We start from the raw sequence: 115,343 nt of genomic DNA on the forward strand, positions 1-115,343 counted from the left end.
AAGCCTAGCGCGCCTTCTGCTTGACCAATCTCTTTTTCAAGATCTTCGCTGTACATTGGTACGTGGTAGTTGTTGATATCTAACACTTGCACTTCAGCACCATCAATCAAATTTGCTGTATAAGTTGCCAATGCTTTGTTAATAGACGTTGAGCTAGTGCTTGCTCCGAATGCGATAACTTTCATGATGATAATCCTGCGTACTGTTTAGATGTAGCTAGATTAATATTTGAACACGCAATCAACAAGCAGAATAATTGCACGAGATCATTCAAAAATTTTGAACAAACCATAATACGAGCAGGATTTCATAAGCATTTAAAACAAAAAATAGCAGCGTAGCCGCTGCTATTTTTACTCTTTTACTTGCCTTTTATTGTTTACGCTTGGTTCGCTAACTCGTTCCATAAATCAGAAACAATGATGCGATCCGCCGGAGTTAACTCGGTGCGAGCATCTTCTAAGCTTTTCTCAATACGAACTTTTAGCTCAGCGATATCTTCAATACCGTCTTCTTCACACGCAGCAGCAGACAATGAGATATGTCCACGTAAATAGCCACCAGCAAATAATTCATCATCAGACGCCGTCGCAATACGTGCATCAATCAGCTCTAAAAGTTTTTCTTCAAATTCAATAATCATGTCTATGAATGCCTAGTTATCTGGTTTCTCACTGCCGTTTAATTGCGAGATTCTATTTAATCTCAAACTGTTCGGCAGTTAATTCTGGTGTCTGATAAAACGACTGTAGCGCTTGTGAAAGCATTTTCACTCGTTCAGGTAACCCATGTTGCAAAATACTCAACACTTCTTGATGAACTTTCGCCATGAATGCCAGACGGTCTGGTTCAAAATCGCCGCTAAGGTTGTCACAACTCACCGTAAAAGGAAACCCTGCACTGCGCGACAATATCCACTCGTAAGCTTGAGGACGGATCTCAACTTTCTCGAACTCCGCCTGAACTTGCTCTGAGCGGCCATCGGGATGATACCAGTAACCAAAATCTTCGAGCAAACGTCGCTTAGGACCCGCTACACACCAGTGCGCAATCTCATGCAGAGCAGAAGCATAGAAGCCTCGAGCGAAGATAATTCTATGGTGAGCCACCGTTTCATCTGCTGGTAAATAGATAGGCTCATCCCCGCCTAACTCCAGCTTGGTGTTAAACGACTTAAAAAAGGTCTGGTTAAAGATGTCGATCAAATCAGTGTATTGGTGAGACATAAGGGCAATGTGTAAATGAGTAAATGGGCAATGCTTAATAAATGGATAATATTAAATAAATGGATAGCGGATGCATTTTCGCGGCTTTTTGCCCTGAGGTAAAGTGTAGGAAATAGCGTATTAGTTTTATTTATCTGTAAAACTGATGTCAAAACGCCAAAAAGCGGTCGTATTCAGATAATTCTGATACTACACTGCGCACCTTTCTTAGCGCCCTCGCTCATCCAACATTCATTTATAGGTCTAAGACTATGCTCCTTAGCGTTTTGTATATTATCGGAATTACCGCAGAAGCCATGACAGGTGCACTCAGTGCTGGTCGAAAAAAAATGGATTGGTTTGGCGTCATGTTGGTATCAAGTGCAACTGCTATAGGTGGTGGCACAGTAAGAGATGTTCTTTTGGGACACTACCCACTAGGTTGGGTTAAAAACCCTGAGTTTTTAGTCATCACTTGCGTTGCAGGTGTGGTGACAACTGGTATTTATAAATGGGTAATCAAACTTAAAGGGCTTTTCATCCGCTTAGATGCGCTTGGCCTGATAGTGTTTAGCATCATAGGTACTAAAGTGGCGATGAGCATGGGTCTGCATGAAGTGATTTGTGTGGTTTCGGCTTTGGTCACAGGGGTTTTCGGCGGCCTATTGCGCGATCTTATCTGTCGTCAGCAACCACTGGTTTTGCATGATGAGTTGTATGCTTCTGTCGCCCTTGTCGCCTCGATACTCTATTTAGCATTATTAAAATTTGGGGTAAACGACGTCACCAGCACAATCATCACTTTGGTCGTTGGTTACGTGCTGCGTATGGCTGCGGTAAGGTTTAAATGGCATTTGCCTTCATTCCACCTTGAAGCCGAAAGCTCTATTCACTAATTCTTGATAACTCTATTCATTAGTTCTAAATAGCTTTCGAGCGTTAGTTGGAGACAAAAGAAAACGCCCTCAAATAAGGGCGTTTTTAATCCATAAAACGAAATTAGATATGTGGAGTTTCTGTTGTCACACCGTGGTTTTGGCCTCGATGACGTAACAGATGGTCCATCAACACAATCGCCAACATTGCTTCTGCGATAGGCACTGCACGAATGCCAACGCATGGATCATGACGACCTTTAGTAATCAGTTGCGTTGACTCACCAGTGCGGGTAATGGTATCACCCGGTACGGTAATGCTCGATGTTGGTTTAAGCGCAATGTTTGCAACAATATCTTGGCCAGTTGAAATACCACCTAAAATACCCCCAGCATGGTTGCTCCTGAAACCTTCAGGAGTAAGAGGATCGCGGTGCTCACTGCCACGTTGATTTACAACTTCAAAACCATCACCGATTTCAACACCTTTCACCGCGTTAATACTCATCAACGCATGCGCGATATCTGCGTCTAAACGGTCAAATACTGGCTCACCTAAGCCAACAGGAAGATTGGTAGCAACCACCTGTATTTTGGCACCGATAGAGTCGCCTTCTTTTTTCAGATCGCGAATAAGTTGGTCAAACGCATCTACCTTATCCACATCAGGACAGAAGAAAGCGTTATTTTCGATTTCATTCCAATCCACTTTATCAATCGAGATATCACCCATTTGTGATAAATAAGCGCGGATTTCAACGCCAAATTCTTGCTTCAGGTATTTCTTCGCAATACCACCGGCAGCGACACGCATTGCCGTTTCACGAGCCGATGAACGACCACCGCCACGATAATCGCGAATACCGTATTTCTGATGGTAGGTATAGTCGGCATGCCCTGGACGGAATTTATCTTTGATGTCTGAATAGTCTTTTGAACGTTGATCGGTGTTTTCAATCAGTAATCCGATAGACGTACCTGTGGTTTTACCTTCAAAAACCCCAGAAAGAATTTTCACTTCATCCGGTTCACGACGTGCAGTGGTATAACGCGATGTGCCCGGGCGACGACGGTCTAAATCGATTTGTAAATCCGCCTCGCTAATTTCTAGTCCCGGAGGACATCCGTCTACGATACATCCTAGTGCGATACCGTGACTTTCTCCGAATGTGGTTACTCGGAAATGTTGTCCGATACTGTTTCCTGCCATTACTTCCTCAAATTAGTATGGTGAAAGTGGGAACGTGCCACTTCCAACATACTGATAGCTATTCTTCGTAGATTCATAGTGGCTTTATTACGTTTTGATGTAAAGCCCTTAACCGCATCAATTTGGACAAAAACTATCTGTCTGAAATGAAAACGCCGACACTAAGGTCGGCGCTTTGCGAGTGTTCGAAATTAATCGATATAAAGAGCGAAGTCTTGCGCACAATCTAGCAATTGCTGACGCGTGAGCATGAACACACCATGACCGCCATTTTCAAATTCCAACCACGTAAATGGAATGTGTGGGTACTGTTCCATCATATGAATCATGGAGTTACCTACTTCACAGATCAGGATACCATCTTCGGACAAGTAGCGTGGGGCATTCGCAAGAATACGGCGTGCCAGTTTCAAGCCATCAGTACCAGCAGCAAGACCTAAAGCTGGTTCATGCTTGAACTCCTCAGGCAAGCTGTCCATATCTTCCTGATCCACATATGGCGGGTTAGTCACGATAATGTCGTATTGAAATTCTGGTAAATCACGGAACAGATCAGAACGAATTGGAAACACTTGTTGCTCCAGACCATGATCTTGGATATTTTGTTCCGCTACCGCTAATGCATCAGTCGAAATATCAATTGCATCGACTTCCGCTTCAGGGAATGCATACGCGCAGGCAATCGCAATACAACCACTACCGGTACACAGATCCATAATGCGAGTTGGTTCTTCAACTAACCAAGGTGAGAATTGTGCTTGAATCAGTTCACCAATTGGCGAGCGAGGAACAAGTACACGTTCATCAACGAAAAACTCTAAACCACAGAACCACGCTTTATTGGTTAAATAAGCCGTTGGAGTGCGATCTTTAATACGTTTAATCACTCGTTCTACTACACGTAAACGCTCGCTAGACGTTAGACGAGAATTCAAAGCATGAGGAGGCACGTCGATGGGTAGATAAAGAGTTGGCAGCACAAGTTGCACCGCTTCATCCCACGCATTGTCCGTTCCATGACCATAAAATAAATTTGCGGCATTAAAACGGCTAACCGTCCAACGAATCATGTCCTGAAGAGTGTGAAGTTCCGAAACGGCCTCTTCTACAAAAATCTTATCCAAAATTGCCTCCGAAAAGCGCTACAATACTGCAAATATCGATTAATTAGAGATTATCCAAACCTAATGAGCAAAAAAGACACCGATTTCAACGACAATGATTATTTAGACGCTGACGACGATTTTGCAATGTTTCGCGATGCAGTAAAGGGCGTAAAAAAGTTAACGCAGGATACCATAGTCCAGCAGCCAAACAGAAATGCTAAACAAAAAGAAATCATCAAAGGTTTACGTGAAGCAAGCGACAGCAACTTTTATTTCTCTGACGAATTTGTACCTCTACTCAGCGAAGAAGGTCCAACCCGCTATGCTCGTGACGATGTATCTAAATTTGAAGTGAAAAAACTGCGTCGTGGTGTCTATATTCCGGATGTGTTCTTAGATATGCATGGTATGACTCAACAGGAAGCCAAACGTGAGCTAGGGGCGATGATTGCTTACTGCGTAAAAGAAAATGTTCACACCGCTTGTGTACAACACGGTATTGGTAAACATATTCTGAAGCAAAAAGTGCCACTATGGTTAGCACAACACCCAGACGTGATGGCATTTCACCAAGCACCATTAGAGTTCGGTGGCGATGGTGCATTGCTGGTACTGATTTCTATTCCAGAAAAATAAGCCTTTATTATCTCGTCATCCCAGAAAACGCATAGCATTTATCTGGGATTGAGAGCAACAAGACTTCATTCTGATATGATGGAATGAAGTCGCTTAGGTTCAATAACGCATATCTGGTGGAATCGGCATCTTGTCTTCTTGAAGAATCGGACGCTGACCACCTTTACGGCGATATTGCTTAAGTTGAAAGATATATGCCAGAACTTGAGCAACCGCTACGAACAAGCCGTCTGGAATTTCCTGTTCTAGCTCTGTAGTATGGTAAAGCGCACGAGCCAAGGGCGGTGCAGGCACAATCATGATGTTATGCTCTCGCGCCACTTCTCGAATTTTCAGTGCCATATGATCAACACCTTTGGCTATCACGACAGGCGCTCTATCGGTATTTTGCTTGTATCTCAGTGCGACAGAGAAGTGATCCGGGTTGGTAATGATAACGTCGGCTTGCGGTACGTCTGCCATCATTCGACGCTGAGCAGCCTCACGTTGCAGCATCCGAATACGACCTTTAACCTCAGGTTTACCTTCCGTATCTTTGTACTCATCTTTCACTTCTTGTTTGGTCATTTTCAGCTGATTCGCGTGTTGCCAAATCTGGAAAGGAATATCAATGGCGACAACCACCAGCAATGAACAGCTAATCAACAGAACGAAGTTAAGCAAGATATCTAAGGCATGAAAAATGTTCTGTGGGAAGACATCCAAACTAAGTTGAAACAAATCATGCTTTGATTGATTAATCAAAGCAAATGCGACCCCTGCGACTAAGGAGACCTTCAATATTGATTTGATTAGCTCAACCCAGCTTTGCAAACCAAACATTCGCTTTAAACCGCTTAATGGATTCAATTTCGAAAATTTAGGCATCGCAGCTTCCATCGAGAAGTTCAAACCACCGACCCCCGCGGCACCAATGAAAGCTGCGATAAAGAGGGTTATCAGAACCAGCAAAAGTGGAAGAAGTAGATTAACCAAAGCAGATGAGGCGATATCAAACAGTTTTCCGAGATCGAAAATTTCCTCTCGGCTCAAACTAAACAGACGTCTCATGGAGGCAAATAGCCCACCTGCTAACGCATCTCCGAACCACATCAGAGATACAGCGCCAACAACTAATACGGATACAGAAGCCAGCTCCTTCGAACGCGCAACCTGGCCTTTTTCTCGGGCCTGTTGCAACCTTCGGGGCGTGGCTTCTTCGGTCCTTTCTTGACCGTCTGATTCTGCCAACTCAGCCTCCTACAGCGATAAAGCTAACAATCTAACCGGATGAGGCTGCAAACTTGTTGCTCGCCTTGCAACCAATAGAGTTCATAGTGAGTGTAAAGACCGCTAATGATAAACCAACAAAGCAGTAAGCCAACCATCAAGGCAAATGCGAAACCCAGCGAGAAAATATTGAGTTGGGGCGCCGCACGGGTCATCACACCAAAGGACAAGTTTACCGTCAACAGCGCTATGATGCCTGACAAAGACATACTCAACGCCACTTTAAATATAGTGCTAAACCACAAAGCCAATTGTTGAAAATCAACGTTGGTCAGCCCCTGCCCACCAATCGGCAAGCTTTTAAAACTAAACGCCAGCAACTGAATCATCTTTAAATGACCATCGCTAGCAAGAAAAAACATGGTGGCTAAGAACATAAATAACTGACCAAGCAGCGGAGTGTTCTGACCATTTGCAGGGTCCACCATAGAGGCAAACCCAAGGCTCGATTGCATACCGAGAATCTGACCGAGCATAACAAAAGTCTGGATAATAAACTGCGTCACCATCCCCATGGATACACCTATGACCAACTGTTCTAAAGTGATCATAAAGCCCTGAAGCGACAGCAGTTCAATGTCTTCAGGTACGGCTGGGATAGCTGGCATAAGTGCTAAGGTCAGCGCTAAACCAAAATAAAGTCGGATACGTGCAGAAACAAATCGAGCTCCCGTTACCGTCATCACCATCAGCATCGCAGAGATGCGAGTGTATGGCCAAAAATAGTTGGCAATAAAATCAAGGACAACGGTAGCTGGGTATTCCATGCGCGCTCCTAGTACAGAACCTGAGGCAGACGCTCAATCATGGAATAAAAAAAGTCCATCTGCATTTGTACCATCCAATGGGCAAATGCCATCAGAGCCAGCAGAGTAACGATAAGACGGGGCAAAAAGCTTAACGTCTGTTCGTTGATAGAAGTTGCAGCTTGGAAAATCGCTACCACTAACCCCACCAGTAAGCTTGGAATGATGATGGCACATACCATGATAAGTACCATCCATAATGCGTCGCGGAAAAGTTCAACAAATACCTCTGGAGTCATGGTTCTCCCCCGCTACAACGCAAAACTGCTGGCGAGCGTGGACAAAATCAAGTTCCATCCGTCGACCAACACAAACAACATAAGTTTAAACGGCAGCGATACAATCATCGGTGACAACATCATCATACCCATTGCCATCAATACCGATGCAACGACTAAGTCGATAATCAAAAACGGCAAGAAAAGCATGAATCCAATCTGGAAAGCCGTTTTTAGTTCAGAAGTAATAAATGCAGGAATCAAGACTTCCATAGCCACATCTTCTGGATTTAGCGCATCTGAACCAGAAATGTTGACGAAAGTCTCCAAGTCTTTGACACGAGTCTGCTTGAGCATAAAGTCCTTCATGGGAATTTGCGCTGTATCAAACGCTTCTCTCGCTGTCATCTGCTCATTTAGATAGGGCTGAATAGCTTCTTCGTTAATCTTACTAATCACCGGAGACATAATGAAGAAGGTTAAAAATATCGCGATACCAATAATGACTTGGTTTGACGGTGTTTGTTGCAAACCCATAGCCTGTCGAAGTATCGACATAACCACCACTATACGAGTAAACGAAGTCATCAAAATGACCATGGCAGGCAAAAAACCCAGCATGGTCATTAAAGCTAAAATTTGTAAGTTTACCGAGTAATCTTCACTGCCATCAGGGTTGGTGGTCATGGTAAAGGCCGGTATTCCCGCACCACTACTGCTACCCATAGCAATAGTGCGCGATGCACCTTGGTCTTTTTGCATTGCGGTTACAGTCACATTCTGTGCACCAGCTGCATTAGAAGGTATAGGGGTTTCCAGCTCTTGTTGCGCGTAAGCTAACGGCGTAAAAACTAAAGCACTTACCCAAAAAATAAGTGCTAGACGAGTCCATAGATTGCGCAACACATCAAACAGGTGTGTTTTTATCATTCTTTTTTAGTAGCTGAGTCAAAGTGTTAGAAAATGGTACCGACTCTAGCTCCTCCTGAGTCAATGGAGTTTCCAATTTAGAGATCAAATTCACTGACTGTGCAGTAACACCAATCAGAAATTTCTCTTCTCCTGCCTGTACTATCATCAAACGCTCTTTGGTGCCGACTGGTAGTTGGCGAACGATGCTCAAGCCTTTTTGCTGACCAAATGCAGGAACTCGCATTCGTTTGAGTAGCCAAGCCATCCCAATGATGATGGCTATAACGAACAATAGCGACCCTAATGTAGCCGCTATATCGAACTGGTCGCTTTGAGCTGCTAGCGCAGGGCTAGCAACCAAAGATAACATAATGAAATGACGCATAATGTTATCTCAATTTCTTAATACGTTCTGTTTGACTTATAACGTCGGTTAAACGAATACCAAACTTATCGTTGACCACAACCACTTCACCGTGCGCAATCAAAGTGCCGTTAACCATCACATCTAATGACTCACCGGCAATACGGTCAAGTTCTACTACAGAGCCTTGGTTGAGTTGCAGCAAGTTACGAATACTGATTTTCGAACGCCCTACTTCCATCGAGATCGTCACTGGAATATCCATGATGGTATCAAGCTTACGACGTTCATCTTCACTGATTGGCGAAGTTGTATCTCTTAACTCATCCAAAGGCGCTGCTAAAATTTCATCAACATCTATATTTGGCGCATTAGGATCTTCGCCAAGGGCTGCGGCCCACTCATCTGCAAGCTTTTGATCATCTGTCTTTGACATCTAGGCTACCTATTCTCTTAATCAATAAACTCTTCGTCGCCTTCATCTTCCTCATCATCTAACTCAGCAATGATATCCTTGCCAAGAAATGCGAGGTCGGTCTTGACCACATCAGGACGTCGAATTTTCTCTGAAATCTGAACTGCCATTTTTTCACCAGAGCGCCCCATTTTGACGCGATAAGTTGGCAATTCTTCCACAAACATAACGGCGTGTTCAGGCATTTTAATTGGGATAATATCCCCTACCTGAAGCTCCATTAGATCACGTAATGCGATATCTTGTTCCAATAAATTCACTCGGAAGTTAACTGGCACATCCATGATCTCTTCACGCAGTGCAGAGCTCCAGCGAACGTCGGTTTCCATCTTGTCTGACTGAACACCTGCATCCAAAAGTTCGCGGATTGGTTCAACCATCGAGTAAGGCATAACAACATGGAAATCACCGCCGCCGCCATCTACTTCAATATGGAATGAACTCACCACGATGACTTCAGTCGGGCTGACAATGTTCGCCATACTTGGGTTTACTTCTGAATCTAAGTACTCAAACTCAACCCCCATTACTGGAGACCAAGCTTCTTTATAATCACCGAAGACTATTTTAAGTAGTAACTGAGTAACACGACGTTCAGTAGGAGTAAACTCACGCCCTTCGATTCGCGCATGGTAACGACCATCACCACCAAAGAAGTTTTCTACCAAGATAAAAACCAGACGAGCTTCCATAGTCACCAATGCCGTACCTTTAAGGGGACGGAAACGAACCATGTTCAAACTGGTTGGCACATACAGTGTGTTTTGATATTCGCCGAACTTCATCATTTGCACACCGTTGATCGAAACCTCAGCAGTTTTTCGCAACATGTTAAATAAACTGATACGCATATGGCGAGCAAAACGCTCATTGATCAGTTCAAGCGTTGGCATTCGACCACGAACAATACGATCTTGTGACGAAAAGTCGAATGAGATGGCACTGTCATCTGCAGTGTCGAGATTTTCTTCTACCTCGTCAACGCTATCCACCCCGTGGAGTAGCGCATCGATTTCGTCTTGGCTTAATAGATCGGTCACACTTCACCTACTGCATTACAAAATCAGTAAACAACACTCGTTCAATAACAGGCTTTCCAACAACTTTGGTCATTACAGCTTTAATGTCGTTGGTTGCCTTATCTCGTAACTCAATACGACCCGTTACTTCTCTTAATTGCCCAACAGTTGCAGATGCAAACGTTGCCAGCAATGTACTTTCAATCAGAGGGGAATGGTATCGAGCTAAGTTGTCGTTTTCACTGCCTCTAACCATGAGCTGCACTTTAATTTGCACAACGCGATTGCGCGTATCACCAGTCACATTAAATACAAATGGCTGAGCAATGTTCACATAAGAAACGGGCTCAGTCTGCGTTGGTGCTTGACTAGCACTGATATCGCTATCTTGACTTGAATCGCCCGACCCCATGAAAAAGAAGGCAGCACCACCGCCAAGCAACAACACAACAACGGCAATAATAATGATCAGGAGTTTTTTCTTTCCTTTGGGTGCTTCTGCTGGGAGTTCTTCAACAGCCATAACGTTCTCTATGTTGTTATTTTTTAATTAAGATTCACTTAGTTTAAGCGTAATAACTGATTCCATCACGCTTTGCTGCCACATTCAAATCAAGTTTGACGTTTGTATCAAGATTTTCTTCACTTTGGTGCTGATCACCGCTCGCAGATTGACCACCTGAACCATCACCACTTGCTGCATAACGTTGTTGCTGACCTGAGCTTTGTTGCTGAACCGAGGTATCTCCTAACTGCACACCTTGGTTGTTCAGCATTTCACGAAGTCGTGGCATTGATTGTTCAAGGGCATCTCGAGCCTGTTGGTTTGCAACCGTAAAATGCACTGTTGCGCCATCACCGTTCATGTTCATCCTAATATGAAGTCGACCAAGCTCTGGTGGATCTAGACGAATATCAATGTTCTTCAAGTTTTTAGACAGCATCACTTGAACTCTCTCAGCCATCTGCTCCGCTGCCATATCACCTCGAGAAAGCTGCAAAGGCATGTTCTGCTGGGTTGATTGCAGAGAATCACTACGTAAACTCTGTGGATTATTTAGCCCTTGCTGACCTGCGGCAGCAGAAAGTTGCTGTGCGAAATGTGTATCTGTAGCCCCTTCGGTACGTTTATTCCCTTCTAGCAAAGAATTTAACGCTTTTGCCCCCAGACCTGCTTTCAGTGCAGCTTGATTACCTACTGGGTCAGCCTGGTTTGCCATAACACCCGCCAACAGTGGGTTGGTCTGAGCATTAATCACTGGCTGAAGCTGTGCTTGCGATTCTGCATGCTGAGGCATTTGTGATTGTGCCATCATAGTCTTGTCAGCTTGGCTCATCATAGTTTGAGGTGCTAATAGCTGCACCTCAGTTTTGGGCTGTTCCTTGCCATCAGTACCATTAGCGGCCTTGTTCCCCCCCGTAGTTAAAGACTCGGCGGTAACACCCATTTTTTCAGCATTCGTATTTCCCCACTGAATCGAAGCTGAGGAGGTAGATGTTGATGCTTCTTTATTTTGTACATAAGGCTGTATGACATCCAAATGCTCAAGTTGAGATTCTTCACTCTCTTCATGTGGCAAAGCCTTGCCATCATTTTTAACTAGCGTCTGATTAGCTTCTTGCAAGCGGCCTAGGATCTCGTCGCCGTCATTCATAGCCTTAGCCATTTTTTCATCTAAATCAGTATGTTCAGGTTCATCTGACTTAACGAATTGTTTTAGGCTTCCAGAAATTTCTGCTGTTTCGTCATCGCTGTCAGATTGAGCGGCAACATCATTGCCTTGGCTAAGAAGCTCATCAGTACTTGTTGTTTCAACTTCTGAATCATTTACCGTTTTAGACTCTTTAGATGCATCCGAACTTTCGCTGCCCGTGACCGCATTGCTTTTACCAATCAGTAAAGAAGCCAATCTATCCAAAAAGCCTTTTGATTCTCCGCTCTCACCACTCACTAAGCTTTGCGTAGACGCAGACTTAGTCACGTTAGTGACTTTAGAAGTCTCGACAGACGGAGTTAAATTGACATTCATAAACAGCTCACTCGCATTGATCACTGCAAACATTTGCCGCTCTGGGGCTGAAATCACCCGCAGACAAAGGATTGCTTCTATTCGCGTTAAAATTGTTTAAAGATTTGCAAAAAGTGAGCCAACCGTTGTTATTATTTAACAACTGGCGCTAAGCACTAAAGAGAATTGTTTCGACGGCGATTGAAACTCAGGGTGGAAAATTCATCCATCATTTTCTGGTCGCGTTTCTCTTGTATACGCAGCCGCTCAGTCTGTTTTTTCTCAATCAGCCATTCATAAGAGCGACGCTGTTTGCGAACATCCAACCAATAAGATTCACAGTTATCTACCTGAGATTTAAAATGCTGCTCTGCCTGGCGCTGCTTAGATAAGGTCTCATCGAGTTGAGTTAAAAAACGGTTCAGATGCCCATACTGACTGGCAGTTAGCCCCGCTTGCCCCCTTGTTACCAACTGCTGGCAGTAATCAAGACGGTACTGCTCAATCTGTTTAAGCTGCTGATAATAGCCTTCTAATTCACTACGTGCTTTACTGAGCGCCATTACCGCTTTGTCTTCTTTACTTTTCGCCTGTTCAAGCAGGAATTCAAGCGCATTATCCATTTAGCGATTACCCCACATTGAGTACGTTCTTAAGCATGCTGATACACATGTCATAAGGCACAGACTCTTTCATGGTTTGCTGAAGGAAAACATCGAGTTTTGGTTTAAGGGTAAAAGCACTATCTATAGCCGGATCCGTTCCCGGCTTATAGGCTCCAATCGACACGAGATCTTGGTTTTTACGGCAAGTTGATAGTATCTGCCGCACAGCTTTCGACATTAGAACATGCTGATCTGTGGTAATTTGCGGCATGACGCGACTGACCGATTTTTCAACGTCAATCGCAGGGTAATGACCAGCATCAGCCATTTCTCGAGACAAAACGATGTGTCCATCAAGAATTGCTCGCGAAGCATCAGCGATAGGATCTTGCAAATCATCACCTTCTGTTAATACGGTAAAAAATGCCGTAATAGAACCTTGATGCGGCCCCCCATTCCCAGCGCGTTCTACCAGTGCAGGTAATTTAGCAAATACCGAAGGCGGGTAGCCTTTGGTTGCAGGAGGTTCTCCTACTGACAACGCAATTTCACGTTGAGCTTGAGCAAAACGGGTTAGTGAATCCATCAAAAGCAATACGTCCAAACCTTGGTCTCGAAAGTATTCAGCAATAGTTAACGCCGTTTGACACCCTTTAAGACGCATCAATGGAGAAGAGTCCGCAGGCGCTGCGACCACAACCGAACGTTGTCTGCCGTCAACACCTAAAATCTCTTCAATGAATTCTTTTACTTCTCGTCCACGTTCACCAATCAGTCCAACAACAACGACTTGGGCAGTTGTTCCTCGAGTCATCATGCCCAACGTCACAGATTTACCGACACCTGAGCCGGCAAATAGTCCGATACGTTGACCTTTACCAACCGTCAGAAGACCATTAATAGCTTTGATGCCAACATCCAATGGCTCACTAATGGGTTTACGAGCTAACGGGTTGATAGGATCTGCGTTGAACGACGCTTTTTGGTCTGTATAAATCGGCCCGAGGCCATCTAAAGGAGTCCCGACACCGTCAATGACGCGGCCGAGTAACTCCATACCTACAGGCAAGCCCGTTTCTCCTGTGAGAGGCGTAACTTTTGCCCCCGGAAGCACACCTGTGATTTGTTCGCTTGGCATTAAAAAAAGGCGATCCCCCGAGAAACCTACGACTTCAGCTTCCATAGAGCCGGACATAGTTTCAACACTACACAGACTACCAATCGGCGCACGGCAGCCCGTCGCCTCCAAGGTTAGTCCAACGACCCGCACCAACTTACCAGAGGCAATTGGGCGGCTAGTGAGTCCGTGGACTTTATATTGTGAGAGTCGATCAGCCAGTTGCAGCATTATTCATTGCCTTGTTGATGACGGTTAGTACCACAGAAACTCTGCAATACACTGCGAACTCTATCTTCCATTCGATAGTTCACACTTGATTCACCTGCTTCAATTTGCACGTCACCTCGGTTTAACGCAGGTTCACTGGTTAATGTCCAATTACGAGTATTCAGTTCATTTTCACCATACGCTTGTTTGATGATTTCGCAGTCTTCCGGATGCAATTTCAACGTAATGGCATGACCAGCAATTGGCAGTGCTTCAACCGAAGCTTTGACAGTATCAAGAATCACTTGCGGGTTAGTAATGGCTTCAACATGCACCACTTCTTTTACCAGTGACAGAACCATGTCCACCAACTGCTTTTCAACTTGGGCATTCATCAACTCAAGAGGCTGGGCAAACTGGTTAGCGAGATTCATAAATATTTGAACATGCTCGTGAATAATTTGCTGTCCGGCCTCTAAGCCTTCCGCACTACCCGATTGGAAACCCTCTTCTTGACCAACTTTGTGACCAGCTTCCTGACCAAGTTGGAAGCCTTCCTGATAGCCTTCTGCTTTACCTTGTTCGAGACCTTCTTGATAGGCCGCTTGCTTGATTAATTCAATTTCTTCTTCAGTAAGAACAACAGGCTCTTCTGCTTCAGGTTCATCGAAACTTGGAATCCAACTAGGATCATAGTTAAGGGCTGTTTCTTTCGCCTTTTTATGAGTTTCAGAGGTGTAGTCCGGTAGACCCCACTTCTTTGCCTGATCGACAGTTTCATCAGAATCGAGACGGATAAAACCGCGCTTTCTTTCACCTGACATCTTATTTCCTATCTGAAGATAAAAAAGGCCGGCTGGTTAGGCGGGCCTTATGGACTGTTGTTTTGTTTGAACAACAGTCCTAATTAAAAAGACCTGTTTTTACAAAACCAATGAATTACTTGGTAAGCACTTTCATATTTTAAATTCTAGCGCCATTATCCAAGCGTAGCGTTTTATAAGAACTCGTCTGCGCCACCACCCAGTATCAGCTCACCGTTGTCAGCCATACGTCGTGCAATAGCAAGAATCTCTTTCTGTGCTGTTTCCACGTCCGAAACTTTGATTGGTGGCATTGCCTCCAAATCATCTTTCATCAGTTCAGCAGCACGTTTAGACATGTTCTTGAAGATTTTCTCTCGTAACGTGTCATCTGCGCCTTTAAGTGCTTTTTGTAGAACATCTTGCGGAACGTCACGCAGCAATTTCTGAATACCCTGGTCGTCCACTTCCACCAAGTTCTCGAATACGAACATAAGGTCTTGGATTTGAGTGGCCAAATCTTCGTCTTGGTCGCGTAACTGATCCATAAGCGCCCCCTCGATATTGTTGTCGAGGTAGTTCATGATATCTGCAGCTGCTTTCAGGCCGCCAATTTTTGCAGCTTGTGCACCAGCCTGACCTGCAAACTGTTTCTCCATGATCTCATTCAATTCAGCCAAAGCTGAAGGTTGAACCTCTTCAAGGTTAGCAATACGCATCATCAAGTCTAAGCGGTCACGCTCTGCAAACTGAGCCAGAATCTCCGCTGACTGGTCTGGATCCAAGTAAGACAATACGATAGTCTGAATTTGTGGGTGCTCATTGACGATGATGCTCGCCACCTGACGAGGGTCCATCCATTTCAATGAATCCAAGCCTTTAGAGCCTGTACCCAATAGGATCTGGTCAACAAGGTTATTGGCTTTATCTTCACCAAGAGCCGCAACCAGCGCTTTACGCATGAAGTCTTCACTGCCCATACCGATATTGGTGTATTTCTGGATATCTTCCAAAAATGCACGGTGTACCGCAGTTACTTTCCCCTGGCTCAGGTCTTTAGCTCGAGCCATGGCACTACCCACACGTTGAACTTGCTTTGGTTCAAGATGGCGAATAATTGCAGCAGCATCCGCTTCATTGAGGCTAAGCAGCAAAATTGCCGCGCGTTCTTCCCCGGGAATATCAGCAATTTCTCTTTCTAATTCAGTGAGATCGCGATTATCTTGCTTTACTATTTCATTAGGCATCTTTAGCCACCCAGTTCTTAACTACTTGAGCTGCAAGTTCAGGCTCATTTGCAACCAGAGCTCGTACAGCTTTAAGCACATCTTCATCTTTATGTAAGTTAGGTAAGTCAATGCCAGAGCCAAACTCAAACAACTCACCACCTTCAATATCACTACCGATTAGGCTAGTTTCACCATCAAGACCAATTGGTAAGCCATCTGGCCCGTATAGTTGGTCGTCATCGTCAGCGGCAGGGTTAAGCAATTTCTTCATTGCCGGACGAACTAGAACCAACACGATAACAGTAATAACGACAGCACTTGCTAACCAACGTATCCAGTCGTTAAAGTTCGGATGCTCCCAAATTGGTACATCTGCAATAGTTTCTACTTGTGGTTCAGCAAAGTTCATGCTTAACACATTCAGTAAGTCACCGCGACTTTCACTGTAACCCACGGCACCAACCAGCACTTGGCGAATAGCTTCCAACTCACTGTCACTAACTGGCGTATACGTCACTTCACCTGTTTCAGGATTTACTCGACTACGGTTTTTCACCGCAACTGCCACAGTTTGGCGATTAACCACCCCCGTCTGACGGCGTTCATGGCTGATAGTCGTATCTAACTCAAAGTTACGTGTCGCTTCTTTGTGAACAGAGCCCTGTCCCATTAGCGAACCATCTTTCATTTGAGCCACGTCTTGTGGGATAGAAGCATCCGCTGGAGGTTGGTTGCTTAAAGCACCAGGGACGCCAGCAATCACATTACCGTTGTTGTAATCTTCTAGTGTGTATTCACTACGAGTTGCAGGCGTATTTGGATCAAAACGCTTACGAGTTTGCTCAACCGCGCTAAAATCAAGTTCAACGTCTACTTGAGCGGTGTAGTTACCCAAGCCTAAAATCGGGATCAATACAGAGTCAATTTTTTCACGTAAGCCTTGTTCTTTCTTACGTTCTGCTTCTTGCTCTTTGCGACGAGCAGCAGTCACAGGGTCTTGAGAGCCCGAGCTAAGAAGACGGCCGTGCTGATCAGTCACAGTTACGCGTGTTGGTTTCATACCTGGAACCGCACTCGCCACCATGTCGACAATTGAATCGACTTCTTCTTGTTTAAGATCGGTGCCAGTACGAAGTGTCAAAAATACGGAAGCAGAAGCTTCTTGGTTTTGGCGTACAAACACACTTTGTTTTGGTAGAGCAAGTAGGACGCGCGCTTTATTCACTTGACGCATCTCTTCAATGCCTTTAGCAAGCTGGCGTTCACGGCTGAGTTTCAAACGTTCTTGCTCTAGACGCTGTGAAACACCAAAACCCATATCTTGCAATAAGATATCATCACCCGCTTGGCGTTCTTGATTCAAACCAGCACGAACCATATTCAGTTTTAGACTGTTGTAGTCAGACGTAGGAACTAAGATAGTATTTCCGTCTAACTTGTAGTCTTGTTTTTGTTGGTCTAAATAATCAAGAACAGGTATCAGTTCTTGTGTGTCATAAGCCCCTAACGGACGCATTTCTGGCTCTTTTACCCAGAAAAACAGCATCACAATTAAAGCCACACAGATAGAGATAGAGAGAACTAGGACAACTTGGCGTAATAAGTCCAAGTCCCCCATAGAGAAGTCCATTTTTGAGGAGCTTTTTTCTTCAGCATCTAGGTTCTGAGTACCCATGTCGATGTCGGGATTCGACATCAAAGCATGATCACTATTACCATTGCTTAAAGTAAGATCGGTTGTTTGCTTATTCTGAGCCACAATTCACACCTTTCTTAAACTGGCATGTTCATCAGTTCTTTGTACGCATCAACAAGCTTGTTGCGTACCTGAATAGTGGCTTCAAATGCCACGCTCGATTTGTTACGAGCAATCATGACGTCCGAAAGAGAAACATCTTCATCACCACGATCAAAGCGCATTTGAAGATCGCTTGAGGTTTTTTGTAAACCATTTACGTTGTTGATAGCTTGTGAAAGCATATCACCAAAATCAGCGCCAATTTTTTGTCCTGTAGGCGCCGGGCGTGAGTTGGCAGCTTCTACCATCATCGCCTGCATTTCGCTTTGTAAACCGTTTATATTCATTACTACCTCAAAAGCCAGAACTTTGACTAAACTTCATCTCTGTTCAGTAATGAAGCAATTTATGTGCCACTCTGAATTGCGGCTAACTTAGCCCGGAATGTCCATACCTGCATCACGCATTTTTGCTAACTTATAGCGCAATGTACGTGGGCTAATCCCCAGCTTTTCAGCCATCTCTTTACGACGGCCATTGCACTCGATCAGCGTCTCCATAATGATGGCAAATTCTTGATCGCGTAGCTCTCCCCCCAGACCTGCACTGCTACTCGCAATTTTAGCTACATCCACCTGAGCAACAGGTTTGATTTCAGGGGTTGCGATAGTTTCACCACCTTCAACCAACTTCTGCAAGCTAGAGGCATCTTGCCAATCTAGGCCTTCAAGCAAGATATGCTCTTGGTCGATATGACCGTGTTCGCTAAGAATTAGAGCTCGTTGCACAACGTTATCCAATTCACGCACATTACCCGGCCAAGAATAGGAACTTAACTTGGCAACTGCTGATGCAGAGAATTTAGGTACAGGCATACCCAATTTCTTACAGTTACGTTCTACTAAGTGATTCGCTAACGGTTCAATATCTGCCTTACGATCTTTCAAAGCAGGCCATGAAATTGGGAAAACATTTAAACGGTAGTACAAGTCTTCGCGGAAATTACCTTCTTGTACATATTGCTTCAAATCTCGGTTACTTGTCGCGAGTACACGAACGTCTAGTTTGATTGGCTTGCGACTGCCTAATCGTTCTACTTCACGCTCTTGGAGAACGCGTAGTAACTTAGCCTGAAGGTTTAAATCCATCTCACTGATTTCATCAAGCAAGATAGTACCGCCTTGGGCTTGTTCAAATTTCCCCGGACACGCCTGCACCGCCCCAGTAAACGCACCTTTCTCATAACCGAAAAGCGTCGCTTCAAGCATGTTGTCTGGAATTGCAGCGCAGTTGATAGCGATAAAAGGGCCATCTTTGCGTAGAGAAGCATTATGAATGTAACGAGACATGACTTCTTTACCCGAGCCGCTTGGGCCTAATACCATCACGTTAGCATCAGTTTTCGCAACTTTGTCAGCCAAAGCCAGCAGTTTAAGACTTTTCTCGTCAGCTACGACTGCGTCACCATTATCGTCCGATTTTACCGGTGCATACCGGCTAACCATGTTAAGCAGAACTTCAGGCGCGAATGGTTTAGCCATATAGTCAATCGCACCGTCTTTCATTGCAGAAACGGCATCTTCGATATTGGCGTATGCTGTCATTAGCAACACCGGTAGATTTGGCCAGTGTTGTTTTATATTGCGTAACAGAGCAAGCCCGCCCATACCGCCCATTTGAACGTCTGAAACCACAATATCCACAGAATTGTTTTTGAGTTTCACCAAAGCATCTTCAGCGCTATCTGCTTCTAACCACTCATACCCGGCTAGCGCTAAGGTGTCTACTAAGGCTTCGCGTAGGCCTTCATCATCTTCAACGATTAAGACTTTGCTTTGTGCCATCATCATTCTCCAGTTTCTGTGTAATTGGAATCCGTTTGATTTTGTAAAGGAATACATACGGTGAAACAGGCACCGTCTCCCTCTTCAGAAATCAGTTCTAATCGTCCGTCATGTGCTCGACAGACCATTTGTACTACCGCAAGCCCCAACCCCGTTCCCTGAGAACGAGTCGTAAAGAAAGGTTCCATAATCTTACTTTGCAGCTCTAAAGGAACACCAGGGCCATTATCTTGAACGGATATTTTCAGCTCTCCATTCACTGGTCGGAAGAAGACATCGATTTGTGCTTCTTTGCCAGCAATCTGAATCGCATTCATCACTAAATTGCTTAAAGCTGAGGCTATAGCGTTCGCATTGCCCAGTAACATTGTCTCTTGCTCTTCTACTTCGAGACAAAAATCAATTTGATTATTTTTCAGCGCTGTCTCGACCATTGGAGAAAATTCTCCAACCAGTTCAGCAATTGAAAATGGTTTGACTACTTTGTTGTCGCCGCCTTTAGCAAACAGCAACATATCATTGACCTGCTTTTCCAAATCGTACAAACGATCCATCAATTTACTTTGAAAGCGTTCGCGTGTTGTCGTCGGCAAATTAGGCGCACCCAGATTAGAAGCATAGAGCATAGCACTGGACAGTGGTGTTCTCACCTGATGAGCAAGCGAAGCAACCATTCGACCTAACGACGACAATCGTTGTAAATCGCTGACACGAGCCTGCAGTAAGCGCGTCTCGGTTAAATCAGTAATCAAAATTAACTGACCTGTATTAGAAGCGGAAATGGCCAAACGCACCTTACGGCCATTACGCAATGAGATTTCGTGACCGTCATCTTCACGCGGAGCAAAGGCAATTTGGATAATCGCGTACCAACGCTCACCTAATAACGGGACACCCAAAATTCGCTGTGCTTCGGGATTGGCTTCACGCACAACTCCTTGGGTATCAAGCAAAATCACACCAGCAGGCATGACATCAAGAACCTGTTTATAGCGTTCTACTTGGTCTTCTAATGAATCTAAATGTGAATGCTGCTCTTGCACTTGATCTACCATCGTCGATAATCTGCCTTCCAATACAACAATAGCCTGTCACGCAAAATGCATGCCAGGCTATTTTATATATATTTCAATAATTTAACACAACGACAATAAATTGACTCACATATATTATGGCTATTTAGCGTTCATATTGTACTTACGCATCTTCTCAACCAAGGTGGTGCGACGCATACCAAGCATATCTGCTGCTCTTGCAACAACGCCTCCTTGAGCTTCCAACGCTTGGTTAATTAGGCTAACTTCTAAATCAGCCAAAAGCTCTTTAAGGTTAACACCTTCAGGTGGTAATGCTTGTGGTACATCAACATCAGAAAAGCTGTCTGAATCATCTAAACTGAAATCTTCTGAGAAGATGCTATCTAGCGCGTCGCGTTCCTGGTCTTCTACCGAGCTGAATCGACTAGGCTCTGGTTGAAATTCTGGAATATCACTGTAACGGTATTTCGTGGGTAGATGGTTTACATCAACCAGACTGTTTGGATACAGAATTACCATCCGCTCAACTAAGTTCGCCAACTCACGAACGTTACCCGGCCAATCGTGCTCCATCAGAGAGTTAATCGCTCTTGGTGTATAGCAGATAGGCTGAGCACCTTCAGCTTCCATACGAGTCATTAATTCACGTAGTAACAGCGGGATATCTTCTTTGCGCTCTTTAAGCGAAGGCATTTCAATTGGGAACACATTCAGGCGATAGTACAAGTCTTCACGAAAGCGTTGCTCATCGATCATGCTTTCCAAATTACGGTGTGTTGCGGCAATAATGCGTACGTTAGCCTTAATTGTGGTGTTACCACCTACTCGTTCAAAGCAGCGTTCTTGCAGTACACGCAGTAATTTGACTTGCATTGTCATCGGCATATCACCGATTTCATCGAGGAAAAGCGTACCACCCTCGGCCAGTTCAAAACGTCCTTTACGAGCAGTAATCGCTCCAGTAAATGCGCCTTTCTCGTGACCGAACAGTTCACTCTCCAATAAGTCCGCTGGAATTGCCCCACAGTTAATAGGCACAAACGGACCACCTCGACGTGGTGAATGGTAATGGATGTTTCTTGCCACAACCTCTTTACCAGTACCAGATTCACCTAAGATCAATACATTCGCTTCTGTTCCAGAAACTTGTTCAATCAGATGGCGAACATCTTGAATACCGTGACTCTGCCCGACCAAACTGCGAAATAGTGTATTTTTACGGTCTGATGCAACAACATTTATGCCTTGACGCCCCAAAAATGCTTTGCAGTGGCGTAGAGCCTCACTCAATTGTTGATAATTGAGCGGAAACTCTAACTCACCAACAAATTGAGAAAATTCGTCCAAAGAGTATGGCTGCTTATCAGCCATTAAAAGAGGAATATGATTTGCGTTAGTCAGTGCTGAGGATAATGATTCTGATAGTTTTTGATCTTTCAACGATCCGAGAATGCACCCCGTCCACGTTGCCGACCAATTCACTTGATCAGCCTGCGAAGACTCAATTACCTCACACTGTTCTCCCACAAATTCTAATATGATACTGAGATTAAGACGAATAGACGGATCATCTTCAATCACAAGCAATTTTGCTAAACCTTGCATAGGTGAGAATATTTGCCTTCAATCTGGAAAGTTGGATGTATTTGCACAATGACAATCGATGCTTGGCTGAATTAGTCTTTTAAGTTGCACTCACTATACGATAGTCAATTTGTGAAAATCAGCAATAAAAAAAGCCATTAGGCTATCTAATGGCTTCTATTCTATGTGATAAAAAAAATAAGGCAACCAAGCAATTAGCAGGAATGAACTTGGTTAAAACTTTCAGCGATAACTTACATACCCACATCATTCGATGTCAAATTATGATATTCCGCTGGAATTTGATCCCAAGCAGATTTGATTTCACGAATAATATCGATAACATCATCGACAATTTGTGGATCGTTTTGGTGGTTTGCCGCTGCAATCTGCGTGATCATAAATTCATATAGCTGATCTAGATTCTGTGCAATTTCGCCACCATCATCCATAGACAAACAGCTGCGCAAGCTGATTATGATGTCCAATGCTTTACCAAAGCGTTCACCCTTCACCGGAATATTGCCCTGTAGCATCGCTGCTTTGGCTTGAATTAAGCGTTCAATAGCACCAGCCATTAACATCTGTACAATCTTATGCGGTGAGGCAGCGCTTAGTTGGCTATCCACCGATACTTTTTTGTACGCCTGCAAAGAACCACGCATAATATTCCTCTTTATAAAAACTTTTTGTATTGCTGAACTGATTTATTACCGTGGCGGAACTTTTGTAAGTCTTTACCAATTAACACGGTTTTTGACTGCATCAACTCAACAAGTTGTTGTGTATCTCGAATTGCATCTCGCCAACGTTGGGATTTGCCGAATGCCGGGTTTTCTGACACTAAAGTCAATAACACCTGCAATAACTGTTCCCTTATATCGACAAGTTGAATAATTTCATCAACATTTATATCGACATCAGCCAATAAAACTTTAATCCGATTATCAACATCGCCTAATTCTTTCAGCTGCTCATCCATCATATTAGCCTAGCTTAGCCTAGCGCGTTCATCATACCAGCTAACTGAGATTGCATTTTGCCCGTCGCATCCTGCATGGCCGAGAACTTATCGAAAGTCCGCTTTTCTAAACTGTCCATACGACGGTCAAGCGCGGCTTGGTCATCGTTAAGACGGTAGTTTTGCTCAGTGAGTGTTTTTTCACGATTACGAATAACACCTGTTACACCGGTCATACCCTGAATGGCATCTTCGACTTTTTTCGCAAAGCCCTGATTACCACCAAAAAAATCGCCCAGCTTGGTGAAGTTGTTATTTAATTGACGATCAAGCATATCATAATTGATTTCCATCGTCCCTTGACGCGTGGTGGTTATACCAAACTCAGTCAAACTCTGAAGGTTCTCAGGTGCTTGTTCAATTTTAGAGGAGAAGACCGATTTTAGACGAGAATCTGCACTGCGCACTACGCTATCGCCCGCAAGAGGTCCTGCTTGGCCTGTCCTAGGATCGACCCCCGAAAGCTCTTTCGACATTTTATAGAACTGGTTGTAAGCATTAACAAATTGTTCAATATCTTGTCGAACACTATTACGATCATATTCGATATCAATTTCGGTGGCTTGCTGATTTCGCGCAGTCTTACCTTTTAGTGTTAAATCGACACCTTCAATCGCATTTTCAATAACGTTGTTTTTACTCGAAAGCTTTGCGACACCGTCAAGTAAAACCAGAGAATCTTGCGCGGATTGAACTTCTGTCATCCCACTATATGCATCAAACGATTCTTGAGCTGCTTTAAGCTGCTCATTAACAGTCTCAACTTTTTCAAGTAATTCACGTTCTTCTGGACTCAGCTTAGAACGAGCAACCTCTTTGGCTTCGTCCGGCGTCATATCACCGTTTTGAACAGCTTTACGAATATCAGCTTTCTCTTGTGCCAATTTGTGTTCAAGTTGTTCTTGCGCTTCTTTTGGTGTGACGTACGAATCCACAAGCGTTCCAGATGCGGTATTTGACCATCCAGGAACATCTTTTGACTTCTCTATCGCTTTAGCATCAAGCTCCGGTTCTGGCTCATAATAAGAGTCGAGCAAAGTACCTGATGCGGTTTCTGTCCAGCCCGGGATACGATCTTCTGGTTTTAAGTATTTAGTGGCTTCTACCCCTGCGTTCGCTGCCGCTTTAACCGCAGAATCAGAAAGTTCAGTAGTATCGTTATCGTCAACAGCTTCGTTGCTATCTTGTGCCACTTGTTGTACTTGAGCTGCAACAGATTGATCAATTTCTCGCGCTGCATTACCGATTTTTTCTGCCACTTTAGCGGCAATTTTTTGCTGCTCAGATGTAAGAGGGGCAATGAGTTGCTGCGCAGAAGCACGCGCTTTTTCAAGATCTTTTACGCGGTCTTCTAATGTTTTGTATTCAAGAGATTTAAGAGGATCACCCGTTTGTGCTTGTGCAGAAATGGTAACTCGGTTTTCTTCACCAGAAGTATTAGACGCTACGATTAAACGGGGGCCATCGACGTCATTAATTACTGAAGCTCGTACACCAGGGTTACTCTTTTCACCATTAATGCCACGAACAATATCAATAAGTTTAGATTGAGGCTTAACTTCTACGTTGAAGCTTTTATTACCTAGCGAAATTTGCAGCTTACCAGGGCCAAATTTTGCGTCAGGTGATAGAACATTTGACGCAATTTTATGGCTCTGGGCAAGCTGCAACACATCTACTGAGTATTTTCCAGCAATGGCATCAGTGGTTGCTGTTGCGACAACAGACTTTTCATCAGAAGTATCAACAGAACGAACTGCAAACGCCTTGTCTTGACGAAAACTTGCCATCAAGTTTTTCATCGTATCAAGCGACTCTCTGAGTCGGCCATAGGCACTAATACTGGTATCAATACCAACGCGCTCGTTATCAATTCGTTGCTGCTTTGGAACACGCTCTGAATTAACAATTTTGCTGACCATTGAATTTATATCAAAGCCAGTGTTCATTCCCATTGGGCCTAAACTCATTCAACCACCTCAAAAATACATTTACACCTTAGCCGACAATAAGCCCGATTTATGGTCCTGTTGTCGGGAAAGACGTCGTAATACTTCAAGCATTTCTTCTTCAGGAATTTGGCGGATAATGTCACCCGTTGAGGCTTCATACACCGTTACTACATCATGACCAGATTCTTCATCAATTCGGAAGGCTAACCCTTTATTAATAGAATTAACAAATTCGCTAACCTGCTCAACCATTTTAGCTCGTCTTTCCTCATTCAGCTTATCTCGTTCTCTCGAACTCTCGATAGCTGCTTCAATAGACAGCTGCTTAGTTTTCTTCACTTGATTCGTAATATGCTCTGAGACTTTTTCAGAGCTTTCTATTGGTCGTTCTTCCCTTTTCGAAGTCGAAATGTTACTTACGCTTTCCTTTTCTGAAGCAAATTTGATGCCACTTTGTGAGCCGAAAGGCTGGACGTTCGATGTGTATAATGGTGTTTCCATAACAATCTCCCTTCCACCTTAGAGGTAGCTTATTCCTGATGGTACTACCTATAAAGCTCAAATAGCTTTATCTATTAACCTAGTAAGCTAAGAGCTGCTGATGGTGACTGCTTCGCTTGTGCCAACACAGACGTACTCGCTTGCTGTAGTATTTGCGATTTCGTCATTGCTGTTGTTTCACGAGCGTAATCTGTATCTTTGATACGACTACGAGAAGCGTTTACGTTTTCGTTGATATTCTCTAAGTTACTAATAGCATGTCCGAAACGATTCTGGAATGCACCTAGTGAAGCTCGTTGACTATCTACAGCTTTTAGAGCACCGTCAATAACAGCAATGGCTTCTTGAGAACCACCAACAGTTGAAACATCAATATCTTTCACCGTTAGAGCTTGAGCTTGGCCGAAACCAATTTCAGAACCTAAATCACCACCGATTGTTACATCACCTGTGACTTTTTGCGTTGCAGCGAAAAGTTGTAGCTTACCACCTTCAGCCACAGAAGCTTTGATATCATCGCTTTGACCGTTGATGTAAGTCGCAACCTCTTCAAGGTCATCACCCGCTTTTGCTGAAATAGTCAGTTCACGAGCATCGCCTTGTTTATCGGTATAGCTTAACGTTAAATCTTTAGCGTCACCAACTTTCCAGTCAGCTGATTTCCCTTCTTGAGCACGATATGCTACGCCACCCATTTGCATGGTATCTGAGCGCATATTACTCATTTTTAACGAAACAGCTTCACCTGAGTCGGCGCCGATTTGGAATGATTTTTCACCAAAAGAGCCATTTAGTAGCTTATTACCACCAAAAGATGTTGATTCGGCAATACGATTGAGTTCGTCATTAAGTGCTGTCACCTCTTCTTGAATTGCCAAACGTTCAGAACGAGAGTTCGAACCGTTAGACGATTGCAATGATAGGTCACGCATACGTTGAAGGATATTGGTAGTCTCATTCATTGCACCTTCAGCTGTTTGTGCGATCGAGATACCGTCGTTTGCATTTCTTACAGCCATGTCTAAACCACGGCTTTGAGAACTTAAACGGTTTGTAATTTGTAGGCCAGCAGCATCATCTTTTGCGCTGTTGATTCGGTAACCCGAAGACAAACGCTCCATTGATTTTTGCGTACCATCAGCAGCACTATTCAAATACCGTTGAGCAGTCATGCCCGCGACATTCGTATTTACACTTATTGCCATATTGATCTCCTTAGGCAGATTGTTGACGTGCCTTCGAGTCTCTCACCTCTCTCCGGCACACCTCATTTCTCTCGTATTCTGTAACGGCGGAGAATTAATAACCTTTAGAGAAAAAATATAGCTTTTTCGTAAAATGATTGGGCACATGAATATTTTACAATTAAATCAATAAATTAATTGCAAAAAAAATCCAGCCGAAGCTGGATTTTTTCATCTGGAAGCGGATTAACCTAGTAGGCTAAGTGCTGCGTTTGGAGCTTGTTTAGCTTGTGCCAATACAGTGCTTGATGCTTGAGAAAGAATTTGTGACTTAGTCAGTGCAGTTGTTTCTTTCGCGAAATCAGTGTCTTTGATACGGCTCTTAGAAGCATTTACGTTTTCGTTAATGTTGTCTAAGTTGCTGATTGCGTGGTTGAAACGGTTTTGGAAAGCACCTAGTTCTGCACGGTGGCTGTCTACAAATTTCAACGCTGAGTCGATGATAGCAACAGATTCTTGTGCACCACCAACTGAAGTTACGTCGATAGCGTTAACAGTTACACCTTTACCTTCTCCGCCCATACCTAGCTCACCAGCTAGAGCACCACCAAATGATACTTGACCTTGAACGTTATCTGTACCAGCAAATACTTGTAGTTTACCGTCTTCACTTACAGAAGCTTTCACTTGGTCAGTTTGACCGTTGATGTAAGTCGCTAGCTCTTCAATATCATCACCAGTTTTTGCAGTGATGCTGATTGTTTGCTCTTTACCAGCTTTATCAGTCAAAGTCATAGTTAAATCGTTTGAACCTGATTGTACAGACCAGTCTTTACCTTTACTTTCAGTTGCTTGGTAGCTAGTACCACCCATGCGAGAGTTGTCACTACGCATGTTATTTAGCGTTAGCATTACCGCTTCACCAGAGTCAGCACCAATTTGGAATGACTTAGTTGCGAATGTACCGTTTAGAAGCTTGTTACCACCGAAAGAAGTTGTTTCTGCGATACGGTTTAGTTCGTCGTTTAGTGCAGATACTTCTTCTTGAATCGCTACGCGCTCAGACTTAGAGTTCGAACCGTTAGTAGATTGTAGTGACAAGTCACGCATACGTTGCAGAATGTTAGTTGTTTCATTCATCGCACCTTCAGCGGTTTGAGCGATTGAAATACCGTCATTTGCGTTACGTACCGCTACGTCTAAGCCGCGGCTTTGTACGTTTAAGCGGTTAGAGATTTGTAGACCAGCTGCATCATCTTTAGCGCTGTTAATTTTTGAACCAGAAGATAGACGCTCCATTGACGTTTGTTGTGCGCTAGTTGCGCCGTTTAGGTAGCGTTGAGCTGTCATTGCTGATACGTTTGTGTTTACATTCACTGCCATGGTGATTTCTCCAATTGATTTTCCGATGTTTCAGGTTTCCGACGTCTCGGAAAACCAAGTAGTTCTCTCAAAGTTACTTTCTATAACGGCCCCTATTCGGAAACCTTTAGAAAATTTTTTCGATTTTTTTAAAAAAACTTCGTTTGACGGTTTAAACGTGACGAAAGCGATAAAATTTTAAAAAAGTCGACTTTTTTCTTAAAGGTTTATCAAACCATGTCGATAAACCCTTCTTTTCTTTTACCCCAGTAGAGATAAAGCCACGTTAGGCTGTTTCTTTGCTTGAGCAAGAATCGATGTGCTGACCTGCTGCAGAATCTGCTGCTTAATCATTTGCGTTGTCTCTTTCGCAAAATCAGCATCTTTAATACGGCTGTTAGAAGCTGCCAGATTTTCATGCACGTTATCCAGATTACTGATTGCGTGCGTAAAGCGGTTCTGTAGCGCCCCTAGCTGAGCACGATGACTATCAACATATTGCAGTGCGGTATCTAATACCGTGACTGCTCGTTGTGCACCACCAGCGGTACGTATATCCAAATCATTCACAGACTCATAGCCTTTGAGTCCCATTTGCAGCTCATCGGCTAAATTGCCACTGAATGACAAAGTTCCTGAAGTCTCTTTACCCGCCATGAAGATCTGTAATTGACCCTCTTCATTGACCGACGCTGACACTTCATCTGTTTGCCCATTGATATATGTGGCAAGCTCTTCGATGTCATCGCCCTCTTTTGCATGAATTCGAATCGAGGCATCTTTACCACCAGCGTCAACATAATCAATAACGAGTTGATTATTGCCTTTCGATACCTGCCATTGTTCATCCAGAGCGCGACGGCCGATATAACTAAAACCGCCCATATCAATACTGTCTGAACGCATGTTCTTCAGTGACAATTGAACTGCCTCTCCAGAGCTTGCGCCTATCTGGAAAGAAGACTGTCCAAAAGTACCATTGAGCAGTTTTCGCCCGCCAAAAGAGGTAGTTTCGGCAATTCTGTTCAATTCATCATTCAAAGCAGCCATTTCTTCTTGCAAAGCCGTTCTTTCTGCTTTGCTGTTGGAACCGTTCGCCGATTGAAGTGACAAATCACGCATACGCTGTAACAAGTTGGTGCTTTCTTGCATCGCACCTTCTGCTGTTTGCATAATGGAAATGCCGTCGTTTGCATTACGCACAGCGACATCAAGCCCACGCATCTGCGTTTCTAAGCGATTCGATATTTGCAGACCTGCCGCATCATCTTTGGCGCTATTGATCTTCTTACCTGAAGATAAACGTTCCAATGATTGATTGAGCATTTCTGTTGCTGAACTCAAATGGCGTTGAGCCACAAGAGCAGAGACATTGGTATTTACCGTTATCGCCATACAGACGCGATCACCTACTTCTGATTCATTCTGTTAGCTATATCGGTGGAAGGTTGGTTTTCTTTAGAAACAGTTTCTCGCAATACAAAAAAACCGGACATCTTTGCCCGGTTTTTGCGTTTTCTTTAAATGCTCCTTTATGCTTTAAGCGAAAGACTCGCCAGCATTTCTTGAGAAGGTGCGAAGAAGTATGCGCCTGTTACTGCATGAGTAAAACGAAGCAGTTGGTCTGTTTTACCATCCGTCACACCGTACATGCTCTCTAACATCACTTTCATGTTATGCAGCGTATGACAGTACGAAATAAACAGTAAGCCATGCTCACCACTCGCAGTGCCATATGGCAGGCTGTGACGAAGGATTTTTAAGCCTTTACCTTCTTCTTTAATATCCACACGACCTACGTGAGAAGCAGCTGGAACATCATCCAGTTCAATAGAATCAGGCTTGGTACGACCAACCACTTTTTCTTGAGCAGAAATGTTTAATCGGTTCCAAGCAGGAAGATCGTGCACGAAACGTTGTAATAGTACGTAGCTGCCGCCAACAAACTCACCGTCAGCAATGACAGCCACTTCTTGACGCTTTTCATCTTTAGGGTTTTCTGTACCATCGATGAAACCCGTCATATCACGAGCATCTAAATAGCGGAATCCGTAAGTCTCATCCACAACAGTTACATCTTGAGCTGTTTCAGCTAAGAATGTACGTAATACGTAGAACAACAAATCGTGGCGAGTTGAATGACAGTGAATGAGGACATCAACATCGGTACTAGGCGCGACAATTTTACCTTCACCTAACGGTTGAAAATCGATCAATTCTTCAGGCATAGCGACATCAAGCCGTTGCCAAAATGCTTTTGCAAAAGACACTGATATCGTTAAAGCCGCACCTGGTTGATTCGCATTGATATCCGCAATTTTTGCAGGCAACGCTTGAAGCTGTTCTAGAACATGAGCGTGGTTCTGGCGAATTTTCAAAAGGCTGTAGAGTGCAAATGGGCCTGCTTCAGGCAAAATTGCAGTCTGTGACATTGACATAAAAAATCCTCACTATTCATTTATGCTCAGTGGCTATGGACTTAGTGTAATTAAAAATTATTTCTCTATGTTGACCATGATCATGTGTTGCCAACGATCATGTTCGATACAAAACAGGGGGTTGAAAGCAATCTTTAACGCTACGGCTGTTATAAACATATAGGGTAAACCACAGCAATAGCAACAAACTTAAGGCTGATATCCAGTTAAATGACCCATGCAGCAGATAGACGTGATATCCAGTTTGGGCGAATTGAGCAAGAGCCGTGAACAGAGTCACTTCCCTGCCCCATTTCACCAATGATATCGCCCAACGCCTATCAGGGTGCCTTAATCCCACCAGCCACATCATGGCGATACTCGGCACACCCATCACTAACCCTAGATATAACATCGAGTGATCGGGATAAATCAAACCTAAAATCTTCGGCCCACTGTCGCGACTGGCTCCAGCCATCACAAACACAACCCAAGCTTTCGACAAAAAAAACCAACCTAGCCATAACCATTTAGGTGCTTTCAAAAAGCCGTTAGCATCGTATTGTTCTATTGAATAACGCACAGTGTTCCATCTACATTTACTACTTTGTTGCACAACCACTTTAACCGAATAGTTTCAAATAGCTATACGTAATCTCTGATTGATATAGTAGAGATAAGATTAAGTATGTAGGAAAATGGCACAACCCATCCTTTTAATCACATAACAAAGACACAAATAACCCTCAGTTGAACAAGTGATTATCTCTAATGATCTTCAAGAAATGTGTAAGTTCATGATAGGGTTTAACCCTATTCAATTTCCAAATAGTATTCTGCGTTGATATGAACAAGAAAATCGTTCCTTCAGAACAAACACAGCAAGACGCTATGGCCGTTGCCAGAGCAACTCAGAAAGCGGGGCAAACCAAAGAGCAAACCAAATTGATTGCGCAAGGAATCGAGAAAGGAATTGCGCTCTACAAGAAACAGCAGAAAGAAAAAAGCCGCCAAGCAGATAAAGCTCGCAAAAAAGCGCTAAAAACCAAGCAAGCCAGCTCAGAAAACCAAGATGCAGAAGAGATGAATGAGTTCGAAGCGACCCACTCCTCAAACCTGCTGCCGTGGCTATTATTAGCACTAAGCTGGGCAGGATTTATTACATTCTGGTTTGTACAAAACCCATTATAAAGAAAAAAGCCAGCAGAGCTGGCTTTATGCAGAATATCCTAAGCTTGCCGCAATATCATTTTTACGGTCAAAAACCCATTGGCTATCAAATGGTCCCCAGTCTGATAATTGGTAGTACCCGTCATTATGACGTCTTCCATCTTGAACAAACATGAGTTCAATACCTATTCCCGGAAGCGCTTTTATCACATCCTGAATAGTACGACGAGGCCACCCCGTTTTCTCAATAAGTTTTGGCACATTAGGCCTTTCAAGGCTTTCCACTAACAAAGCTAAATACAAGCGCCTTGCAAAAACAGGACTCAATTCCATTGATACCTCCTCATCAATACAAGACTCATTATTTCTTTTTTGCCTCGCAACGTGTTGCGTTTGATCAATAACTTTTCAATACAATCCAAATCAAACCGCATTTTCTCGTCACGAACCCTTTTGTAAGGAGAGAGGCTTCCTGTTAGGATTTGGCAAACAACTATAATTCAGCCGCCTCAACATAACTTGAAGTGATAACTAGCACAGGTGCAATCTTCAGTTACAGGGGAAATTAAGGAAAAATGTAATGACGATTATGTATGGCATTCCAAACTGCGACACCATCAAGAAAGCTCGCAAATGGCTTGAAGTTGAAGGTATTGAATACCAATTTCATGACTACCGTAAACAAGGTATTAATACAGAGCTGGTACGAGAGTTTTGCCTATCTCTTGGTTGGGAAAATGTGTTAAATAAACGTGGCACAACCTATCGCCAATTGAGCCAAGAGCAGAAAGACACTTTGAATGAAGAAAACGCAATCTCTTTACTGGTTGAGCAGCCATCAATGATAAAGCGACCTATTGTTCGCCATAACGACAAACTAGAACTTGGTTTCAGTGCAGCGAACTACGCTGCTATTTTCTGCAAATAACTTTTACTCAATAATAATTCAGTTTCTTTTTTAACAAGGATTTCAAGGATGACAGATAGCCCTGTTTTGGCTCTCGCAAAAGATTTAATTAGCCGCCAATCGGTAACCCCTCTAGATGCAGGTTGCCAAGATTTGATGATTCAGCGCTTGAAAGCACTCGGTTTTGAAATCGAATCTATGGTGTTCGAAGATACTACCAACTTCTGGGCTCGCAAAGGCACTGAAGCTCCGCTATTTACATTCGCAGGCCACACCGATGTCGTTCCTGCAGGTAAATTGGAGCAATGGCACACACCTCCTTTTGAACCGACTGTTATCGACGATCATCTGCATGGTCGAGGAGCAGCAGATATGAAGGGCTCATTGGCTTGTATGATTGTGGCTGTTGAACGTTTCCTCGCAGAAAACCCAAATCACAAAGGTTCAATCAGCTTCTTAATCACATCCGATGAAGAAGGTCCATTCATTAATGGTACAACGCGTGTTGTGGATACCTTAGTGGAACGTAATGAACTGATTGATATGTGTATTGTTGGTGAACCATCAAGCACATTGAAAGTCGGTGATGTAGTGAAAAATGGTCGTCGGGGTTCTATTACTGGTGATATCACCATTAAAGGTACTCAAGGCCATGTCGCCTATCCTCACTTAGCGAATAACCCTGTACATCAAGCTCTTCCAGCTCTTGCTGAACTGGCTTCAATGAAATGGGATGAAGGTAATGAGTACTTCCCACCAACAAGTTTTCAAATACCCAATGTCCATGCTGGAACTGGTGCATCGAATGTGATTCCAGGCGAATTCAATGTTCAGTTTAACTTACGTTTTAGTACCGAGTTAACAGCTGAAGAGATTCAGCGCCGAGTTCACTCCACACTTGATGCTCATGGTTTAGACTACGATTTACACTGGACATTGAATGGTCTGCCATTTTTAACGGATACAGGTGGATTGCTTGATGCGGTGGTCAAAGCTGTCAATGAAGTGAACCATCAAGAACCACAGTTGCTTACCACTGGCGGTACTTCTGATGGTCGTTTTATTGCTCAAATGGGCGCACAAGTAGTTGAGCTTGGACCTGTAAACGCGACGATTCACAAAGTGAATGAATGTGTCAGCATCCATGATCTTGAACTGTTGACCGATATGTACCAAAAAACGCTGGAGAATCTACTAGCATAATGGAGAATCCATTCGCGTGAGCATGACCGCTGAGCAACTAACAGGCAAAAACGAATCCCACTTAACGGAAGTGTTAATTGGACAGAAAACCTTTTTTGTTCACCCAGACGTTAGGGATGATTTACTGTCACTTAAAGCGGCAGCAGATAGAGATGGTTTTAACTTGAATATTGCCAGCGGCTTTCGCTCATTTGAACGTCAGCTAGACATTTGGAATCGAAAAATGTCTGGCGAAGCGCCAATCCTTGATGAATACAGCCAACCTATGTTGTCGCACAATTTGAGCGATGAACAAAAGGTGACGGCTATTTTACGTTGGTCGGCATTACCGGGCGCAAGCCGCCATCACTGGGGAACAGATTTCGATGTCTTTGACAGAAACTCACTCCCAAGCGAAGGTGGTTTGAAACTTGAACCCTGGGAATATTTGCAGGATCATCAGCACGATTTTTATTTTTGGTTAAAAGCGCACTTAACGAAATTTGGATTTTTCTTTCCTTATCAAGAAAATGGTTCTGGGGTGGCTTTCGAACCATGGCACATCAGCCACAAAAACACCGCTGAAGTTTGTTTGCAAACACTCACTTTAGAACAGCTTTCCGCACAACTGGATTCTGCGCCCATTTTAGGTAAAGAGTACGTGCACCAACAACTGCCAAAGATTTACAATCAATACGTCACTAACATCAGTACTCGCTAACGGCAATCAGCATGATAGAGTTTCTTTTTAACCCTTGGGTCATTTCAATAATCATTATCAGTGTCGTGATTGGTAATATTGCTGCATTGAAATACACAGCAAACATGAAATACGGTCAAGAGAAGAAAAAAAGTGATTTAGATAAACTGAATGAACTTGATAAACAACATCACGGCGACGAAAACCACAAACAATAAAGGACGCATCAGCGTCCTTTATTTTTATTGTTCAGAGCCAGCGTTATTTTTTATCTACAACCGCAGCAATAACTGGAACCATATCTTTTAACAACTGTTCTTCAACTGGTTTACCCGAAGAGTCCGTGACGTTAATCGATGTACGGTTACCTAAATCACCAAATAGGAAAGTGTAAGTCCCTGATTTCAGCTCAATCGGTTTTACGCCAACTTCTTGCCAGAAGTCGTCATCTGGTGAAGCATATTTCGCTTTAACTGTGCCTTGCGACTGACTACGTTCTTCGATGGTAAAACCCATATGAGGCAAGATATTCGGCAAACGAGACCAAAGCACATCGTAAGGAGAACGAGCAATAATAACCGGTAAACCACTGCGGTCTGCTCCCATAGATATTGGAATCTGTTTAACGAGTTCTTGCGCTTTACGAGCCGCTTCTTCGCGAACATCAAGGTCATAACGCGTCGTGACTAAGTTAGTCATCAAAGCGTTGTAACGCTCTTTATTGGTAGTTGAAACGGGCATCTGTTTGCCACCTTCACGCCAATCAATCAGTGATACTTTAAAACCATAGCGATTATTGGCTTCAACACGAGAGACTTCGTAACGAGCGCCCAATTCAACGTCTTCATCTTCTGAAACCCAAGAAACCCAATCAGTTTCAATTCGAGAATCCGTCTGAGAAATCGTTTTAATATTGCGTTCAGCAATTACTTTTACGGCTGTTTCCCAGACTTTATCTACTTCGTCTTTACGAATCATCCATAGGGACACTTCACCTTTCTGACGTTCAGCACGAGCACCAGGGATCAATTCTAGAACTTGTTGCGGTGGGCGAATATCAACCTTTTTTCCTATACCGCCATGGTAGTTGCCCTGAGGAATATCAAAATTAGGGTAAAACTCTGGAGCCGCACCTTCTGGTAGTTGCCACTCACTGAAGCTTTTCGTCTCTAGGTAGGTAAAATCATCTTTGGCTTGACGGCGATGAGTCGGACTTGAACATGCACTTAAAACCAGAACAGCTAGGGAACTAATAACTAGCTGACGCGTAAACTTCATTGAAACTCCTAAAATGCACCGAGGTGTCAAAACACCTCGGCATTGTATGGAAAGCGCCTTAAAAAATACAGGCTTCTGTCATTGCTTTGGCAACAACAGGACGAGCTTGTTCAGATAGAGGAGTTAAAGGTAGACGTAGATCACCAAAAGAAATCAGACCAAGCTTATGAGCAGCCCATTTCACAGGGATTGGGCTTGATTCCACAAACAGATTTTTATGCAAAGGCATTAAACGTTGGTTAATTTCTTCTGCTTCGTCAAATTTACCTTCTAATGCTAAGTGCATCATTTTCGCCATATCTGCTGCTGCGATGTTATTTGTTACAGAAATAACACCTTGGCCGCCAAGCTTGACGAACTCTAAACCTGTCGCATCATCACCACTTAACAGAATAAAATCATCACCACAAAGCTCACGGTGAAGCGCGACACGGCTCAGATCACCCGTCGCATCTTTCAGTGCAACGATATTATCTAGCTTCGCTAGACGAGCAACGGTTTCCGGTTTCAGATCAACCGCAGTACGGCCAGGTACATTGTATAAAATAATAGGCACTTCAGTCTGTTCAGAAATCGCTTTGTAATGCTGATACAAACCTTCTTGTGTTGGCTTATTGTAGTATGGGGTCACACTCAAAACGCCAGCAATACCCGTATTGTTTAGAAGACGGCTAAAGGTAATTGATTCGTGAGTTGCATTTGCACCAGTACCAGCAATAACTGGAATACGTCCAGCAGCGTACTCAACCGCTTTTTCAACAACCTTGACATGCTCTTCGATGGTCAGTGTGGACGATTCACCTGTTGTACCTACTGCAACGATAGCATCGGTACCAGCTTCAACATGGTAGTCAACAAGCTTCTTCAGACTTACAAAGTCGACTTCGCCATCTTGGGTAAAAGGTGTAATTAACGCTACGATACTTCCTGAAAACATGTCTATCTCCATAATTAAATGCTTTCCGCATGGTACTGCATGGGAGTTGAAAAACACAAGAGGCTGAGAATGCCTAAATGCTCCTTATCAGTGAATATTTATCACATGTTGGAGCTTTAGCCCAATCTATATCTTATCAACTATTGTATATAAGCAATCCTTCATCTTGTTAGAGGTCGGTCATATTTAATTGACCTGTATTCTCAGAGGTAATTCCTATACTTTAGGTAACATCAGATGTGGGCAATAAGATAGAGCTCACTGAATGCAAAGTTGTGCTAACATGCCCAAAAATGACAAAGCGAATTATCAATATGACTCAACATCTTGTGATCACTGCAGTAGGAACTGACCGGCCGGGTATTTGTAACCAAGTCGCAAAATTAGTTACGCAAGCTGGCTGTAATATCGTCGACAGTCGCATAGCTCTATTTGGAAAGGAATTCACCTTGATCATGCTGTTATCAGGAAATGCCAACAGCATTACCCGAGTGGAAACAACGCTACCATTGCTCGGACAAGAACAAGATTTGATTACCATGATGAAAAGAACTTCTCCCCATGATCATCAATCGAATGACTATGTGGTTGAAGTTTATGTGGAATCTGATGACCGCCTTGGTTTAACAGAACAATTCACCCAATTTTTTGCTGACCGTAATATTGGTATGGCTTCACTGAGCGCTCAAACTATCAGCAAAGATAAGCTTCAACGCAAAAAAGATCAGTTCCATATCGCTATCACCGCTCATGTAGATTCAGAATACAACCTTATGCAGCTTCAAGAAGAATTTGATGCACTATGCTCAGAACTCGATGTACAAGGTTCTCTTAATTTTATAAAAAGCAGTCAATAAGGAAGAATAATGAACACTTTAAAAGCGGGTTCTCCAGCTCCAGCGTTTTCACTTTTAGACCAAGATGGCAACCAAGTTACTCTATCTGATTTTGCTGGCAAAAAAGTCCTGTTTTATTTTTACCCAAAAGCAATGACACCTGGCTGTACTGTTCAGGCTCAAGGTATGCGCGATGTAAAAGCTGAACTTGAGGCACTGAATGTAATCGTACTCGGTGTCAGTATCGATCCTGTCACTCGTTTAGGTAAGTTCATCGCTCGTGATAACCTAAACTTCTCCTTACTTTCAGACGAAGATCACCAAGTAGCAGAACAATTTGGTGTTTGGGGAACCAAAAAATTCATGGGCAAAGTATATGATGGCTTGCACCGCATCAGCTTTCTGATTGATGAAAATGGCATGATTGAACACGTCTTTGATAAGTTTAAAACCAAAGATCACCACGAAGTAGTACTTAACTATTTAAAAGATAAACAGGCTTAATGATACTGTTTAAAAAACATTGAACAAAAAACAAAGGTCAGCAAAATGCTGACCTTTTTGTTGGAAACGGCTAGGTAGTTTAAACAATAAACTTACCAAGAATAGCATCCTGCTCACGCACGTTCTCCGTTTGAACTTGCATTGCAATATTGGCCTCTTCAGCGGATTGAGAAACTTGAGTCGACAAGTCCTTAATCTTCACGGTGTTGTTATTAATTTCCTCAGCAACAAGGCTTTGCTCTTCAGCTGCGGAAGCTATCTGCATGTTCATATCACTAATATGCTGAATCGCACCATGTATTTTCTGCAATGCAGCATCAGCTAATTGCGCTTTGCTGACAGCTTCTATTGCCGTTGCTTTGCTCTCATGCATGGCAACAGACACAGAGTTAGCCCCAGCTTGAAGTTGCTCAATCATGCTACGGATTTCAGTGGTTGATTGCTGTGTACGTTGCGCCAACGTGCGAACCTCATCGGCTACCACAGCAAAGCCTCGACCAGAATCACCTGCGCGCGCGGCTTCAATCGCAGCGTTTAATGCTAGTAAGTTCGTTTGATCTGCAATGTCATTAATAACTTTAAGAATTGTTTCAATGTTTGCTGTTGCAGACTCTAGCCCCTGAACTTCTTCTACTGCCTGCTCGATTCGTGCAGAAAGCATATCGATAGATGAAGTTGTATCTCCAACAACTTTGGAACCTTCCTGAGTAGCATCGTCCGCATCTTTCGCAGCAGAAGCAGCACCTTGAGCATTATTGGCAACTTCCATCGCAGTTGCTGCCATTTCGTTCATCGCTGTTGCTAGTTGTTCAAGCTCCTGAAGCTGTGAACGCATCGCTTCAGACGATGAATGGACACTACTCATGGTCTGTTCTGCACCGCGTTTGATTTCTTCACCAATCGCTTTTGATTGCTTGATTTGGTTTTGTAGCGTTTCGGTGAAGGTGTTGAAATCTGCGGCTAACTCAGCGAATTCTTTGTCTGTATTAGTGCTCAGACGCTTGGTTAAATCCCCTTGTCCAGAAGCCACATCTTTGATGGCATGGTTAAGAGTGTTCAATGGGCGCATCAAAACTTTAATCAATATAGTTAAAATAATGATACTTAATACCACGCCAACAATGGTGTAGATAATCGCACTATTTCTTAATTTAGCTACTGATGAAAACGCTTTATCAGTATCGATCAAAGCACCAACATACCAATGCTCGGTTGGCATATAAGTCAATCCGACTAAGAAATCATGTCCATCAATATCAACATGTTGAGCGCCTTGCTTAATCTCTATCTTAGGTAAATAAGTGGAAATATTTTTGCCGTTATGTTCTGCGTTAGGGTGAGCAATAGTCATACCATCAGAGGTAATAATGAACATCTCACCAGCATTAAATAGGTTGATCTTATTTACCATATCAGCGAGTTTATTTAGTCTCATGTCATAGAACATTGCACCAGTAAACTTACCGCTGTTGTGAACAGGGGTGGCAATAGAAATGATCGTCTGTTTAGTAGAAACATCTACGTATGGCTCAGTAACGGTTAACTTGCCATCTCTTTTGGCATCGACATACCAAGGACGTTTACGTGGATCATAACTACTATCCGGCTCCCAGCCATCATCATTCTCGACGACTTTACCATCGCTGTCATAGCCAAAGCCAACAGCTAGAAAGCTGCTTTTGAGTTTTTGGGTTTCCAGAACGTTTTTCACGTAGTCACGATTTTCTGGATCTAACTGAAGAATATCAGTCGTGGATTGAGCTAATGCTTTTTTACTCTCCATCTCGGCGGCTACAGTATCTGCAACCCCTTCGGCTATTCCCTTTAAACTACCACCAATTAAATTCGACACTTCCTTTCGAACAGTGCTTACTTGCTGAATAGATAGCAAAGATGCTGTCACCAGCAACAATACCGATGATGCAGCCACGATCTTTTGACTAAATCTCATACGTCCCTCATTGCACACTTGTGGTTTTTGTTATGTTCATCACTTTATCGACAGGAAAAATGAGAACTTAAGCAATATCTTTATTAGTTTTATGTATTGCAACTGACGCATATTTAATACTAATCACAAATAACAAAAAAGCCCAAAAATATTAAACTCTTGGGCTTAGTAATTTTGCGACCATTAAATCGGTTATTCTATTTGCGTTGGGGGGTGCTCTTCATTGCTAGGAAGTGCGTTCCAAACAGCTTTTACCAGCGTCGCTAGAGGAATTGCAAAAAATACTCCCCAAAATCCCCATAAACCACCAAACACAAGAACGGCAACTATGATGGCAACCGGATGGAGATTCACGGCCTCAGAAAACAAAATAGGCACTAACACATTACCATCAAGCGCCTGAATAATGGCATACGCGATAAGTAGATAGTAGAACTGAGAAGTTAGCTCCCACTGGAATAAACCCACAATCGCTACAGGTACGGTAACCGCTGCTGCACCTATGTATGGAATCAATACAGAAAAACCAACAGCAACAGACAACAGTACTGAGTAACGTAAATCCAACACTGCAAACGTCACATAACTCACGCTACCAACAATAATAATCTCTAATACTTTACCGCGAATGTAATTTGAGATTTGTTGATTCATTTCCACCCAAACTTTATTCGCCAGATTACGGTTACGTGGCATGATTCCACTCGCCATCTTTAGCATTTCACGCTTATCTTTGAGTAAGAAAAACACCAAAAGAGGAACCAGAATGAGGTAAACACCTAAAGTCGCTAAGCTCACTAAAGAAGCTAGCGAACCCTTCACCAAAGATTCTCCCATTCCTATTGCTTTATCTTTAGCGTTATTCATTATCGATTCAACGATTTGCAAATTCGCTAGTTCAGGAAAGCGTTCGGGAATAGTGGCAATGAGCTTCTGTAATCCGTTGTACATCTTAGGAATATCTGCCACTAAGTTAGCCACCTGTTGCCAGATAGTCGGAACCAAGCCAAACACTGACAACAACATAACGCCAACGAAGAGTAAAATAACGAAAATAACCGCTAAGGTTCGTGGCACTCTCCAGCGACAAAGTTGCGACACAGGCCACTCAAGCAGATAAGCTAAAACAATAGCCACCAACAAAGGCGCAATGAGATGTCCGAAAAAGTAGATGATGATAAAACCGAAGAAAAGAATGGCGACCAAACTTACGGCATGCGGGTCAGAGAAGCGTCGTTGATACCAACGACTAACCATTTCGAACATGTAACGATGTCTCCTTTACAACTGTGAGTGAGTTATAACCATCACATTTAACGCTTTGGCACAAATAATCCTGCTTCAGCAGAAAGCTTTCTATATCCTTGAATGAACTTGAATCACTTATCAGAATGGTGACCATATCACCTACTTTGAGCTGGGCTGTGTGACGTTTAGCCAGTAATAATGCCATTGGACATCGCTGTTGACGTAAATCGAGAATATTCGGTTCCATTCTTCGGCTCAATCCTTAATATATGGCAGTTATTGTATCGGCTTTTCTACTATGCGCCACTCTTAATATCCGAAGTTGTAGGGTCACTAAGACCTAGATAGGATTCAAACGGTTTGCTGAATAATGAGTTGCCAACGATGCTGGAGCAATACCGACTTAAAGCAAAGATTAAGAAACCATTTCAAGCTGACAATGTCCTAATGGATAATGATACTGGAGTAACAAGAAAAAACATGATGTTAAAACGTACTCGTTCATTCGTTTGTCTATGTATATCAACGGCCTTATGTGCGCCTTCGCTATCTTATGCCAATAATATAGAACTTCCGGACATCGGTACCGTTGCGGGTTCCACTCTGACCATAGACCAAGAATTGATCTACGGTGATGCTTATATGCGTATGCTGAGAAGCAGCAAACCGATCGTGAATGATCCCGTTATTAACGAATACATTGACACACTTGGTCACAAATTAGTTGCGAATGCGGACGACGTAAAAACACCATTTACTTTCTTTATGATCCGAGACCGCAATATCAACGCATTTGCATTTTTTGGTGGATATGTGGCTCTGCATTCTGGGTTGTTTCTTCACGCTCAATCAGAAAGCGAACTGGCTTCAGTTATTGCTCACGAAATTGCGCACGTAACCCAGCGCCACCTTGCGCGTAGTATGGAAGATCAAGCCCGACGTACTCCTGCGACGATGGCAGCATTAGCCGGTTCACTATTGCTCGCTATTGCCGCACCGGAAGCTGGTATTGCTGCCATTACGGCAACCACAGCTGGAAGTATGCAAAGCCAAATTAACTATACCCGCAGTAACGAAAAAGAAGCTGACCGTTTTGGTATTTCAACGCTGGCAAAAGCGGGGTTTGATGTAAGAGCAATGCCGAGATTCTTTGGTCGCTTAGCAGATGAATATCGCTACGCAAGCACACCTCCACCAATGCTGTTAACTCACCCATTACCAGAAGATCGCATCACTGACAGTCGTGAGCGTGCGCAAAGTTATCCTGTCGTAAAAGTTCAGCCGGATCTTGATTACCACCTAACACGTGCTCGCATAGTGGCACGCTATGCAGACATCGACAATGAAGCCGCTTTGGATTGGTTTACGAGAGCACAACAAAAGAACACTATACCAACGCTAGATGCCTCATTCGAATATGGTAAAGCATTGGTGTATCTTGACTCGAAACAGTACGACAAATCCGAGTCGTTACTGAGCAAACTATTAAAATTAGATGAAAACAATCGTTTCTACCTTGATGCGATGGTAGATCTCTACCTTGAAACGAAACGAGCTGATAATGCGCAAACCTTGCTAGAAACAGCGTTAAAACAAACTCCTAATAACGCGGTACTAACGTTAAATTACGCTAACGTATTGCTAAAACAGCAAAAATTTAGCGAATCGATTCGCGTACTTCAACGCTATACTCATGATAACCCAAACGATACTAACGGTTGGAGCCTGCTTTCCGAAGCCAACAATCGAAATGGTAATCAAGCTGAAGATTTAGCGGCTCAAGCTGAAGTCTCAGCTTTAAGAGCTAACTGGAACAAAGCAATTCAGCTTTATACTCAAGCAGGTCAGCTCGTCAAATTGGGCAGTTTAGAACAAGCGAGATATGACGCTCGTATCGACCAGTTAATGATCCAAAGAGAACGATTCTTATCGCTCCAATAATAAATAGAGAAAGTAAGGAAAAACTATGTCTGTCGTGATTTATCACAACCCTAAATGCTCAAAAAGTCGCGAAACATTAGCTCTGCTGGAAGAGAATCGTGTCCAGCCAGAAGTAGTCAAATATCTTGAAGCACCATTAAGTATTGAGCTATTAAAAACACTGTACGCACAATTGGATGTAGCTAGCGTCCGTGACATGATGCGAACCAAAGAAGACATCTATAAAGAGCTTGGTTTAGGTGACGCAAATGTTTCTGAGGAGGATCTGTTTGCGGCGATGGTTGCCAATCCAAAATTGATTGAACGCCCAATCGTCGTTGCAAATGGTAAAGCACGCTTGGGACGTCCACCTGAACAAGTTTTAGAAATCCTATGATGACAACAGTGGTTGTACTCTATTACAGCCGACACGGAAGTACTCTGTCATTAGCAAGGCAAATAGCAAGAGGGGTTAACAGTATCCCAGATTGTGAAGCGATGTTGAGAACAGTCCCAGAAATCAACAGCAGTGGTAACAATGCTGATGATCCATTCATCACTATTGATGAATTAAAGAACTGTGACGGCTTAGCTTTAGGTAGCCCTGCATGGTTTGGCAACATGGCGGCGCCTTTAAAACACTTTTGGGATCAAACAACCCCATTGTGGCTAAATGGCGATTTGATAGATAAACCCGCTTGTGTGTTTACGTCTTCGTCCACACTACATGGTGGACAAGAAACCACTCAACAAACCATGATGCTACCTCTGCTTCATCATGGAATGGTGGTTATGGGCATACCCTATTCTGAACCTAAACTGCATACGTCAGAAACTGGCGGTACTCCCTATGGTGCTAGCCATGTCTCGCAAATGAACAGCAAACTCTCTGAGGATGAAAGCGAACTTGCTCGTCAACTCGGCAAGCGTCTCGCAAAAATGGCGCGGCAGTTAAAAAACGTTTCAAATTAAAGGAAGTTACATGAGCGTTGAAATGACCTCAAAAACAAAACAATTTCGTAGGTTAGCACTGACGAGTAACCTAGCTTTGATTGCTTGGATTGCTTTATGGCAACTGGATTTATCACCACATCCACACCTTAACCCACTGGCGTTGACGGTCGCATGGCTGATTCCACTTTTGTTACCACTACCAGGAATATTGGCAGGTAAACCGTACACCCATGCTTGGGCAAACTTTATTCTAATGCTTTATTTTCTGCACGCTTTCACCATTTTGTATGTTGACGATGGAGAACGCTGGCTTGCAACAGTAGAACTGCTACTTACATTCTCGGCATTTATGGGTAACATTTTCTACGCAAGACATCGCGGAAAAGAGCTAGGTCTGAAATTGACTAAGCTATCAGTGGTTGAAAAACAAGAGAAACAAAGATTCGGCCAAGAATAAAAAATCATCCAATGAATCAATTAAAAAGGCCCCTAATCTTGGGGGGGCCTTTTTTAGCATTCAGCGATTGTGATTAATCTAACCAAGTAAAACGCAGTGTTTTCACGACAGGTACTGGCTCAGTAACTGCACCTTGCTGAGACAGGTCACTAACCACTACCGAGTTCACGCCAGCAGGTTCTGTGGTTCCCACAGATGGGGCTTGAGATTCGGACACTGATGTAGCTTGTTCAACTGTCGATGCTTGAAGCATTGGTGTTTGAACTGTTGGCTGTGGAACTTCTTGAATTTTTGCTTTTTGTACCTGAGCAATTCGCAACACTTCTTGCTCAAAATCCTCTTCAGTGGCTAACAGATGAACATTAAAAATCACTTCTTGGCCTTGGATTTTTATGATGTCGAGCGAAGCTACTGAACTTAAGGCTTTCAACCGTTTTTCTAACGAGAAGAAATCATTAGCGTTTTTAATTGACTCAAACGCTGCTAATACAGTTTGAGAAGATTCTGAACCAACCAAAACCGAATTCTTGTTCGCGTAATAGTCACTAATTTTATCAATCATGTCTGTCGCGGCTGCACTGCCAGATGCACTGCCAGTCATTGGAGCTTTCTGCGATTGAAGCATATTGTAAGCATTTTGATCATACAGAGTCCAACGTAAGTCATCACCTTGTGCTTTTACCACTAATACGGCATCAGTCGGATAACGGCTACTCGCTAAACTAATCGGTTTAATGAATCCACCCCAAAGATCGGAGATTTCCAACCCAGTAATATCATCGAAGTCACCAACAGGAACGGTAATAGGCAAGCCACGCACCAATGACTCTGCTTTTAGTTGATGTAAGACTTTTGAATCAGAATGTTCCCAGCTAATTGTTCGTTCGTAAGCAGTCTCTTCAACCAACCACACGAGAATGTTGGCGCGATTTTCTAGCCAGAAGGGTAATTGAGCTTGAGTAATCAACGAACGAATTTGTGGTGCACTAAATTGCATTGAAATCGTAGAAACATCATTGTTCTGACCGTAACTAAACTGATTCAGGTATTGGTTATATTTACTCAGCGCTTTTTGAATGACTTCGTTATCTGCAGCGTTTTTATCGCCCGTAGCACGAACAATAACATTTTGCATACCTAGTGCTCGAGCTTTGGCATCTGCATCAACTTGTGTTTGATCAATAACGACTTCTGTTTTGTACAAATTAACAGTGGTGAGTGCAGAAGCTGGGATTGATATTAATCCCATCAGCAAAAAAGCTAAATAGCGCATATTGTTCCTACGTTCTAAGTTTCTTAAAGTCGATGATAAGCAACTATTGTTTATCGGGCAAGACGAGGCCTCTCAGCAGTGAATAAAAGTTTGCAAAAAATGGATTTTGCTTACTCTAATCGATGACAAAAGCAACAAAAATTGATCTAGTTTAAATGGCAATCGTTTGCAAAAGTGATAGAATCCCGCGAATTTTGTTTAGCTACAGGGAAAATACCATGAAAAATGCCATTTTAGGCACTCAGATGCTCTTCGTTGCATTTGGGGCGTTAGTGCTAGTTCCTCTCCTGACAGGACTCGACCCTAACGTTGCTTTATTCGGTGCTGGTGCCGGCACATTACTCTTCCAACTTATTACCCGTCGTTCTGTTCCTATCTTCCTTGCTTCTTCTTTTGCCTTTATTGCTCCTATTATGTTTGGTGTTCAAACATGGGGTGTTGCTGCAACTATGGGTGGCTTAGTGGCAGCTGGTGCAGTTTATATTGTTCTTGGCGGCTTCATTAAGATTCGTGGTGTAGAGTTTATTCATAAAATTCTTCCACCAGTTGTCGTTGGTCCAGTAATCATGGTTATCGGCCTAGGTCTAGCGCCTGCTGCTGTGAATATGGCCTTAGGTAAAAGTGGCGATGGTGCTTTCCAATTAGTTGATGGCGACGCTTCACTTTGGATTTCTTGTGTATCACTACTTGTGACTATCGTTGCAAGCGTATTTGCAAAAGGCTACTTCAAGCTAATCCCTATCGTGTGCGGTATTATTGCGGGTTACGCTCTGTCTCTATTCTTTGGCGTTGTAGACTTCACTCCTGTACGTGAAGCGTCTTGGCTAGCGATGCCTAACTTCACTTTCCCAGAGTTCAACATCAACGCCATTCTGTTCATGATCCCTGTTGCGATTGCTCCTGCAGTTGAGCACGTGGGTGACATGTTGGCGATTTCTAACGTAACTGGCAAAGACTACATCAAGAAACCGGGTCTTCACCGCACTATCGCGGGTGACGGAGCGGCAACTATGCTTGCGGCTTTCCTGGGTGCGCCACCAAATACTACATACTCAGAAGTAACAGGTGCCGTAATGCTTACAAAAGCATTTAACCCAGTGATCATGACTTGGGCAGCGATTACAGCTATCGTTCTTGCTCTTGTTGGTAAGCTAGGTGCTCTGCTACAAACAATCCCTGTACCAGTAATGGGCGGCATCATGATTCTTCTGTTTGGTTCTATCGCTACCGTAGGTCTAAACACGTTAATCAAGAACCATGTTGATCTACACAAGTCACGTAACCTAGTGATTGTGGCAGTAACATTGGTATTTGGTATCGGCGGCATGGCTTTCGGCGTGGGCGATTTCAGCCTACAAGGAGTAAGCTTGTGTGGTATCGTTGCTATCCTATTGAACCTTCTGCTACCAAAAGATTTGGGTGAAAACCACATCGTGGACAACGCTCAAATGGAAGAAGAAGCGCAAAATTCTTAATAGAGAACTCTTCATATCTAATAAAACGGCCTCATCAGAGGCCGTTTTTATTTCGAATCCTATTTATGCTTCAAGGCACAAATCGACGAATTGAGCTCGAGTCAGTGTCGCCAGGTCTTGCGGTGCGAGTTCGATTTCTAGACCTCTTTTACCTGCACTCACGCACATGGTCGGTAGCTCAGTGGCACTGTTATGAATAAATGTCGGCAGCGCTTTCTTTTGCCCTAAAGGGCTAATACCACCCACCACATAGCCAGTTGTCTTCTGTGCAATATCAGGGTTTGCCATATCAGCTTTTTTTGCCTTTGCCGCTTTCGCTGCCATTTTTAGATTCAATTTTTGATTTACAGGGATAATAGCAACAGCAAGATTCTTCTCTTCACCGTTCAAACAAAATAGTAGTGTTTTAAAAACTGTTTTCGGATCCTGACCTAATGCTTCTGCCGCTTCTAAACCATAGCTAGCATTGTTCGGATCATGTTCGTATTGATGAATGATATGAACTACTTTCTTCTTCTTCGCTAACTGAATCGCTGGAGTCATTATTATTCCTTACCGCCTCTAACCTTCTTACTCACGTGGAATAGCTTATCTCTTATCGTTGCCATTTACATTAACAAAAAAATAAGCGGTGTTTTCACACCGCTTATTCCGTAGCTAATGAATCAACTTATTGATTATTTATAAACAATCTCACCTGACGGCGCATATTGGTTTACATCAATTGGGCTGTTTGCTTGTAAAAAGTCTTTTAGAACTTCAGCATCAACAAAACCTGTGTTTACGAAACCTTTACGGTCTGTAATCTTAGGATAACCATCACCACCAGCGGCATTAAAACTTGGAACAGTAAAGCGGTAGGTATTATCTAAACGCAATTGTTTACCACCAATATAAACGTTTGATACTTTCCCCTCTTCCACTTGCATTGAAATACCCGCAAATTGTGCATAAGCACCTGAATCGACAGGCTTAGTCGCAACTACATTGAGGTAATCAAGTACTTCCTGACCAGTCATATCGATATAAGTAAGGATATTGGCGAAAGGTTGTACTTTCAGTACATCTTTGTACGTGATGTCACCAGCTGCGATAGAATCACGTACACCGCCAGAGTTCATGATAGCGAAGTCTGCTTTAGCTCGTTGCATATGAGCTGTAGCGATCAAACGACCTAGGTTAGTTTGTTGGAAGCGGACAACATTACGGTCACCTTCCAATTTACCATTAGACTCGGCAACTTTAATACCAAGCTGCGCTTGTCCTTTTTCTTGATAAGGACGTAAAAATTCCAACATTTCTTGGTTTTCTGGAATCTCAGTGGTTGCAATCACCATCTTACTTTCGCCATCAACCTTCACTTTCTTCTTAAGGTTCACAGGAATTAGGTTGTAGCTAACCATGCTTAGCTCACCGTTACGGAATTCGTAATCAGCTCGACCAACGTATTTACCCCATTCAAAGGCTTGAACAATGTAAGTACCATTCTGCATGTCTGGCTTACACTCGTCACCCGGTGCGAAATTCTTCTTCACCACATTAGGGCCTTCCATACACACAGGCTCTTGAGAATGACCACCGACGATCATATCTAAATCGCCTTCATTCAAGTAGCGAGCTAGAGCTACGTCACCCGGTGCGTTGATACCATATTCACCGTTTTGATAGTGCCCCATGTGAGTAACAGCAATGATGAGGTCTGGATGTTCAGTTTCTTTCAGCTCAGCGATGACTTTCTTCGCTTCTTCCTTAGGATCGCGGAAATCAATACCGCCGATATATTCTGGGTTACCAATTTTCGCGGTATCTTCCGTTGTTAAACCGATAACTGCGATTTTAATACCTTGTTTATCAAACATTTGATAAGGCTGGAACAGACGCTTGCCAGTAGCCTTGTCATAAATGTTTGCTGATAGCATCGGGAACTCAGCCCACTCACGCTGTTTAAACAGAACTTCTAGTGGGTTATCAAACTCGTGGTTACCTAATGCCATTGCATCGTAACCAATCTTTGTCATCCCTTTGAAATCTGGCTCAGCATCCTGTAGATCTGACTCAGGAACACCAGTATTAATGTCACCGCCTGAAAGCAGTAACAGGCTGCCACCTTCAGCTTCAACTTGAGCGCGAATATCGTCGATCAACGTCTTACGCGCAGCCATACCGTATTCACCGTATTTATTTTGCCAGAAACGACCGTGGTGATCATTGGTGTGAAGAATCGTCAGTTTATACGTTTTATCTGCTTGCCAGTCGTGGGGAGGTTGTGTAGCACAGCCTGCCAGTGACGCCAAAATAGCGGTACTTAAAACCGTTTTAAGAATAAAGCTTTGTTTCATTGTCATACCTTTGAGCTGATGAAATTCACTAATCGTATTTTCTAGGTCTAGATTAATCCGTTATTAATGACTTAACTGGAGATCCACCCTTAAAAATAGATCTAACCTTAAAATAAGTTCACCTAAGTGACAGAGTTATTTCATATTAATGTATACTAGATCACAATAGAAACGCCAAAAAATTGAGTCACTTAGTTGGCTAAATAGTAAAACTAGTTTATTGAAGCCTTTTTTTTACTTTTTATTGCATTAGTAAGATGAAATTGTGAATGAAATCGTTTGCTCAACGAATTCATTACGCTCAGACAGAGACAAAAAAACCACCTTTCGGTGGCTTTTTACTTATAAATTCATTCAATTAGCGAATGTCGATGTTCTCAAAACTCTTTACTAAATCATCGAGAGCTTTCATCTGTGCCAAGAAAGGCTCAAGCTTGTCTAGTGGAAGTGCTGAAGGACCATCGCAACGTGCTTTTTCTGGGTTTGGATGCGCTTCAATAAACAGACCGGCAATACCAGTCGCTAAACCTGCTTTCGCAAGCTCTACGGTTTGTTCACGACGACCACCAGAAGCTGAACCGGAAGGATCGCGCATTTGCAGTGAGTGAGTCACATCAAAGATAATCGGACTACCGTTTGAGGCTTTCTTCATTACGCCAAAACCAAGCATATCAACTACTAGGTTGTCATAACCGTGGCAAGAACCACGTTCACATAGAATAATTTTTTCGTTGCCACACTCAGCGAACTTCTCAACGATGTTTCCTACTTGACCTGGGCTCATGAATTGAGGTTTCTTCACGTTGATAACAGCACCCGTTTTTGCCATGGCTTCAACTAGGTCAGTTTGACGAGCAAGGAACGCTGGAAGTTGGATAACGTCTACCACATCAGCAACAGGCTGTGCTTGAGCTTCTGTGTGTACGTCAGTGATAATTTTCACGCCAAAAGTATCTTTCAGCTCTTGGAAAATTTTCATGCCTTCTTCAAGACCAGGACCACGGTATGAGTGAACTGAGCTACGGTTTGCTTTATCAAACGACGCTTTAAACACATACGGAATACCAAGCTTGTCCGTCACTTTTACATAGTGCTCACAGATTTGCATTGCCAAATCGCGAGATTCCAGCACATTCATGCCTGCAAACAAGGTGAACGGTTTGTCGTTTGCGACAGGAATATCGCCAACGTGAACGATTTTTTGGTCCATGTTTTATCTCTTCAATAATTAATGCAAGGTCACAGTACTATGACTGAGTGCATGCATTTGAGTTTTTAATAATTCTGCTGCTGGATCGTCAGGGCAATTATCAATAAAGAACTGATAATCAGACATTGCCACCTGATGACAATCTAATTGCTGATAAATATAGCCTCTATCGCGGATTTCGTACGGATCATCCGGAACAAAAGTCAGGGCTAAATCCGTGCATCTCAGTGCCAGAGTGTAGCTTTCTTCGCGTAATAAGGCACTTTTCAACAAAGCAAGCCAACGACCGATAATCGTAGGGTGGTCGGTAACTTTAAGGTCTTCCGCTTTGAGTTTTGCCAGAGGGCCTTTCATTCCGATCAACCAAGCTTGTAAAGTATGGTTTGAAACATACTCACCCGAAAACGGATTCAAATATTGGTTGGTTTCATCTGGCCAATTCACTTGCAATAAAAACTGTGTTGGAAACGTAATACCTTGCAAAGGAAAACCGAGTTTGCGACCGAAGTATAGAAGCAAAGCCCCTAAACTCACTGGCACGCCTCTACGGCGTTCTAATACCTTGTCGATAAAGGCATTATTAGAATCGTAATACGCTTCGCGATCACCAATAAATCCCCATTCTTTATAGAACAAGTGTAAGAATGCTTCAAAGCGCTCTTTTCCTTCGGTCTTATCCGCTAGTGTTACTTCTGCTTCGTTCAGTAGACGGCTTAACTCTTGCTCAGCCCATTCTACTTGAGTTTCTGGATCGATGGCTTTATTGAGGATTAATGCCCCCTCAACCAGCTCCATCTCATCAAAATCTTCATCAAATAAGTCAAGCATTTAACTACTCTTTCTTCGCTAACAGTGATTATTCTAATTGAGCTTTTTCTATTGTTCGGCTTTTCTTCTAGCCAAAAAACACTGGCATTTTAGTCACGGCTACTTTGCCCGCCATTCCCAGCCAGCCTAGTGCACCGAAAAAGGCAAATGTACGAAGTAAGTTGTTACGTGCCAATTTCAGGGTGAAGAAACCCAGTGCAATATAAGCCAGAACACAAGTGAGCTTTTCAGTCATCCACGGAGCGGCGGCAGTAAATGGAATAAAGCCAGTGATAAAGATTAAACCAATACCTGATAGCAGTAAGAAGGTATCAACAACGTGAGGCGTAATTTTCAGAAACTTATTCTGTAGATGCTTGGAGTTCATCATTAACAACACATAACGAACTGAAAGCAATAGAGCGCTGATCGCAATGGTCAGCATGTGGAAATGTTTTAAACCTTCGTACATCTTTATCCTCTTTACGCCTGATATGACTTTTTATTTGATATCGTTTTTTATTCGATATTAGCTTTTATTCGATATTGGCCTAAGGTAACACGATCATTACCAGCATAATCCTTTTGTGTTTCAACATTGCTATAGCCGAAACCCTGCAAAATCTCTCTCACTGCTGAACCTTGGTCATAACCATGTTCAAACAGTAGCCAGCCATCGTTTAACAAATAATCACGGGCATTGTCACTGATGGTTTTTATGTCTGCCAAACCATTATCGGATGCAACCAACGCACTCTTAGGTTCAAAGCGAACATCACCAACTGATAGATGCGGATCGTTTTCTTCAATATACGGCGGATTTGAAACAACTAAAGCAAACTTTGTTCCCACGGGTACGGGAGTAAACCAACTGCCGTTCCAAAATGAAACATTGGCAATCCCCAAACGCTCGGCATTTTCTGTTGCAAGCTGCCAAGCTTCTTCACGCAGATCAATCCCAAATACGTTACGTTGTGGGAGCTCTGATGCCAGAGCGAGAGCAATCGCCCCTGTGCCCGTGCCTAAATCCAAAATGTCTCCGTCGATAAGCTGAGCTTTGTCTAACGCAAGTTCCACCAGCCTTTCGGTATCCGGTCTTGGAATCAAAGTGGAAGGAGATACTTTTAACGGCAGTGACCAAAACTCACGCTCGCCAATGATATAAGCAACAGGTTCGCCGGATTTTCGGCGCTCAATTAACGCGTCAAACTGGTTTTGTTGCTCGGATTGGAGAGTTTTATCTGGCCACGTCAGGAGGTAGGAACGAGGCTTGTCTAATACATGGCAAAGTAGCACATTGGCATCAAGAGACGGCGAATCACTGCCGCTCTCGATAAATTGCTCTGTTGCCGCTTTTAAAGCGGCCTCAACGGTTAGCAACATTGATTAGTTTTGCTCTGCAAGTGCAGCTAACTGGTCTGCCTGATGCTCTTGTAGTACAGGATCGACCAAGGCTTGTAGATCACCTTCCATCACTTCACTTAGACGGTAAACTGTTAAGTTGATGCGGTGATCAGATACACGGCCTTGTGGATAGTTGTAAGTACGGATACGGTCACTACGGTCACCAGAACCTAATAGGTTACGACGCGTATCTGACACTTCCGCCGCACGTTTAGCCAACTCAGCCTGAGCAATACGCGCAGCAAGTACTGCCATTGCCTTTGCTTTGTTCTTATGTTGTGAACGTTCGTCCTGACACTCTACTACTGTACCTGTTGGTAAGTGAGTAATACGGATTGCGGAATCCGTGGTGTTAACGTGCTGACCACCCGCGCCTGAAGAGCGGAAAGTATCGATCTTCAGATCGCTTGCTTTAATTTCTGGGATTTCCGCTTCTGGTACTTCAGCCATTACCGCAACAGTACATGCCGAAGTATGAACACGGCCTTGTGATTCCGTTGCAGGAACACGTTGCACACGGTGACCACCTGATTCAAATTTCAGTACGCCGTATGCGCCATCGCCGCTCACTTTCGCGATCATCTCTTTGTAACCGCCGTGTTCTGCTTCATTTGAAGACATCACTTCAATGCGCCAGCCTTTCTTCTCTGCAAAACGGCTGTACATGCGGAACAAGTCACCAGCGAAGATACCGGCTTCGTCACCACCTGCACCTGCACGAATTTCAAGGAAGCAGTTACGGTCGTCGTTTGGATCTTTTGGAAGTAGAAGAATTTGCAGCTCGTCAGTTAAACGTTCGATTGCCGCTTTCGCTTCTTTCATCTCTTCCTGAGCCATTTCACGCATTTCTGCGTCATCTTCTTTGGTCATCTCTTCAGCGGCAGCTAGGTCATCTTGAGCTTGCTGATAGGCTTGGAAACACTTAGTGATCTCTTCAAGCTGAGAGTACTCTTTTGATAGAGCACGGAATTTATCTTGATCACCAATAACCGTTGGGTCACCCAACAGGTGTTGAACCTCTTCATAACGTTCAACAAGAGATTCAAGCTTCACTAAAATCGACGAGTTCATATTTTCTTCTTTAAATTCAGAGTTACAGATTACTGTGAGTCATCAAGACCCAAGCTTTGTCTGATAATGGCAAGTTTTGCCGGTTCACCTAACTCCGCAGCGCTTTGCATCGCTCGTGTTGGGGTATGAATAAGTTTGTTGGTGAGCTTATTGCTTAGCTCAACCAAAAGTTTTTCTGGATCTCCGCCCGCCGCTAAAGCTTGTAAGCTTTTAGACAGCAATTCTTCGCGAATATCGTTAGCAGCATTTCGGTAATCACGAATACTGTCTACCGCTTGTAGTGAACGCATCCAGCTCATGAAAGCTGCACTTTCTTCACTTACAATCGCTTCCGCCTGAATCGCTTCTACTTTGCGCTGTTCAATGTTGCTATCCACAATCGATTGCAAATCATCGACCGAATACAGATACGCATCGTTAAGATCACCAACTTGCGATTCGATATCACGAGGAACCGCGATATCCACGAACAGCATAGGTTGATGACGACGCTTTTTCAGTGCACTTTCTACCATACCCTTACCAATTATAGGTAAAGGACTGGCTGTTGAACTGATAACAATATCGGCGAAATGCAGATAATCGGGTATTTCATTTAACGCAATCACCTCTGCATTAAACTCTTCAGCTAAACTCATTGCGCGCTCACGCGTACGGTTTGCCACAATAATTCGTTTGCAATGATGACTCGCCAGATGCTTAGCCACTAGCTCTATCGTCTCACCCGCCCCAACAAGCAGAACTGTTGCGTCAGATAAAGACTCAAAGATGTGTTTTGCCAATGTACAAGCGGCATATGCCACCGAGACAGCACTGCCGCCAATCTCAGTTTCAGTCCGAACGCGTTTCGCTACAGAGAATGCTTTCTGGAACCATTTATCAAGCGAAGAGTCCACCGCATTGTTTTTACGAGAATCAGCGTAAGCTTGCTTTACCTGACCAAGAATTTGCGGTTCACCCAAGATCAGTGAATCCAGACCACAAGAGACACGCATCAGGTGTCGAATAGCCGCTTGATCTTCATGAATGTAGAGGCTAGGTTTCAAATCTTCTGGGCTGACGTTGTGAAACTGAGTTAGCCATTCAATCAGTTTGTTCTTACTTGATGATTTAACATCACAATAAATTTCGGTACGGTTACACGTCGAAAGAATAACACTTCCGTTAACGTGTGAGTCAGCAGACAACTGGCCAAGTGCCTCAGACAACTTATCTGGGCCGAAAGCCACTTTTTCTCGTAACTCAACCGAAGCCGTATTGTGATTGATACCAATAGCAAGCAAGGACATCTATCGAGGATTCTCTGGTAAGAAATGAATTAGGGGCAGAATTTTACTTTATGCCCCTTATGATTGAAAGAGTAACTAGGATTTGTTTTCCCGACTTCGTGATATCAATGATATAGTGATGCCAATTTCACTCACTTTGCCGCACAAATAACGAGCAATTATGATGATAAAACCGCGTATTCTTCTTACCTTCGCATTTTTGCTGACTTTGTTTGGCTGTAGTTCTACACCAGAGCCGATTGTTGATGTCGAATGGCAAGCTCATCAACAAAAGCTGCAACAAATTCAAACTTATCAAGTGATCGGCAAGATCGGTTACATTTCACCAGAACAACGTGAATCACTAAATTTCCAATGGCAAAAGTCACCGAACCATAGCCAACTTCGTTTAACCAACTTTCTCGGTCAAACCGTATTAAGCCTTTCTATGGATGCCAATGGCGCAAAAGTGGAGACTTACGATGATCAGAATTTCAGTGCCCCAAATGGCCAGATATTGATATACCAGCTCACCGGATTGGATATCCCTATTGACGATCTACAGGACTGGGTGCTCGGTCTTCCTACAAAAGCCGACAATTTTAAGCTTAATGAAAGCAACACATTAGCGTCACTGGACAAGACGTCGGGTCGACAAAACTGGCATGTCGATTACACTCGATATAAAGAATTCGATTGGCAAAACGGTAATATTCCTTTACCCGATAGAATGCAGCTAACGCAGAAACAAACATCTATAAAACTTGTTATCTCTAAATGGATACTTACCCAATGATTTTTGGCAAAACCGTTTGGCCATCTCCTGCAAAATTAAATCTATTCCTCTACATTACAGGGCGTCGTGCCAACGGATATCACGAGTTACAAACGCTATTTCAGTTTTTAGACTATGGCGATGACATCACTATCACCGCCAATGAAAGCGGCAAAATTGTCCTTACTCCTGAACTTCAAGGCGTAAAAACGCAAGACAACCTGATTTGGAAAGCCGCCATTGCATTGCAACAAAAAACGGGCTGCTCGTTAGGTGCAGACATTGAGCTCAACAAAATTTTACCTATGGGCGGAGGTATTGGTGGCGGTTCTTCAAACGCTGCGACCGTATTAGTTGCCCTAAACTACCTCTGGCAAACCAACCTTAGTGATGATGAACTTGCTGAAATTGGCTTAGCACTTGGTGCTGATGTACCCGTTTTCATTCGCGGATTTGCAGCCTTTGCCGAAGGTGTAGGTGAAGAATTAACACCTGTTGAAGCTGAAGAAAAATGGTATTTAGTCGTTCGTCCGAATGTGAGCATCGCAACCAAAGATATTTTCTGCCATCCACAGTTAACCAGAAATACGCCAAAGCGAGCACTGTTAACTCTTCTTGACACTCAATACGAAAACGATTGCGAAAAAATTGTCCGAATGCTGTATCCAGAGGTTGATAAGCAACTTTCTTGGCTGCTACAATACGCGCCGTCAAGATTGACAGGTACAGGATCTTGCGTTTTTGCTGAATTTTCGAACGAAAACGAGGCAAAAAGTGTTCTGTCCCAACTCCCTGACACTGTCTCAGCGTTTATCGCCCAAGGGCGAAATGTTTCTCCGCTTAAAGAGACACTGGCTGCATACCAAACAGCCAACCCCAATCTAATTAAAAACTGGACGCAACCCCGAGGTTTCCACCGTGCCTGATATGAAGCTATTTGCTGGTAATGCCACACCCGAACTAGCACAACGTATTGCTGAACGTCTATACATTTCTCTAGGAGATGCTACTGTTTCCCGTTTCTCTGATGGAGAAGTTGCAGTACAAATCAATGAAAATGTTCGTGGTAGCGACGTATTTATCATCCAATCAACTTGTAAACCAACCAACGACAACCTAATGGAACTCGTTGTAATGATTGATGCTATGCGTCGTGCTTCAGCAGGCCGTATTACTGCTGTTATTCCTTATTTTGGTTATGCTCGTCAAGACCGCCGTGTGCGTTCTGCTCGTGTGCCAATCACTGCAAAAGTTGTTGCAGATTTTCTTTCTAACGTTGGTGTTGACCGCGTTCTTACTATCGATCTCCACGCAGAACAGATTCAAGGCTTCTTCGATGTACCTGTAGATAACATCTTCGGTACTCCAGTTCTTCTTGAAGATATGAAAGCTCGTGATCTAGAAGATCCAGTGGTTGTATCTCCTGACCTAGGCGGCGTTGTACGTGCTCGTGCAACAGCGAAAGCACTAGGTGATATCGATATCGCAATCGTCGACAAGCGTCGTCCTCGCGCTAACGTGTCTGAAGTAATGAACCTAATTGGTGATGTTGAAGGTCGTGACTGTGTGATCGTAGACGATATGATCGATACAGGTGGCACACTATGTAAAGCGGCAGAAGCTCTGAAAAACCGTGGTGCTAAGCGTGTATTCGCTTACGCTACTCACGCAGTATTCTCAGGCAACGCGGCGAAAAACATTAAGAACTCTGTTCTTGACCAAGTAATCATCACTGACTCAATTACTCTGTCAAAAGAAATGGCAGCAACAGGTAAAGTGACTCAGTTGACTCTATCTACAATGCTAGCTGAAGCAATTCGTCGTATTAGTAACGAAGAATCTATCTCTGCAATGTTTAACTAAACATTGAAATAACTGCTATAAAAGGCGCTTCATCAATGATGAGGCGCTTTTTTTATTCCCGATAAGAATATAAGGAAAATCCGAAACTGTTTGTAGGAACAGCATTTTGGGTTGAAGTCGCCTTAACTTATCAGTAGTTTTGGTCGCATTTAAAAATAAGGCCACCTAGGTGCTAGGCGGCCTTATTTTATTGTTGAAGAAAAAAGTGGAGTAAAACGTGTATAAGATTCTGTCCGTAGCATTAGTCGTTGGTTTAATGGGGTGTACCCCACTTAGTACACATACAGATAACACCCCTGCACAATGCGTCGGAGTAATGTCTTCCGAAGACGCTTATGGATATATGGATCCCAACCACTACACAGTCCAAGTACTCGCTCTTAAACAAGAGAAAGACATTAAAGAATACATCCGTAATATTGACCCGAAACACCCGGTTTGGGTTAACTGGAAAAGCAGTCGCGGAACACAATGGTATGCAGTTACCGCAGGTGACTTTGCCAGCAAAGATGAAGCTCGTAAAGCCATTGCTTCACTACCTCATGGAGTAAAACAAGCCGAACCATTTGTCATCAGCTTTGCCGAAATGAAACAGAAACAACAAACCAACGTGGTAAGAATGCGCTAACCAAGAAGAAAGCATCCATTAGCTTTAAATGCCTACTAATTAGTCGAATCCCTTTGAGCCTCGCGCCAAAGGGATTTTTTGTGCTATCATACTGCGCTTTTTCGTTTCCTAAGGGATCCTAGCTTTGAGTCAACCAATTAAACTACTTGTCGGTCTGGCGAATCCTGGCCCGGAATATTCTAGAACACGACATAATGCTGGCGCATGGGTCGTGGAAGAACTGGCTCGTATTCACAATGTTATATTGAAAAATGAGCCGAAATACTTCGGTCTGACTGGCCGTATTGTGGTCAATGGCGAAGATTTACGTTTGCTGATCCCAACCACTTTTATGAATTTATCCGGTAAAGCAGTTGCAGCTCTTGCAAACTTCTACCAAATTCAACCTGAAGAGATCATGGTGGCACATGATGAACTTGATCTCCCGCCAGGTGTTGCTAAGTTCAAAAAAGGGGGTGGGCATGGCGGTCATAATGGTTTGAAAGACACCATTAGCAAACTAGGCAACAACAAAGAATTTTACCGTCTTCGGATTGGCATAGGCCATCCGGGACATAAAGATAAAGTCGCAGGCTATGTGTTAGGCAAAGCCCCTGCTAAAGAGCAGGAGCAATTAGATGCAACCATCGATGAATCGGTTCGTTGCCTCGATATCTTATTAAAAGATGGCCTAACGAAAGCGCAAAATCGCTTACACACGTTCAAAGCTGAATAAGGTTACAGACATGGGTTTTAAATGTGGCATTGTTGGTCTACCAAACGTTGGTAAATCAACACTTTTCAATGCTCTAACAAAAGCAGGTATCGAAGCGGCAAACTTTCCGTTTTGTACTATCGAACCAAACACTGGTGTTGTACCGGTGCCAGATCTTCGTCTAGATGCACTAGCGAAAATTGTAAATCCTGAGCGTATCCTTCCTACAACGATGGAATTCGTGGATATCGCAGGTCTGGTTGCGGGTGCTTCTCGCGGTGAAGGTCTAGGTAACAAATTCCTAGCTAACATCCGTGAAACTGACGCGATCGGTCACGTTGTTCGTTGTTTCGAGAATGAAAACATCGTACACGTTGCAGGTAAAGTATCACCAATCGAAGACATTGAAGTAATCAACTTAGAATTGGCAATGGCTGACCTTGATTCTTGTGAACGTGCTATTCAACGTAACGCGAAGAAAGCAAAAGGTGGCGACAAAGACGCTAAGTTAGAACTTGTAGCACTTGAAAAGCTGCTACCAGTACTTACTGAAGGCGGCTCGGCTCGCACAGTTGACCTATCTAAAGAAGAACTAGCAGCCATTGGCTACCTGAACTTCTTAACGTTAAAGCCAACCATGTACATCGCTAACGTTGCTGAAGATGGTTTCGAGAACAATCCGTACTTAGATCTTGTTCGTGAGTTCGCGGCAAAAGAGAACAACGTTGTTGTTCCTGTATGTGCAGCTATTGAATCAGAGCTTTCTGAACTAGAAGACGACGAGCGCGAAGAGTTCCTAGCAGATATGGGTATTGAAGAACCGGGTCTAAACCGCGTAATTCGTGCTGGTTACGAACTACTAGAACTTCAAACTTACTTCACTGCAGGTGTTAAAGAAGTTCGCGCTTGGACAATCCCTGTAGGTGCAACAGCGCCAAAAGCAGCAGGTAAGATCCACACAGACTTTGAAAAAGGTTTCATTCGTGCAGAAGTTGTTGGTTATGACGACTTTATCCAATTTAATGGTGAAAGCGGTGCGAAAGAAGCAGGCAAATGGCGTTTAGAAGGTAAAGATTACATTGTTAAAGATGGCGATGTAGTTCACTTCCGTTTCAACGTGTAATCTGCAAAATTAACAACTGAACAAAAGCCAACCAACAGGTTGGCTTTTGTTATTTTTCACCCTTAATCATGTGAAAGAAACATCAAAATTTGCTTCTATGCAAAAGTAATAAATCTGTTGTTTTGTTGGCACTTTTTGATCACAAACACGCCTCTTTGTTTAAAAAAAAGTCGAACGATGAGTTTAAGGCGATTTATTCAAAAAAACTGTTGACGCTCTGAGAGCAGATCCGCATAATGCGCACCGTTCTCAGCAATAAGGCAACTTATCTCAGAGAGCAAAATTAGGTAATGGCTACGTAGCTCAGCTGGTTAGAGCACATCACTCATAATGATGGGGTCACAGGTTCGAATCCCGTCGTAGCCACCATTTTCTAAGTGCTTTCATCGAAAGTCTTTAGGAAATAATGCGGAAATGGCGAAATTGGTAGACGCACCAGATTTAGGTTCTGGCGCCGCAAGGTGTGAGAGTTCAAGTCTCTCTTTCCGCACCATTATTCAGATGAGCAATCATCTCTGCAGGTCTATCGCCAAGCGGTAAGGCAGCGGCTTTTGATGCCGCCATCCCCTGGTTCGAATCCAGGTAGACCTGCCACTATTTAATAGTTTCAGTATTTGAAAATTTATTGGAACTCGTAGCGAGTTTGTATTATATTGTCTCGCTCAAAAATGATGGCTACGTAGCTCAGCTGGTTAGAGCACATCACTCATAATGATGGGGTCACAGGTTCGAATCCCGTCGTAGCCACCACTAATTCTTAGTTGTTTGCTTATTTCTAATGATTGAGCAAATAACTTTAGATACCGAGATGCGGAAGTGGCGAAATTGGTAGACGCACCAGATTTAGGTTCTGGCGCCGTAAGGTGTGAGAGTTCAAGTCTCTCCTTCCGCACCATTTATCTCGATATCTTAAAAATTTTGCGGAAATGGCGAAATTGGTAGACGCACCAGATTTAGGTTCTGGCGCCGCAAGGTGTGAGAGTTCAAGTCTCTCTTTCCGCACCATAATTTAGATGAGCAATCATCTCTGCAGGTCTATCGCCAAGCGGTAAGGCAGCGGCTTTTGATGCCGCCATCCCCTGGTTCGAATCCAGGTAGACCTGCCATTACAATAAAGATAGTGGTTAGTAAGGCTGTTGATGCCCCGTCTATACCCCTGATTCAGTTCAAGGTAGACCTGCCATTATTTAAGTGTTTTGTTTAAATTACAGATCACTACAACGATTAATTGAAGACCAATATTCAGTTAATCTACAGATTAAGATGCGGAAGTGGCGAAATTGGTAGACGCACCAGATTTAGGTTCTGGCGCCGCAAGGTGTGAGAGTTCAAGTCTCTCCTTCCGCACCATTATTTGTTGTTGGCTACGTAGCTCAGCTGGTTAGAGCACATCACTCATAATGATGGGGTCACAGGTTCGAATCCCGTCGTAGCCACCATTTCCTAAGTGCTTTCATCGAAAGTCTTTAGGAAATAATGCGGAAATGGCGAAATTGGTAGACGCACCAGATTTAGGTTCTGGCGCCGCAAGGTGTGAGAGTTCAAGTCTCTCTTTCCGCACCATGATTTAGATGAGCAATCATCTCTACAGGTCTATCGCCAAGCGGTAAGGCAGCGGCTTTTGATGCCGCCATCCCCTGGTTCGAATCCAGGTAGACCTGCCATTATTTAAGTGTTTTGCTTAAATAGCAGATCACTACAACGATTAATTGAAGACCAATATTCAGTTAATCTACAGAATAAGATGCGGAAATGGCGAAATTGGTAGACGCACCAGATTTAGGTTCTGGCGCCGCAAGGTGTGAGAGTTCAAGTCTCTCTTTCCGCACCATGATTTAGATGAGTAATCATCTCTGTAGGTCTATCGCCAAGCGGTAAGGCAGCGGCTTTTGATGCCGCCATCCCCTGGTTCGAATCCAGGTAGACCTGCCATTATTAATAAGATAGTGATTAGTCATTATCAAAATAGCTGGTTTTAGACGAGTTATTAGAACGGTTAATTGAACATCAAATTCAATTAATGTACAGACTAAGATGCGGAAATGGCGAAATTGGTAGACGCACCAGATTTAGGTTCTGGCGCCGCAAGGTGTGAGAGTTCAAGTCTCTCTTTCCGCACCATTATTCAGATGAGTAATCATCTCTGTAGGTCTATCGCCAAGCGGTAAGGCAGCGGCTTTTGATGCCGCCATCCCCTGGTTCGAATCCAGGTAGACCTGCCATTATAATTAAGATAGTGGTTAGTAAGGGTTTTGACGCCCCGTCTATCACCCCGATTCGGTTCAAGGTAGATCAGCCACTATTTAAAGTGTTTTGTTTAAATAACAAATCATTACAACGATTGATTGAAGACCAATATTCAGTTAATCTACAGATCAAATGCGGAAATGGCGAAATTGGTAGACGCACCAGATTTAGGTTCTGGCGCCGCAAGGTGTGAGAGTTCAAGTCTCTCTTTCCGCACCATTATTGTGAAACCCAGCTTAGGCTGGGTTTTGTTTTATCTGCTAAATTCAAATCTCGCCAATGCTTGTCTTCTTCCCACTCAGATACAAATTTCAAATATCAACAATCTGATTTAAATAGAGCCATGGAAGGATCGGAGAAACCTCAAGGATGGAGTTCTTAATAAACAATAAGTGCGTGTATGTATTCGGTGCTCATTGCCTAATACTGAGCAGATTAATAGTGAAGTGGATATAAAAAATCCAGCCGAAGCTGGATTTTCATTATTACTAACGTAAAAGCGATTAACCAAGAAGAGACAATGCTGAGTTTGGTGCTTGTTTCGCTTGTGCCAGCACAGTGCTAGAAGCTTGGCTAAGAATTTGAGACTTAGTCAATGCAGTTGTTTCTTTTGCAAAGTCTGTGTCTTTGATTCGGCTCTTAGAAGCATTAACGTTTTCGTTGATGTTTTCTAGGTTGCTGACCGCATGGTTAAAGCGGTTTTGGAACGCGCCAAGTTGAGCACGATGGCTATCTACGAATTTCAGTGCCGCATCAACAATTGCTACAGATTGTTGTGCGCCACCAACGCTTGTTACGTCGATGTCTTTAACCGTAACGTCTTTACCTTGACCAAAGCCTAGTTCACCGGCAAGACTGCCACCAAACGTTGCTTGGCCTTCAACCTTATCTGCCGCTGTAAACAGTTGTAGCTTGCCATCTTCATCAACAGAAGCTTTAACCATATCGGTTTGACCATTGATGTACGTTGCTAGCTCTTCAATGTCATCGCCAGCTTTAGCGTTGATAGAGATAGTTTTCTCGCCGTCATATTTGTCATTCAAAGTAATCGTTAGATCATTGCTTCCAGACTTAACAGCCCAATCTTTGCCCTGACCATTTTCAGCTGTGTAGCTTACGCCACCCATTTTCTGGTTGTCACTGCGCATGTTATTCAGAGTGAGCTTAACAGCCTCACCACTTTCAGCACCGATCTGGAATGACTTAGTATTAAACGTACCATTTAATAACTTACCACCAGCAAATGAGGTAGTTTCCGCGATACGGTTAAGCTCGTCATTCATTGAAGATATTTCTTCTTGAATCGCTACACGCTCAGCTTTTGAGTTTGAGCCGTTTGCCGCTTGCAAAGATAAGTCACGAACACGTTGTAGAATGTTCGTTGTTTCATTCATTGCCCCTTCAGCCGTCTGGGCAATAGAAATACCATCGTTAGCATTACGTACAGCAACATCAAGGCCACGGCTTTGAACATGCAAACGGTTAGAGATCTGCAGACCTGCCGCATCATCTTTTGCGCTGTTAATTTTTGAACCTGATGACAAACGTTCCATAGAGGTTTGCTGTGCTGATGTAGCACCGTTCAAATAACGCTGTGCTGTCATTGCTGACACATTGGTATTTACGTTCACTGACATAGTTGTCTCTCCTAAGATTTTTCTACGAAGTGGAACTTCGAATGCGGTTTCCGACGTCTCGAAAAACCAAATTGTTCTCTCAAAGTTATCCTTATTAGCGGCATATAGGAGAATAGCTTTAGATAAATTATGGATTTACTAAAGAAATACGACGTCACAACATGAGAAAACAACATGGTAAGAAAACAGTTATACGCACATAAGAATCAACTTAAGAGGCTATAGGAGAAGATAGGTGGGGAATTTTAGACAAAAGAAAAGCCCCTTTCCTTTGAGAGAACTGGGGCTGTTTGTGGTAGCCGAGCCATGTGGAGATCAAGAGAAATGAACACATTTAGGCCAACCAGGGGCGTATGAATATTATCCAGTGGCAAGCAGGGTGTAGATTGAGAGAGCCTGCCACTTTCTAATAAACATACTTTGCCGAAGGATCTTCATTACATGCCTACGTCTAGACTTATTAATGAAGAGTCCTAAAACTATTGCAATAGTGAAATTGCAGAGTTTGGCAACTGTTTTGCTTGAGCGAGAATTGAGGTACCCGCTTGTTGCAGAATTTGAGACTTAGTCAATTGCGTTGTTTCCTTCGCAAAATCGGTATCTTTAATACGACTCTTAGACGCTTCAACGTTTTCTTGGATGTTCGCCAAGTTACTGATACTGTGATTTAAACGGTTTTGTTTAGCACCTAAGTCAGCACGTTGAGAATCCACATATTTCAAAGCCGCATCGATAATACCTACAGCATTTTGTGAACCACCAACAGAGGTCACATCGATGTCTTGTACTGTGACATACTTACCACTGTCAGTATTCAAACCGAGTTCGCCAGCTAAGCTACCGCCAATACTAAAGTCCTGAGCCATATCCGGTTGAGCAATAAAGATTTGTAATTTGCCATCTTCGTCTATAGATGCTTTAAACACATCTGTTTGACCATTGATGTAAGTAGCAAGCTCTTCGATATCATCGCCGGCTTTAGCTTGTACGTTTACAGTCTGTTCTTCACCGTTTTTGTCGGTAAATTCGAATGTCAGCTGATTAGCTTCAGCCGGTACACCCCAATCTTTTGTCTTTCCTTGCTCAGCTACGTAAGCCATACCACCCATACGGTAATCATCAGCACGGATACTAGTTAATCCCATGATTATAGCTTCACCAGAACTAGAACCAATTTGGAATGAAGCCTCACCGAATGAACCGTTAAGTAATTTACGGCCACCGAATGATGTGGTTTCTGCAATACGGTTCAATTCATCTTGCAGTGCAGACACTTCTTCGTTAAGTGCTTTACGTTCCGACAACGAGTTAGTACCGTTTGATGATTGCAAAGAGAGGTCACGCATACGTTGTAGGATGCTAGTTGACTCATTCATTGCACCTTCTGCAGTCTGCGCAATCGAAATACCATCGTTGGCATTGCGCATTGCGACATCTAGACCACGAGACTGAGCTGTCAAACGGTTAGAAATTTGTAGGCCAGCTGCATCGTCTTTCGCACTGTTGATGCGGTTACCAGACGATAAGCGTTCCATAGATGTGTTTAGCTCTCCAGTCGCTTTGTTGAGGTAACGTTGCGCTGTCATTGCCGACACGTTGGTATTTACATTAATGGTCATAGTTTGCTCTCCTATCGAGTCCGCAAGTATTTTGCGAAGCGGTCAGCTTTACTCTTTGGAAGCACTGACCGTAAATAACTTGCTAAATCTGCAACAAGTGCCGATTTAAAAAATTGTTTAATTAACACTTACACTGATAATCCAATATACGTGCCAAATTTTAAAATATAACTAAATTATTTTTAAAACCCTTACATTTCAGCACTTTAAGATTAATATATTCGTTATAACCCAAAAGTAAGTAAGGATTCATAGCTAGCGGCAATGATTTATTGCCGCTAGCTTGCCGCTTTGTAATTGGCTAAATTACCACCACATTACAAAACAGCCGTCTTACTCTCTAATCACTTTAATTTTTGCTCATATGGCATTGCACATATGGCTCTCAAATTAAATGTAATTAAACAACGTTAAATCTTTTGTTTTCCCGAACGCTTGCTGAGAAGCTTGCAGCGCTCGCGAGTTTTCATTGAATTCAATAACCGCTTCTGCGTAGTCCAAATCTTCAAACTGACTTTTTGACTTCGCTAAACTGATTTTGAAATCTTCGTGTTGCTCTTCTTGAATATCTAACGTACTTAAACTGGCACCGATATTAGTGTGTGCCTTGTTCAAGTGAATAAAGGCTTTATGGAGTTCTTCAGTCACTTGATGTAGTTTCGCTGTAGAAGAAGCATCAGCGACAGACTGCGATGAATATTCAATCGCGTCTTTAAAACTGTCGAAAATACTGAATGTTTTACGCGGCTCAATGCTAATAGAGTCACCTTTGGTTATTTGCCCTTTAACAGCAATTGATAACCCTTGGTATTGAATTCCATTTTTTGCATTGAACTCTTCAGCTTGAACCACACTGCCATTACGCTTTAATTGATAACCAAACTGACCATTATCCATATCAACGAAAGTCACTTCATAACTTGCTGTATCATCAGAATTACTGTTGGTTGCTCGTTCAAGAAGTAACTCAGACCCATCTTGCAAAGCATAATTAGGCTCGTAATCGCCAAATGGATTTTCTATCTCCATAAAAGCCTTACTACCCGGTGTGTTAAACGGGATTTCTAAGCTATTAGAAATCTTCATTTTGCGCTGATAGTCATCACCTGAATAAGTTACGTTACCTGCGTTATCACGGAAAAATGGCTGATTCTTTGGTTTAGTACCAGCAAAGATATAGTTACCCATCTCGTCTTGAACATTTGCTAAGTTGAGAAAGTTATTTGAAATCTCTTGTATTTGACGAGCTATTGCTCCACGGTCCTCTGGTGAAAGAGAGCCGTTAATCATTTCCATTACATTGCGTTTAGCTTTATCAGCAAAATCTTCAGCATTCGTTACGATAACTTCCTGATGCTCAAGACGGTTTCTGACTAAGGTAATAGCATCCAAATACTGACGTAACTGCTCTTCTTGCTGTGATACGTTTTGGATGTAATGTGTGGCTAAAGGGTTATCTGCCGCAGATAATAACTTCTTGCCAGACGCCAACTGAGCTTGGTTGTGATGAACTTTAGATTCCTGACGACGCATGTCGTTTTGCACAGATTGATAGTTATGGAAGCTAGAAATTCGATTTAACATTTACTCTTCCTCCTATCTCAGTTGCAAAATAGTGTTAAACGTATCGTTCGACGCTTGGATGATACGAGACGATGCCATATAGGCTTGCTGAAACTTCATCATGTTTGCCGCTTCTTCATCTAGGTTTACCCCAGAGACGGAAGCTATACGCTCTTGTGCAGACTGCTTTTCTAGTCGAGAAACATCTGTAAGACGTGACGCGGTTGAGAGCTTCAAACCAAAATCTGTATTCAAGTTATGGTAAAGGTCAATAATGGTTGAATTATTGTCGTTCATCTCTTTATTGGTCTGAACGTTGATCATTTTACGTAAGTTGCCGTTATCACCTTCAGAAGCGGTAAGGTTTGCCGTAAATTTGTCATCCGGCAATGCTCCGCCGGTCAACTCAAAAATGGTTCCTTTAATTTCAATAGGCCCCGATGGTGGATAATCTTGCGGTTCAAGCAAAATCTTTCCCTTGGTATCGGTCACCGCGAACTGATCGCCTAATGGCGAAACAACCACTTGAAACTCACGAACTTCACCCGCTTCTATAATTTTGAACCTAGCTTTACCATGTGCCAGCGTCGTAGAAGCTTCATAACTCTGAGCGGCAATTTTTGCCGGGTCGTTGGTAATGAGTTTGATATCCTTAGCACCATTACGAGTTGGTCGTAAAATGACACGCTCACCCACTTGCGGATCTTTATTGATTTGAATCCGCATACCATCGAAAAAGATATTTCCACGTTTTTCCTGAGCAATCACCTGCTCACCGCTAGGGCGAGTGATCACATAATCACTTCCGTTGTACGACAGCGAGTATTCACCACCACTAAGCTGACTTACATCGTTAATATAAACGGCAAGATCAGCTTTTGAGTCACTTGGCGTAACAACACGAGCTCGAGCTGCTGTATCAGAGTTAACATCAGCAAAAAGGTTATGCCCAACGTCACCACGTAAATCTAACCCCTGCCATTGCAGCTTATTGACTTCATAAGAGAACGACGTAGCTAAACGACCAATTTCATCCATCACATAAGGAATGTGATCGTCACGCATATCCATCAGCGCTCCCATTTTCCCGCCGATATCTTTTGCAGTAATAGCTTTAATACCATTACCTTCTATCATAGCGAGACGGCGCTGCTTAACATCGGGATAGCCATCGATCATTTTCAACTCGCTAGCTTCAGTTCCTGAAACTAAGGTATGTCCACTGCCAATATGAATATTAAATCCTTCCGCATTCTTACGAGGAGTTACAGTCACATTGGTATATTCAGCCAGTTCAGCCACCAGTTTTTCATGTTGATCCATCAAGTCATTGTGAGGACCAGGAACTTTCATCATTAAGCGTTGTAAATCACGTATTTCTACAGCAATTTGGTTAATACGCTCCACCCCGACGTCCAATCCTTTATTGGTTACATCGTACTGGCGACGAACAGTTTCATGAAAATCATTAAGGTTTTGCGAAATTAGGTTGGCTTTTTCAAGCACAACTTTACGTGCACCTACATCGTTAGGTGAGTCAGCAAGAGTTTTAACTGCATCAAACCATTCGTTCAGATTTTCTGGAATTTTCTTTGAGGCAACAGACGAAAGCAGCTTAGATAACATATCGAGGTTCTGCTCTGTATCACTCTTTAGCGCATAATCAGAAGTGGCAATGTTCAGCTCTTTAACGGCAAACTGATCCCATGAGCGGCGAACATTGTCCACATGCACGCCCATACCATAAGTTTGTCCGCCAAATTGGCGAGGCATATTGGTCCCTTGGATTACAGACTGACGGCTGTAACCCTCTGTATTAACATTAGAAATGTTATGACCTGTTGTATTGAGTTGTCTCTGAGCGGTTAATACGCTTTGCGTACCCACATTCAGAAGATCAGACGCCATACTGCCCCCAAAAAACGATTAAAACATCAGTGTTCACTGACTAACTACAAGGGATAAAGCAACATGTGTGCCAAATATGATTTTATTGAGATAACTCGAGGAAATATAAAGAATAATTAAGAATTTAAATAGAAATAGAGAAGCAAAAAGCCGGAGAAAGATCTCCGGCTAAACAGTTATATTTCGTCCATCTGGTCGATTTGAGATTTCACTCTTAGCACTTTGTCTGCATATTGAGGATCCGTTGCATAACCTGCTTTATGAATACCTCGGATGAAATCTTCGCTGTTACCTTGATGGTTAAGCGCGGTATTGTAACGAGGATTCTTTTCTAAGAAACGAACATAGTCGTTAAAACTGTCTTGGAAAGAGTCGTAAGAGCGAAATGCAGCTTTTTCCATTACTGGTGTATTTTGATGGTATTCCAACGTTTGTGTCGCGACTTTATTACCTTGCCAGCTACGGTCGGCTTTAATGTTGAAAAGGTTGTTACTGCTACCTCTAGCATTTTTCACCACTTTTTGCCCCCAGCCTGTCTCCAGAGCTGCTTGAGCAATCAATAAAGAAGCATCAATACCTAACGCTTTTGCTGCTTTATCTGCATAAGGTTTAAGTGATGATACGAACGAACGTGGAGATTCAAAATTTGCCACTGGCTCTGGCTGTTGGCCTGCCACTTTATTTGCAACAGAGACACTATCCGTCGCAGAGACATTATCCGTCATAGCAAGATCATTTTCTTCCGCCGATTCTGCTCTAGTTGCTGCCGCTTCACGAGAGCGATCCACTCGACGCATCGCTTCTTGGAATGCATCTTCACCTCCCGCTTGCGATTTCTCGCCAGCAGAGAGCTGAGCCACGATCATGTCAGCTAAACCAAGAGAACCAGATGCACTCAGTTCGCTAGTCATCTGCTCATCAAGCATTTGACGATAAAAATCTTCGTTTTGGCTGTTAAACAATTCAGATTTGAAGCCAGAGTTTGCATCACGCATTGACTTCAACATCATGTTGGTAAAAATCGATTCAAACTGACGAGCCGCTGCAGTTAATGCCGCTTTTTCTGAACTTTCATCACCGCCAACAGCCTGTTTACGCAGTTTATCAAGGCTGGCAATATCGTGAATGAAACCAATATCGTTAGAGTTATCAATCATCTTTCGCTCCTTAGATAATGATCAGTTGACCTTCGATAGCACCTGCTTGCTTAAGTGCTTGCAGAATTGCCATCAAATCTGAAGGGGCTGCGCCAACTTCATTTACCGCACGAACGAGTTCATCGAGAGTAACCCCAGGCTCAAGTTTAAACATTTTGCCCTGTTTCTCTTCTACTTGAATCGTAGAGTCTGGAACAACGACAGTTTGACCACCAGAGAATGAATTTGGCTGGCTCACATTCAAGTTCTCTTTAATCGCTACCGTCATACCGCCATGAGTGACAGCTGCCGGTTTAAGGCGAACATGTTGACCAACAACAATAGTACCTGTACGAGAGTTAACAATAATTTTCGCTGAGCCATCAGCAGGATTGAATTCTAGATTTTCAATTGCAGAGAGAAACGCCACACGTTGGCTAACATCACGCGGGGCGCGAACGCGAACTGAGGCAGCGTCAACGGCAGAGGCCATTTGTGGGCCTAGAAAATCATTAACTGCATCAGCCATGCGCTGTGCTGTTGTAAAGTCTGACTGAACCAAGTTAAAAGTAATGAAGTCACCACGCCCAAATGGAGTAGGTACTTCACGTTCAACAATTGCACCGCCAGAAATCATACCAACAACTGGGTTGTTACCGACTATTTTTGAGCCATCAGCACCAGATGCACTGAAACCACTCACTACAAGATTGCCTTGTGCTACCGCGTAAACTTGCCCATCTAAGCCTTTCAAAAAAGTTTGCATAAGAGTACCACCACGTAAACTCTTAGCAGAGCCTACCGATGAAACAGTAATATCAACGGTCTGACCCTGTTTTGAAAATGCCGGCAAATCTGCCGTGACAATAACAGCGGCAACGTTTTTAGTTTTAGGCTTTGTGCCAGGAGGCAATTGAATGCCGAAGTTTTGCAACATGGCATTAAAGCTTTGGTCGGTAAATGGCGTTGACTCTCCAGTCCCAGGCAAACCAGTGACCAAACCGTAGCCCACCAATTGGTTACTACGCACACCTGCTACTTGAGCGACATCTTTAATGCGAGCAGCATTAGCGCTTGCGGTCACTAGCATCATCAATAACAAAGTGAGTTTTTTCATAGTGGGTTACCGTTAATTATTTGGTCTGCCGACCTGAATTCAAAAACAAATGAGGCCAATTAGGCCTCATCGATATCAACTTAATTCTGTCAATTCTTCGACTGTGAAACTTAATCTACAAAGAGACATTAAAAAATCGTGCCAAGAATCCAGGTTCTTGCATATCTTGGTTAGTTCCAGTCCCGGAATATTGAATTCGAGCGTTAGAAATGCGATTTGAAGCAATGGTGTTATCAAAATCAATGTCGTCTGGACGAATTGTGCCGCTCAAGCGAATGTACTCATCACCTGTATTTAAGGTTAGCCATTTTTCGCCACGAATCACTAGGTTGCCATTAGCCAACACTTCAATCACTTCCACCGTGATGGAACCTGAAATACTGTTGCTCTGGTTAGCTTCTGCACTGCCACTGAATTTGTTGTCATTCTTCAACGCATAGGAAAAGTCGTAATCACCTACGGTGAGATTTTTCCCACCAACGGCAAGCGGGTCCATCGTTGCATCGTTCGATTTTGTCAAATCTGCATCAGCACTTTTTGCTGCTTTGGTTTTTTCATCCAAAGTAACAGTGATAATGTCACCAATACCACGTGGTTTAGAATCATCATAAAGGCTATTGGCATGCGCTAAATTAAACAGTGAGCCTGTCTCTGCCGCATAATGTTCGGGTTTTGCTTTTGGATAAATTGGTGCCCATGCAGGATCACCAGAAACCGGATCAGTACGTTTACGTAGTGTGTCGACAACACCTGAATCACTTTCAACCGATTTATCACCTTCTACCGCGTCCACAACCGTTGTACCTGCAGTCATATCTGACGTTTCAATCTGCTCAGGTAATAACCCACAACCCGATACGGTTAAGACAAACACTAGGCTAAGTAAACGTTTCATCATCACAATCTCTCAATCACTTTATGAGCCAACATTAAAGCTGTTGGTTCGCATAGCTCATCATTTTATCTACCGCAGAGATCACTTTTGAGTTCATCTCATAGACACGTTGAGCTTCAATCATATTCACAAGCTCTTCTGTTACGTTTACGTTTGAGCTTTCGAGCATAGATTGACGGATACTGCCTAAGCCGTCTAAACCAGGAACACCTTCTTGAGGGTCACCACTTGCCCCTGTTGGCAAATATAGGTTCTGACCAATAGGCTCTAAACCACCTGGGTTGATAAAATCTACCGTTGTGATCTGCCCCAAGACTTGGTTATCTTGCTGACCACGAATACGTGCAGATACTTCACCATCGTTACCGATAGTGATCGAAATAGCATCTTGAGGAACCACAATTTCAGGGTCAAGAGCATAACCAGCACCTGAAGTCACAATCACACCTTCATCGTTCAGAGTGAACTGACCATTTCTCGAGTAACCGATGTTGCCGTCCGGCATCAGGATTTGGAAAAAACCATCCCCTTCGATCATCATGTCGAGGCTGTTGGTTGTGGTTTGTGCGTTACCGTTAGTGTGTACTTTTTGAGTTGCCACGACTTTAGAACCCGCACCTAACATCAAACCGCTTGGTAGTTCCGTATTTTGAGAGGACTGACCGCCTGGCTGATTAATATTTTGGTAGAACAAATCTTCAAACACGGCACGGCTTTTTTTGAAACCAACCGTCGAGGCGTTCGCTAAGTTGTTCGAGATCGTCGCAATATTGGTTTGCTGCGCGTCGAGGCCTGTTTTACTTACCCATAATGCCGGCTGCATACTAATTTCCTTTCAATTGGTTAGCTCATACGAAGCAGAGAGTCGGACGATTTGTCCATGTCTTCTGCCGTGCTCATCATTTTGACTTGCATTTCAAACTGACGCTGTAACTCGATTAGGCTGGTCATTTCACCGACCGCATTGACGTTACTGCCTTCTAAGGCTCTGGTCAGAATTTTCACATTGGCATCTGCGTCGTATGCCGCGTTGGGATCTTTCGCGCGGAAAAGACCGTTAACATCTTTGTATAAATCTTGGTTGCTTGGACGAACAAGTTTGATGCGATCAACTATTTCCATTGCGTCAGCTGGAGCGCCTTGTGGACGAACAGAAATCGTACCGTCATTACCGATTTCAACTTTTGCCACAGGCACTGGCAAAGTGATCGGAGCCCCCCCTTCACCCAGTACTAAGTGACCATTACCGTTTAGCAAAAGACCAGTTTGATCGATCTGCAAGTTACCGTTACGAGTTAGGCCTTCAGCGCCAGTTTTATCTTGAACGGCAATCCAGCCATCACCTTGAATAGTTACATCCAAATCACGTCCCGTTGTGATCACGCTACCTTGTTGGAAGTTATTTCCAGGGCGCTCAGTCATACTGAACACGCGACTAGGCAGACCATCACCGTATGCTTGCATCGAACGAGCTTGAGCTAAGTCAGCACGAAAACCTGTTGTGCTTACGTTGGCCAAGTTGTTCGCTCTTAGCTGCATAGCTTGCATATTTTGCTTTGCGCCACTCATGGCGAGAAACAATGCACGGTCCATAATTTGCTCCAAAATTCATCAGTTACCATGAATAAAGCAATAGATGTGCCAAGTTTTATTTTATTTATATAACAGAAGGTTAGATTGAATAGAATAGCTACTTTGAGGAGGGTTGCCGCGGCAATGTGGCAAACTGGCAATCCTATCAAGCCAGCGTTGCCGCTGGCTTGATAGACCAGATGTTATCGAATCTGCAGGATGTTTTGTTGAAGCTGGTTATGAACTTCTAGCGCACGAGAGTTTGCTTGGAAGTTACGTTGAGCTGAGATCAAATCTACTAACTCTTGAGTCATATCAATGTTGGACTGCTCTAAGGTACCGTTGTTAATCGAACCGAATGAACCCTTATTGGATTCGCCCCAGATCTTACCGCCAGATAGCTGAGTAGCATCCCATTGAGTACCACCTTTTTTATCTAAGCCTTGTTCGTTTGCAACACGTACTAACGCAACGCGACCTAAAGTGATATTTTCGCCGTTCGAGTAAGTACCTAGAACACTACCGTTTTCATCAAAGTCAATTTTGGTTAGGAACCCTGTTGTAGCGCCATCTTCATCAAACTTAGTCAGTTCAAATGGTGCCGCAAACTGAGTTGCCGAATCTAAACCAAATGCGATTGTTTGGTTTACATCAGCACCATTCAAGTTCAGTGGATTCGCTCCAGAACCTAATGGATCCGACACAATTGGCTGGCCATTGTTAAGGCTTGCTAGTGTGCCATCATTATTAAACTTCATGGTATGTCCTACATGACCTGAAGGTGTAGTCGCATCACCACCCGTGATATTCAAAGGCTTTTCACCTTCTTTATCTGTCATGGTGTAATAAGTTTGCCACGTATTAGGCTGAGTTTGATCCTTCAGATAATACGTAGTCATCTTATATGACTGACCCATTGAGTCATAAACAGTCGACGACGTTGAACGGTTAAATGTCTCCGGATCGTTGTAATCGAACAACGTAGGATCCTTTAAATCACCGTTTGCAGGTAAGTTAACACCTACTTCTACGTTCGCCGTCTGTTTTGGTTTACCGAACTCTGCTGGAATGTTTAGTGGCTGTGGTTCGTAAGAAAGCACATCACCTGTATCAGGGTTTACCTGGTAACCAAGTAAAAACTCATCATTCGACGTCACCATGTAATTGTCTTTGTTCAGGTGGAAAGCACCGTTACGAGTCAATTCATTTTGCTGTGGAATGAGACGCTCTTTTGATACCGCAAAAAAGCCTGTGCCCGAAATGCGTAAATCCATCGGGTTGTTAGTATAAATACTTGAACCCTCGTGGAATTGCTGAGCGACTTTATTTGCTTGAACACCACCACCAGGAGTAGTTTTCGCATTGGTAAACAAAGAGCTTGAGTAAACATCACCAAACTCCGCACGAGACTCTTTAAAGCCGAACGTGTTTGCGTTAGCAATGTTATTACTGGTTGTGTTCAGGTCTAACTGAGCTGCAGATAAACCACTAAGTGATACGTATGACATTCCAAATTCTCCTACCTAGCTTGCATTACTATGACTATGCTTTGCCAACTTCTAGTACTTCAGCAAGTCGAACTGGTGAGGTAAATCCAGCTAGATTGAGTAGTACGTTACCATCGCCTTTACCAAGCAGAACACTATTCACATTGGCGTATGTAGATACACCAAATTCTGTGTTTGTCCCGTCAAGTAGACCAGCCGCTTTCACTTTGTATTTGCCGGCCGGCAATGGATTACCGTTTTGATCTTTTCCATCCCATTCGACACGGTTATCACCGGCCGGTTTCGCCCCTACATCCATAGTACGGACTAGCTGTCCCAACTCATCTTCGATACGAACAAATAAGTTGCTTACTGAACTTGGAAGCTTCACCATTGCCGCCATGCCTGCATCATCTTTCTTCACGCCCGCAGCCCCCGGCACTAGTACATCACGACCTACTAGTGACGATGCCTGTAAAGCTTGATTCGATGTCATTGCCGAGTTCAAACTCTCAAACTGAGTGTTCATCTTGCCAATACCATCAACCGTCGCAAAAGATGCCATTTGCGCAATCATCTGATCATTGCTGACCGGCTTGAAAGGATCTTGCTGAGAAAGTTGCTTCGTGAGCAGGGAAAGAAAATCTTCTTGCTTAAGATCTTGTTTACCTGTGTTCTCACTCGTTTTCTTCTGCTCTTGAAGAGCCTTCAGCTGGTCAACATAGGACAAGCCGCTTTGACCAATGTTATTGATTCCGGCCATACGCTAACTCCTTATCCTTATTGACCCATCTGCAGCGTACGCAGCAGCATTTGTTTACTTGCATCTGCAACTTGAACGTTCGTTTGATATGAACGTGATGCAGAAATCATATTAGCCATTTCTTCCATTACATTGACGTTAGGCTTGTAGATATAGCCTTCGTCGTTTGCAAGTGGGTGATCTGGGTTAAACTCCGCAGTAAGCGGTTTATCACTTTCCACAATACCTAACACTTTCACTGGCACGTTTGGGTCGCGGTTATAACGTGCTTTGCTTAACTCAGCCCCGAACACTGCATGACGCGCTTTGTAAGTATCTTTAGCGGAGCTACTGATACTGTCTGCGTTAGCAAGGTTACTTGAGGTGGTATTTAGACGTACAGACTCAGCACTCATCGCAGAACCTGTCACATTGAACACATTAAATAAGCTCATCTAAATTACTCCCCTTTAATTGCTTTCGTTAAGTTCTTGAATTTACTTCCTAAGAAGTCTAGTGATGCTTGGTGGCGAATCTGGTTTTGCATAAACAAGTTACGCTCTAAATCCACATCCACCGTGTTACCATCACCGGTGTCAGGTTGAGTTGGAACGCGGTAAAGCGTTTCCCCTGTCACTGTCGTAGAGGCAGGAATATGCCGACCATCCGTACGGCTAAGACCAATGCTTGCCCCCGAACTTGCCGCCTGCAAAGCCTTTTGGAAGTCCATCCCTTTTGCCTTGTACCCAGGTGTATTCGCTTGTGCAATGTTGGTAGAGATAACCTCTGCATTGCGTTCACGAACACCCACCGTGTGCTGGTGTATGCCGAGTGCGTTGTTAAAAGAGATAGCCATACTTTGCCTCTTAGATAAGAACTGACCGTTAGTAATAGATTAAAAGCAATTAGCGTACCAACTTTTAAAAACGCCAATTCACAATCAATCTTTTCTTGTATTGCAGTATAGAGTTAGCAAAAAGCACGCCGCTTTCAACGATAACAAATACCTAAATTATGAGATTTGGAATGGATATCTTTAGGTATAGAACAGAGACACAGAAAGGAAAGAAAAAGCCCAACACTTGGCTGGGCTTTAGAAAGACATAGATTAGAGCTAATAACTTATTTGAGCTTATAAATAATGCCCGGATTACAGCGAACCATCTCAAACTTATCCGTTAGACCCGTGAGAGACTCAGAAGCGCCTAATAGCAGATACCCACCTGGGTTTAAATTATTTGCCATCTGGTTCAATACTTTTGCTTTCATCTCTGGAGAAAAGTAAATCAACACATTTCGGCAAAAAATGATGTCAAACTTACCCAGCAACGCATAGCTTTCCATTAAGTTTTGCGGACGGAAGTTCACCAAACGCTTTAAACTATCTTTCACTTTCATACGCCCATCGCCAGCATCCTCAAAGAATGCTCGGCGACGTTCAAGAGATAAACCACGCCCTAAAGCGAGGCTGTCATAAACTCCAGCACGACACATATCCAACATGCTTGCGGAGATATCGGTTGCAGTAATTGATACGCTTGGAAGCAATCCAGGGCGACGCTGCTGAGTTTCCAAAATGGTCATTGCCATTGAATATGGCTCTTGACCAGACGAACTCGCCGCTGACCAAATTTTAATAGGGCGTTTTTTTGCCGCCATTTCTGGCAACAAACGCTCAGCAAGCACAGTGAACGGATACGTATCACGAAACCAGAGGGTTTCGTTGGTTGTCATCGCATCAACGGCTGCCACACGCAAATCACGATTTCTGCCTGTTACCACATCACGTAACAGCTCAGATAAACTAGCCAACTTATATTTAGTCACAAGTGGACTAAGACGACTTCTTACCAAGTACTGTTTGCTGTCACCTAATACGATTCCGCATTGAGATTCCAGAAACCGGCAAAAGTCGCGATATTCTTGATCGCTTATAGTAATAGCAGTCATTAATTTCTCTTTATTTTACTAGCGCAGCTTTAACCGCATTACCAAGCTCATCTGGGTTGAACTTAGCAATAAACGAATTCGCGCCGACTCGTTCAACCATAGCTTGGTTAAATACCCCACTCAATGATGAGTGCAGTATAACGTAGAGATCTTTTAATTCATTATGCCGACGAATTTCTGCCGTTAGAGTATAGCCGTCCATTTCTGGCATCTCGATATCTGAGATAACCAAAGAAATTTGATCGTAAATACTGCCTTCTTTTGCCATCTCTAACAGCTTTTGATAAGCATCTTTACCATCTTTGGTTAGAATACATTCAAATCCAATCGACTCAATTGCTCGTTGAACCTGTTTACGCGCAACAGTTGAATCGTCAGCAATCAGAATACGACGAACAATCGGCTTTTCTTGTTCAGCTTCAGCAATGTCCTGACCAATACTAGCATCCATTGACTCATCAACTGGTGCGATTTCTGCAAGGATTTTTTCTACATCGAGAATTTCAACCAATTCGTTATCAATATTGGTTACAGCTGTCAGGTAGCTTGCTTTACCAGCACCTTCTGGCGGTGGAAGAATGGCTTCCCAGTGCATATTGATGATACGTTCAACAGAACTAACTAAGAATGCTTGTGTGGTACGGTTAAATTCTGCAATGACAACAAAACTTTTTTGAACATCTTGAGTCGGACGCCCACCAATAGCCAAACTAAGGTCAATAACCGAAAGAGTTTGGCCACGGATATGAGCCACACCTTTGACCAAGTGATGAAGATTTGGCATAGCCGTCAATTTAGGACATTGTAGGACTTCTTTGACTTTAAAAACGTTAATGCCATAACGTTGGCGTCCATTAAGACGGAAAGTCAGTAATTCTAGTCGGTTTTGACCAACAAGTTGCGTACGCTGATTCACAGAATCAAGAATACCCGTCATAAGCACATCTCCATCTGAAACTAATGTTCATAAAAAGTGATAGTCTACTACAAGCTATAAAGAAACGAGAGACACGAACAATGCATCCGAAGACCTGTTTACATCTACATTCCATATCTAAGTGTAGAGCTTTCTATAATATTTTTTTTAACTCTATCGGTTTTTTGTTAGCTTTCTTTAGCTTTTCTTTATCTGCTGCAACACCTGAACAAATAAAAATGATACAACTCGCTGCAGAAAATCACGTGCTAAGTACGGTCGATGTTGGAGAAGGTGGTGAGTTAGTCGTCAGTGCTTCCAACATTGATGAACGTATATTTGCTACCGACTGTCAAACCGCTCTTTCAACCTCATCATCATCTAACAATTCGTCTTCCAGTAACATCACTGTACTCGTTGAATGCGAGGAGGATAATTGGAAAACATATGTCCCTGTTCGACTGACAATGCGAATTCCTATGGTTACCGCTGCTAATCATATTAGCAGAGGAAAGGTTTTAACAGAAAACGATATAACTATCAGTATGGTAGATCTGCTGCGCTTTAGACGGCAAGGATTTTCCTCGCTAGATCGTGTAGTTGGAGCAAAAACTAAGAAAAACGTGAAGTTAGGTGATGTGATCGAGCAAAATGATATCTGTGTAGTTTGCAGAAATGACAGTGTTGTTATCCAAGCAAGTGCCAATGGTATGAATATTACTACTAAAGGAACAGCATTATCTGACGGAAGCTTCGGCGAACAGATAAAAGTGAAAAATGATAAATCTAACCGTATAATAGATGCGCGAGTCAGTGGAATAGGTGAAGTAACCGTTCAATTTTAAGCATTTACGTAGAAATACGTTAATTTCGTCACGATGCTATAAAATTACTAAAGTTATTTCCCTATTTGTCGATACTGACAGTACAGATTAATATTTTTAAAAAGGCTCACTTATGGCAGGCATTGATAACATACGCTCAGGGCATTCGTTAAATACAACGAATCGAACTCCTGCTCGTTCTAATTCAGATGCATCTTCACCAACTTCAAGTTCAACAACTCGTGCTGCTGAGCAAGATTCCGTATCTCTCAGTCATCAGAGTAAAGCAATTGGTGAACTGCATAACGATATGACAACGACTCCTAGCTTCGACAGTGCGAAAGTTGCTGCGATTAAAGAAGCAATTGCTAACGGATCTTATGTTGTTGATTCAGAGAAACTGGCCGACAATATGATCAGATTTGAGAAAGAATTGGGTGGCTTCAGCTAATCCAGTTTGATTGAAAGGCAAAGTAAGTTATGGCGGCAATAAAAGACCTCATCGAATTCCAACTGAGAAACGCACAAGAACTCTCAGTACTGCTGGAACAAGAAAAAATCGCGATTACTGCTCGTATATCTGCGGACATAGAGGCGCTCGCTAAACAAAAAACGACTTTGGTTAACCAACTGCAAACAACTGACCAACGAATTTCTGCTCATCCTCATGTCTCGAGCCTGACTGAGGATAGCTATCTCAGTGAGTTAACAAATCAAATTCGTTCAATTATTCACGATTGCCAACAAGCAAACTTAGTTAACGGTGAAGCGCTTAATCGTGCGCAGCTTAGCTTTAATAAGCTAAACAACATGATGCAACAAAGCTTAGGTAAAGTAGGAATGACATACAGTGCAACCGGACGCACGCAATCTGTTTCAACCTTAGGAACCAACCTAAAAGCGTAATAGTTCGCACATCAATATTGATAGAAATGAACAAACAAAAAGCGGCAATAATTGCCGCTTTTTGTTTGTTCTGAATTTAAGTATCTGGAGAGTGATAGTTAAATCAAAAAGAGTTAAAACAGAGTCTGCTGACGTTTTTCAGGAACCTGCTGCACTTCGCCATAATCACGAAGCATATTCATTTTATTGATGTCTAGACGCAGTTCAGTAACATAGCTGTCGCCAACTTTATAACTGCGTACCACTTCTGCACCACGGATAACACCATCAACTTCGCCACTGGTACGCTCCGTGCCTAGACGCTGATCGCTCAGTTCTGCTCGACCGCTCACTCGCATACCATAAACCTGTTCTGCCAACTCCCTGTATGCATCCATTTTAGAAGCTCTCATTGCGCGAACTTGCTTCTCTGCATCATCTCGGCCTCTTTGTTCACTAATGCTGGCATAGCCAACAGAAGTCAACACTTCCATAGAACGTATAGGCTGTAGAGGCTGGCACCCCATCATAAACAACGTCGTCACTAAGACTAATAACCATTTATTCATCATCAGCTCCTAAGGACGTAAAATGACAGTATAAGGTTGTTTAATTGTCGGGTCTGATCGAATAAGAACACCATCTTCGGTACGAATGCTATTTAAGGTATCTAAATCTTTACCTATACGATCAGCTGGCAAAAAGCCTTGTGCTGTGGCAACAACAATTCGCGACTGTAGGCCAACCACGCGAGCATTAACGAGTACCCCACCATCTTGACGCAGCATAGTTCCCGTTAATACATATTGGATGTCTTGTTCTTGAGCAAGATCTTTCCAATCACGGCTAAATGCGAAATCGCCTTGTTGAGTGACTTGGATCGTTCCAGTGGTTTTATAATCAACGACTTTGAAGCCACGACGTTGAAACTGGTAAATAAAACCTTCTGATACCGAATTACCTAGCCAGTTTGTCGTATCCATATTTTGTAGATCAACAAATGAAGTTACAGCAATCGAATTACGAGAAGTAATACTCGTATTTGATATCATCAAATCTTCAGTCAAACTCTCGACGAAGAAATCCAATGTGTGTCTCGGACTCTCCATCAACATAAATTGTGAACCTGCGTACGGCTCTTTTCCGTTATAAATCGGGGCATAGGCACACGCAGTTAAAAAAACTGCTGGCACTAAAGGAAGCCATTTTTTCATTCTCTTCATCTCCAGATATACTAAGGCATCGGTTCCATTTCACTCTCACTGATGAAACTGGAACACTCTTTGCTTTTCTAAATTCGTCTACTATTCAGAAACGCGATACCTACATCAGCTAAAATTTAAGAAGCAAAATTTATACCTAACTGGTAAATTATAATGAAAAAAATTATTTATTCTTTAATTTCAATACTTTCTTCAACTTTATATCAGTCTAATGCTTATGCAGAATGGTACGAAGTGACAGGTAGTGCCGCCATTGTTTCAACAGATAGTGCCGCTCGACTACATGCATTAGAAGATGCCATTTATAAAGCGGTAAAGTTTGCCGGGGCAGATATTGGCAGTATTAGCAATCTTATGCCGCTATTAGAAGCAGAGCGTAAAGAGTATCAGTTTTCTAACCATGAAGTGCGCTACATATTGATTGAACAAACCAGTTCTAGAAATGATGTGATGAATGTTCGAGCACGCATTGACATCTACCCATCGGCAACAGGTTGCCAGCAGAGTCAGTATAAAAAGACCTTCTTAGTTGGAAATATCGATTTAGCCTCACCACAACAAGCGGTAATGGGACAAATTTATAATTTAGGCGATGATTTTGCCGAAGTGGTAAATAGACAAATAGGTCAAGAATCAAGCAGCTTCGTTTCTGTCGGAACAACGAACTACGATATCAATGCACGTAACCCTGAACGTATAAAGATGATCGCTCAAGATACTGGGGCGCAATATATCATTGGGGGCGTCATTACCGATCTAACAGCCACCATTGAACAAAAGGTTTTGCAAGACGATATTATCAATCGCCAATTTGCTTTAGAAATGAAAGTATTCGATGGCAAAACAGGTAATGAAGTACTCAAACATAATTATCGTGAAGTTGCCCGTTGGCCATTTGCAAAAACCAGCCAAATAGACACTCGTAGTGCTCGCTTCTGGGCTTCTACCTACGGTGATATGTTACTTAGAGTAAGCAGAAACATTATGTTGGACCTAGAGTCTGAAATATCCTGCAAAATTACTCTTCCCGAAGTTGTCGCAAAATTTGGTAATACAATAACTATGGATTTAGGCAGAATTCACGGTGTTCAGGAAGGTGATAAGCTACAACTTTGGCACACAGGTGCTTTCATTGACCAAAACGGATTACCTCGTAACAAGGTAACGCAGAGCGATATTACCCTGACGGTATCCAGAGTTTATGAAAACGATGCAGAAGTCATTATTGACCAGCCAGAGCTACTATCGAGTGTCCAAGTTGGCGATGTTATGCACAAACAATAATTAAAATGCTATTCGGTTATTAACTTATTCAAATAATTGAGTAATATAACACTCCTGCTCCCGTGGCACAGCTGGATAGCGCGGCCCCCTCCTAAGGGGCAGGTCTCAGGTTCAAATCCTGTCGGGAGCGCCAAATAAAACAACGCCTTAGCTAACATTTAAGCTAAGGCGTTTTTGTTTATGGATAGCCATTATCGAATTTTCAGCTGTCCGTCCCCCATTAACCCAGATGGTTTATGTTGCTTAAAATGCCTTTGTTTATATGATGAGTGATAAATTGAACTAAGAGCAAAGATAAAGGAAATAGCAGCATGAAAACGGAAGAGTCAGAACAACTCCACGTTTTATTGAATGGTTTGAACATCACCGTTAGACCTATCTCACCAGAAGACAATCCGCAAATTGCGGAAGTGATTCGTAATAGCTTTATTGAAAATAAAATCGATCATCTCGAAGGTGTGAGCTTGCATGATCCAGCTCTAACTCAACTAAGCAGCGCCTATACCAGTGAAAAATCAGCTTATTGGGTCGCCACACTAAATGGGAAAGTCGTTGGAGGCGTAGGTGTCGCTCAACTGTTGGGAGCTGATGAAAAGTACTGTGAAATGCAAAAACTGTATCTGGACAAATCTGTACTGGGCATTGGACTAGGACGATATCTCATCGATTTATCGGTACAAAAAGCGAGAGCGTTTGGATACAAATACTGTTATTTGGAAACCCTTAAAGAATTAAGTTCAGCCGTATCTTTATACGAACAATTTGGTTTCGAGCATATCGAAGGAAGTCTTGGCAATACAGGCCACGGTAGCTGTGAAATCTGTATGCTTAAAACACTATGATACAGATAGATAAAGACTAACTCGGATCAGTTAGTCTTTATCATGTTTATTTCAATGCGGCGTAGAACTATCGGAAGTTACAACTTAACGCATTGATATTATTTGCACTTTGATGTGCTTCACAAGCATTCTCGCTTGCCTGCCCAACTAAAGAAACATTCTGATTAGATACAGCTTGAACATGATGAACGTTTTGGCTTATCTCAGCAGTTACCGCGCTTTGTTCTTCCATTGCTGTCGCAATCTGAATCGATTTGTCTTCAAGTAACGACATCATATCGATCACGCTAGACATAATATCCTGTACTCCCTGAGCCTCACTATTACAGCCTTGAGATTTATCTTGGTTGGTTATCATCGATTTCTGCCACGACTGCATAGAATTTTGCAGATTCGTCACCGAACTCTGAATATTCTGAGTGGCAAGCTGAGTTCTGCTCGCTAACGTCCGAACTTCATCTGCAACCACGGCAAACCCCCTACCTTGCTCACCAGCCCTTGCCGCCTCTATCGCTGCATTGAGAGCTAACAAGTTCGTTTGATCAGCAATACCTTGAATTTCTGCCATAACGCCTGAAATCTTATTCGTGTCTTCCACCAACTGAAGCAGACTCTGAGCTGCAGCGCCGATGTCGTCAGACAGCTCATTGAGATTTTTGCCATTTCTAGACAGAGTTTCGGCCGCATTACTACATTTGGCTTTGACTTCTCTGACAAATTCTCGAGTATCTAAAGTTGCGCTGTTTACTTCTTGAATTGACGCATTCATTTGAGCCGCCGCTGTTGAAAGCTGCTCTAATAACTCACTTTCTGCTTGCAAACTTTTTAGTGAAGACTCACTGCTAGATTTAAGCTGCTGTGAAATACACACCAAAGCCTTCCCAGAATCAGAACTTCTTCCCAAAATTGTCCTTATTTTTGCTAACTGAATATCGACGTTATAGGCAACTTTGCCACTTAACCCAGTACCACAAAAAACCACACGCGAAGGGCTATTTGCCGTGTCAGATTGTTTTTGGATTAAAGTTGGCAATTTGAAAATTTCATCGAAAAACAAGCTACTAAGAATAGTTAATGACATCAAAACCAACGCAAACATTTCCAATCCAGAGATCCAGTAGGAAGCTCCCAGCAAAAGAAGAACAACTAATGCTGCAACAACTCTCTGAAATTGAATGTGTTCAGTAAGAGGAAAAGGTTTCTTTCCTTTATTAATTCGTTGATACAGTCTCTCTGCAGAAGCTATATCCTTTCGAGATGGGCAATGGCGAACGGACTGATAACCAATAATTTTGTCTTTGTCGTAGATTGGGGTGACGAATGCATCCACCCAGTAGTAATCTCCATTTTTACAGCGATTTTTTACCATCCCCCGCCAGCTATTACCTTTCTTTAGCTGTCCCCACATATCAGCGAATGCCGCTTTAGGCATATCTGGATGGCGAACAATGTTATGGGGGTTACCAATCAGTTCCTGCGAAGTGAAGCCTGCCACTCGGCAGAATTCATCATTTGCATAAGTGATAATACTATTGGTATCTGTTGTTGAGACCAAAAACTCCGATTGGGAGAAGGTCACTTCCTTTCCGTTGTGAGTAGACATAGCCAAATACCGTCCTTGAAACTTATTATTATCAATAATAGACATCCTATATTTGGTGTTCCGTACTAGAGCACCTAATTTATAAGCCTCTAATAACAAAACACACAATAATAACAATATAGTTACAACCAACCGTTCGGCATGATCAATATTATAAAGTGTGACGTACGTTAACCTTGAGATGAACTTGTTGCATCACCTACATTTAAAGAGCTCAATAAATCGCCTAAAAAACCATAAAAAAACAATAGGTTATATAGGTTAACAATGAAAAACTCGCAAAAACCTAACGCTACCCTGATATTAAATTTCGCCATTAAAACTAGACTCGGTATTACGTTCTACTAGATTTCAACTAAAATTATTGTTAACAAAAATATCGACACTCCCAAATGAGTTGACGCTAAAAATGCAGTCAAAACGATGTATATGTTGATACTTCAATGGGTAATGATAAGCCTATGACAAAAAGTAACCTTGAAACTAATACCGGCCACCGTTTTATTTCTAAAGCTAAAACAGCTTATAAAATTCATATTCATACTCCCGATGACAGCGTGCTGCACAGATCAGTTGGTTACATACGTCTAGGTGAAACAAAAGGTCTAAAAAAGGCCATCAAACTCAGAAATGAACTTGGAAGAGAAATGTGGGGGAAACACTGGCGTCGAATATTAAAAGACCCATTCTTGATGACTCGCCTACCTCACAGCTTAGAGCCGAAGATCATCTATAAACCACGCCCAACTAGCGATAATCCTGAAAGCCGTGATGCCTGTTATATTGCAGCTTGGCGAAATTATGATACCAAAGGTAGATGCTCTTTTAAGAGTGTAGTGTGCTCAATAAACAAACACGGCAAACTCGCCGCATACACCAAAACAAAAAAAGCTCTATTGGAAGCACATAAAGACTGCTTAGACATCCTCATTTATATGGGGCGCTTAAGCAGCATTGATTTGAAATAGCCTATTTAATCAAGAACAAACTCCAATTCATTAAACGCAAGAAACAAAAAAGCTGCGGTTGTTACGCCACAGCTTTTTTAATTGCTCAATAGTATTATTGCGCGTTTGCTTCACGCTCTTCGATAAACGCTAGCGCCATCTTAATTCGTGCAATAACACGTTCTTGTCCAATGAGCTGCATTACTGCGTCAACAGATGGTGATTGACCGCCACCAGTCACAGCTACACGTAGCGGCATACCAATTTTGCCCATGCCGATTTCAAGTTCTGCACATACTTGTTCAATCACTTGATGTAGAGCTTCTGTTGTCCACTCAGTTAGCGCTTCAAGTTTGCTTAACGCTAGAGCTAGAGGCTCTTTTGCTACGCCACGTAGATGCTTCTTAGCCGCACCTTCTTCAAACTCAGAGAAATCTTCGTAGAAGTAACGAGATTGCTGAACAAGCTCAACAAGCGTGTTGCAACGTTCGCCAACAAGAGAGACGATTTGTGCTAGTGCAGGACCGTTGTCTTTGTTAATACCTTGGTTATCAAAGTGCCATTCAAGGTGCTTCGCTACATACTCTGGTTCAGAAGACTTGATGTAGTGATTGTTCAACCAAAGCAATTTGTCTGTATTGAATGCCGATGCTGATCTTGAAATCGCATTCAGGCTAAATAGGTCGATCATCTCTTGTTGAGAGAAAATCTCTTGGTCACCATGACCCCAACCTAGACGCACAAGGTAGTTGATCAGTGCTTCAGGTAGATAACCTTCGTCACGGTATTGCATGACTGAAACCGCACCGTGACGTTTAGACAACTTAGCACCGTCATCACCTAGGATCATTGCACAGTGTGCAAAAGTCGGAACTTTCGCGCCAATTGCTTCGTAAATGTTAATTTGACGAGGCGTATTGTTGATGTGGTCTTCACCACGAATAACATGCGTAATACCCATATCGATATCGTCAACTACAACACAGAAGTTGTAAGTTGGAGAACCGTCTGTACGGCGGATGATTAAATCGTCCAGTTGGTCATTGCGAATTTCAATGCGACCACGAATTTGGTCATCAAATACTACGCTACCGCCTTTAGGATTACGGAAACGAATAACACAAGGGTCACCCTCTTTTGCCGCTTCATTTACCGCTTTAATTTTTGGATGGTTAGCGTCGTAACGAGCCATCTCTTTGTTTGCTTCTTGCTCAGCACGAACTTCATCTAAAAGCTCTTTAGATGCATAGCACTTGTATGCTTTGTCTTGCGCTAGAAGTTGATCAACAACTTCGTTGTAACGATCAAAACGTTTAGTTTGGTAGTAAGGACCTTCATCCCATGCCAAACCTAGCCAAGTCATACCTTCAAGAATCGCATCTACTGCTGCTTGAGTAGAACGTTCAAGGTCAGTGTCTTCAATACGTAGAACAAATTCACCACCTTGGCTTTTTGCATATAACCAAGAGTAAAGTGCTGTACGTGCACCACCAACGTGAAGATAGCCCGTAGGACTTGGGGCAAAACGAGTTTTAACCGTCATTTGACTTCCTTAGATATAAAAACGACAGTGGCACATTAAGCCACTGCGACTGAAAGGATAAAATTTGGCGCCATTTTACCATTGATGACTAATTCCACAATGGAAGATTAAATCATATTCCATAACACCGCTTGACCTTACCTTTAGGTCAAGGTTTATGCTTTCATTAGTGTCGAATGGAGGGATTAAAAATGGGTCACTATGCACTGCCGTTATCTGGCTTAAATTGTATGGGCTGCGCACGCAAAGTTGAGCGACAGCTCAATTCGAATTTCACCGTTGAAATTCAGTCCCTTTCTCCGACTTTTATTGAGTTAGAGGTCAACTCACCGCTCGAACAAGTCATCGACAGCATCGAATCATTAGGCTACCACGCCGGCAACTCGCTGCAATTTAGCTTACAGGGATTAAATTGCGGCAATTGTGTAAACAAGCTCACCAAGCATTTGCAAAGCTTTGACGACATTGCCCGCTTGGAGGTTTCAAAAGAATCACTTTCACTGATCACTTCAAACACTGATGCTGAAATCATCGACCGTGTATCTCAGGTTGGTTTCAAAGCAAGCCTTATTGCTCCTCTAGCAGAGATAGAAGCAAAAAATGAAGTGATTGCTGACAAAGCGACTGAAAAAGAGCAATCAGAGCCAACACCTGTTGAACCAATTCCAAATGCAGCCAATGACTTAGTTAACACTCACTTGCTGATTAAAGGTATGACTTGCGCCAGTTGTGTTGCCTCAGTAGAAAAATCACTACTCTCGGTATCTGGCGTAGAGAAAGCGCAAGTTAATCTGGCAGAACAAACCGCCTTAGTGATTTCAAATCAAGATGTCACTTCCGCATTAGTCGCCGCAGTTAAACAAGCGGGTTATCAGGCTGAGTGGGTAGATGATCCAGAGGAGCAACAGAAGAAACAACAACAGCATTTAGAGCTTATTCAGAACGAGCATAAGCGAAATGCAGTTCTAGGCTTAGTCCTAGGGGTTCCTCTAATGGCTTGGGGCGTATTCGGTGGCAACATGATGGTTCAAACCAGCAGCGACCAAATGGCTTGGAGTATCGTTGGGTTATTGTGCCTTGCACTCTTAGCAACCGCTGGTAAAGGTTTTTTTACTAGTGCATGGCAAGCACTGACTCACCGCCGAGCAACAATGGATACCTTAGTTGCACTCGGTACAGGAGCCGCGTGGTTCTACTCGATTTTGGTTGTGATTGCGCCAAACTGGTTTCCTGATAACGCGCGTCATGTCTATTTTGAAGCCACAGCGATGATCATTGGCTTAATCTCTTTGGGTCATTACATAGAAGCCAAAGCCAAAGCGAGAACTACTCTATCACTTCAAGCTCTGATTAATTTGCAGCCACAACAAGCAACCTTAGTCACAACGAAAAATGGGGAAGCTACCGAGCAAACCATCGCTATCGCTGACATCAAACAAGGTATGACGTTACGAGTAAAACCCGGTGAGCAGTCTCCGGTTGATGGTATCGTCATTGAAGGCAGCTCTTACGTAGATGAGTCAATGCTTACTGGCGAACCTATCCCAGTTTATAAATCAGCATCAAGCCAAGTCTCTGCAGGAACCATTAATCAAGACGGTAGCTTATTGTTACAAGCGACCGGTATTGGTTCACAAACTATGCTCTCTCGCATCATCAAAATGGTTCGTCAGGCGCAAAGCAGTAAACCAGCTATTGCTAAAATGGCAGACCAAATCTCGGCCGTTTTTGTGCCGACTGTTGTGTTGATAGCAATTTTTTCAGCGTTAATCTGGTACTGGTTTGGTCCTGACCCCAAAGCCAGTTATATGCTGGTGATTGCCACTACAGTGCTCATCATTGCCTGTCCTTGCGCACTTGGTCTGGCAACGCCATTGTCAGTAACCGTTGGTGTTGGTAAAGCCGCAGAAATGGGCATTTTAATTCGAGATGCCAATGTTCTTCAGTCAGCTAGCAAAATCAATACTGTGGTATTTGATAAAACAGGTACGCTCACACAAGGTAAACCAAGCGTTCAGCAGCTCATTACCTTTAATTCAAACCAACAGCAGGTCTTGGCTTTGGCCTACGCTTTGGAGCTACAATCCGAGCATCCTTTAGCCAAAGCGGTTTGCCTCTACGCAAAAGAGAATCAAATATCCCCAGCGGCCATAAGTAACTTCATCAACTTACGCGGACAAGGCATTCAAGCCGACCATCAAGGGCAAGCAGTACATATTGGGTCTATCGGCTATTTCCAATCTTTAGATATCGATTTAACCGAAGCAGAACAAACCCTAGAGACTTTTTCAACCAACGCTTGGACTCCTGTCGCTATTGCCCTCGACAAACAGCTTATAGGTCTGATTGCGATTGCCGACCCGGTAAAAGAAAGTGCTGCGCAAGCTATCCAAGCGCTGAATGAAATGGGGATTCATACCGTTATGCTGACAGGTGATAACCAAAGTGTAGCGAACTCAATTGCAAGCAAGCTCGGTATAAGCCAAGTGATCGCTCAGGTACTTCCAGACCAAAAAGCGCAACATATTGAAGAGTTACAGAAACAAAACAGAGTTGTAGCCATGGTCGGTGATGGTATTAACGACGCGCCAGCACTTGCTCAAGCAGATATTGGTATTGCAATGGGAAGCGGCAGTGATGTTGCCATTGAGAGTGCGCAAATGACACTGCTCAACTCGTCACCACTATCGGTGGTCAGTGCTATTGAATTGTCACAAGCGACAATTAAGAACATGAAGCAAAATCTGTTCGGCGCGTTTATTTACAACACCTTTGGTATTCCGATCGCCGCAGGTGTGCTCTATCCGGTATTTGGATTCTTGCTTAGCCCAGTAGTAGCAGGGGCGGCGATGGCATTGTCATCCATTACTGTGGTGAGTAATGCAAACCGCCTAAGGCTGGTTAAAACGCGCTTTCACCAATCCTAAATAAGCCAAACAATGAAGGTAGCCAACGTTCATCCTTGAGTATTAATGGAAGCGCAATTAGAACAATTGAGCTAATCTATTCTAAATTAAGGTTTTTATCCTTAGATAGTATCGGAAAAATTTAGAATCAGAAAAGGAATACAGCATGTCTGTAATTACTCATACTCTTCGTTGGCTACTACCTTTAGTGGTCTTTTCTGTTCATGCAGAACCTTTGTATTGGAGCGCAACAAACGGAAAAATCAGCCTCACGATTATTGGTTCAGTGCATGTTGGTGAACCTTCCATGTTCCCCCTACCTAATAATATTTATCAAACACTAGCCAAAAGTGATGGTCTTATTGTTGAGTCTGATACCACTATCCAACAGAAAATCGTTTACCCACCAACCACTAAACAAGCCGCTCAAGTGCTTTCACAAGAGCAACTGTTCAATCTCGATCAAATTACCACCAAGTTTGGATTGAACGCCCAGCAAATTCATCAGCTTCCGCCATGGAGTGCTGCTTTATCTCTACAATTTTTGCAATTACAGAAGCTCGGCTATAAGACAAAGGATGGCGTTGACCTTCATTTGATGCAAAAAGCCGCTGAAGCCAACATACCGCTAGTGCCCTTAGAAACTATGCAATTTCAAATCGATCTGCTGACCCACCAGCCTGACGACGGCAAAGAACTGTTAATCAGTATTATTGATGATTGGGAGAGCAATGAAGACATGACACATTGCATGATAGAAAGCTGGAAAGCGGGAGATAAAATAAATCTTGAAAAGATGATGCATCTTACCGAGATGTCTCCAGAAATGGAGCAAGCATTTGTGACTAACCGAAACCAAGATTGGGCAAATAAACTGAGTTCTGGAAAATTCTTACCAACGCAACAAGGTCAGTACGTGATGATCGTTGGCGCTTTACACTTAATCGGTAAACAAAACTTTATTGAAATGCTGGAGAAGAAAGGCTTCAAAGTTTCACAACAAAACCGAAGTAAAAAAGCAAACTGCGAGTTTTTTTAAGCTCACTCTGTTCGAGTACATAAAACACTTGAAACGAAAAAGGCTCCAGTCTTTCGACTAGAGCCTTTTTCTAAATATGGTCGGTGAAGAGGGATTCGAACCCCCGACCCTCTGGTCCCAAACCAGATGCGCTACCAAGCTGCGCTATTCACCGAGAACGCTGCGTATATTACGGATTATGAATAGTTACGCAAGTCATTTAACTAAATTTTTCACAAAATCAGTTCGTTCGATTAAAAACCCATCAACAAGCAATAAAATGTGACCAAATACACACACATAGAAACATTTACACAACCTATCAATCACAATTGATCCAGATCAGTGTCGTTTTTTTAGCCAGAATTTAACTTAAGAATCGTCTTCAAGCACTTATAGAGGAAATACTATGGACTTATGGCTAGATCTCCTTTTCGGTAATGCAGTTGGGTTATCTTCAATGCTGGTTATTTTCGGCGCTATAGGACTGATGCTGTTTTATGGCAGCTATTTCGTCTACAAAGTATTGAACGACAAATCTCCTCACTAGATCGCTTAGCATCTATTTTTTAAATAGAATCACGCTTTGCACCGGAGTTGATAACTTGTCAGCTCCGGTTTTTTATTTTTCCCACCAACATTCGTTCCTTGATGCTTAACAGGTTGCTTGAGTAGTCTCGATTGTTATACTTCTGACATTCCATGATTAATTCGAGATAGCACTATGTCTAGCGATGACTTTGAGTCTCAAGATGATTTCGAACTATTTCATCAAATGATGGGCGACGTAAAACCCATCAAACAAGATACCGCCGAACTGAATAAATCCCATCAGGTTACTGATGCACAACTAGCTAAGCGCGAAGCGGCAATTAGTCATTCAGATAACGACCCTGATTATCTTTCTATTGACCATGCGCCAATGCTTAAGCCTGATGACCATGTTGAATTCAAACGCAATGGCGTTCAGGACGGGGTATACAAAAAGATGCGCTTGGGTAAGTACCCTATTCAGGCACGCCTTGATTTGCATAGAAAAACCCTCAAACAAGCGCGAGATGAAGTGGTCGCATTCGTCAATCAGTGTATGAGAATGGATATTCGAACCGTGATTATCGTTCACGGCAAAGGAGAACGCTCTAATCCGCCAGCTTTGATGAAAAGTTTTGTCGCTCACTGGTTGACGCAAATTAAAGAAGTGCAGTGTATTCATAGCGCACAACGCTTTCATGGTGGCACTGGTGCTCTGTATGTTTTATTTAAGAAAAGTGTTGAGAAGAAAAACGAAAACCGAGAGCGCCATCAGAAACGTCTTGGCTAACAAAAGATACCTGCTAGAATGCGCCCTCGCTAAATTTTGAACACATTATTTATTTTGAAAGCGTTGCTATCATCCATCGTTTTCAAAACAGAAGCCGTTGTGAAACGTTACAGGAGATAAACATGTCACAATCTGAAGGCAAACGCCTAAACAAGTACATCAGCGAAACAGGTTACTGCTCTCGTCGCGAAGCCGATAAGCTAATTGACCAAGGTCGAGTAACTATTAACGGTAAAGTTCCAGAAATGGGAACTAAAGTCACCGATGATGATGACGTTCTAATTGACGGCAAATCGCTTCGTACCAAAGAAAAACCTATCTACATCGCGCTTAACAAACCAACGGGTATCACTTGTACCACAGAGCGTGACATCCCAGGCAATATTGTAGATTTCATCGGTCATAAAAGTCGAATTTTCCCAATTGGACGCTTAGATAAACCTTCAGATGGTTTGATCTTCCTGACCAATGATGGCGATATCGTGAATAAAATTTTACGTGCAGGAAACAACCACGAGAAAGAGTATGTGGTTCGCGTTGATAAACCTATCACGCCTGAATTCATCAAGCAGATGTCCTCAGGGGTGAAAATTCTCGATACCGTAACCCTACCTTGTAAAGTCGACATGGAAACCAAGTTTTCCTTCCGTATTGTTTTGACTCAAGGATTAAACCGCCAAATTCGCCGCATGTGTGAAGCGCTTGGTTATGAAGTGTTTAAGTTACGTCGCGTACGCATTATGAACATTTCTTTGGATGGTATTCCCAACGGTCAGTGGCGTTATTTAACCGATGCTGAAGTGGCAGACATTCTGGCAATGTGTGAAGAATCTACCGGTACGGAAGAAGCATCTCGTATTGATGCGAAAGGACACAATATCCGTAAGGCAACCGACGCTAAGTTATTCGACAGCAGAGAAGAGAACCGCGATTCAAAAGCGCGTAGAAATCAGAATTCAAGTTCGTTTAAAGATAAGACCTATCAAGGTCATAATGCCGATACCTTCCGTCATGCCCCTAATTCAAAGAAAGGAAAAGCAAGAAGTGAAAGCCAAGGCAACGGTTCATCAGCTAGCTCTTCAAAAGGAAATTCAGCTAAAGGAAAGCCTTCTCAAGGTAAGCCAAATTCACAAAAACTGAATCAGAAAAATGTGAAAGGCAGCGATAAGCCATCCAATGCGCCTCGAGTAGGCGGCACATTGAGCTTGAAAAAATAGAATATAATAAAAAGGGGAGCAAATGCTCCCCTTTTTATTTCTCACCAAGTAGCGATTACTTAGTACCGAAGATTTTATCGCCAGCGTCACCAAGACCTGGAACGATGTAACCTTTGTCATTCAATTTTTCATCAATAGCAGCAGTGTAGAGCTCAACATCTGGGTGAGCTTTTTCTAGTGCAGCAATACCTTCCGGTGCAGACACAAGAACCAACACTTTGATTTGGTTACAACCTTTCTCTTTTAGTAGATCAATAGTTGCAATCATAGAGCCGCCAGTAGCCAACATAGGGTCAACAACCAGTGCAATACGCTCTTCAATGTTTGAAGCAAGTTTGTTGAAGTATGGAACTGGCTCTAGAGTTTCTTCATCACGGTAAATTCCGACAACGCTGATACGAGCGCTAGGAATATGCTCTAAAACGCCATCCATCATGCCTAAGCCAGCACGTAGGATTGGAACGACAGTTACTTTTTTACCTTTAATTTGGTCAACTTCAACAGGACCATTCCATCCATTAATGGTTACTTTCTCAGTTTCAAAGTCCGCAGTTGCTTCATAAGTCAGTAGGCTACCTACTTCTGTAGCTAACTCACGAAAGCGCTTAGTACTGATGTCACCTTCTCTCATCAAGCCAATTTTATGTTTAACAAGAGGGTGTTTAACTTCAACAACTTTCATTTCCATCTCCGGCACAATTTAAATAAACCTCGGGATTATACACCTATTCTTTCAACTTTACCGACCAAAAATCACGATAAAAAACTGACGCAAACGTTTTCCTTTTTGTTTTAAGCCCTGTAGAATAGCGCCGTTTTCATATCCAACTTAACCGAGGAACTTCCCCGTGAGCGGTAACAAGACTTCTCTTAGCTACAAAGATGCTGGCGTAGATATCGATGCAGGCAATGCACTTGTTGAACGAATTAAAGGTGCTGTAAAGCGTACTCGTCGCCCTGAGGTAATGGGTGGCATTGGTGGCTTTGGTGCGCTGTGCGAGCTACCAACTAAATACAAACAACCTGTACTTGTTTCTGGTACAGATGGTGTTGGTACCAAACTTCGTCTTGCTTTGGATATGAAAAAGCACGACACAATTGGTATCGACCTAGTAGCGATGTGTGTAAACGACCTTATTGTACAAGGTGCAGAGCCACTATTTTTCCTAGACTACTACGCAACTGGCAAACTAGATGTTGATACGGCAGCAGACGTTGTTTCTGGTATTGCAGATGGCTGTGTTCAAGCTGGCTGTGCTCTAATCGGTGGTGAAACTGCTGAAATGCCTGGAATGTACGAAGGCGAAGACTACGATGTAGCAGGCTTCTGTGTTGGCGTAGTAGAAAAAGAAGACATCATCGATGGTTCTAAAGTTGCAGTTGGCGATGCGCTGATTGCGGTAGGTTCTAGCGGCCCACACTCAAACGGCTATTCTCTAGTTCGTAAAATTCTAGAAGTTTCTGGTGCAGACAAGAACGCGCTTCTTGAAGGTAAAACTATCGGTGAACACCTTCTTGAACCAACAAAGATTTACATCAAATCAGGTCTAAAACTGATTGCAGAACATAACATTCACGCAATCTCTCATATCACTGGCGGTGGCTTCTGGGAAAACATCCCTCGCGTACTTCCAGAAGGTACTAAAGCTGTTATCGACGGTAAGAGCTGGGAATGGCCTGTGATCTTCAAATGGCTACAAGAGCAAGGCAACGTAAATACTCACGAAATGTACCGTACATTTAACTGTGGTGTTGGTTTGATCATTGCCCTACCACAAGACCAAGCTGAAGCAGCAGTTAACCTTCTAAAAGCAGAAGGCGAAAACGCATGGGTAATCGGTAAAATTGCAGCAGCTAAAGCTGATGAAGAGCAAGTAGAGATCAATTAATCCATGAAGAGTATTGTTGTTTTAATTTCAGGAAATGGTACCAATTTACAAGCGATCATCGATGCTTGTGAGTCAAGCATTCATGAAGGCAGAGTAACGGCTGTTTTTTCGAATAAAGCAACTGCTTATGGCTTAGAGCGAGCTAAAAAAGCAGGTGCAGCGGCAGTATTTGTCGATCCAAAAGAGTATGAGACCCGTGATGCTTACGACCATGCCCTTATGGAACAAATTGATGAATATAAACCTGACCTAGTTATTTTAGCGGGCTATATGCGTATCCTGAGTAGTGAGTTTGTACGTCACTACTTAGGACGTATGATCAATATTCACCCATCACTACTGCCTAAGTACCCAGGTTTAAATACCTACCAACGAGCGATTCACGCTGGTGATGAAGAACACGGTACTAGTGTTCACTTCGTCACGGAGCAACTCGACGGTGGGCCTGTCATCCTTCAAGCAAAAGTGCCAATTTTTGATGAAGATACAGTAGAAACTCTGACAGAACGTGTGCAAAACCAAGAGTATCGTATCTATCCTTTAGTGACTCAATGGTTTGTCGAAGACAGACTAAAAATGAATGAAGGTAAGGCATACCTTGATGGTGAGCCACTAGGTATGCACGGCTACGCGACGGAATGATTGCTTAGAGCGATGAATACTAAAAAGGGTTGATACTGCATCAACCCTTTTTTCATTTTGTATAATCCAGTTGCAATGTATTACTCAAGTGGCTCTATTGGCGCTTGGTTTCCCGGTTTAGGTGCAGCAAATGCAACATCGGTTAGCTCTGAACTGTTGCTTTCGAACAGTTCACCATAATGGAAAATATTGAATTCCCCCGGTTTCATTCTATGCCATTGCTCGTTGCCCGTTAGCGGTTGAGTCGCAATCACAGAAACCACATCATCTGGTGTCGTTTCTTCTTGGAAATTGATTTCGATATCTTCGTCTAGCAGTGCAGCTCGACCAAATGGCGCTCGACGAGTAATCCAGTAAAGATGATTAGTGCAATATGTCATTAGGTATTCACCGTCAGACAACAGCATGTTAAAAACCCCTTTATCACGCAGTTCATCACAACGCAAAGCGAGATAACGAAATACTGCCGGCATATCTTTAGGTGGCTCTGGATAACGGTTCTCTAGCTTATCAAGTAGCCAGCAAAAAGCCGCTTCACTGTCTGTTTGTCCTACAGGTCGATGACGACCAGTCGGTAAATCTTGGTAATCGGTCAACTGACCGTTATGAGCAAACGTCCAATAACGTCCCCATAATTCCCGTGTAAATGGATGAGTATTCTCTAAATTCACACCGCCTCGATTCGCCTGGCGAATATGACTGATCACGGCGCAACTCTTGATGGGGTATTCTTGAACTAACTGTGCAATCTTGGATTGGTAACTAGGATTTGGATCTTTGAATGTTCTAAAGCCTTTACCTTCGTAAAACGTGATACCCCAACCATCGCGATGCGGCCCGGTATTACCACCACGTTGAATCAAGCCAGTAAAACTAAAACAAATATCAGTGGGGACATTAGCGCTCATTCCGAGCAATTCACACATCTTAACTTTCTCTCCTACTACCCATTTGATGCTAACTACAGATTATGTTTCGAGCTGGCTGTTACATTCCGTCCTGATAAAAGCCAGCTCGATAATCATCAGTTATTCCATTTCTTTTTCAATAAGTTGAATAACGATATGGATAATTTTGATATGTACTTCTTGAATACGGTCAGCGTAACCAAAGTGCGGTACGCGAATTTCAACATCCGCTACGCCCGCCATTTTACCGCCATCTTTACCAGTAAGTGCGATTGTTTTCATACCTTTTGCTTTAGCTGCTTCAATCGCTTTCAGAATGTTGCCTGAGTTACCCGACGTTGATAAGCCAAATAACACATCACCAGTAGATCCAACAGCTTCGACATAACGAGAGAACACAAAATCATAGCCAAAGTCATTGCTGACACATGATAGATGGCTTGGATCAGAAATGGCGATACCAGGGTAACCAGGGCGATTTTCACGGTAGCGACCCGTTAACTCTTCAGCAAAGTGCATTGCATCACAGTGTGAGCCACCATTACCACAAGACAACACTTTACCGCCCTTCTTGAATGAATCAGCAATAAGTTTTGCTGCAGCTTCAATTTGAGCAATATTGTGGTCATCGCTTAAAAATTTGTTCAGCACTTCAGCGGCTTCGGTTAGTTCACTTCTAATTAGATCCTGATACATAGTTATTCTCTTCTTAAAATCTGCTTGCAGATGAACTCTCTATATAGAGATGTAGGACACTATTGAGTTTACCCAAACCTGCGATTCTGTCGATAGATAAGCCTTAATAATTGCACTTTGTGAACAATATTCATCTCTCTCAAATTTAATCAGAGCGCACATTTTAGACTATTCGCTCTACACAGATCACTTTTTGAACATTTAATGGTTTTACATTTTATTAATATTTCATTTACACTTTACTGGTTAGACCACTTTTAAAAACAAAAATAAAGCGGCTTCAGAAAGTTCACAAAAAATGAATGCTGATAACTCAAATAAACATACAGCATGACTATAAGGACATTAACATGGACATCTTGCTCTCTACACTTGGGTTCTTTGCAGTACTAAGCGCTTGCTTGTATCACAGAACTTCGTTGTTCGTATCACTCGCTGCACTGACTATCTCAATGCTGGTGCTCTCATTGTTCGGCCCTGTAGGTATCATAGGCTGGAGTTTATATTTAGCAGCCATCGCACTTTGCACCGTTCCTTCGATTCGCCAAGCAGCCATTAGCGGCAAAGCACTAACGGTGTTTAAGAAAGTGCTTCCGGCTATGTCGCAAACAGAAAAAGAAGCGTTAGATGCTGGTACTGTATGGTGGGAAGCAGAACTGTTCAAAGGCAAACCAAACTGGCAGCAATTGCACGACATTCCAGCGCCACAACTCAGTGAGGAAGAAAGAGCTTTCCTTGAGGGGCCAGTGAATAAAGTTTGTGCAATGGTGAACGACTACCAAGTCACTCATGAACTGGCAGACCTGCCTCCTGAGGTTTGGCAGTACCTAAAAGACAACAAATTCTTCGCCATGATTATTAAGAAAAAATACGGTGGCTTAGAGTTTTCGGCTTACGCACAATCGCTGGTTCTGCAAAAACTGACGGGCGTATCTGGTGTGCTTTCTTCAACTGTAGGCGTGCCTAACTCATTAGGTCCGGGTGAACTGCTACAACACTACGGTACAAAAGAACAGCAAGATTATTACTTACCACGCCTAGCACAGGGTAAAGAAATACCATGTTTTGCTCTAACTAGCCCTGAAGCAGGTTCAGATGCAGGCTCAATCCCTGATTACGGCATTGTTTGCAAAGGACAATGGGAAGGTAAAGAAGTTCTTGGTATGAGACTGACTTGGAACAAACGCTATATTACGCTTGCGCCTGTTGCCACAGTGCTTGGTTTAGCCTTCAAACTTCAAGATCCTGAACACCTACTCGGTGAAAAAGAAGACATTGGTATCACCTGTGCCCTGATCCCAACCAATCTAAAAGGTGTGGAAATTGGTAATCGCCACTTCCCACTTAATGTTCCGTTCCAAAACGGTCCAACTCGCGGTAACGATATCTTTGTTCCGCTCGATTTCATCATTGGTGGGCCTGATATGGCAGGTCAAGGTTGGAGAATGTTGGTTGAATGTCTATCAGTTGGTCGCGGTATAACTCTACCGTCAAACTCAACGGGTGGCACAAAAACGGCGGCTTTGGCAACGGGTGCTTATGCTCGTATTCGCCGTCAGTTCAAACAGCCTATTGGTCAAATGGAAGGTATTGAAGAACCATTAGCACGTCTTGCCGGCAACGCTTATGTGATGGATGCAGCAAGCAATCTGACCGTTACAGGTATCGATCTTGGTGAAAAGCCATCTGTCATCTCTGCTATTGTGAAATATCACTGTACCCACCGAGGTCAACGTTCCATTATTGATGCGATGGACATTGTCGGTGGTAAAGGTATCTGTTTAGGCCCTTCAAACTTCTTGGCGAGAGGTTACCAAGGCTCTCCTATTGCGATTACCGTTGAAGGCGCCAACATTCTTACTCGTTCGATGATCATCTTTGGTCAGGGTGCGATTCGCTGTCACCCTTATGTATTGAAAGAAATGGAAGCGGCACACTCTGAGAGCTCTAATGCTGTTGAACAATTTGATAGCGCATTGGCTGGCCACGTTAGCTTTACCACCAGCAACTTGATTCGCAGTATTTGGTTAGGTTTGACCGATGGTATTGGTTCTTACTCTCCAACCAAAGACGCAACGCAACGTTACTACCAACAACTCAACCGTTACAGTGCCAACCTCGCGTTATTGGCCGACATTTCTATGGCTGTTTTGGGTGGTTCTTTAAAACGTAAAGAACGCTTATCAGCACGTTTAGGTGATATTTTAAGCCAGCTTTACATGAGTTCTGCGACGCTTAAACGGTTTGAAAATGATGATCGCCCAGTAGAAGATTTGCCATTAGTTCATTGGGGTCTACAAGACAGCTTAAAACAAACTGAAATAGCGATAGATGAGTTTCTTGCCAACTTCCCAAATCCAGTGATTGGAAAAGTATTGCGCGTCTTAATTCTACCTTTCGGCCGCGTACGTAAAGGACCAAATGACAAACTGGATAGTAAATTGGCGCAGATTCTACAAACACCAAGTGCAACGCGTTCGCGTCTTGGTCGCTACCAGTATTTGGCGCCAACGGCCCATAACCCAGCAGGCAGAATTGAACTGGCGTTGAGCGTAGTACTTCAAGCTGAGCCTATTTTCAATAAAGTCTGCAAAGCACTTGAGAAACGCTATCCATTTACTCAGCTCGATAAAATTGCCGCAGAAGGGTTAGCAAACAAGATCATTAATGAACAAGAGGCCGAACTATTAATAGAGGCTGAGAATCACCGTTTGTACACCATTAATGTCGATGACTTTACACCGTCAGAGCTAGCAGCTAAAAAATCCAAAGCAAAGCTAGAACAAGTGGCTTAATCAAAGCCCAAAGGTAAAAAAGGGAGGTTAACCTCCCTTTTCGTTTATCTACTGTTACTACATCAATTTGACTAATGAATAAATGGGGGCTATGCGCGTTGGCGTTCGCCTCCCATTCAGTGTTTTATTTCTTGGGCATATTGAGCTGCATCTCTGGGAGCTCTTGTTTACGAGCTTTAAACTTGCGAATAAAGAACCAAGCTACCAACGCCAAAATAATCACAATCACGTTGCCAATGGCGATATAAATCATGTATTCAGTACGACGCTCTTCACGAACTTTCTGCAAGAGCGCTTCTTGAGCGACTTTGCGGCGCTGTTCAGCTTCCGCTTCTTGCATCAGTCTCGCTTGTTCAAGATTAAGCTCTTGAACCACACTGTAAGTACTCTCTTTTATTGGGAAGAAAAGCGGGCGTTTAGACGCAAGGTCAGTTGCATAAACTCCCCCTTCCCACGCGTAGTTTCCTAAGTCGCCATTATATGGAAGAGTAAGTATCATCTTTAGCGATTCAGGTTCTGCAACACCTTCAACACGAAACTCTTTTTTATCAGGCGTTTCATGACGGACATACGCCGCTAGTGATCCAGGTTCAACCATTCCTTGCTCACCACTGATAACTACCTGATGAGGTTCATTGGCAACTCGTGACTGAATAAAACTCGCCGAAAGTGGCGAAGGATAAATCAGCACTTCCTGTTCTAGGGCTCGCAAAAACACACCATTACCAGAAGTTATTCTCACTCGATATTTGCCTGGTTCAGGGGAAATATTTAGTTTAACAGTGAAAACACCGTCACCTGGTTTTTCATCTAAGTCACGCCCATCGTCAGCAAACTCGCCAATCACCGTCGGAACAGGGCGAGCTTCTTTAACTAAGCTCTCTTCATCATCAATATATTTACGGAACGTAACTTTAAGGTTCACTCTGTCGAGGAAATCTTTAAGCAATAACGGATTACCATCCGAGGTTAAACGTGCAGTAAATTTTATCTCTTCGCCACTGTAAATTCGGCTTGGAAACGCGTCTGAAGTCAGTTGTAGGTGTGATATCAGCTTAACGTTGTTTTTAGGCGATACTTTGCCTATCGCTTGCCAAGGTCCCGGCATAGGATGGTCGATTGAGATAATGTCCATTGTTGGCTCTTGATACCAACGCACATTATCTGGGTTACGGGTCGCATAATACTTTTTGCCGTCAGGACGCACCAACACCACAGGTTGAGAACCTTGCTCTCGATAGATGACAAACGTTATTTGAGTGATAGTAGGATCAACACGAAATCGGTTATCTAATAAAGAAAGTGAGGATTCACGGCTAGCAAAAGTATTTAAACTCAAGAGGAGCCCCAAAAGAGCGATTCCAATCCTCAACATATCATCTCCTAAAATAGACCACTTTTATTGACGCCAAAGACAAGAACCACTCTTTGCAACTAAATCTAAACGTCCTTGATGCGCTTCTAATTCATCGGCGGTTGCCATCAATACCTTTAGCGCTTTTCGTCCACTTTCTACTCGTTTAATCGAACCTGCTCCTGTCGCCCCATCCCCTTGAGCTCCAGCGTTAAATTGAAGTGACGTTTGACCACCGGTCATTAATAAATAAACGTCCGCAAGAATCTCCGCATCGAGCAAAGCCCCGTGGAGTGTTCGGTGCGAGTTATCTATGCCGTAGCGTTCACAGAGAATGTCCAAGTTGTTGCGTTTGCCAGGAAAGATTTTCTTTGCCATGGCAAGGGTATCGGTGATTTTACAAATCTGCTCAGTTTTTAACGAACTCCCCCCCAACTTAGCAAACTCATAATCCATAAAGCCAACGTCGAAGGGCGCATTGTGCGCAACCAACTCAGCATCTTTAATGAATTCGAGAAATTCTTCATGAACATCGCGGTATTCGGGTTTATCAACTAAAAACTCATCCGTAATACCGTGGACTTCAACGGCCTCATCTTGAATTTTTCTATCGGGTTTCAGATAAACGTGGAAGTGGCGCCCTGTGAGTTTTCGGTTAACGATCTCCACAGCACCGATTTCAATGATTCGGTGCCCTTCGTAATGTGGACCGCCTTCTAGGTTCATACCTGTGGTTTCGGTATCGAGAACCACAATACGGTCGTATTCAGAATTGCTGCTAGTATTCATGAGGATATATATGTCAGACTATGCCAAATGTGTGCGTAACCCAATAGTATCAAATCATGAAGAAACAGGTGGAAATTTTCACTGATGGATCGTGTTTAGGCAATCCGGGCCCTGGTGGGTATGGAGTGGTTCTTCGTTACAAGAACAACGAAAAGACACTCGCCAAAGGCTACAAGCTAACGACGAACAACAGGATGGAAATGCTTGCAGCCGTTGTTGCACTGCAAACACTCAAAGAACCTTGCCATGTTATTTTAACCACAGACAGTCAATACGTCCGTCAAGGCATCACTCAGTGGATCCACAACTGGAAAAAACGTAACTGGAAGACTTCAGCCAACAAACCAGTTAAAAATGCCGACCTCTGGCAAGCACTTGATCATGAAACAGCCCGCCATCAAGTAGAGTGGCACTGGGTAAAAGGTCATGCTGGGCACAGAGAAAATGAAATGTGTGACGAACTTGCTCGAGTAGCGGCTGAAAACCCAACTGAAGAAGACACAGGTTATCAGCCAGAGTAAGGCTACTTTTCTTGATGTTTGATACGGTAGTTCACTCCAACCGGAGATAGACGCCGTTTCAAACGCCAGTGGGGCTTAATCGGTTTTAGTGGGTAAGTGCGTTTACGAGCAACAATAAAATACAAACTGCAAAACGTTGAGCCCACATCCCCTCTGCTGTTTTCCAACCACGTCCAGAAGGTGCGATATTTTTGCATTGGAAACAGCGCATATTGCTCGCACTCAATAACCTGATAGTTCAAAAGTCCTAACCAGTCCTTAATGCGATTTGGGGTGAACATTCTTCCACTCCAAGGCAAATTGTTTTTCCGCCAAGGCATAAAACTCGCAAGCCCAGTAAAGCTTATCGGATTAAAACCGGTGATGATCATGTAACCATCATCAATCAACACTCTGTCAACCTCACGCAGCATTCGGTGCGGGTCATTACAATAATCCAATTGGTGAGCGAGGATTGCAGCGTCTATGCTTTTCTCGAAGAAAGGTAAATCGAATCCATCAGCAATCACGGTATGCAATGGGTTTTCTATATCAAGGTGGACTTGGTGTTGAATATTGCAGTTACAACTGGCAAGCTCACAACTCAAGCCACCCAATTTTAACATATGATAACCAAAGAGTTTCGGGCACCACTCATCGAGCCGTGTTTGGATAGACTCACTAACCCATTGACCATTCTTCAATTGAGACCAAGAATGAGGTTTCTCAATTTTTTTTTCGCTGCGTGCTGGTTTCATCGCTAACCCGCTTCACCATGGTGACTGGAGAGAACTCATGTTACAGATCAAAAGCATACCTGCATTTAACGATAATTACATCTGGCTGATTCAAAATAGCGACAACCGATGTGCTGTTGTCGACCCGGGTGACGCCAACCCAGTGCTTGCTTATTTAGAGCAACACGGTCTCACATTGGATACGATACTCATTACCCATCATCATAATGACCATACAGGCGGAATACGAGAGCTTGCAAAACACTATTTGGATATTGAAATCATTGGCCCAAGTCATGATCACGTGCCTTATTTAACGCAAAATGTTTCTGGTGGCGATCAAATCGAGCTGTTTGGCGAACGTTTCTGGGTATTAGGATTACCGGGGCACACCTTAGGTCATATTGGTTATGCAGGGGATGGCAAACTGTTCTGTGGTGATGTCCTTTTTTCCGCCGGCTGTGGACGAGTATTTGAAGGCACCATGGAGCAGATGTTTACTTCGCTAGAAAAAATCTTAGCTTTGCCAGAAGAAACCGAAGTGTACTGTGCTCATGAGTACACTGCGAGCAACATTGCTTTTGCTATTGCCGTTGAACCCAATAACGAACAGTTGCAAATTTACCGTGATGAAGTGATTCGGTTAAGAGCCCAAAACAAATCGACCATTCCAACAACGTTGAGAAGAGAGAAATGGATAAATCCCTTTCTACGAACCAGAGAAGCCAGTGTAATCAAGTCAGTAACAAATAGAACAACACAAAATGATCCTATATCAATATTTACCGCATTACGTGAGTGGAAAAACGATTTTTAGGAATTTGCCACTTGTCAGGGCAATTAATAGGCAAGTATTATCTCCAGCCATTTATTAAAAAGATTGTTTTACATGCGAGTACAAACTAGCTGTCTGTTGGCTCTCCTATTGGCGGGATGCCAACTCAACCAGACAGCAGAAAAGACCACGACAGACGAAGTTGAAGTCAACGCACCTCAACAAATTAAGAAAGCAGAAGTATCCTCAACACAGCCAGTTGAACATGTTGAGCCTGTTGCTGAACCTAAAGTCATCACTCCACAAGAGCAAGAAGATGTCTGGCAACGTATCGCAATGCAACTTACGATGGGTATTCCACAGCATAAGTCTGTTGATTACTACCGTACTTGGTATTTGAAACATCCAAGCCATTTGCAAAAAGTCGCTCAACGTGCAGAACCATTCTTATATCTCATAACTGAGAAAATTGAGCAAAGAGGCTTACCGCTAGAATTAGCCCTTTTGCCAATTGTAGAAAGTGCATTTGATGCCTTTGCTTATTCACACGGCAGCGCGGCTGGCTTGTGGCAATTTGTTCCTGCAACTGGAAAAATGTACGGACTAGAGCAGAATTTCTGGTACGACGGTCGTCGTGACGTCGATGCGTCAACAGATGCAGCTCTTACATACTTAACCAACTTAAGTAAACGTTTTGACGGTGACTGGCAACACGCGATCGCAGCTTATAATAGTGGCGGAGGTCGAGTTTCAAGTGCTATTCGTAAAAACAAAAACTTAGGAAAACCTATCGATTTCTTCTCTCTCGACTTACCTGATGAGACCAGCGGTTATGTGCCAAAATTACTCGCACTGGCAGACATTATCGCCAATCAAGAAAAATATGGTATCCAACTTCCAACTATTGCCAATAAACCAGTCTTGAAGTTAGTCGATCCTAAAGAACAGTTAGATCTTGCTATCGCCGCCAAATATGCAGACTTAGGTGTTAAAGAGCTGCAAAGTTACAACCCAGCATATAATCAGTGGGCGACAGCGCCTGATGGACCATTCCAGTTACTTCTACCTGTAGATAAAGCGGATGCTTTCCTTGCGAATGTAGAGAAGCATCGCGGTGAAGGAATGAAGCTTATTCGTTATCAGGTAAAATACGGAGATAGTCTGAGTGTGATTGCTGCGCATCACAATACAACGACTAAAGTAATCCAAACGGCAAACAATATGTCTGATAATTCAATACGAATCGGACAATACCTGATGATCCCAACATCAGTGAAAGACGAGAAAGCCTATGTACTAAGTGCAACTAACCGCCTTGAGAAAACGCAATCCGTTGCTAGAGGAAAATACAAGCTCTCTCATACTGTCGTAAATGGTGACAGTCTCTGGACGATTGCCCGTAAGCATAATGTATCGACAGCGTCATTGGCTAAATGGAATGGCATGGGGCCAAGAGATACATTACGTATCGGACAGAAACTGGTGATTTGGAAAAACAACACCGATGGTGCCATTATCCGCACTGTTTTCTATAAAGTACGTAATGGTGATACGCTGAGCGATATTGCCGCCAAGTTTAAAGTGAAAACATCAGACATAGTAAAATGGAATGACTTGTCGAATAACAAGTACCTGAAACCCGGTCAGAACTTAAAACTCTATGTCGATGTGACTAAGGTTAGTGTATGAACCCATCCAGTAATCCATTAACTATGCTGGTGGATATTTTCCGTTCACCGCAAGACTGCTTCGCTGCGCTATATGAAAGAAGTGCATGGGGATGGCAGCCATTTATTGTTTTGATGATCACGCCATTTCTGTTCTGGGGTGCGTATTTCGCAAACGTCGATTTTGAATGGCTTAAAGCGGGTTTGTCTGAACAGATGGCAGTAACTAATCCAGAGCTATTAAGACTGCTTGAAGCTGATACTCTGCTTGCCAGTGAGATCATCAGTGATGTTATGGGGCGAACCCTAACCATCATTCTTTTAGCATTGTGGTTTAACCTTGCAACTCGTCAAGGCAACACAAAATTAGGCTTTTGGAAATGGTTTGCAGCGAGCTCTGCCATCATTTTTCCTGCAGTAATCGGCGATTTAGCCAGTTATGCTAGTCTGCTATTAAAACACGGGCAAGTCATGAGCTATGCTGCGGATCTCAATAGCGTCAATGGCTTAATCAAGCTACCATTGACAAATTCTTGGTCGCAATTTGCCAGCTCATTCCCACTACTATTACCTTGGTATATTTTCCTTGGTTACGCCGCCGTCGTTACTTGGACCCAGATTGAACGCGCACAAGCATTAGTGATTGCTACGCTGCCTTGGGTTGCTTACTACGGCATATGGGCCATCAGTATTGCAATAGGCTAAAGCTGAGTAGCAATGGATTATGATCAGAAGCGTCCGATATGGGCGCTTTTGCACTTTTCAGATCCAGCCCACGATAAAAGACATGATCCAATGGCAAACCCGTAACAAAACGGACTCGGTTGTCTGGAGAAAATCTGGCCTCAGTCAGCCCCAAAGAAGTGAGAACTTGTTTCATCACTTTTACTCTCGCTTCACTCCAGCTATTAAAATCTCCTGCGACAATAATAGGACCTACATGTTTACTCAACTCGTTAGCCAGTACTTGCAGTTGAAGCTGGTACTCATTAGTACCATAAGTGAAGTTAACAGCATGCAAATTCACAACCGCCAGTACTTGTCCATTACTTAGAGGATATTGCGCATAGATACCTGATTTTGGCAGTCTCAACCAAGGCTCCATCTCCGTGTAACCACAAGCTAAGTTTGGTGTGCTTCTGGCAAGATTGATAACACCGGCAGATTCGCCCATCACTTTAAATGCGTTAACCTGATTACCTTCCCAACCTTGCTTAAAAATCCATGTTTTGAAGTCCGTATTCAGACTGGCTTCTTGCATCAATAACAACTGAGCATCTTTACTTAGACGTGTAAGTTCTGAGTTCCAAGTACTCCTGTTTTGTTTGTAGATATTCCAGACTAATAGTCCAAGTTGTCCCTGTTTATCCAGAGGAGCCGCCTCACTATCTTGAAAACAGACCAAAGGTTCACTATCACCATTTTCGTTCAACGTGACCAATTGAGGATGTTCAGGAATATTAAAGACTAGCTTGTAGCCTGAGAAAACTGTTGCTAAAAAACCAAGCAGGATAATAACGAGTAAATAACGCTTTTTCATAACCTAAGTACGCGAGGAGTAATGAGCAGAATGAACTCTGATGGATATAAAAAAAGGAGCAATAGCTCCTCTTCTTCTTAAACAACTTAAACCGCGTCTTCGTCTTCTTCTCCAGTACGGATACGGATAACGCGTTCCACATCAGTGATGAAAATTTTACCATCACCAATTTTACCAGTTTGAGCGGTTTCAATAATGGTATCAACACATTGTTCAACGACATCTTCATTGACAACAATTTCAAGCTTCACTTTCGGCAAGAAATCGACCATGTATTCAGCACCACGATACAGTTCAGTATGGCCTTTTTGACGACCAAAGCCTTTCACTTCAGATACCGTCATCCCCGTAATACCCACTTCAGCTAACGCTTCACGAACATCGTCGAGTTTAAATGGCTTAATAATGGCTTCAATTTTTTTCATGTTCATCCCTTAAACTTGTATCAATGCCCGGTATTATCCGCTAGCCCTTGAAAACAATCAAATAATTAAGTCGTTTTACACTTATTTCAAGCTTGAATAGTAAGCGGCTAAGTTAGCAATATCCGCATCATTCAACAAAGAAGCTTGAGCTTGCATTACAGGTGCTAAGCCACCAGTGCGCTGACCCGCTTTATAAGCTTTGATAGAAGAAACAATGTATTGCTCGCTTTGACCTTTAAGGTTTGGATATCCCGGAATAACCGCAATACCGTCTGCACCATGGCAAGCTGCACATATTGCTGATTTTGCTTTACCAGCCGCTGCATCTCCAGCAACCGCGTTGCCTGCAATAAGACCAAGACCGAGAACTACACTCACTGCTAATTTATTCATTACTCTTCCTTATGTGATTGAATTTTCTTTTTATATCACTGCTAAAACTAGGGGCAATTTTGGCATGAAAGCGAGCTCTTGTCCCAGACCAGCATACAATCTTGCCCACTAAAATCACGATCAACAAACAAATTTGCTACTGCAACCACTTTATCCTGATACATGAGTATAGGTATTCGACGTCTTAACCAACTTGGTACGCCATACTCTTGGAAGAGTTTTTTCAATTTTCTAGAACCCGCTCGTCCTACAGGACAAGCACTTAACCCTTCTGGATTAAAGCTTACCCACAAATCGTCTAAACGCTCTGGCAGGCCAATCCCCCCCTGCTGTGTAACGATACTTAAAGTGCCTAATTCATCTGGCAACAGCAACTTTTGTTCAACAACAATAGAACTCTTCCAAGCAGAAATATCTCGGTACTCGTCCACACAATATAGTCGATTATCAAAGCGGCGGATTTCACGATCACCGAGTTTTAGTTTTGGATTTGCATCAACAGTGGAGGAAGCCACTTCCAGCCAAATCATCTCGGTATGTTTACGACTAGGCATTGTCATTTTATGTGTCGTTAACCATTGACGAATAATTTGCCTGCGCACACCATCACTCTTCTCATCCAATACGTCAATTTTTAAGCTGCCATCAGAATAGAGAGTATGTTTTAGCTCCTCTCGTAACAGTTCTTCTAACAAAGCTTGTTGTTCAGCACACAACTCAGCACTGCGTTGCACTGCTTGATGAATTGATGGCCAACGGTCACTAAGAATAGGTGTGATTTGATGGCGAATGAAATTGCGCTCATAACGAACATCCTCATTACTTTCGTCAGTTACCCAAGACAGTTGATTACTCTCAGCAAAATCTTCGATATCGGCTCGTTTGACGGTTAACAGTGGCCTTAACAATATTCCGTTTGAAAATGGCGCTGAAAGAGCCATAGAGGATAAACCTTTCGGACCGCTACCTCGTTTAAGAGCAAGTAGAAAAGTTTCAATTTGGTCATCAGCATGCTGCCCCAATAGCAGCACATCATTGTCTTTTATATGCTTAGCTAACACTGCATAACGAGCATCGCGGGCTAGCTTTTCTATGCTCTCACCACTTTTAATGTCCAAATGCACGTGCTCGACACTCAGTGGTACAAAGGACTCATCACACCATGTTTGGCAACACATTGCCCAATGGTCTGCGTTTTTACTCAATCCGTGGTGGACATGTACGGCACAAACTGAAACTCCGAATTCATCCCGATAACGCGCCAGTAGTTCGAGCATGACACGGGAATCTGCGCCTCCACTCAATGCAAGAACAAAGCATCGAGATGAGTATGGATGTAGCTGTTGGCAAAAATGTGGGTACAGTTCCGTCATAGTCATGCGATCAAAATAGTGGAGAGAACAATATGAATCTTGGCATAAGTGTAAGTCTACCGTTAAGACAGGAAAACAAAAAGGGTTGGAATGAATCCAACCCTTTATTAAATCTACCAAGGTTTTGTTATCTGAGTAACGATTAGCAGTAACCGTAGCTTAGTAAACGTTGATAACGGCGCTCTAATAGAGAGTCTTTATCCAGAGTATCAAGATCCGCTAACTGACGAAGTAGTGTAGCTTTCATGTTCACTGCCATTGCTTCGTGATTGCGATGCGCACCGCCGAGAGGTTCTTCAATAATTTCATCAATAAGATCAAGCTCTTTCAGACGAGGAGCAACAAGCCCCATAGCTTCTGCCGCTTGAGGTGCTTTATCTGAATCACGCCATAGGATGGATGCACAACCTTCAGGAGAAATAACAGAGTAAGTAGAATATTGCAGCATGTTCACGTAGTCACCCACACCGATAGCCAGTGCGCCACCAGAACCGCCCTCACCGACAACGTTACAGATGACAGGTACTTTCAAACCCGACATGACTTTGAGGTTTTTAGCGATAGCTTCAGACTGTCCACGCTCTTCTGCACCAACACCAGGGTATGCGCCAGCTGTATCGATGAACGTAATGATTGGCATATTGAAGCGTTCTGCCATTTCCATTAGACGTAGCGCTTTACGGTAGCCTTCTGGTTTTGGCATGCCGAAGTTGCGTTTCACTTTCTCACGAGTCTCACGACCTTTCTGATGACCAATAATCATCACAGGGCGACCTTCTAAACGAGCGATACCGCCAACGATAGCTTTATCGTCCGCGTATGCACGGTCGCCAGCTAGCTCATCAAACTCAGTGAAAACATGCTCAATATAATCAAGCGTATAAGGACGCTTTGGATGACGTGCTAATTGCGCTACTTGCCATGCACCTAAATCGCCAAAAATTTTCTTTTTTAGCTCTAAGCTTTTCTTTTCTAGTTGTGCAATTTCTTTGTCGAGGTCAACTGAGTCGTTACCACCGTGACGAGATACGTCACGCAGTGCCTGAATTTTAGCTTCAAGTTCGGCAATTGGTTTTTCAAAATCTAGAAAATTTAGGCTCATCTACCTATCCTTTTTTACTCAGCTCGCCTTTAGGGCTCCGCTGAATTTTAGTTAAATTCAAGTTCTACCTGGTCACTGCCAAGTAGCTGTTGCAATTCGTCTAACAATGTATCGCTAGGTGTGACACGCCATTCAGTACCAAGAACTAGACGCGCTCGCGCATCAGGGCGTTGGTAGTATACATTGACAGGAACCGTTCCTGCTCGGTGAGGCGTCAGTATTTCACTAAAACGCTCAAAAAACTGCTCATCAATTTGAGATTGTTCTATCGATATTGATAAGCCACGGGCATATTTTTCACGTGCGCTGCCCATGTCCATGACTTCGCGCGCCGACATTTTAAGGCCACCATTGAAGTCATCAAAGCTGACCTGTCCAGAAATGACCAAAATTTTATCTTTTTCTAGCAATTCTGCATACCGTTCAAGAGCATCGGAGAATAACATCACCTCCATGCGACCGGAACGATCATCTAAAGTCATCAGACCAATTCGAGTGCCGCGTTTGGTCGTCATAACTCGAGCCGCAATCACTAAACCTGCTACTGTAATCGATTGGTCACGGCGTGTTGGTGTTGCCTCATTTAACCGACAGCTTGTATATCGATTAAGTTCCTTCAAATAGGCGTTAATTGGGTGCCCCGTCAAATAAAGCCCCAAAGTTTCACGCTCACCTTCTAGCCAAACTTTTTCTGGCCATTCAGGTACTTGAGTATATTTTTGTTCAACTTCTTCGGGTGCATCTGTCAGAACACCAAACATGTCCGCCTGCCCAAATGCTTCAGCCTGATGGTGTTGACTCGCTGATTTCACAGCGTCATTAAGCGATGCCATCATAGCAGCACGGTGTGGGCCTAATCTGTCCAGAGCCCCCGCCAGAATCAGTTTTTCGATTACACGTTTATTGACTTTTTTCAAATCAATACGCGCACAGAAATCAAACAGGTCTTTAAAGTAACCACCTTTATCACGCGCTTCTTGTATCGCTTCAATAGGACCTTCACCCACACCTTTAATCGCGCCAATACCATACACGATGGCACCTGTTTCATCGACATTAAAGCGATATAAGCCGGAATTGATGTCTGGTGGAAGCACTTTGAGCCCCATGCGCATACATTCATCGACCAAGCCAACCACTTTCTCAGTGTTATCCATATCGGCGGTCATTACCGCTGCCATGAACTCAGCTGGGAAGTGCGTTTTTAACCACAGTGTTTGATACGATACTAAAGCATAGGCTGCAGAGTGCGATTTGTTAAAGCCATATCCAGCGAATTTCTCTACAAGATCGAAGATTTTCATCGACAATTCGCCATCAACGCCGTTTTTGATCGCTCCCTCTTCAAATACTGCACGTTGCTTTGCCATTTCTTCTGGTTTTTTCTTACCCATAGCACGACGCAACATATCTGCGCCGCCCAGAGTATAGCCAGCTAAGATCTGGGCAATCTGCATTACCTGTTCTTGGTAAAGGATAATGCCGTAGGTCGGCTCTAACGTTTCTTTCAACGATTCATGTTGCCACGTTTCATCGGGATAAGAGATTGCTTCTCGGCCGTGTTTACGGTCGATAAAGTTATCCACCATGCCTGATTGCAGAGGTCCCGGACGGAATAGTGCCACCAATGCAATGATATCTTCGAAACAGTCAGGCTGAAGACGCTTAATCAGATCTTTCATACCACGAGATTCAAGCTGGAATACCGCCGTGGTTTCTGAATTCTTCAGTGTAGTGAATGACTTCGGGTCGGCTAGATCAATCGACTCAATACGTACAGGAGCTTTACCTTCACGTTTTAAACGAGGGTTAATCAGCCCTAAAGCCCAATCAATAATAGTTAAGGTACGTAATCCCAAGAAGTCGAACTTAACCAGACCAGCCGTTTCTACGTCATTCTTATCAAATTGGGTAACTGGAAAATGGCCTTCTGCATCAGCATAGATAGGCGCAAAGTCGGTAATAGTGGTTGGCGAAATTACCACACCACCAGCGTGCTTACCGGCATTTCGAGTACAACCTTCTAGAATTCGACATTTATCAATCAGCTCTTTTACTTCCTCATCAGAGTTATATAACTCCGGAAGTGCAGGCTCCGCTTTAAATGCCTTTTCCAGTGTCATGCCAGGATCTGGCGGAATAAGCTTAGAAATACGATCGACAAAGCCAAACGGGTGTCCCAGTACACGACCTACGTCACGAATAACCGCTTTGGCCGCCATAGTACCGAAAGTAATGATCTGTGATACTGCATCACGTCCGTACATTTCTGCCACGTGGTCAATAACTTGATCACGCTTATCCATACAGAAATCGACGTCGAAATCGGGCATTGACACACGTTCTGGGTTTAGGAATCGTTCGAATAGTAAGTCATATTCGAGCGGATCGAGATCGGTGATTTTCAGCGCATACGCCACTAATGAACCAGCACCTGAACCACGCCCTGGCCCCACAGGAATATTGTTATCTTTAGACCACTGGATGAACTCCATTACGATCAAGAAGTAACCAGGGAATCCCATGTTGTTAATAACTTCAAGCTCAACTTGCAGACGTTCATCATATTCAGGTCGACGCTCTGCGCGCACTTCTGGATCAGGAAATAAAAATTCTAAACGATCTTCCAAGCCTTCTTCTGATTTTTTAACCAGGTATTCCGTTTCAAGCATCC

At 43.1% G+C, this 115,343-nt stretch carries 115 protein-coding genes, 18 tRNA genes and 1 pseudogene (2 of these 134 running past the window's edge); 55 read left to right on the forward strand and 79 right to left on the reverse strand.

Annotated elements, in window-relative coordinates; all coding sequences use genetic code 11:
* From G5S32_RS10515 to G5S32_RS10525, 3 genes are all read right to left on the reverse strand, one after another.
* Window positions 1-185, reverse strand: the start of a protein-coding gene (locus G5S32_RS10515) for an NADPH-dependent FMN reductase (protein WP_165311973.1). 343 nt of this gene lie to the left of the window's left edge; the window shows 185 of its 528 coding nt (coding positions 1-185); the start codon lies at window positions 183-185; its stop codon lies beyond the left edge, outside the window.
* A 194-nt stretch (window positions 186-379) separates the two neighbouring features.
* Window positions 380-643, reverse strand: a complete 264-nt coding sequence (locus G5S32_RS10520; RefSeq protein WP_165311974.1) for a YfcL family protein — start codon at window positions 641-643, stop codon at window positions 380-382.
* 52 nt (window positions 644-695) lie between these two features.
* Entirely contained in the window at window positions 696-1,226 is a 531-nt protein-coding gene (locus G5S32_RS10525; protein ID WP_165311975.1) for an elongation factor P hydroxylase, read from the reverse strand.
* Window positions 1,227-1,477: 251 nt separating this feature from the next.
* Between G5S32_RS10525 and G5S32_RS10530 the strand changes: the two genes are divergently transcribed.
* Window positions 1,478-2,101 carry a trimeric intracellular cation channel family protein gene (locus G5S32_RS10530; RefSeq protein WP_165311976.1) on the forward strand — a complete coding sequence of 208 codons (624 nt, stop codon included), beginning with the start codon at window positions 1,478-1,480 and terminating at the stop codon, window positions 2,099-2,101.
* Between the two features lie 103 nt (window positions 2,102-2,204).
* Here G5S32_RS10530 and aroC read toward each other — a convergent pair whose 3' ends face one another.
* Both aroC and prmB read right to left on the reverse strand, forming a co-directional pair.
* Entirely contained in the window at window positions 2,205-3,290 is a 1,086-nt protein-coding gene (gene aroC / locus G5S32_RS10535) for a chorismate synthase (RefSeq protein ID WP_165311977.1), read from the reverse strand.
* Window positions 3,291-3,481: 191 nt separating this feature from the next.
* Entirely contained in the window at window positions 3,482-4,414 is a 933-nt protein-coding gene (prmB, locus tag G5S32_RS10540; RefSeq protein WP_165311978.1) for a 50S ribosomal protein L3 N(5)-glutamine methyltransferase, read from the reverse strand.
* Window positions 4,415-4,477: 63 nt separating this feature from the next.
* Between prmB and smrB the strand changes: the two genes are divergently transcribed.
* Entirely contained in the window at window positions 4,478-5,032 is a 555-nt protein-coding gene (gene smrB / locus G5S32_RS10545) for an endonuclease SmrB (protein WP_165311979.1), read from the forward strand.
* 99 nt (window positions 5,033-5,131) lie between these two features.
* Here the strand turns inward: smrB and flhB are convergent, their stop codons facing one another.
* The 27 genes and pseudogenes from flhB to G5S32_RS10680 all read right to left on the reverse strand — a co-directional run bounded on the left by flhB (window position 5,132) and on the right by G5S32_RS10680 (window position 31,291).
* Window positions 5,132-6,262 carry a flagellar biosynthesis protein FlhB gene (gene flhB / locus G5S32_RS10550; protein WP_165311980.1) on the reverse strand — a complete coding sequence of 377 codons (1,131 nt, stop codon included), beginning with the start codon at window positions 6,260-6,262 and terminating at the stop codon, window positions 5,132-5,134.
* Between the two features lie 23 nt (window positions 6,263-6,285).
* Window positions 6,286-7,068, reverse strand: coding sequence for a flagellar biosynthetic protein FliR (gene fliR, locus G5S32_RS10555; protein ID WP_165311981.1), 783 nt, complete (start codon window positions 7,066-7,068; stop codon window positions 6,286-6,288).
* Between the two features lie 8 nt (window positions 7,069-7,076).
* Window positions 7,077-7,346, reverse strand: coding sequence for a flagellar biosynthesis protein FliQ (fliQ, locus tag G5S32_RS10560; RefSeq protein ID WP_165311982.1), 270 nt, complete (start codon window positions 7,344-7,346; stop codon window positions 7,077-7,079).
* Between the two features lie 12 nt (window positions 7,347-7,358).
* Window positions 7,359-8,255, reverse strand: a complete 897-nt coding sequence (fliP, locus tag G5S32_RS10565; RefSeq protein ID WP_165311983.1) for a flagellar type III secretion system pore protein FliP — start codon at window positions 8,253-8,255, stop codon at window positions 7,359-7,361.
* On the reverse strand, window positions 8,233-8,622 hold the full coding sequence (gene fliO, locus G5S32_RS10570) for a flagellar biosynthetic protein FliO (RefSeq protein WP_165311984.1): 390 nt from the start codon (window positions 8,620-8,622) through the stop codon (window positions 8,233-8,235). Before fliO ends, fliP begins: the two co-directional genes overlap by 23 nt.
* A gap of 4 nt (window positions 8,623-8,626) precedes the next feature.
* Window positions 8,627-9,037, reverse strand: a complete 411-nt coding sequence (gene fliN, locus G5S32_RS10575) for a flagellar motor switch protein FliN (protein ID WP_165311985.1) — start codon at window positions 9,035-9,037, stop codon at window positions 8,627-8,629.
* 17 nt (window positions 9,038-9,054) lie between these two features.
* Window positions 9,055-10,116 (reverse strand): flagellar motor switch protein FliM, encoded by a 1,062-nt coding sequence (fliM, locus tag G5S32_RS10580; protein WP_165311986.1) that lies wholly within the window; start codon window positions 10,114-10,116, stop codon window positions 9,055-9,057.
* Window positions 10,117-10,123: 7 nt separating this feature from the next.
* Window positions 10,124-10,618, reverse strand: a complete 495-nt coding sequence (fliL, locus tag G5S32_RS10585) for a flagellar basal body-associated protein FliL (RefSeq protein WP_165311987.1) — start codon at window positions 10,616-10,618, stop codon at window positions 10,124-10,126.
* 43 nt (window positions 10,619-10,661) lie between these two features.
* Window positions 10,662-11,441, reverse strand: a pseudogene (locus tag G5S32_RS21695) (flagellar hook-length control protein FliK); the annotation flags it as partial.
* 839 nt (window positions 11,442-12,280) lie between these two features.
* Window positions 12,281-12,727 (reverse strand): flagellar export protein FliJ, encoded by a 447-nt coding sequence (gene fliJ, locus G5S32_RS10595; protein WP_165311988.1) that lies wholly within the window; start codon window positions 12,725-12,727, stop codon window positions 12,281-12,283.
* A gap of 7 nt (window positions 12,728-12,734) precedes the next feature.
* Window positions 12,735-14,057 carry a flagellar protein export ATPase FliI gene (gene fliI, locus G5S32_RS10600; RefSeq protein ID WP_165311989.1) on the reverse strand — a complete coding sequence of 441 codons (1,323 nt, stop codon included), beginning with the start codon at window positions 14,055-14,057 and terminating at the stop codon, window positions 12,735-12,737.
* Window positions 14,057-14,860 (reverse strand): flagellar assembly protein FliH, encoded by an 804-nt coding sequence (fliH, locus tag G5S32_RS10605; RefSeq protein WP_165311990.1) that lies wholly within the window; start codon window positions 14,858-14,860, stop codon window positions 14,057-14,059. The genes fliI and fliH overlap by 1 nt, the downstream gene beginning before the upstream one ends.
* A gap of 173 nt (window positions 14,861-15,033) precedes the next feature.
* Entirely contained in the window at window positions 15,034-16,086 is a 1,053-nt protein-coding gene (fliG, locus tag G5S32_RS10610) for a flagellar motor switch protein FliG (RefSeq protein ID WP_165311991.1), read from the reverse strand.
* Window positions 16,079-17,827 carry a flagellar basal-body MS-ring/collar protein FliF gene (gene fliF / locus G5S32_RS10615; protein WP_165311992.1) on the reverse strand — a complete coding sequence of 583 codons (1,749 nt, stop codon included), beginning with the start codon at window positions 17,825-17,827 and terminating at the stop codon, window positions 16,079-16,081. Before fliF ends, fliG begins: the two co-directional genes overlap by 8 nt.
* A 14-nt stretch (window positions 17,828-17,841) precedes the next feature.
* A complete protein-coding gene (gene fliE / locus G5S32_RS10620; protein ID WP_165311993.1) occupies window positions 17,842-18,153 on the reverse strand; it encodes a flagellar hook-basal body complex protein FliE in 312 nt (103 codons plus the stop codon).
* Window positions 18,154-18,240: 87 nt separating this feature from the next.
* A complete protein-coding gene (locus G5S32_RS10625) occupies window positions 18,241-19,650 on the reverse strand; it encodes a sigma-54-dependent transcriptional regulator (RefSeq protein ID WP_165312778.1) in 1,410 nt (469 codons plus the stop codon).
* Between the two features lie 2 nt (window positions 19,651-19,652).
* Window positions 19,653-20,705, reverse strand: a complete 1,053-nt coding sequence (locus G5S32_RS10630; RefSeq protein ID WP_165311994.1) for a sensor histidine kinase — start codon at window positions 20,703-20,705, stop codon at window positions 19,653-19,655.
* Window positions 20,706-20,825: 120 nt separating this feature from the next.
* Window positions 20,826-22,292: a sigma-54 dependent transcriptional regulator gene (locus tag G5S32_RS10635; protein WP_165311995.1), complete on the reverse strand. Its 1,467-nt coding sequence runs from the start codon at window positions 22,290-22,292 to the stop codon at window positions 20,826-20,828.
* Window positions 22,293-22,525: 233 nt separating this feature from the next.
* Window positions 22,526-22,936 carry a flagellar export chaperone FliS gene (gene fliS / locus G5S32_RS10640; protein WP_165311996.1) on the reverse strand — a complete coding sequence of 137 codons (411 nt, stop codon included), beginning with the start codon at window positions 22,934-22,936 and terminating at the stop codon, window positions 22,526-22,528.
* A gap of 11 nt (window positions 22,937-22,947) precedes the next feature.
* Window positions 22,948-23,253 carry a flagellar protein FliT gene (gene fliT / locus G5S32_RS10645; RefSeq protein WP_165312779.1) on the reverse strand — a complete coding sequence of 102 codons (306 nt, stop codon included), beginning with the start codon at window positions 23,251-23,253 and terminating at the stop codon, window positions 22,948-22,950.
* A gap of 14 nt (window positions 23,254-23,267) precedes the next feature.
* A complete protein-coding gene (gene fliD, locus G5S32_RS10650; protein WP_165311997.1) occupies window positions 23,268-25,262 on the reverse strand; it encodes a flagellar filament capping protein FliD in 1,995 nt (664 codons plus the stop codon).
* A 21-nt stretch (window positions 25,263-25,283) separates the two neighbouring features.
* A complete protein-coding gene (gene flaG / locus G5S32_RS10655) occupies window positions 25,284-25,745 on the reverse strand; it encodes a flagellar protein FlaG (protein ID WP_165311998.1) in 462 nt (153 codons plus the stop codon).
* A 74-nt stretch (window positions 25,746-25,819) separates the two neighbouring features.
* The gene (locus G5S32_RS10660; protein ID WP_165311999.1) at window positions 25,820-26,950 is read right to left on the reverse strand and encodes a flagellin; all 1,131 of its coding nucleotides are present in this window, start codon (window positions 26,948-26,950) and stop codon (window positions 25,820-25,822) included.
* A 225-nt stretch (window positions 26,951-27,175) separates the two neighbouring features.
* Window positions 27,176-28,312 (reverse strand): flagellin, encoded by a 1,137-nt coding sequence (locus tag G5S32_RS10665; protein ID WP_207621575.1) that lies wholly within the window; start codon window positions 28,310-28,312, stop codon window positions 27,176-27,178.
* Between the two features lie 240 nt (window positions 28,313-28,552).
* A complete protein-coding gene (locus G5S32_RS10670) occupies window positions 28,553-29,686 on the reverse strand; it encodes a flagellin (RefSeq protein ID WP_165312000.1) in 1,134 nt (377 codons plus the stop codon).
* 137 nt (window positions 29,687-29,823) lie between these two features.
* Entirely contained in the window at window positions 29,824-30,729 is a 906-nt protein-coding gene (locus G5S32_RS10675) for a Dyp-type peroxidase (RefSeq protein WP_165312001.1), read from the reverse strand.
* Window positions 30,730-30,826: 97 nt separating this feature from the next.
* The gene (locus G5S32_RS10680) at window positions 30,827-31,291 is read right to left on the reverse strand and encodes a DUF2919 domain-containing protein (RefSeq protein ID WP_165312002.1); all 465 of its coding nucleotides are present in this window, start codon (window positions 31,289-31,291) and stop codon (window positions 30,827-30,829) included.
* 263 nt (window positions 31,292-31,554) lie between these two features.
* Here G5S32_RS10680 and G5S32_RS10685 point away from each other — a divergent pair, with 263 nt between their 5' ends.
* Window positions 31,555-31,899 (forward strand): DUF2956 domain-containing protein, encoded by a 345-nt coding sequence (locus tag G5S32_RS10685; RefSeq protein ID WP_165312003.1) that lies wholly within the window; start codon window positions 31,555-31,557, stop codon window positions 31,897-31,899.
* Between the two features lie 24 nt (window positions 31,900-31,923).
* On the opposite strand, the gene G5S32_RS10690 is transcribed toward G5S32_RS10685, so the two are convergent.
* Window positions 31,924-32,211, reverse strand: a complete 288-nt coding sequence (locus G5S32_RS10690) for a winged helix-turn-helix domain-containing protein (protein WP_165312004.1) — start codon at window positions 32,209-32,211, stop codon at window positions 31,924-31,926.
* A gap of 247 nt (window positions 32,212-32,458) precedes the next feature.
* On the opposite strand from G5S32_RS10690, the gene G5S32_RS10695 reads away from it, so the two are divergent.
* From G5S32_RS10695 to G5S32_RS10710, 4 genes are read left to right on the forward strand one after another with little or no spacing between them, the layout of a single operon-like run.
* Window positions 32,459-32,806: an ArsC family reductase gene (locus G5S32_RS10695; protein ID WP_165312005.1), complete on the forward strand. Its 348-nt coding sequence runs from the start codon at window positions 32,459-32,461 to the stop codon at window positions 32,804-32,806.
* A 48-nt stretch (window positions 32,807-32,854) separates the two neighbouring features.
* Window positions 32,855-33,988, forward strand: a complete 1,134-nt coding sequence (gene dapE, locus G5S32_RS10700; RefSeq protein WP_165312006.1) for a succinyl-diaminopimelate desuccinylase — start codon at window positions 32,855-32,857, stop codon at window positions 33,986-33,988.
* 22 nt (window positions 33,989-34,010) lie between these two features.
* Entirely contained in the window at window positions 34,011-34,688 is a 678-nt protein-coding gene (locus G5S32_RS10705; RefSeq protein ID WP_165312781.1) for a M15 family metallopeptidase, read from the forward strand.
* 11 nt (window positions 34,689-34,699) lie between these two features.
* The gene (locus G5S32_RS10710) at window positions 34,700-34,885 is read left to right on the forward strand and encodes a DUF2897 family protein (RefSeq protein WP_165312007.1); all 186 of its coding nucleotides are present in this window, start codon (window positions 34,700-34,702) and stop codon (window positions 34,883-34,885) included.
* Window positions 34,886-34,928: 43 nt separating this feature from the next.
* Here the strand turns inward: G5S32_RS10710 and bamC are convergent, their stop codons facing one another.
* The gene (gene bamC, locus G5S32_RS10715; RefSeq protein ID WP_165312008.1) at window positions 34,929-35,945 is read right to left on the reverse strand and encodes an outer membrane protein assembly factor BamC; all 1,017 of its coding nucleotides are present in this window, start codon (window positions 35,943-35,945) and stop codon (window positions 34,929-34,931) included.
* A gap of 58 nt (window positions 35,946-36,003) precedes the next feature.
* Window positions 36,004-36,882, reverse strand: a complete 879-nt coding sequence (dapA, locus tag G5S32_RS10720) for a 4-hydroxy-tetrahydrodipicolinate synthase (protein WP_165312009.1) — start codon at window positions 36,880-36,882, stop codon at window positions 36,004-36,006.
* Window positions 36,883-37,196: 314 nt separating this feature from the next.
* Here dapA and G5S32_RS10725 point away from each other — a divergent pair, with 314 nt between their 5' ends.
* Entirely contained in the window at window positions 37,197-37,739 is a 543-nt protein-coding gene (locus G5S32_RS10725) for a glycine cleavage system transcriptional repressor (RefSeq protein WP_165312010.1), read from the forward strand.
* 9 nt (window positions 37,740-37,748) lie between these two features.
* Complete coding sequence (gene bcp, locus G5S32_RS10730; RefSeq protein WP_165312011.1) at window positions 37,749-38,222, forward strand: thioredoxin-dependent thiol peroxidase; 474 nt, start codon at window positions 37,749-37,751, stop codon at window positions 38,220-38,222.
* Window positions 38,223-38,301: 79 nt separating this feature from the next.
* On the opposite strand, the gene G5S32_RS10735 is transcribed toward bcp, so the two are convergent.
* The 3 genes from G5S32_RS10735 to G5S32_RS10745 form a co-directional block, all read right to left on the reverse strand.
* Complete coding sequence (locus G5S32_RS10735) at window positions 38,302-40,173, reverse strand: methyl-accepting chemotaxis protein (protein ID WP_165312012.1); 1,872 nt, start codon at window positions 40,171-40,173, stop codon at window positions 38,302-38,304.
* A gap of 192 nt (window positions 40,174-40,365) precedes the next feature.
* Window positions 40,366-41,439 carry an AI-2E family transporter gene (locus tag G5S32_RS10740; RefSeq protein WP_165312013.1) on the reverse strand — a complete coding sequence of 358 codons (1,074 nt, stop codon included), beginning with the start codon at window positions 41,437-41,439 and terminating at the stop codon, window positions 40,366-40,368.
* Window positions 41,423-41,668 carry a sulfurtransferase TusA family protein gene (locus G5S32_RS10745; RefSeq protein WP_165312014.1) on the reverse strand — a complete coding sequence of 82 codons (246 nt, stop codon included), beginning with the start codon at window positions 41,666-41,668 and terminating at the stop codon, window positions 41,423-41,425. Before G5S32_RS10745 ends, G5S32_RS10740 begins: the two co-directional genes overlap by 17 nt.
* Before the next feature lie 236 nt (window positions 41,669-41,904).
* Here G5S32_RS10745 and bepA point away from each other — a divergent pair, with 236 nt between their 5' ends.
* The 4 genes from bepA to G5S32_RS10765 are packed head-to-tail and all read left to right on the forward strand — an operon-like array spanning window position 41,905 to window position 44,752.
* Window positions 41,905-43,362 carry a beta-barrel assembly-enhancing protease gene (gene bepA, locus G5S32_RS10750; RefSeq protein ID WP_425509210.1) on the forward strand — a complete coding sequence of 486 codons (1,458 nt, stop codon included), beginning with the start codon at window positions 41,905-41,907 and terminating at the stop codon, window positions 43,360-43,362.
* 25 nt (window positions 43,363-43,387) lie between these two features.
* Entirely contained in the window at window positions 43,388-43,738 is a 351-nt protein-coding gene (gene arsC / locus G5S32_RS10755) for an arsenate reductase (glutaredoxin) (RefSeq protein WP_165312015.1), read from the forward strand.
* A complete protein-coding gene (gene wrbA / locus G5S32_RS10760) occupies window positions 43,738-44,313 on the forward strand; it encodes an NAD(P)H:quinone oxidoreductase (protein ID WP_207621628.1) in 576 nt (191 codons plus the stop codon). The genes arsC and wrbA overlap by 1 nt, the downstream gene beginning before the upstream one ends.
* A 10-nt stretch (window positions 44,314-44,323) precedes the next feature.
* Window positions 44,324-44,752 (forward strand): DUF2069 domain-containing protein, encoded by a 429-nt coding sequence (locus tag G5S32_RS10765; protein WP_165312017.1) that lies wholly within the window; start codon window positions 44,324-44,326, stop codon window positions 44,750-44,752.
* Between the two features lie 73 nt (window positions 44,753-44,825).
* On the opposite strand, the gene G5S32_RS10770 is transcribed toward G5S32_RS10765, so the two are convergent.
* Window positions 44,826-46,025, reverse strand: coding sequence for a DUF2066 domain-containing protein (locus G5S32_RS10770; protein WP_165312018.1), 1,200 nt, complete (start codon window positions 46,023-46,025; stop codon window positions 44,826-44,828).
* A 218-nt stretch (window positions 46,026-46,243) separates the two neighbouring features.
* Between G5S32_RS10770 and G5S32_RS10775 the strand changes: the two genes are divergently transcribed.
* On the forward strand, window positions 46,244-47,500 hold the full coding sequence (locus G5S32_RS10775; RefSeq protein ID WP_165312019.1) for a uracil-xanthine permease family protein: 1,257 nt from the start codon (window positions 46,244-46,246) through the stop codon (window positions 47,498-47,500).
* A 63-nt stretch (window positions 47,501-47,563) separates the two neighbouring features.
* Here G5S32_RS10775 and ybaK read toward each other — a convergent pair whose 3' ends face one another.
* The 8 genes from ybaK to hemA all read right to left on the reverse strand — a co-directional run bounded on the left by ybaK (window position 47,564) and on the right by hemA (window position 55,620).
* The gene (ybaK, locus tag G5S32_RS10780; RefSeq protein ID WP_165312020.1) at window positions 47,564-48,043 is read right to left on the reverse strand and encodes a Cys-tRNA(Pro) deacylase; all 480 of its coding nucleotides are present in this window, start codon (window positions 48,041-48,043) and stop codon (window positions 47,564-47,566) included.
* 134 nt (window positions 48,044-48,177) lie between these two features.
* The gene (ushA, locus tag G5S32_RS10785; protein WP_165312021.1) at window positions 48,178-49,839 is read right to left on the reverse strand and encodes a bifunctional UDP-sugar hydrolase/5'-nucleotidase UshA; all 1,662 of its coding nucleotides are present in this window, start codon (window positions 49,837-49,839) and stop codon (window positions 48,178-48,180) included.
* A 358-nt stretch (window positions 49,840-50,197) separates the two neighbouring features.
* A complete protein-coding gene (kdsA, locus tag G5S32_RS10790) occupies window positions 50,198-51,049 on the reverse strand; it encodes a 3-deoxy-8-phosphooctulonate synthase (RefSeq protein WP_165312022.1) in 852 nt (283 codons plus the stop codon).
* Between the two features lie 18 nt (window positions 51,050-51,067).
* On the reverse strand, window positions 51,068-51,877 hold the full coding sequence (locus tag G5S32_RS10795; protein WP_165312023.1) for a SirB1 family protein: 810 nt from the start codon (window positions 51,875-51,877) through the stop codon (window positions 51,068-51,070).
* A gap of 67 nt (window positions 51,878-51,944) precedes the next feature.
* Window positions 51,945-52,328 (reverse strand): SirB2 family protein, encoded by a 384-nt coding sequence (locus G5S32_RS10800; RefSeq protein ID WP_165312024.1) that lies wholly within the window; start codon window positions 52,326-52,328, stop codon window positions 51,945-51,947.
* Window positions 52,329-52,375: 47 nt separating this feature from the next.
* Window positions 52,376-53,239: a peptide chain release factor N(5)-glutamine methyltransferase gene (prmC, locus tag G5S32_RS10805; RefSeq protein ID WP_165312025.1), complete on the reverse strand. Its 864-nt coding sequence runs from the start codon at window positions 53,237-53,239 to the stop codon at window positions 52,376-52,378.
* A 3-nt stretch (window positions 53,240-53,242) separates the two neighbouring features.
* Complete coding sequence (prfA, locus tag G5S32_RS10810) at window positions 53,243-54,331, reverse strand: peptide chain release factor 1 (RefSeq protein WP_165312026.1); 1,089 nt, start codon at window positions 54,329-54,331, stop codon at window positions 53,243-53,245.
* 29 nt (window positions 54,332-54,360) lie between these two features.
* Entirely contained in the window at window positions 54,361-55,620 is a 1,260-nt protein-coding gene (gene hemA, locus G5S32_RS10815; protein WP_165312027.1) for a glutamyl-tRNA reductase, read from the reverse strand.
* Window positions 55,621-55,780: 160 nt separating this feature from the next.
* Here hemA and lolB point away from each other — a divergent pair, with 160 nt between their 5' ends.
* The 22 genes from lolB (at window position 55,781) to G5S32_RS10925 (ending at window position 63,148) form a co-directional block, all read left to right on the forward strand.
* Window positions 55,781-56,395, forward strand: coding sequence for a lipoprotein insertase outer membrane protein LolB (gene lolB, locus G5S32_RS10820; RefSeq protein WP_165312028.1), 615 nt, complete (start codon window positions 55,781-55,783; stop codon window positions 56,393-56,395).
* Window positions 56,392-57,300 (forward strand): 4-(cytidine 5'-diphospho)-2-C-methyl-D-erythritol kinase, encoded by a 909-nt coding sequence (gene ispE / locus G5S32_RS10825; protein ID WP_425509198.1) that lies wholly within the window; start codon window positions 56,392-56,394, stop codon window positions 57,298-57,300. The genes lolB and ispE overlap by 4 nt, the downstream gene beginning before the upstream one ends.
* Window positions 57,293-58,237, forward strand: a complete 945-nt coding sequence (locus G5S32_RS10830) for a ribose-phosphate pyrophosphokinase (protein ID WP_165312030.1) — start codon at window positions 57,293-57,295, stop codon at window positions 58,235-58,237. The genes ispE and G5S32_RS10830 overlap by 8 nt, the downstream gene beginning before the upstream one ends.
* Window positions 58,238-58,454: 217 nt before the next feature.
* A complete protein-coding gene (locus G5S32_RS10835) occupies window positions 58,455-58,865 on the forward strand; it encodes an SPOR domain-containing protein (protein WP_165312031.1) in 411 nt (136 codons plus the stop codon).
* 124 nt (window positions 58,866-58,989) lie between these two features.
* Window positions 58,990-59,580, forward strand: coding sequence for an aminoacyl-tRNA hydrolase (gene pth, locus G5S32_RS10840; protein WP_165312032.1), 591 nt, complete (start codon window positions 58,990-58,992; stop codon window positions 59,578-59,580).
* 10 nt (window positions 59,581-59,590) lie between these two features.
* The gene (ychF, locus tag G5S32_RS10845; RefSeq protein WP_165312033.1) at window positions 59,591-60,682 is read left to right on the forward strand and encodes a redox-regulated ATPase YchF; all 1,092 of its coding nucleotides are present in this window, start codon (window positions 59,591-59,593) and stop codon (window positions 60,680-60,682) included.
* Between the two features lie 292 nt (window positions 60,683-60,974).
* Window positions 60,975-61,051 (forward strand) — tRNA-Met (locus G5S32_RS10850).
* 39 nt (window positions 61,052-61,090) lie between these two features.
* Window positions 61,091-61,175, forward strand: a tRNA-Leu gene (locus tag G5S32_RS10855).
* A gap of 26 nt (window positions 61,176-61,201) precedes the next feature.
* Window positions 61,202-61,276, forward strand: a tRNA-Gln gene (locus G5S32_RS10860).
* A gap of 79 nt (window positions 61,277-61,355) precedes the next feature.
* A tRNA-Met gene (locus G5S32_RS10865) sits at window positions 61,356-61,432 on the forward strand.
* Between the two features lie 60 nt (window positions 61,433-61,492).
* Window positions 61,493-61,577, forward strand: a tRNA-Leu gene (locus tag G5S32_RS10870).
* A 25-nt stretch (window positions 61,578-61,602) separates the two neighbouring features.
* Window positions 61,603-61,687 (forward strand) — tRNA-Leu (locus tag G5S32_RS10875).
* Between the two features lie 26 nt (window positions 61,688-61,713).
* A tRNA-Gln gene (locus G5S32_RS10880) sits at window positions 61,714-61,788 on the forward strand.
* Window positions 61,789-61,947: 159 nt separating this feature from the next.
* Window positions 61,948-62,032 (forward strand) — tRNA-Leu (locus G5S32_RS10885).
* Window positions 62,033-62,044: 12 nt separating this feature from the next.
* A tRNA-Met gene (locus G5S32_RS10890) sits at window positions 62,045-62,121 on the forward strand.
* A 39-nt stretch (window positions 62,122-62,160) separates the two neighbouring features.
* A tRNA-Leu gene (locus G5S32_RS10895) sits at window positions 62,161-62,245 on the forward strand.
* 26 nt (window positions 62,246-62,271) lie between these two features.
* Window positions 62,272-62,346: transfer RNA gene (locus tag G5S32_RS10900), tRNA-Gln, on the forward strand.
* Between the two features lie 82 nt (window positions 62,347-62,428).
* Window positions 62,429-62,513: transfer RNA gene (locus tag G5S32_RS10905), tRNA-Leu, on the forward strand.
* Between the two features lie 26 nt (window positions 62,514-62,539).
* Window positions 62,540-62,614 (forward strand) — tRNA-Gln (locus G5S32_RS10910).
* Window positions 62,615-62,718: 104 nt separating this feature from the next.
* Window positions 62,719-62,803, forward strand: a tRNA-Leu gene (locus G5S32_RS10915).
* Window positions 62,804-62,829: 26 nt separating this feature from the next.
* Window positions 62,830-62,904: transfer RNA gene (locus tag G5S32_RS10920), tRNA-Gln, on the forward strand.
* A 159-nt stretch (window positions 62,905-63,063) separates the two neighbouring features.
* Window positions 63,064-63,148: transfer RNA gene (locus G5S32_RS10925), tRNA-Leu, on the forward strand.
* A gap of 284 nt (window positions 63,149-63,432) precedes the next feature.
* On the opposite strand, the gene G5S32_RS10930 is transcribed toward G5S32_RS10925, so the two are convergent.
* From G5S32_RS10930 to G5S32_RS11000, 15 genes are all read right to left on the reverse strand, one after another.
* Window positions 63,433-64,566: a flagellin gene (locus tag G5S32_RS10930; RefSeq protein ID WP_165312034.1), complete on the reverse strand. Its 1,134-nt coding sequence runs from the start codon at window positions 64,564-64,566 to the stop codon at window positions 63,433-63,435.
* A 479-nt stretch (window positions 64,567-65,045) separates the two neighbouring features.
* A complete protein-coding gene (locus tag G5S32_RS10935) occupies window positions 65,046-66,185 on the reverse strand; it encodes a flagellin (protein WP_165312035.1) in 1,140 nt (379 codons plus the stop codon).
* A 390-nt stretch (window positions 66,186-66,575) separates the two neighbouring features.
* A complete protein-coding gene (gene flgL / locus G5S32_RS10940) occupies window positions 66,576-67,769 on the reverse strand; it encodes a flagellar hook-associated protein FlgL (RefSeq protein ID WP_165312036.1) in 1,194 nt (397 codons plus the stop codon).
* A 12-nt stretch (window positions 67,770-67,781) separates the two neighbouring features.
* Entirely contained in the window at window positions 67,782-69,656 is a 1,875-nt protein-coding gene (flgK, locus tag G5S32_RS10945) for a flagellar hook-associated protein FlgK (protein ID WP_165312037.1), read from the reverse strand.
* 176 nt (window positions 69,657-69,832) lie between these two features.
* Entirely contained in the window at window positions 69,833-70,813 is a 981-nt protein-coding gene (flgJ, locus tag G5S32_RS10950) for a flagellar assembly peptidoglycan hydrolase FlgJ (RefSeq protein WP_165312038.1), read from the reverse strand.
* Window positions 70,814-70,823: 10 nt separating this feature from the next.
* Window positions 70,824-71,909, reverse strand: coding sequence for a flagellar basal body P-ring protein FlgI (locus G5S32_RS10955; RefSeq protein ID WP_165312039.1), 1,086 nt, complete (start codon window positions 71,907-71,909; stop codon window positions 70,824-70,826).
* Between the two features lie 115 nt (window positions 71,910-72,024).
* Window positions 72,025-72,804, reverse strand: coding sequence for a flagellar basal body L-ring protein FlgH (gene flgH, locus G5S32_RS10960; protein WP_165312783.1), 780 nt, complete (start codon window positions 72,802-72,804; stop codon window positions 72,025-72,027).
* Between the two features lie 34 nt (window positions 72,805-72,838).
* Window positions 72,839-73,627 carry a flagellar basal-body rod protein FlgG gene (flgG, locus tag G5S32_RS10965; protein WP_165312040.1) on the reverse strand — a complete coding sequence of 263 codons (789 nt, stop codon included), beginning with the start codon at window positions 73,625-73,627 and terminating at the stop codon, window positions 72,839-72,841.
* 20 nt (window positions 73,628-73,647) lie between these two features.
* Window positions 73,648-74,397 carry a flagellar basal-body rod protein FlgF gene (gene flgF, locus G5S32_RS10970; protein WP_165312041.1) on the reverse strand — a complete coding sequence of 250 codons (750 nt, stop codon included), beginning with the start codon at window positions 74,395-74,397 and terminating at the stop codon, window positions 73,648-73,650.
* Window positions 74,398-74,579: 182 nt separating this feature from the next.
* Window positions 74,580-75,884 carry a flagellar hook protein FlgE gene (flgE, locus tag G5S32_RS10975; RefSeq protein ID WP_165312042.1) on the reverse strand — a complete coding sequence of 435 codons (1,305 nt, stop codon included), beginning with the start codon at window positions 75,882-75,884 and terminating at the stop codon, window positions 74,580-74,582.
* A 34-nt stretch (window positions 75,885-75,918) separates the two neighbouring features.
* Window positions 75,919-76,626 (reverse strand): flagellar hook assembly protein FlgD, encoded by a 708-nt coding sequence (gene flgD / locus G5S32_RS10980; RefSeq protein ID WP_165312043.1) that lies wholly within the window; start codon window positions 76,624-76,626, stop codon window positions 75,919-75,921.
* A 17-nt stretch (window positions 76,627-76,643) separates the two neighbouring features.
* The gene (gene flgC / locus G5S32_RS10985; RefSeq protein WP_165312044.1) at window positions 76,644-77,060 is read right to left on the reverse strand and encodes a flagellar basal body rod protein FlgC; all 417 of its coding nucleotides are present in this window, start codon (window positions 77,058-77,060) and stop codon (window positions 76,644-76,646) included.
* 5 nt (window positions 77,061-77,065) lie between these two features.
* A complete protein-coding gene (gene flgB / locus G5S32_RS10990; RefSeq protein ID WP_165312045.1) occupies window positions 77,066-77,461 on the reverse strand; it encodes a flagellar basal body rod protein FlgB in 396 nt (131 codons plus the stop codon).
* Window positions 77,462-77,727: 266 nt separating this feature from the next.
* Window positions 77,728-78,555 carry a protein-glutamate O-methyltransferase gene (locus G5S32_RS10995; RefSeq protein ID WP_165312046.1) on the reverse strand — a complete coding sequence of 276 codons (828 nt, stop codon included), beginning with the start codon at window positions 78,553-78,555 and terminating at the stop codon, window positions 77,728-77,730.
* 10 nt (window positions 78,556-78,565) lie between these two features.
* Window positions 78,566-79,492 (reverse strand): chemotaxis protein CheV, encoded by a 927-nt coding sequence (locus G5S32_RS11000; RefSeq protein WP_165312047.1) that lies wholly within the window; start codon window positions 79,490-79,492, stop codon window positions 78,566-78,568.
* An 80-nt stretch (window positions 79,493-79,572) separates the two neighbouring features.
* Here G5S32_RS11000 and flgA point away from each other — a divergent pair, with 80 nt between their 5' ends.
* The 3 genes from flgA (at window position 79,573) to G5S32_RS11015 (ending at window position 81,201) form a co-directional block, all read left to right on the forward strand.
* Window positions 79,573-80,316 carry a flagellar basal body P-ring formation chaperone FlgA gene (gene flgA / locus G5S32_RS11005; protein WP_165312048.1) on the forward strand — a complete coding sequence of 248 codons (744 nt, stop codon included), beginning with the start codon at window positions 79,573-79,575 and terminating at the stop codon, window positions 80,314-80,316.
* A 112-nt stretch (window positions 80,317-80,428) separates the two neighbouring features.
* Window positions 80,429-80,746 (forward strand): flagellar biosynthesis anti-sigma factor FlgM, encoded by a 318-nt coding sequence (gene flgM, locus G5S32_RS11010; protein ID WP_165312049.1) that lies wholly within the window; start codon window positions 80,429-80,431, stop codon window positions 80,744-80,746.
* A 29-nt stretch (window positions 80,747-80,775) separates the two neighbouring features.
* Window positions 80,776-81,201 carry a flagella synthesis protein FlgN gene (locus G5S32_RS11015; protein ID WP_165312050.1) on the forward strand — a complete coding sequence of 142 codons (426 nt, stop codon included), beginning with the start codon at window positions 80,776-80,778 and terminating at the stop codon, window positions 81,199-81,201.
* Window positions 81,202-81,314: 113 nt separating this feature from the next.
* Here the strand turns inward: G5S32_RS11015 and flgP are convergent, their stop codons facing one another.
* Both flgP and G5S32_RS11025 read right to left on the reverse strand, forming a co-directional pair.
* Window positions 81,315-81,749: a flagellar assembly lipoprotein FlgP gene (flgP, locus tag G5S32_RS11020; protein WP_165312051.1), complete on the reverse strand. Its 435-nt coding sequence runs from the start codon at window positions 81,747-81,749 to the stop codon at window positions 81,315-81,317.
* A 9-nt stretch (window positions 81,750-81,758) separates the two neighbouring features.
* Window positions 81,759-82,394 carry a FlgO family outer membrane protein gene (locus G5S32_RS11025; RefSeq protein ID WP_165312052.1) on the reverse strand — a complete coding sequence of 212 codons (636 nt, stop codon included), beginning with the start codon at window positions 82,392-82,394 and terminating at the stop codon, window positions 81,759-81,761.
* A 162-nt stretch (window positions 82,395-82,556) separates the two neighbouring features.
* Between G5S32_RS11025 and G5S32_RS11030 the strand changes: the two genes are divergently transcribed.
* From G5S32_RS11030 to G5S32_RS11040, 3 genes are all read left to right on the forward strand, one after another.
* Window positions 82,557-83,687, forward strand: coding sequence for a flagellar assembly protein FlgT (locus G5S32_RS11030; RefSeq protein ID WP_165312053.1), 1,131 nt, complete (start codon window positions 82,557-82,559; stop codon window positions 83,685-83,687).
* Between the two features lie 56 nt (window positions 83,688-83,743).
* A tRNA-Arg gene (locus G5S32_RS11035) sits at window positions 83,744-83,820 on the forward strand.
* A 178-nt stretch (window positions 83,821-83,998) separates the two neighbouring features.
* Window positions 83,999-84,529 carry a GNAT family N-acetyltransferase gene (locus tag G5S32_RS11040; RefSeq protein WP_165312054.1) on the forward strand — a complete coding sequence of 177 codons (531 nt, stop codon included), beginning with the start codon at window positions 83,999-84,001 and terminating at the stop codon, window positions 84,527-84,529.
* A gap of 67 nt (window positions 84,530-84,596) precedes the next feature.
* Here G5S32_RS11040 and G5S32_RS11045 read toward each other — a convergent pair whose 3' ends face one another.
* Window positions 84,597-86,132: a methyl-accepting chemotaxis protein gene (locus G5S32_RS11045; protein ID WP_165312055.1), complete on the reverse strand. Its 1,536-nt coding sequence runs from the start codon at window positions 86,130-86,132 to the stop codon at window positions 84,597-84,599.
* A 461-nt stretch (window positions 86,133-86,593) separates the two neighbouring features.
* On the opposite strand from G5S32_RS11045, the gene G5S32_RS11050 reads away from it, so the two are divergent.
* The gene (locus G5S32_RS11050) at window positions 86,594-87,100 is read left to right on the forward strand and encodes a Fe3+-citrate ABC transporter substrate-binding protein (protein WP_165312056.1); all 507 of its coding nucleotides are present in this window, start codon (window positions 86,594-86,596) and stop codon (window positions 87,098-87,100) included.
* Between the two features lie 94 nt (window positions 87,101-87,194).
* On the opposite strand, the gene gltX is transcribed toward G5S32_RS11050, so the two are convergent.
* Window positions 87,195-88,622, reverse strand: coding sequence for a glutamate--tRNA ligase (gene gltX / locus G5S32_RS11055; protein ID WP_165312057.1), 1,428 nt, complete (start codon window positions 88,620-88,622; stop codon window positions 87,195-87,197).
* Window positions 88,623-88,813: 191 nt separating this feature from the next.
* Here gltX and G5S32_RS11060 point away from each other — a divergent pair, with 191 nt between their 5' ends.
* A complete protein-coding gene (locus G5S32_RS11060; protein ID WP_165312058.1) occupies window positions 88,814-91,549 on the forward strand; it encodes a heavy metal translocating P-type ATPase in 2,736 nt (911 codons plus the stop codon).
* 145 nt (window positions 91,550-91,694) lie between these two features.
* Window positions 91,695-92,567, forward strand: coding sequence for a TraB/GumN family protein (locus G5S32_RS11065; RefSeq protein WP_165312059.1), 873 nt, complete (start codon window positions 91,695-91,697; stop codon window positions 92,565-92,567).
* Window positions 92,568-92,644: 77 nt separating this feature from the next.
* Here the strand turns inward: G5S32_RS11065 and G5S32_RS11070 are convergent.
* A tRNA-Pro gene (locus G5S32_RS11070) sits at window positions 92,645-92,721 on the reverse strand.
* Window positions 92,722-92,955: 234 nt separating this feature from the next.
* Between G5S32_RS11070 and G5S32_RS11075 the strand changes: the two genes are divergently transcribed.
* The 3 genes from G5S32_RS11075 (at window position 92,956) to rluF (ending at window position 95,084) form a co-directional block, all read left to right on the forward strand.
* Window positions 92,956-93,096: a DUF3149 domain-containing protein gene (locus G5S32_RS11075; RefSeq protein ID WP_165312060.1), complete on the forward strand. Its 141-nt coding sequence runs from the start codon at window positions 92,956-92,958 to the stop codon at window positions 93,094-93,096.
* 174 nt (window positions 93,097-93,270) lie between these two features.
* Window positions 93,271-93,867, forward strand: a complete 597-nt coding sequence (smrA, locus tag G5S32_RS11080; protein WP_165312061.1) for a DNA endonuclease SmrA — start codon at window positions 93,271-93,273, stop codon at window positions 93,865-93,867.
* A 122-nt stretch (window positions 93,868-93,989) separates the two neighbouring features.
* Complete coding sequence (gene rluF / locus G5S32_RS11085; protein WP_165312062.1) at window positions 93,990-95,084, forward strand: 23S rRNA pseudouridine(2604) synthase RluF; 1,095 nt, start codon at window positions 93,990-93,992, stop codon at window positions 95,082-95,084.
* Between the two features lie 55 nt (window positions 95,085-95,139).
* Here rluF and upp read toward each other — a convergent pair whose 3' ends face one another.
* Window positions 95,140-95,766: a uracil phosphoribosyltransferase gene (gene upp / locus G5S32_RS11090; protein WP_165312063.1), complete on the reverse strand. Its 627-nt coding sequence runs from the start codon at window positions 95,764-95,766 to the stop codon at window positions 95,140-95,142.
* A gap of 166 nt (window positions 95,767-95,932) precedes the next feature.
* On the opposite strand from upp, the gene purM reads away from it, so the two are divergent.
* Together purM and purN are read left to right on the forward strand one after the other, a co-directional pair.
* Window positions 95,933-96,973 (forward strand): phosphoribosylformylglycinamidine cyclo-ligase, encoded by a 1,041-nt coding sequence (gene purM, locus G5S32_RS11095; protein WP_165312064.1) that lies wholly within the window; start codon window positions 95,933-95,935, stop codon window positions 96,971-96,973.
* Between the two features lie 3 nt (window positions 96,974-96,976).
* Complete coding sequence (gene purN / locus G5S32_RS11100; protein ID WP_165312065.1) at window positions 96,977-97,615, forward strand: phosphoribosylglycinamide formyltransferase; 639 nt, start codon at window positions 96,977-96,979, stop codon at window positions 97,613-97,615.
* Window positions 97,616-97,695: 80 nt separating this feature from the next.
* Here purN and G5S32_RS11105 read toward each other — a convergent pair whose 3' ends face one another.
* Window positions 97,696-98,541 carry a class II glutamine amidotransferase gene (locus G5S32_RS11105; RefSeq protein ID WP_165312066.1) on the reverse strand — a complete coding sequence of 282 codons (846 nt, stop codon included), beginning with the start codon at window positions 98,539-98,541 and terminating at the stop codon, window positions 97,696-97,698.
* A gap of 102 nt (window positions 98,542-98,643) precedes the next feature.
* Window positions 98,644-99,219: a D-sedoheptulose 7-phosphate isomerase gene (lpcA, locus tag G5S32_RS11110; protein ID WP_165312067.1), complete on the reverse strand. Its 576-nt coding sequence runs from the start codon at window positions 99,217-99,219 to the stop codon at window positions 98,644-98,646.
* A gap of 350 nt (window positions 99,220-99,569) precedes the next feature.
* Here lpcA and fadE point away from each other — a divergent pair, with 350 nt between their 5' ends.
* The gene (gene fadE / locus G5S32_RS11115; RefSeq protein WP_165312068.1) at window positions 99,570-102,014 is read left to right on the forward strand and encodes an acyl-CoA dehydrogenase FadE; all 2,445 of its coding nucleotides are present in this window, start codon (window positions 99,570-99,572) and stop codon (window positions 102,012-102,014) included.
* A 124-nt stretch (window positions 102,015-102,138) separates the two neighbouring features.
* Here fadE and G5S32_RS11120 read toward each other — a convergent pair whose 3' ends face one another.
* The gene (locus tag G5S32_RS11120) at window positions 102,139-103,389 is read right to left on the reverse strand and encodes a TIGR03503 family protein (RefSeq protein WP_165312069.1); all 1,251 of its coding nucleotides are present in this window, start codon (window positions 103,387-103,389) and stop codon (window positions 102,139-102,141) included.
* Window positions 103,390-103,413: 24 nt separating this feature from the next.
* Window positions 103,414-104,157, reverse strand: a complete 744-nt coding sequence (gene dnaQ, locus G5S32_RS11125; protein WP_165312070.1) for a DNA polymerase III subunit epsilon — start codon at window positions 104,155-104,157, stop codon at window positions 103,414-103,416.
* Between the two features lie 56 nt (window positions 104,158-104,213).
* On the opposite strand from dnaQ, the gene rnhA reads away from it, so the two are divergent.
* Window positions 104,214-104,678, forward strand: coding sequence for a ribonuclease HI (rnhA, locus tag G5S32_RS11130; RefSeq protein WP_165312071.1), 465 nt, complete (start codon window positions 104,214-104,216; stop codon window positions 104,676-104,678).
* A 2-nt stretch (window positions 104,679-104,680) separates the two neighbouring features.
* On the opposite strand, the gene G5S32_RS11135 is transcribed toward rnhA, so the two are convergent.
* Entirely contained in the window at window positions 104,681-105,415 is a 735-nt protein-coding gene (locus G5S32_RS11135) for a methyltransferase domain-containing protein (RefSeq protein ID WP_165312072.1), read from the reverse strand.
* A gap of 37 nt (window positions 105,416-105,452) precedes the next feature.
* Here G5S32_RS11135 and gloB point away from each other — a divergent pair, with 37 nt between their 5' ends.
* From gloB to G5S32_RS11150, 3 genes are all read left to right on the forward strand, one after another.
* Window positions 105,453-106,211: a hydroxyacylglutathione hydrolase gene (gene gloB, locus G5S32_RS11140; RefSeq protein ID WP_165312073.1), complete on the forward strand. Its 759-nt coding sequence runs from the start codon at window positions 105,453-105,455 to the stop codon at window positions 106,209-106,211.
* A gap of 72 nt (window positions 106,212-106,283) precedes the next feature.
* Entirely contained in the window at window positions 106,284-107,858 is a 1,575-nt protein-coding gene (locus G5S32_RS11145; protein WP_165312074.1) for a LysM peptidoglycan-binding domain-containing protein, read from the forward strand.
* Window positions 107,855-108,541, forward strand: a complete 687-nt coding sequence (locus tag G5S32_RS11150) for a YIP1 family protein (protein ID WP_165312075.1) — start codon at window positions 107,855-107,857, stop codon at window positions 108,539-108,541. Before G5S32_RS11145 ends, G5S32_RS11150 begins: the two co-directional genes overlap by 4 nt.
* Here G5S32_RS11150 and G5S32_RS11155 read toward each other — a convergent pair.
* The 6 genes from G5S32_RS11155 to dnaE form a co-directional block, all read right to left on the reverse strand.
* Window positions 108,522-109,376 carry an endonuclease/exonuclease/phosphatase family protein gene (locus G5S32_RS11155; RefSeq protein WP_165312076.1) on the reverse strand — a complete coding sequence of 285 codons (855 nt, stop codon included), beginning with the start codon at window positions 109,374-109,376 and terminating at the stop codon, window positions 108,522-108,524. The genes G5S32_RS11150 and G5S32_RS11155 overlap by 20 nt on opposite strands.
* 86 nt (window positions 109,377-109,462) lie before the next feature.
* A complete protein-coding gene (gene glnB, locus G5S32_RS11160) occupies window positions 109,463-109,801 on the reverse strand; it encodes a nitrogen regulatory protein P-II (RefSeq protein ID WP_165312077.1) in 339 nt (112 codons plus the stop codon).
* An 81-nt stretch (window positions 109,802-109,882) separates the two neighbouring features.
* Window positions 109,883-110,194: a c-type cytochrome gene (locus tag G5S32_RS11165; RefSeq protein WP_165312078.1), complete on the reverse strand. Its 312-nt coding sequence runs from the start codon at window positions 110,192-110,194 to the stop codon at window positions 109,883-109,885.
* 47 nt (window positions 110,195-110,241) lie between these two features.
* The gene (gene tilS / locus G5S32_RS11170; protein WP_165312079.1) at window positions 110,242-111,567 is read right to left on the reverse strand and encodes a tRNA lysidine(34) synthetase TilS; all 1,326 of its coding nucleotides are present in this window, start codon (window positions 111,565-111,567) and stop codon (window positions 110,242-110,244) included.
* Window positions 111,568-111,709: 142 nt separating this feature from the next.
* Entirely contained in the window at window positions 111,710-112,669 is a 960-nt protein-coding gene (gene accA / locus G5S32_RS11175; RefSeq protein ID WP_165312080.1) for an acetyl-CoA carboxylase carboxyl transferase subunit alpha, read from the reverse strand.
* 47 nt (window positions 112,670-112,716) lie between these two features.
* Window positions 112,717-115,343 carry the 3' portion of a DNA polymerase III subunit alpha gene (dnaE, locus tag G5S32_RS11180; protein ID WP_165312081.1) on the reverse strand. The gene runs 853 nt beyond the window's last position, so only the last 2,627 of its 3,480 coding nucleotides appear in the window; its start codon lies beyond the right edge, outside the window; the stop codon is at window positions 112,717-112,719.

It is taken from the genome of Vibrio ziniensis (assembly GCF_011064285.1).
GTDB lineage: Bacteria > Pseudomonadota > Gammaproteobacteria > Enterobacterales > Vibrionaceae > Vibrio > Vibrio ziniensis.

Bases quoted from the DNA above. Each gene is read 5' to 3' on its own strand.
- flgM (WP_165312049.1), top strand. From the start codon at position 80,429: ATGGCAGGCATTGATAACATACGCTCAGGGCATTCGTTAAATACAACG.
- G5S32_RS10675 (WP_165312001.1), bottom strand. From the start codon at position 30,729: ATGTCAATGTCACAGACTGCAATTTTGCCTGAAGCAGGCCCATTTGCA.
- flgG (WP_165312040.1), bottom strand. From the start codon at position 73,627: ATGCAGCCGGCATTATGGGTAAGTAAAACAGGCCTCGACGCGCAGCAA.
- prmC (WP_165312025.1), bottom strand. From the start codon at position 53,239: ATGTTGCTAACCGTTGAGGCCGCTTTAAAAGCGGCAACAGAGCAATTT.
- G5S32_RS11165 (WP_165312078.1), bottom strand. From the start codon at position 110,194: ATGAATAAATTAGCAGTGAGTGTAGTTCTCGGTCTTGGTCTTATTGCA.
- G5S32_RS10725 (WP_165312010.1), top strand. From the start codon at position 37,197: ATGACTCAACATCTTGTGATCACTGCAGTAGGAACTGACCGGCCGGGT.
- rnhA (WP_165312071.1), top strand. From the start codon at position 104,214: ATGAAGAAACAGGTGGAAATTTTCACTGATGGATCGTGTTTAGGCAAT.
- G5S32_RS10630 (WP_165311994.1), bottom strand. From the start codon at position 20,705: ATGGTAGATCAAGTGCAAGAGCAGCATTCACATTTAGATTCATTAGAA.
- fliE (WP_165311993.1), bottom strand. From the start codon at position 18,153: ATGAATATAAACGGTTTACAAAGCGAAATGCAGGCGATGATGGTAGAA.
- G5S32_RS10695 (WP_165312005.1), top strand. From the start codon at position 32,459: ATGACGATTATGTATGGCATTCCAAACTGCGACACCATCAAGAAAGCT.
- kdsA (WP_165312022.1), bottom strand. From the start codon at position 51,049: ATGGACCAAAAAATCGTTCACGTTGGCGATATTCCTGTCGCAAACGAC.
- G5S32_RS10770 (WP_165312018.1), bottom strand. From the start codon at position 46,025: ATGCGCTATTTAGCTTTTTTGCTGATGGGATTAATATCAATCCCAGCT.
- gloB (WP_165312073.1), top strand. From the start codon at position 105,453: ATGTTACAGATCAAAAGCATACCTGCATTTAACGATAATTACATCTGG.
- upp (WP_165312063.1), bottom strand. From the start codon at position 95,766: ATGAAAGTTGTTGAAGTTAAACACCCTCTTGTTAAACATAAAATTGGC.
- fliN (WP_165311985.1), bottom strand. From the start codon at position 9,037: ATGTCAAAGACAGATGATCAAAAGCTTGCAGATGAGTGGGCCGCAGCC.
- dapE (WP_165312006.1), top strand. From the start codon at position 32,855: ATGACAGATAGCCCTGTTTTGGCTCTCGCAAAAGATTTAATTAGCCGC.
- fliQ (WP_165311982.1), bottom strand. From the start codon at position 7,346: ATGACTCCAGAGGTATTTGTTGAACTTTTCCGCGACGCATTATGGATG.
- G5S32_RS10625 (WP_165312778.1), bottom strand. From the start codon at position 19,650: ATGGCACAAAGCAAAGTCTTAATCGTTGAAGATGATGAAGGCCTACGC.
- flgH (WP_165312783.1), bottom strand. From the start codon at position 72,804: ATGAAACGTTTACTTAGCCTAGTGTTTGTCTTAACCGTATCGGGTTGT.
- fliJ (WP_165311988.1), bottom strand. From the start codon at position 12,727: ATGGATAATGCGCTTGAATTCCTGCTTGAACAGGCGAAAAGTAAAGAA.
- dnaQ (WP_165312070.1), bottom strand. From the start codon at position 104,157: ATGAATACTAGCAGCAATTCTGAATACGACCGTATTGTGGTTCTCGAT.
- fliD (WP_165311997.1), bottom strand. From the start codon at position 25,262: ATGAGTTTAGGCCCAATGGGAATGAACACTGGCTTTGATATAAATTCA.
- G5S32_RS11150 (WP_165312075.1), top strand. From the start codon at position 107,855: ATGAACCCATCCAGTAATCCATTAACTATGCTGGTGGATATTTTCCGT.
- G5S32_RS11030 (WP_165312053.1), top strand. From the start codon at position 82,557: ATGAAAAAAATTATTTATTCTTTAATTTCAATACTTTCTTCAACTTTA.
- G5S32_RS11015 (WP_165312050.1), top strand. From the start codon at position 80,776: ATGGCGGCAATAAAAGACCTCATCGAATTCCAACTGAGAAACGCACAA.
- ybaK (WP_165312020.1), bottom strand. From the start codon at position 48,043: ATGACTCCAGCGATTCAGTTAGCGAAGAAGAAGAAAGTAGTTCATATC.
- fliI (WP_165311989.1), bottom strand. From the start codon at position 14,057: ATGCTGCAACTGGCTGATCGACTCTCACAATATAAAGTCCACGGACTC.
- lpcA (WP_165312067.1), bottom strand. From the start codon at position 99,219: ATGTATCAGGATCTAATTAGAAGTGAACTAACCGAAGCCGCTGAAGTG.
- fliS (WP_165311996.1), bottom strand. From the start codon at position 22,936: ATGCGTGGTTCTTTGCAGGCGTACAAAAAAGTATCGGTGGATAGCCAA.
- prfA (WP_165312026.1), bottom strand. From the start codon at position 54,331: ATGAACTCGTCGATTTTAGTGAAGCTTGAATCTCTTGTTGAACGTTAT.
- fliT (WP_165312779.1), bottom strand. From the start codon at position 23,253: ATGGATGAGCAGCTGAAAGAATTAGGCGATGTTGATAATCGGATTAAA.
- gltX (WP_165312057.1), bottom strand. From the start codon at position 88,622: ATGACGGTTAAAACTCGTTTTGCCCCAAGTCCTACGGGCTATCTTCAC.
- G5S32_RS10955 (WP_165312039.1), bottom strand. From the start codon at position 71,909: ATGAAAAAACTCACTTTGTTATTGATGATGCTAGTGACCGCAAGCGCT.
- smrB (WP_165311979.1), top strand. From the start codon at position 4,478: ATGAGCAAAAAAGACACCGATTTCAACGACAATGATTATTTAGACGCT.
- flgP (WP_165312051.1), bottom strand. From the start codon at position 81,749: ATGAATAAATGGTTATTAGTCTTAGTGACGACGTTGTTTATGATGGGG.
- fliH (WP_165311990.1), bottom strand. From the start codon at position 14,860: ATGTCAGGTGAAAGAAAGCGCGGTTTTATCCGTCTCGATTCTGATGAA.
- G5S32_RS10740 (WP_165312013.1), bottom strand. From the start codon at position 41,439: ATGTTCGAAATGGTTAGTCGTTGGTATCAACGACGCTTCTCTGACCCG.
- G5S32_RS10795 (WP_165312023.1), bottom strand. From the start codon at position 51,877: ATGCTTGACTTATTTGATGAAGATTTTGATGAGATGGAGCTGGTTGAG.
- arsC (WP_165312015.1), top strand. From the start codon at position 43,388: ATGTCTGTCGTGATTTATCACAACCCTAAATGCTCAAAAAGTCGCGAA.
- G5S32_RS10690 (WP_165312004.1), bottom strand. From the start codon at position 32,211: ATGGAATTGAGTCCTGTTTTTGCAAGGCGCTTGTATTTAGCTTTGTTA.
- G5S32_RS10705 (WP_165312781.1), top strand. From the start codon at position 34,011: ATGACCGCTGAGCAACTAACAGGCAAAAACGAATCCCACTTAACGGAA.
- G5S32_RS11060 (WP_165312058.1), top strand. From the start codon at position 88,814: ATGGGTCACTATGCACTGCCGTTATCTGGCTTAAATTGTATGGGCTGC.
- bamC (WP_165312008.1), bottom strand. From the start codon at position 35,945: ATGAAGTTTACGCGTCAGCTAGTTATTAGTTCCCTAGCTGTTCTGGTT.
- flgK (WP_165312037.1), bottom strand. From the start codon at position 69,656: ATGGCGTCTGATCTTCTGAATGTGGGTACGCAAAGCGTATTAACCGCT.
- flgE (WP_165312042.1), bottom strand. From the start codon at position 75,884: ATGTCATACGTATCACTTAGTGGTTTATCTGCAGCTCAGTTAGACCTG.
- wrbA (WP_207621628.1), top strand. From the start codon at position 43,738: ATGACAACAGTGGTTGTACTCTATTACAGCCGACACGGAAGTACTCTG.
- flgJ (WP_165312038.1), bottom strand. From the start codon at position 70,813: ATGATTGATAACTCTAACGATATTGGTTTCATTCACGATATTGCCAGC.
- glnB (WP_165312077.1), bottom strand. From the start codon at position 109,801: ATGAAAAAAATTGAAGCCATTATTAAGCCATTTAAACTCGACGATGTT.
- flgL (WP_165312036.1), bottom strand. From the start codon at position 67,769: ATGTTAAATCGAATTTCTAGCTTCCATAACTATCAATCTGTGCAAAAC.
- fliL (WP_165311987.1), bottom strand. From the start codon at position 10,618: ATGGCTGTTGAAGAACTCCCAGCAGAAGCACCCAAAGGAAAGAAAAAA.
- G5S32_RS11065 (WP_165312059.1), top strand. From the start codon at position 91,695: ATGTCTGTAATTACTCATACTCTTCGTTGGCTACTACCTTTAGTGGTC.
- hemA (WP_165312027.1), bottom strand. From the start codon at position 55,620: ATGTCCTTGCTTGCTATTGGTATCAATCACAATACGGCTTCGGTTGAG.
- G5S32_RS10520 (WP_165311974.1), bottom strand. From the start codon at position 643: ATGATTATTGAATTTGAAGAAAAACTTTTAGAGCTGATTGATGCACGT.
- bcp (WP_165312011.1), top strand. From the start codon at position 37,749: ATGAACACTTTAAAAGCGGGTTCTCCAGCTCCAGCGTTTTCACTTTTA.
- G5S32_RS10685 (WP_165312003.1), top strand. From the start codon at position 31,555: ATGAACAAGAAAATCGTTCCTTCAGAACAAACACAGCAAGACGCTATG.
- G5S32_RS11155 (WP_165312076.1), bottom strand. From the start codon at position 109,376: ATGAAAAAGCGTTATTTACTCGTTATTATCCTGCTTGGTTTTTTAGCA.
- fliR (WP_165311981.1), bottom strand. From the start codon at position 7,068: ATGGAATACCCAGCTACCGTTGTCCTTGATTTTATTGCCAACTATTTT.
- flgF (WP_165312041.1), bottom strand. From the start codon at position 74,397: ATGGACCGTGCATTGTTTCTCGCCATGAGTGGCGCAAAGCAAAATATG.
- G5S32_RS11120 (WP_165312069.1), bottom strand. From the start codon at position 103,389: ATGTTGAGGATTGGAATCGCTCTTTTGGGGCTCCTCTTGAGTTTAAAT.
- smrA (WP_165312061.1), top strand. From the start codon at position 93,271: ATGTCTAGCGATGACTTTGAGTCTCAAGATGATTTCGAACTATTTCAT.
- G5S32_RS10660 (WP_165311999.1), bottom strand. From the start codon at position 26,950: ATGGCAATAAGTGTAAATACGAATGTCGCGGGCATGACTGCTCAACGG.
- G5S32_RS11025 (WP_165312052.1), bottom strand. From the start codon at position 82,394: ATGAAAAAATGGCTTCCTTTAGTGCCAGCAGTTTTTTTAACTGCGTGT.
- G5S32_RS11050 (WP_165312056.1), top strand. From the start codon at position 86,594: ATGACAAAAAGTAACCTTGAAACTAATACCGGCCACCGTTTTATTTCT.
- G5S32_RS10800 (WP_165312024.1), bottom strand. From the start codon at position 52,328: ATGTACGAAGGTTTAAAACATTTCCACATGCTGACCATTGCGATCAGC.
- G5S32_RS10530 (WP_165311976.1), top strand. From the start codon at position 1,478: ATGCTCCTTAGCGTTTTGTATATTATCGGAATTACCGCAGAAGCCATG.
- flgB (WP_165312045.1), bottom strand. From the start codon at position 77,461: ATGGCTATCTCTTTTAACAACGCACTCGGCATACACCAGCACACGGTG.
- G5S32_RS10765 (WP_165312017.1), top strand. From the start codon at position 44,324: ATGAGCGTTGAAATGACCTCAAAAACAAAACAATTTCGTAGGTTAGCA.
- G5S32_RS10935 (WP_165312035.1), bottom strand. From the start codon at position 66,185: ATGACCATTAATGTAAATACCAACGTGTCGGCAATGACAGCGCAACGT.
- G5S32_RS11145 (WP_165312074.1), top strand. From the start codon at position 106,284: ATGCGAGTACAAACTAGCTGTCTGTTGGCTCTCCTATTGGCGGGATGC.
- G5S32_RS10930 (WP_165312034.1), bottom strand. From the start codon at position 64,566: ATGTCAGTGAACGTAAATACCAATGTGTCAGCAATGACAGCACAGCGT.
- G5S32_RS10710 (WP_165312007.1), top strand. From the start codon at position 34,700: ATGATAGAGTTTCTTTTTAACCCTTGGGTCATTTCAATAATCATTATC.
- fliO (WP_165311984.1), bottom strand. From the start codon at position 8,622: ATGCGTCATTTCATTATGTTATCTTTGGTTGCTAGCCCTGCGCTAGCA.
- lolB (WP_165312028.1), top strand. From the start codon at position 55,781: ATGATGATAAAACCGCGTATTCTTCTTACCTTCGCATTTTTGCTGACT.
- bepA (WP_425509210.1), top strand. From the start codon at position 41,905: ATGTTAAAACGTACTCGTTCATTCGTTTGTCTATGTATATCAACGGCC.
- purN (WP_165312065.1), top strand. From the start codon at position 96,977: ATGAAGAGTATTGTTGTTTTAATTTCAGGAAATGGTACCAATTTACAA.
- fliP (WP_165311983.1), bottom strand. From the start codon at position 8,255: ATGATAAAAACACACCTGTTTGATGTGTTGCGCAATCTATGGACTCGT.
- ychF (WP_165312033.1), top strand. From the start codon at position 59,591: ATGGGTTTTAAATGTGGCATTGTTGGTCTACCAAACGTTGGTAAATCA.
- ushA (WP_165312021.1), bottom strand. From the start codon at position 49,839: ATGAAACAAAGCTTTATTCTTAAAACGGTTTTAAGTACCGCTATTTTG.
- fliG (WP_165311991.1), bottom strand. From the start codon at position 16,086: ATGCCTAATGAAATAGTAAAGCAAGATAATCGCGATCTCACTGAATTA.
- dapA (WP_165312009.1), bottom strand. From the start codon at position 36,882: ATGTTTTCAGGAAGTATCGTAGCGTTAATTACACCTTTTACCCAAGAT.
- G5S32_RS11040 (WP_165312054.1), top strand. From the start codon at position 83,999: ATGAAAACGGAAGAGTCAGAACAACTCCACGTTTTATTGAATGGTTTG.
- flgD (WP_165312043.1), bottom strand. From the start codon at position 76,626: ATGGCCGGAATCAATAACATTGGTCAAAGCGGCTTGTCCTATGTTGAC.
- G5S32_RS11000 (WP_165312047.1), bottom strand. From the start codon at position 79,492: ATGACGGGTATTCTTGATTCTGTGAATCAGCGTACGCAACTTGTTGGT.
- G5S32_RS10775 (WP_165312019.1), top strand. From the start codon at position 46,244: ATGAAAAATGCCATTTTAGGCACTCAGATGCTCTTCGTTGCATTTGGG.
- flgC (WP_165312044.1), bottom strand. From the start codon at position 77,060: ATGAGCTTATTTAATGTGTTCAATGTGACAGGTTCTGCGATGAGTGCT.
- fadE (WP_165312068.1), top strand. From the start codon at position 99,570: ATGGACATCTTGCTCTCTACACTTGGGTTCTTTGCAGTACTAAGCGCT.
- rluF (WP_165312062.1), top strand. From the start codon at position 93,990: ATGTCACAATCTGAAGGCAAACGCCTAAACAAGTACATCAGCGAAACA.
- G5S32_RS11075 (WP_165312060.1), top strand. From the start codon at position 92,956: ATGGACTTATGGCTAGATCTCCTTTTCGGTAATGCAGTTGGGTTATCT.
- aroC (WP_165311977.1), bottom strand. From the start codon at position 3,290: ATGGCAGGAAACAGTATCGGACAACATTTCCGAGTAACCACATTCGGA.
- G5S32_RS10745 (WP_165312014.1), bottom strand. From the start codon at position 41,668: ATGGAACCGAATATTCTCGATTTACGTCAACAGCGATGTCCAATGGCA.
- G5S32_RS10525 (WP_165311975.1), bottom strand. From the start codon at position 1,226: ATGTCTCACCAATACACTGATTTGATCGACATCTTTAACCAGACCTTT.
- flaG (WP_165311998.1), bottom strand. From the start codon at position 25,745: ATGGAAACACCATTATACACATCGAACGTCCAGCCTTTCGGCTCACAA.
- G5S32_RS10665 (WP_207621575.1), bottom strand. From the start codon at position 28,312: ATGGCAGTGAATGTAAACACAAACGTATCAGCAATGACAGCTCAACGC.
- tilS (WP_165312079.1), bottom strand. From the start codon at position 111,567: ATGACGGAACTGTACCCACATTTTTGCCAACAGCTACATCCATACTCA.
- G5S32_RS10995 (WP_165312046.1), bottom strand. From the start codon at position 78,555: ATGACTGCTATTACTATAAGCGATCAAGAATATCGCGACTTTTGCCGG.
- G5S32_RS11135 (WP_165312072.1), bottom strand. From the start codon at position 105,415: ATGAAACCAGCACGCAGCGAAAAAAAAATTGAGAAACCTCATTCTTGG.
- G5S32_RS11105 (WP_165312066.1), bottom strand. From the start codon at position 98,541: ATGTGTGAATTGCTCGGAATGAGCGCTAATGTCCCCACTGATATTTGT.
- flgA (WP_165312048.1), top strand. From the start codon at position 79,573: ATGCATCCGAAGACCTGTTTACATCTACATTCCATATCTAAGTGTAGA.
- G5S32_RS11045 (WP_165312055.1), bottom strand. From the start codon at position 86,132: ATGTCTACTCACAACGGAAAGGAAGTGACCTTCTCCCAATCGGAGTTT.
- G5S32_RS10635 (WP_165311995.1), bottom strand. From the start codon at position 22,292: ATGCAAGGTTTAGCAAAATTGCTTGTGATTGAAGATGATCCGTCTATT.
- accA (WP_165312080.1), bottom strand. From the start codon at position 112,669: ATGAGCCTAAATTTTCTAGATTTTGAAAAACCAATTGCCGAACTTGAA.
- G5S32_RS10670 (WP_165312000.1), bottom strand. From the start codon at position 29,686: ATGGCGATAACGGTAAATACCAATGTCTCTGCTCTTGTGGCTCAACGC.
- ispE (WP_425509198.1), top strand. From the start codon at position 56,392: ATGATTTTTGGCAAAACCGTTTGGCCATCTCCTGCAAAATTAAATCTA.
- G5S32_RS10735 (WP_165312012.1), bottom strand. From the start codon at position 40,173: ATGAGATTTAGTCAAAAGATCGTGGCTGCATCATCGGTATTGTTGCTG.